This window comes from Duganella sp. 1411, assembly GCF_017833525.1.
GTDB lineage: Bacteria > Pseudomonadota > Gammaproteobacteria > Burkholderiales > Burkholderiaceae_D > Rugamonas.
In genome coordinates this window covers 173015-277055 of sequence record NZ_JAFICD010000008.1, presented here as the reverse complement: position 1 = coordinate 277055, position 104041 = coordinate 173015, and the positions used below count along the sequence as shown (strand labels likewise).

70 protein-coding genes and 1 tRNA gene (1 of these 71 only partly in view) are annotated in these 104041 nt (G+C 64.6%); 36 read left to right on the top strand and 35 right to left on the bottom strand.

Going from position 1 to position 104041, the window contains the following annotated elements; translation table 11 throughout:
- Window positions 1-4307, bottom strand: a 4307-nt coding sequence (locus JOD97_RS29245) for a cadherin-like domain-containing protein (protein WP_209726305.1), incomplete at its 3' end; no start/stop codon positions are given.
- Window positions 4308-4683: 376 nt separating this feature from the next.
- Here JOD97_RS29245 and JOD97_RS29240 point away from each other — a divergent pair.
- From JOD97_RS29240 to JOD97_RS29230, 3 genes are read left to right on the top strand one after another with little or no spacing between them, the layout of a single operon-like run.
- Window positions 4684-6138, top strand: coding sequence for an alkaline phosphatase (locus JOD97_RS29240; protein WP_209726303.1), 1455 nt, complete (start codon window positions 4684-4686; stop codon window positions 6136-6138).
- Between the two features lie 24 nt (window positions 6139-6162).
- Window positions 6163-7560: an alkaline phosphatase gene (locus tag JOD97_RS29235; protein WP_209726301.1), complete on the top strand. Its 1398-nt coding sequence runs from the start codon at window positions 6163-6165 to the stop codon at window positions 7558-7560.
- 49 nt (window positions 7561-7609) lie between these two features.
- The gene (locus tag JOD97_RS29230; protein WP_209726299.1) at window positions 7610-8284 is read left to right on the top strand and encodes a hypothetical protein; all 675 of its coding nucleotides are present in this window, start codon (window positions 7610-7612) and stop codon (window positions 8282-8284) included.
- A 49-nt stretch (window positions 8285-8333) separates the two neighbouring features.
- On the opposite strand, the gene JOD97_RS29225 is transcribed toward JOD97_RS29230, so the two are convergent.
- The 8 genes from JOD97_RS29225 to JOD97_RS29190 all read right to left on the bottom strand — a co-directional run bounded on the left by JOD97_RS29225 (window position 8334) and on the right by JOD97_RS29190 (window position 16337).
- Window positions 8334-8792, bottom strand: a complete 459-nt coding sequence (locus tag JOD97_RS29225) for a hypothetical protein (protein ID WP_209726297.1) — start codon at window positions 8790-8792, stop codon at window positions 8334-8336.
- 7 nt (window positions 8793-8799) lie between these two features.
- Window positions 8800-9744, bottom strand: a complete 945-nt coding sequence (locus JOD97_RS29220; RefSeq protein ID WP_209726295.1) for a hypothetical protein — start codon at window positions 9742-9744, stop codon at window positions 8800-8802.
- A 20-nt stretch (window positions 9745-9764) separates the two neighbouring features.
- On the bottom strand, window positions 9765-10118 hold the full coding sequence (locus JOD97_RS29215) for a DUF4150 domain-containing protein (protein WP_209726293.1): 354 nt from the start codon (window positions 10116-10118) through the stop codon (window positions 9765-9767).
- Between the two features lie 25 nt (window positions 10119-10143).
- Window positions 10144-11400 carry a DUF2169 domain-containing protein gene (locus tag JOD97_RS29210; protein ID WP_209726292.1) on the bottom strand — a complete coding sequence of 419 codons (1257 nt, stop codon included), beginning with the start codon at window positions 11398-11400 and terminating at the stop codon, window positions 10144-10146.
- A 427-nt stretch (window positions 11401-11827) separates the two neighbouring features.
- Window positions 11828-13744, bottom strand: coding sequence for a PQQ-binding-like beta-propeller repeat protein (locus tag JOD97_RS29205; RefSeq protein ID WP_209726290.1), 1917 nt, complete (start codon window positions 13742-13744; stop codon window positions 11828-11830).
- A 342-nt stretch (window positions 13745-14086) separates the two neighbouring features.
- Window positions 14087-14163 (bottom strand) — tRNA-Pro (locus tag JOD97_RS29200).
- Between the two features lie 97 nt (window positions 14164-14260).
- Window positions 14261-15625: an MFS transporter gene (locus JOD97_RS29195; protein WP_209726288.1), complete on the bottom strand. Its 1365-nt coding sequence runs from the start codon at window positions 15623-15625 to the stop codon at window positions 14261-14263.
- Window positions 15626-15755: 130 nt separating this feature from the next.
- Window positions 15756-16337, bottom strand: a complete 582-nt coding sequence (locus JOD97_RS29190; RefSeq protein ID WP_373999961.1) for a heme-degrading domain-containing protein — start codon at window positions 16335-16337, stop codon at window positions 15756-15758.
- A 210-nt stretch (window positions 16338-16547) separates the two neighbouring features.
- On the opposite strand from JOD97_RS29190, the gene JOD97_RS29185 reads away from it, so the two are divergent.
- Together JOD97_RS29185 and arsC are read left to right on the top strand one after the other, a co-directional pair.
- Window positions 16548-18899, top strand: coding sequence for a TonB-dependent receptor (locus tag JOD97_RS29185; protein WP_229264804.1), 2352 nt, complete (start codon window positions 16548-16550; stop codon window positions 18897-18899).
- A 40-nt stretch (window positions 18900-18939) separates the two neighbouring features.
- On the top strand, window positions 18940-19287 hold the full coding sequence (gene arsC, locus JOD97_RS29180; RefSeq protein WP_209726286.1) for an arsenate reductase (glutaredoxin): 348 nt from the start codon (window positions 18940-18942) through the stop codon (window positions 19285-19287).
- A gap of 157 nt (window positions 19288-19444) precedes the next feature.
- Here arsC and ispB read toward each other — a convergent pair whose 3' ends face one another.
- Window positions 19445-20434 (bottom strand): octaprenyl diphosphate synthase, encoded by a 990-nt coding sequence (ispB, locus tag JOD97_RS29175; protein ID WP_209726332.1) that lies wholly within the window; start codon window positions 20432-20434, stop codon window positions 19445-19447.
- Window positions 20435-20718: 284 nt separating this feature from the next.
- Here ispB and rplU point away from each other — a divergent pair, with 284 nt between their 5' ends.
- From rplU to JOD97_RS29145, 6 genes are all read left to right on the top strand, one after another.
- Entirely contained in the window at window positions 20719-21030 is a 312-nt protein-coding gene (gene rplU, locus JOD97_RS29170) for a 50S ribosomal protein L21 (protein WP_008445658.1), read from the top strand.
- A 38-nt stretch (window positions 21031-21068) separates the two neighbouring features.
- Window positions 21069-21326 (top strand): 50S ribosomal protein L27, encoded by a 258-nt coding sequence (rpmA, locus tag JOD97_RS29165; RefSeq protein WP_008445659.1) that lies wholly within the window; start codon window positions 21069-21071, stop codon window positions 21324-21326.
- Window positions 21327-21438: 112 nt separating this feature from the next.
- On the top strand, window positions 21439-22548 hold the full coding sequence (gene obgE / locus JOD97_RS29160; RefSeq protein WP_090316161.1) for a GTPase ObgE: 1110 nt from the start codon (window positions 21439-21441) through the stop codon (window positions 22546-22548).
- A 225-nt stretch (window positions 22549-22773) separates the two neighbouring features.
- Window positions 22774-23892 (top strand): glutamate 5-kinase, encoded by a 1119-nt coding sequence (proB, locus tag JOD97_RS29155; RefSeq protein WP_209726284.1) that lies wholly within the window; start codon window positions 22774-22776, stop codon window positions 23890-23892.
- A 90-nt stretch (window positions 23893-23982) separates the two neighbouring features.
- On the top strand, window positions 23983-25188 hold the full coding sequence (locus JOD97_RS29150) for a hypothetical protein (protein ID WP_209726281.1): 1206 nt from the start codon (window positions 23983-23985) through the stop codon (window positions 25186-25188).
- A 19-nt stretch (window positions 25189-25207) separates the two neighbouring features.
- A complete protein-coding gene (locus JOD97_RS29145) occupies window positions 25208-26629 on the top strand; it encodes an MBOAT family protein (RefSeq protein WP_209726279.1) in 1422 nt (473 codons plus the stop codon).
- Here the strand turns inward: JOD97_RS29145 and nth are convergent, their stop codons facing one another.
- From nth to fdxA, 7 genes are all read right to left on the bottom strand, one after another.
- Window positions 26630-27277, bottom strand: coding sequence for an endonuclease III (gene nth / locus JOD97_RS29140; protein ID WP_209726277.1), 648 nt, complete (start codon window positions 27275-27277; stop codon window positions 26630-26632).
- On the bottom strand, window positions 27274-28023 hold the full coding sequence (gene rsxB, locus JOD97_RS29135) for an electron transport complex subunit RsxB (protein ID WP_209726275.1): 750 nt from the start codon (window positions 28021-28023) through the stop codon (window positions 27274-27276). The genes nth and rsxB overlap by 4 nt, the downstream gene beginning before the upstream one ends.
- A 44-nt stretch (window positions 28024-28067) precedes the next feature.
- Window positions 28068-29831 (bottom strand): chloride channel protein, encoded by a 1764-nt coding sequence (locus JOD97_RS29130; RefSeq protein ID WP_209726273.1) that lies wholly within the window; start codon window positions 29829-29831, stop codon window positions 28068-28070.
- A complete protein-coding gene (locus JOD97_RS29125; protein ID WP_209726271.1) occupies window positions 29824-30252 on the bottom strand; it encodes a MarR family winged helix-turn-helix transcriptional regulator in 429 nt (142 codons plus the stop codon). The genes JOD97_RS29130 and JOD97_RS29125 overlap by 8 nt, the downstream gene beginning before the upstream one ends.
- Window positions 30253-30465: 213 nt before the next feature.
- The gene (locus JOD97_RS29120) at window positions 30466-31701 is read right to left on the bottom strand and encodes a polyhydroxyalkanoate depolymerase (protein WP_209726268.1); all 1236 of its coding nucleotides are present in this window, start codon (window positions 31699-31701) and stop codon (window positions 30466-30468) included.
- Between the two features lie 246 nt (window positions 31702-31947).
- The gene (locus JOD97_RS29115) at window positions 31948-33012 is read right to left on the bottom strand and encodes an NAD(P)/FAD-dependent oxidoreductase (protein WP_209726266.1); all 1065 of its coding nucleotides are present in this window, start codon (window positions 33010-33012) and stop codon (window positions 31948-31950) included.
- 113 nt (window positions 33013-33125) lie between these two features.
- Window positions 33126-33449, bottom strand: coding sequence for a ferredoxin FdxA (gene fdxA / locus JOD97_RS29110; protein WP_209726264.1), 324 nt, complete (start codon window positions 33447-33449; stop codon window positions 33126-33128).
- A 219-nt stretch (window positions 33450-33668) separates the two neighbouring features.
- On the opposite strand from fdxA, the gene JOD97_RS29105 reads away from it, so the two are divergent.
- A complete protein-coding gene (locus JOD97_RS29105; protein WP_209726262.1) occupies window positions 33669-33950 on the top strand; it encodes a polyhydroxyalkanoic acid system family protein in 282 nt (93 codons plus the stop codon).
- A gap of 122 nt (window positions 33951-34072) precedes the next feature.
- Here the strand turns inward: JOD97_RS29105 and JOD97_RS29100 are convergent, their stop codons facing one another.
- The gene (locus tag JOD97_RS29100) at window positions 34073-34324 is read right to left on the bottom strand and encodes an acyl-CoA-binding protein (RefSeq protein WP_209726260.1); all 252 of its coding nucleotides are present in this window, start codon (window positions 34322-34324) and stop codon (window positions 34073-34075) included.
- A 169-nt stretch (window positions 34325-34493) separates the two neighbouring features.
- The gene (locus JOD97_RS29095) at window positions 34494-34781 is read right to left on the bottom strand and encodes an HU family DNA-binding protein (protein WP_090316135.1); all 288 of its coding nucleotides are present in this window, start codon (window positions 34779-34781) and stop codon (window positions 34494-34496) included.
- A 203-nt stretch (window positions 34782-34984) separates the two neighbouring features.
- Between JOD97_RS29095 and JOD97_RS29090 the strand changes: the two genes are divergently transcribed.
- Window positions 34985-35758, top strand: coding sequence for a hypothetical protein (locus JOD97_RS29090; protein WP_209726258.1), 774 nt, complete (start codon window positions 34985-34987; stop codon window positions 35756-35758).
- Between the two features lie 177 nt (window positions 35759-35935).
- On the opposite strand, the gene JOD97_RS29085 is transcribed toward JOD97_RS29090, so the two are convergent.
- Window positions 35936-36292, bottom strand: coding sequence for an FKBP-type peptidyl-prolyl cis-trans isomerase (locus JOD97_RS29085; protein ID WP_209726256.1), 357 nt, complete (start codon window positions 36290-36292; stop codon window positions 35936-35938).
- 163 nt (window positions 36293-36455) lie between these two features.
- On the opposite strand from JOD97_RS29085, the gene JOD97_RS29080 reads away from it, so the two are divergent.
- The 7 genes from JOD97_RS29080 to JOD97_RS29050 all read left to right on the top strand — a co-directional run bounded on the left by JOD97_RS29080 (window position 36456) and on the right by JOD97_RS29050 (window position 45963).
- The gene (locus JOD97_RS29080) at window positions 36456-37424 is read left to right on the top strand and encodes a cytochrome D1 domain-containing protein (RefSeq protein WP_209726254.1); all 969 of its coding nucleotides are present in this window, start codon (window positions 36456-36458) and stop codon (window positions 37422-37424) included.
- Window positions 37424-38215 (top strand): polysaccharide deacetylase family protein, encoded by a 792-nt coding sequence (locus JOD97_RS29075; RefSeq protein ID WP_209726252.1) that lies wholly within the window; start codon window positions 37424-37426, stop codon window positions 38213-38215. The genes JOD97_RS29080 and JOD97_RS29075 overlap by 1 nt, the downstream gene beginning before the upstream one ends.
- Window positions 38216-38225: 10 nt before the next feature.
- A complete protein-coding gene (locus JOD97_RS29070) occupies window positions 38226-39221 on the top strand; it encodes a sterol desaturase family protein (RefSeq protein WP_209726251.1) in 996 nt (331 codons plus the stop codon).
- Window positions 39221-40063 carry an EI24 domain-containing protein gene (locus JOD97_RS29065; protein WP_209726248.1) on the top strand — a complete coding sequence of 281 codons (843 nt, stop codon included), beginning with the start codon at window positions 39221-39223 and terminating at the stop codon, window positions 40061-40063. The genes JOD97_RS29070 and JOD97_RS29065 overlap by 1 nt, the downstream gene beginning before the upstream one ends.
- A gap of 16 nt (window positions 40064-40079) precedes the next feature.
- Window positions 40080-40865, top strand: coding sequence for a molybdopterin-binding protein (locus tag JOD97_RS29060; protein ID WP_209726246.1), 786 nt, complete (start codon window positions 40080-40082; stop codon window positions 40863-40865).
- Between the two features lie 433 nt (window positions 40866-41298).
- Complete coding sequence (locus JOD97_RS29055; RefSeq protein ID WP_209726331.1) at window positions 41299-44421, top strand: transglycosylase domain-containing protein; 3123 nt, start codon at window positions 41299-41301, stop codon at window positions 44419-44421.
- A gap of 177 nt (window positions 44422-44598) precedes the next feature.
- Window positions 44599-45963: a TAXI family TRAP transporter solute-binding subunit gene (locus JOD97_RS29050; RefSeq protein WP_209726244.1), complete on the top strand. Its 1365-nt coding sequence runs from the start codon at window positions 44599-44601 to the stop codon at window positions 45961-45963.
- Between the two features lie 96 nt (window positions 45964-46059).
- Here JOD97_RS29050 and JOD97_RS29045 read toward each other — a convergent pair whose 3' ends face one another.
- Window positions 46060-46518: a rhodanese-like domain-containing protein gene (locus JOD97_RS29045; protein ID WP_209726242.1), complete on the bottom strand. Its 459-nt coding sequence runs from the start codon at window positions 46516-46518 to the stop codon at window positions 46060-46062.
- A gap of 314 nt (window positions 46519-46832) precedes the next feature.
- On the opposite strand from JOD97_RS29045, the gene glnA reads away from it, so the two are divergent.
- The 5 genes from glnA (at window position 46833) to corA (ending at window position 52763) form a co-directional block, all read left to right on the top strand.
- A complete protein-coding gene (gene glnA / locus JOD97_RS29040) occupies window positions 46833-48248 on the top strand; it encodes a type I glutamate--ammonia ligase (RefSeq protein WP_209726240.1) in 1416 nt (471 codons plus the stop codon).
- Between the two features lie 125 nt (window positions 48249-48373).
- A complete protein-coding gene (locus JOD97_RS29035) occupies window positions 48374-48907 on the top strand; it encodes a DUF4124 domain-containing protein (protein ID WP_209726238.1) in 534 nt (177 codons plus the stop codon).
- A 25-nt stretch (window positions 48908-48932) separates the two neighbouring features.
- The gene (glnL, locus tag JOD97_RS29030; protein ID WP_209726236.1) at window positions 48933-50045 is read left to right on the top strand and encodes a nitrogen regulation protein NR(II); all 1113 of its coding nucleotides are present in this window, start codon (window positions 48933-48935) and stop codon (window positions 50043-50045) included.
- A 69-nt stretch (window positions 50046-50114) separates the two neighbouring features.
- A complete protein-coding gene (ntrC, locus tag JOD97_RS29025; RefSeq protein WP_209726234.1) occupies window positions 50115-51641 on the top strand; it encodes a nitrogen regulation protein NR(I) in 1527 nt (508 codons plus the stop codon).
- A gap of 153 nt (window positions 51642-51794) precedes the next feature.
- On the top strand, window positions 51795-52763 hold the full coding sequence (gene corA, locus JOD97_RS29020) for a magnesium/cobalt transporter CorA (RefSeq protein ID WP_209726231.1): 969 nt from the start codon (window positions 51795-51797) through the stop codon (window positions 52761-52763).
- 72 nt (window positions 52764-52835) lie between these two features.
- Here the strand turns inward: corA and JOD97_RS33040 are convergent, their stop codons facing one another.
- Window positions 52836-55541: a TonB-dependent receptor gene (locus JOD97_RS33040; RefSeq protein ID WP_209726229.1), complete on the bottom strand. Its 2706-nt coding sequence runs from the start codon at window positions 55539-55541 to the stop codon at window positions 52836-52838.
- A gap of 311 nt (window positions 55542-55852) precedes the next feature.
- On the opposite strand from JOD97_RS33040, the gene JOD97_RS29010 reads away from it, so the two are divergent.
- Entirely contained in the window at window positions 55853-57211 is a 1359-nt protein-coding gene (locus tag JOD97_RS29010) for a sensor histidine kinase (RefSeq protein ID WP_209726227.1), read from the top strand.
- A gap of 102 nt (window positions 57212-57313) precedes the next feature.
- Here the strand turns inward: JOD97_RS29010 and JOD97_RS29005 are convergent, their stop codons facing one another.
- The gene (locus JOD97_RS29005; protein WP_209726225.1) at window positions 57314-58972 is read right to left on the bottom strand and encodes an NAD(P)/FAD-dependent oxidoreductase; all 1659 of its coding nucleotides are present in this window, start codon (window positions 58970-58972) and stop codon (window positions 57314-57316) included.
- 1000 nt (window positions 58973-59972) lie between these two features.
- Here JOD97_RS29005 and JOD97_RS29000 point away from each other — a divergent pair.
- Window positions 59973-60173 (top strand): hypothetical protein, encoded by a 201-nt coding sequence (locus JOD97_RS29000; protein WP_209726223.1) that lies wholly within the window; start codon window positions 59973-59975, stop codon window positions 60171-60173.
- 26 nt (window positions 60174-60199) lie between these two features.
- On the top strand, window positions 60200-63112 hold the full coding sequence (locus JOD97_RS28995; protein ID WP_229264803.1) for a TonB-dependent receptor domain-containing protein: 2913 nt from the start codon (window positions 60200-60202) through the stop codon (window positions 63110-63112).
- Window positions 63113-63172: 60 nt separating this feature from the next.
- Here the strand turns inward: JOD97_RS28995 and JOD97_RS28990 are convergent, their stop codons facing one another.
- The 3 genes from JOD97_RS28990 to JOD97_RS28980 form a co-directional block, all read right to left on the bottom strand.
- Window positions 63173-64453 (bottom strand): aspartyl/asparaginyl beta-hydroxylase domain-containing protein, encoded by a 1281-nt coding sequence (locus JOD97_RS28990; RefSeq protein ID WP_209726220.1) that lies wholly within the window; start codon window positions 64451-64453, stop codon window positions 63173-63175.
- A gap of 138 nt (window positions 64454-64591) precedes the next feature.
- Complete coding sequence (locus JOD97_RS28985; protein WP_209726219.1) at window positions 64592-65143, bottom strand: flavodoxin family protein; 552 nt, start codon at window positions 65141-65143, stop codon at window positions 64592-64594.
- 85 nt (window positions 65144-65228) lie between these two features.
- On the bottom strand, window positions 65229-65954 hold the full coding sequence (locus JOD97_RS28980; protein WP_209726217.1) for a 16S rRNA (uracil(1498)-N(3))-methyltransferase: 726 nt from the start codon (window positions 65952-65954) through the stop codon (window positions 65229-65231).
- Window positions 65955-66213: 259 nt separating this feature from the next.
- Here JOD97_RS28980 and tkt point away from each other — a divergent pair, with 259 nt between their 5' ends.
- A complete protein-coding gene (tkt, locus tag JOD97_RS28975) occupies window positions 66214-68181 on the top strand; it encodes a transketolase (protein ID WP_209726215.1) in 1968 nt (655 codons plus the stop codon).
- 49 nt (window positions 68182-68230) lie between these two features.
- Window positions 68231-69241, top strand: a complete 1011-nt coding sequence (gene gap / locus JOD97_RS28970) for a type I glyceraldehyde-3-phosphate dehydrogenase (protein WP_209726206.1) — start codon at window positions 68231-68233, stop codon at window positions 69239-69241.
- A 72-nt stretch (window positions 69242-69313) separates the two neighbouring features.
- On the opposite strand, the gene JOD97_RS28965 is transcribed toward gap, so the two are convergent.
- From JOD97_RS28965 to glnE, 5 genes are all read right to left on the bottom strand, one after another.
- Window positions 69314-72172 (bottom strand): TonB-dependent siderophore receptor, encoded by a 2859-nt coding sequence (locus JOD97_RS28965; protein ID WP_209726204.1) that lies wholly within the window; start codon window positions 72170-72172, stop codon window positions 69314-69316.
- A gap of 231 nt (window positions 72173-72403) precedes the next feature.
- Entirely contained in the window at window positions 72404-75328 is a 2925-nt protein-coding gene (locus JOD97_RS28960; RefSeq protein WP_209726202.1) for a TonB-dependent siderophore receptor, read from the bottom strand.
- A 203-nt stretch (window positions 75329-75531) separates the two neighbouring features.
- A complete protein-coding gene (locus tag JOD97_RS28955; protein WP_209726200.1) occupies window positions 75532-78453 on the bottom strand; it encodes a TonB-dependent receptor domain-containing protein in 2922 nt (973 codons plus the stop codon).
- 216 nt (window positions 78454-78669) lie between these two features.
- Window positions 78670-79125: a cache domain-containing protein gene (locus JOD97_RS28950; RefSeq protein ID WP_209726198.1), complete on the bottom strand. Its 456-nt coding sequence runs from the start codon at window positions 79123-79125 to the stop codon at window positions 78670-78672.
- A 79-nt stretch (window positions 79126-79204) separates the two neighbouring features.
- On the bottom strand, window positions 79205-81982 hold the full coding sequence (gene glnE / locus JOD97_RS28945) for a bifunctional [glutamate--ammonia ligase]-adenylyl-L-tyrosine phosphorylase/[glutamate--ammonia-ligase] adenylyltransferase (protein ID WP_209726196.1): 2778 nt from the start codon (window positions 81980-81982) through the stop codon (window positions 79205-79207).
- A gap of 181 nt (window positions 81983-82163) precedes the next feature.
- Between glnE and JOD97_RS28940 the strand changes: the two genes are divergently transcribed.
- From JOD97_RS28940 to tldD, 3 genes are read left to right on the top strand one after another with little or no spacing between them, the layout of a single operon-like run.
- On the top strand, window positions 82164-86366 hold the full coding sequence (locus JOD97_RS28940; RefSeq protein ID WP_229264802.1) for a YhdP family protein: 4203 nt from the start codon (window positions 82164-82166) through the stop codon (window positions 86364-86366).
- 24 nt (window positions 86367-86390) lie between these two features.
- Window positions 86391-87188, top strand: a complete 798-nt coding sequence (locus JOD97_RS28935; RefSeq protein WP_209726194.1) for a carbon-nitrogen hydrolase family protein — start codon at window positions 86391-86393, stop codon at window positions 87186-87188.
- A gap of 32 nt (window positions 87189-87220) precedes the next feature.
- Window positions 87221-88681, top strand: a complete 1461-nt coding sequence (gene tldD, locus JOD97_RS28930; RefSeq protein ID WP_209726192.1) for a metalloprotease TldD — start codon at window positions 87221-87223, stop codon at window positions 88679-88681.
- 93 nt (window positions 88682-88774) lie between these two features.
- On the opposite strand, the gene JOD97_RS28925 is transcribed toward tldD, so the two are convergent.
- Window positions 88775-91429, bottom strand: a complete 2655-nt coding sequence (locus tag JOD97_RS28925) for a TonB-dependent receptor (RefSeq protein WP_229264801.1) — start codon at window positions 91427-91429, stop codon at window positions 88775-88777.
- Window positions 91430-91983: 554 nt separating this feature from the next.
- Between JOD97_RS28925 and aroG the strand changes: the two genes are divergently transcribed.
- Together aroG and JOD97_RS28915 are read left to right on the top strand one after the other, a co-directional pair.
- Window positions 91984-93063 carry a 3-deoxy-7-phosphoheptulonate synthase AroG gene (gene aroG, locus JOD97_RS28920; RefSeq protein WP_209726183.1) on the top strand — a complete coding sequence of 360 codons (1080 nt, stop codon included), beginning with the start codon at window positions 91984-91986 and terminating at the stop codon, window positions 93061-93063.
- A 231-nt stretch (window positions 93064-93294) separates the two neighbouring features.
- Window positions 93295-96219: a TonB-dependent receptor domain-containing protein gene (locus JOD97_RS28915; RefSeq protein WP_229264800.1), complete on the top strand. Its 2925-nt coding sequence runs from the start codon at window positions 93295-93297 to the stop codon at window positions 96217-96219.
- Window positions 96220-96427: 208 nt separating this feature from the next.
- Here JOD97_RS28915 and JOD97_RS28910 read toward each other — a convergent pair whose 3' ends face one another.
- Entirely contained in the window at window positions 96428-99247 is a 2820-nt protein-coding gene (locus JOD97_RS28910) for a TonB-dependent receptor domain-containing protein (protein WP_229264799.1), read from the bottom strand.
- Window positions 99248-99346: 99 nt separating this feature from the next.
- Between JOD97_RS28910 and JOD97_RS28905 the strand changes: the two genes are divergently transcribed.
- Window positions 99347-99727 carry a hypothetical protein gene (locus JOD97_RS28905; RefSeq protein WP_209726171.1) on the top strand — a complete coding sequence of 127 codons (381 nt, stop codon included), beginning with the start codon at window positions 99347-99349 and terminating at the stop codon, window positions 99725-99727.
- Here the strand turns inward: JOD97_RS28905 and JOD97_RS28900 are convergent.
- Together JOD97_RS28900 and JOD97_RS28895 are read right to left on the bottom strand one after the other, a co-directional pair.
- Entirely contained in the window at window positions 99724-102597 is a 2874-nt protein-coding gene (locus JOD97_RS28900) for a TonB-dependent receptor domain-containing protein (protein ID WP_209726169.1), read from the bottom strand. The genes JOD97_RS28905 and JOD97_RS28900 overlap by 4 nt on opposite strands.
- A gap of 446 nt (window positions 102598-103043) precedes the next feature.
- On the bottom strand, window positions 103044-104041 hold the final stretch of the coding sequence (locus JOD97_RS28895) for a TonB-dependent receptor (RefSeq protein ID WP_308937259.1). It continues 1654 nt past the right edge of the window; the window shows 998 of its 2652 coding nt (coding positions 1655-2652); its start codon lies off the right edge, out of view — the gene reads right to left on this strand; its stop codon occupies window positions 103044-103046.

Here is a 104041-nt window from a genome sequence, read left to right as displayed (position 1 = left end):
AGCAGGGCGGCCGCGCTGACGACGTAGGCGGTGTCTTCTGCTCCCGTGGCCAGGGTGGCCGAGGCCGTGCCAACCGGCGCGTCGTTGACCGCCGCTAGCGTGAAGCTCTGGGTCGCCGCGACGCTGCCGCCGTGGCCGTCGGTGACGCTATAGCTAAGGTTGACCGTGCCGTTGTAATTGGCGGTCGGCGTGATCGTGTAGGTGCCGTTCCCATTGTTGACCACGCTACCGTGGTCGCTGGTCAGCGAGGATACGTTCAGGGCGTCACCGTCGACGTCGCCAAAGCCTGTGAGCAGGGCGGCCGCGCTGACGACGTAGGCGGTGTCTTCGGTGCCAGCGGCCAGGCTGGCCGAGGCCGCGCCAACCGGCGCGTCGTTGACCGCCGCCAGCGTGAAGCTCTGGGTCGCCGCGACGCTGCCGCCGTACCCGTCGGTGACGCTGTAGCTCAGGCTGACCGCGCCGTTGTAGTTGGCAGCCGGGGTGATGGTGTACGTGCCGTCGCCGTTGTTAGTGATGCTGCCGTGGTCGGCGCTTAGCGCGGAGACGCTCAAGGTGTCGCCATCGACGTCGCCAAAGCCTACTAGTAGGGCGGCCACGCTAACGACGTAGGCGGTGTCTTCGGTGCCTGCGGCCAGGCTGGCCGAGGCCGCGCCGGCAGGCGCGTCGTTGACCGCAGCCAGCGTGAAGCTCTGGGTTGCCGCGACGCTGCCGCCTTGGCCGTCGGTGACGCTATAGCTAAGGTTGACCGTGCCGTTGTAATTGGCGGTCGGCGTGATTGTGTAGGTGCCGTTCCCATTGTTGACTACGCTACCGTGGTCGCTGGTCAGCGGGGATACGTTCAGGGCGTCACCGTCGACGTCGCCAAAGCCTGTGAGCAAGGCTGCGGCGCTCATGACGTAGGCGGTGTCTTCGGTACCTGCGACCAGGGTAGCCGTCGCGGTGCCGACCGGCGCGTCGTTGACCGCCGCGAGTGTGAAGCTTTGGGTCGCCGCGACGCTGCCGCCGTGGCCGTCGATCACGTTGTAGCTGAGGCTGACCGCGCCGTTGTAGTTGGCATCCGGGGTGATCGTGTAGGTGCCGTCGCCGTTGTCATTGATGCTGCCGTGATCGGCGCTTAGCGCGGAGACGCTCAAGGTGTCACCGTCGACGTCGCCAAAGCCTGCTAGCAGGGCGGCCGCGCTGACGACATAGGCGGTGTCTTCGGTGCCCGCTGCCAGGGTGGCAGTGGCCGTGCCAACCGGCGCGTCGTTGACCGCCGCCAGCGTGAAGCTCTGGGTCGTCGCGACGCTGCCGCCGTGGCCGTCGATCACGTTGTAGCTGAGGCTGACCGCGCCGTTGTAGTTGGCATCCGGGGTGATCGTATAGGTGCCGTTTCCATTGTTGACCACGCTGCCGTGGTCGGCGCCCAGCGCGGAGACGTTCAAGGTGTCGCCATCGACGTCGCCAAAGCCTGCGAGCAGGGCGGCCGCGCTGACGACGTAGGCGGTGTCTTCGGTGCCTGCGGCCAGGGTGGCCCTGGCCGCGCCGGCGGGCACGTCGTTGACCGCCGCCAGCGTGAAGCTCTGGGTCGCTGGCGCCGTCCCGCCGTGCCCGTCAGTGACGCTGTAGCTAAGGTTGACCGCGCCGTTGTAGTTGGCGGTCGGCGTGATCGTGTAAGTGCCGTCTCCATTGTTGACGACACTGCCATGGTCGCTGATCAGCGAGGATATGGCCAGGGTGTCACCGTCGACGTCGCCAAAGCCTGCGAGCAGGGCGGCCGCGCTGACGACGTAGGCGGTGTCTTCGGTGCCCGTAGCCAGGCTGGCCGAGGCCGTGCCAACCGGCGCGTCGTTGACCGCAGCCAGTGTGAAGCTCTGGGTCGCCGCGACGCTGCCGCCATGGTCGTCGATCACGTTGTAGCTGAGGCCGACCGCGCCGCTGTAGTTGGCATCCGGGGTGATCGTATAGGTGCCGTTTCCATTGTTGACCACGCTGCCGTGGTCGGCGCCCAGCGCGGAGACGTTCAAGGTGTCGCCATCGACGTCGCCAAAGCCTGCGAGCAGGGCGGCCGCGCTGACGACGTAGGCGGTGTCCTCGGTGCCTGCGGCCAGGGTGGCCGAGGCCGCGCCGGCAGGCGCGTCGTTGACCGCCGCCAGCGTGAAGCTCTGGGTCGCTGGCGCCGTCCCACCGTGCCCGTCAGTGACGCTGTAGCTGAGGTTGACCGCGCCGTTGTAGTTGGCAGCCGGGGTTATGGTGTACGTGCCGTCGCCGTTGTTAGTGATGTTGCCGTGATCGGCGCCCAGCGTGGAGACGCTCAAGGTGTCGCCGTCGACGTCGCCAAAGCCTGCTAGCAGGGCGGCCGCGCTGACGACATAGGCGGTGTCTTCGGTGCCCGCTGCCAGGGTGGCCGTGGCCGTGCCAACCGGCGCGTCGTTGACCGCCGCCAGCGTGAAGCTCTGGGTCGCCGCGACGCTGCCGCCATGGCCGTCGATTACGTTGTAGCTGAGGCCGACCGCGCCGTTGTAGTTGGCAGCCGGGGTGATGGTGTACGTGCCATCACCGTTGTCAGTGATGCTGCCGTGGTCGGCGCCAAGCGCGGAGACGCTCAAGGTATCGCCGTCGGCATCGCCGAAGCCTGCGAGCAGGGCGGCCCCGCTGACGACGTAGGCGGTGTCTTCGGTGCCTGCGGCCAGGTTGGCCGAGGCCGCGCCAGCCGGCGCGTCGTTGACCGCTGCCAGCGTGAAGCTCTGGTTTGCCGCGACGCTGCCGCCGTGGCCGTCGATCACGTTGTAGCTCAGGCTGACCGCGCCGTTGTAGTTGGCAGCCGGGGTGATGGTGTACGTGCCGTCGCCATTGTCAGTGATGCTGCCGTGGTCGGCGCTTAGCGCGGAGACGCTCAAGGTGTCGCCGTCGATGTCGCTGAAGCCCGCCAGCAGATCCATCGCGCTGATAAGATATGCATTGTCTTCCATGCCCGCTTGCAGCGTTGCAGCGGGGGAGGTAAGAGCCGGCGCATGGTTCTGCACCGCATCGACCGTAATGCTTACCGTGGCGGTCGAACTGAGTTGGCCATCCGAAATTGTATAGCTAAAATTGTCGGCACCGCTGAACCCCGTACTCGGGGTGTAAATAAAGCTGCCGTCATAGTTGTAGCTCACCGTTCCATGCGCCGCCTGGGTATATCCGGAAACGCTGGCTGGCGTCAGCAATGTGTCGGGATCGCTGTCATTGGCTAATACGTTGCTGATTGTGACCGAAGTGCTTTCTCTGGTTGTGGCGGCATCGTCGCGCGCAATGGGCGCATCGTTGGCGCCGGTAATGGTCACGTTGATGACCTGGTTCGCGCTGCCATCGAGTGATGTAACCGTCAGGGTGTCATGAACGATCTGCCCTCCGGCTAGCGCTTCGGTCCCGACCTTGCTGTTGTCGAGCGCATAGCTCCAGGCGCCGCTCGACGCCTCGAAGCTGAATTTGCCATAGGTCCCGTCGAGGTTCGCCGCCAATACTTGCCGGAAAGCGGATTGCGCCGCATCCGGATCGGCGACCGCCAATGTCCCGGTGGCCGATGGCGCGCCGCTGACACTATTGTTGGCGCCGCCCGCCTCACCGACATTGCCGGTCGCAGTGCCGGTAATGATGGCACTGTCATTGGCGCCAATAACCGTCACATCGATGATCTGGCTCGCCGACCCATCCAATGAGGAGACTGTTAGCGTATCGTGCACCGTCTGAGATGACGTGAGCGCCTGAGTGGCGCTTTTGGCGTCGTCCAAGGTGTAAGCCCACTTGCCATTGGTGGAATTGAAGCTGAAGGTGCCATACATGCCGGTCAGTCCGGTCGCCGGAGCCTTGAATATGGCTTCGCCCGCGTCGGCATCGCTGACCAATAGGGTGCCCGTGGCATTTGCCTGCCCCTTTGTGAGGTTGTTCGTCCCGCCCGCCTCCGTTACGCCCCCGGTGGCCGTGCCACTAATGCGCGCAATATCATTCGTACCCGTAATCGCTACCGTAATCGGGGCACTTGCCGTGCCGTCCAGCGATGTGACGGTGAGGGTGTCGGTCGCCGTTGCGCCACCTTTGAGCGCTTGCGTCGCAGCCTTTGTGTTGTCCAGCGTATAGGTCCACGCGCCTGTGCTGGAATTGAAGCCGAAGATGCCATATAAGCCTGTCAGATTCTTGACTGACACGCTCTGGAACGCGGCCTGCCCTGGATCCGGGTCGATGATTGATAGCGCACCGGCCGCGAACGCGTCGCTGTCTTCGGTAACGGAGTAATCCCCGCCTGGTTTTGCAGTGATGGTGGCGGTCGTATTTGTTGGCTTGGCCATGGTCGTATTCCTTATTTCATCGTTCACCGCGGCAGGGCGTGCAGCGGTGCGCAACCGTTAAGTGGCTGGATAATCGGGCGTGCTATCGAAAGAATTTGCAATGGGCCTGGGTCAAACCGACAAGCTCGCCGAATCGGGGGGAAAGCGCGTGCACTGCTTTGCAGACGGCGCAGAAATAATTGCAATTTGCTAAGTAATAATAACTTATTGTCACCATTTAATTTTTGACAAATGTCACTTTCATCGGCGAAGGCGCTCTCCGGCGATTTTCAACGGCCCGCCACCAATGGATGAAGTGGATAGATATCCGTTAGTCATCACGTTGTCATAACGGCTTGCTATCTTACAAACCTTTAAACGACGCTGGATAGACAACATGAACCGCAAGTCCCTTCTCCTTGCCGGCTTGAGCGCGGCCCTGATCGCCGGCTGCAGCAGCGATTCCACCCCGGTCAACGCGCCGGTGACCCCGCCGCCGGTCGCCGCCGCGCCGAAGAACGTGATCTTCTTCCTCGGCGACGGCATGGGCATGACCACCATGACGGCCGCGCGCATCTATTCGGTCGGCGAGGACGGCGAGCTGACCGTCGACACGCTGCCGGAAACGGCCTTCGTCAAGACCTACTCCAACGACGCCCAGGTGACCGACAGCGCGCCGTCGATGTCGGCCTACATGACCGGCGTGAAGATGAACAATGAAGTGATCTCGATGTCGCCCAACACGGTGGCGGTCGATCCGGTGGCCGACGCCAACGGCAACAAGCTGGGCAACAACTGCGGCGCCAACAACGGCACCGCCGCCACCACCTTGCTGGAACTGGCCAAGGCGCAAGGCCTGGCGGCCGGCGTGGTCACCACCACCCGCGTCACCCACGCGACCCCGGCGGCGACCTACTCGCATATCTGCCACCGCGACCTGGAGAACGATATCGCCGCCGCCTCGGTGCCCGGCGGCACCGGCTACAACAGCGCCCTGGGCGCCGGCCTGGACGTGCTGCTGGGCGGCGGCAGCCAGTTCTTCACGCCGGTCAAGGACGGCGGCAAGCGCAGCGACGGCCGCAACCTGATCACCGAGATGAAGGCGAAAAACGCGGCCTTCGTCAGCAACGTGACCGAACTGAACGCCATCGACGCGGGCAAGACCGAGCGCCTGCTGGGCCTGTTCACGTCCAGCCACATGAGCTACGACCTGGACCGCGACCCGGCCAAGGAGCCGAGCCTGGCCGAGATGACCACCAAGGCGATGGACGTGCTGGCCAAGAACAGCAAGGGCTACTTCCTGATGGTCGAGGGCGGCCGCATCGACCACGCGCTGCACGAGACCACCGCCAAGAAGGCGCTGCAGGACATGGTCGCGTTCGACAACGCCATCAAGGCGGCGCTGGCCAAGGCGCGCGTCAGCGATCCGGAGCTGAAGAACACGCTGGTGGTGGTCACCGCCGACCACGACCACACGCTGGTGTTGAACGGCTACGCCAAGCGCACCGGCAAGACCACCGCCGCCAACGCGGGCGTGCTGGGCGTGGTGAAGAACTACGTCACCGGCGCGGCCGACAAGGATCTGGACGGCGCGCCGTATTCGATCATCGGCTTCGGCAACGGCGAGAACCGCACGCAGGGCAGCCGCAGCGCCATGGCCAGCCTGGACGACAGCGTCACCGGCTCCAACACCTACCACCAGGAGGCCGTGGTGCGCATGGGCGCCGGCAGCGAGACCCACGGCGGCACCGATGTGTTCCTGGCCGCCACCGGCAAGGGCGCCGAAACCTTCACCGGCACCATCGACAACACCAAGGTCTACAGCCTGGTCAAGGCCGCCGCCGGCCTGTAACCAACAACGAACGGATACCCACTCATGAAATTCACCAAACTTGCGGCCGCCGTGGCCCTGACCCTGGCCGGCGCCCAGGCTGCGCAGGCGGCCGGCGAAGCCAAGAACATCATCTTCTTCCTCGGCGACGGCATGGGCCCGACCACCGTCACCGCCGCGCGCATCTACAAGTACGGCGAGGACGGCAGCCTGACCATGGACACGCTGGAGCGCACCGCCCGCATCAAGACCTTCTCGGCCGACGCCCAGACCACCGACAGCGCGCCGTCGATGGCCGCCTACATGACCGGCGTCAAGATGAACAACGAGGTCATCTCGATGTCGCCCGAGACCGTGGCCACCAATCCGGGCCGCGACGCCAACGGCAACCTCGGCGTGAACAATTGCGCGGCCGGCAACGGCACGCCGGCCACCACCATCCTGGAACTGGCCAAGGCCAAGGGCAAGGCGGTCGGCGCCATCACCACCACCGAGCTGACCCACGCGACGCCGGCGGCGACCTATGCGCACATCTGCAACCGCAACGCGCAATACCACATCGCGGCCCAGCTGGTGCCCGGCGGCGCCGGCTTCAACAGCGCGTTGGGCGACGGCGTCGACGTGCTGATGGGCGGCGGCCGCAACCACTTCACGCCGTATAGTGCGAGCAACACCGCCGGCCGCGCCGACGGCCGCAACCTGCTGGCCGAGTTGTCCGCCAAGGGCTACGCCGTGGCCGCCAACAAGGCCGAGATGAACGCCGCCAGCGGCAAGAAGTTCATCGGCTTGTACAGCACCAAGAGCCATCTGGAATATGAACTCGACCGCACCGCGACGCCGCCGCTGGGCGAGGGCGCGTCGCAGCCGAGCCTGGCCGAGATGACCGTCAAGGCGATGGACCTGTTGGCGCAGAACACCAACGGCTATTTCCTCATGGTCGAGGGCGGGCGCATCGACCACGCGCTGCACGGCACCAACGCCAAGCGCGCGCTGACCGACACCATCGCCTTCGACGACGCCATCAAGGCGGCGCTGGCCAAGGCCAAGCTGACCGATCCGACCCTGGCCAACACCCTGATCGTCGTCACCGCCGACCACGACCACACCTTGGCGTTCAACGGCTACGGCAAGCGCGGCAATCCCATCCTGGACATCAACCGCGGCTACCGCGACGGCCAGCCGGCCAAGGATGCGGACGGCAATACCTACACCACCTTGGTGTTCGGCAACGGCCCGAATCGTCCCAACACGCGCGCCAGCCTGGACAGCACCGCCGTCCTGGCCGACAACTACCTGCAGGAGACCGGTGTGCGCCTGTCGAGCGAGACCCACGGCGGCGGCGACGTCAAGCTGTTCGCCACGGGCGCCGGCGCCAAGCCGTTCAAGGGTACCCTGGACAACACCAAGGTGTTCGGCCTGCTCAAGTCGGCCTTCGGCCTGTAATCCGCAACCGCGCCGGCGGCTGTCCGCCGGCGCTTTTTGATCGACAGTCATGAAGATTCATCGTTTCGCCATGCTGCTGGCCGCCGTCTGCGCGGCCGGCTTGACGCAAGCGGCCACCCCGGCCGCCGCGCCCGACCTGGACCTCACGGTCGCCTATTACAGCAAAACGGTCACGCCCGATGGCGTGACGCGCGAATCGCGCTACGAGGAAAAAATGCTGCGCCGTCCGGGCCACGTGTGGAGCGCGCGCGTGCTGCCGGCGCACGCGGCGGAGCCGGAAGAGGCGCATCACCACGGTTTCAATCACATCGTGCTGCCACGCCATGTGTCCTTGGCCGGCAAGACGCCGCGCGTCGAATACGTCGACGCCAAGGAACGCGCGGTGGTGGAGATTCCGCCGTCGGAATTCGACAACGTCAATTTCGACGGTTCGTGGGAGCGCGCTTTTTATCTGCTCGATCCGCGTCTGCTCGGCACCATGCCGGTGACCACGCGCGCCACCAGCGTGCCCGGCGCGCGCTGGCGCGAGCGCGAGGAGGGCGGCGTGTTCCAGCGCGTGCTGTGGGATGAGCGGCGACAGATTCCGCTGGTGATTGAAAGCGGCGACAAGGCCGGCACCTTCTACCGCCGCGTCGATGTGACGGCGCAGGCCGGCGCCACCGAGGCGCCGTGGAAAAAGCTGCAGGGCTACGCGCGGCGCGAGTATTCCGATTTCCTCGATTGAGGCGGCGCCGGGAGGATCGATGGCCCGGGCTTTTTCAACGTCCTGCTGTTCACTTCGCGATAAATTTCTTCATCTCGGGTTTGAGTGGGTCCCATCTGCCTTTTTTGAAGACCGTAACAGCCTTGTCGTCATTGTCCGACTTGAAAAATCCAGTCAGGGTCACTCCGATTTCGAGGAAAATGATAAAGCCGTGGAGCATATAGGGATTGCTATCGTCGGCTAAAAGTCGGTCGTACACCGCCTTGTCATTCGCCGTGAAAAGGGGAACGCCATCGTAATTAAGTTCGACGATGTTTGTTCCAAATCCCAGCTCCACCAGCTCTTTAGCGTTTTCGGAATACACGGCCTGTATTCCGTTCTCGCGCCGATATTCGCGGATTTCGTTGCTGTCTTCGTCCAGGTCTGATTCGTCAGGCGCGCCGATCAATGATGAAACCTGTGCGGCGGTCATGCCGAATTTGACCTCGCCCACCCCGATCAATGGGTCTATTGCGTAATTGAGCATCATGTCGCCTCTATAGTAACAAGCCGTGCTTTTCAAGACATTTGAAATATTCAAGCATTTCCAACATCGCCTCGTTGTATTTTCTGGGATTCCCGGCTTTCCTTGCTATTTTTCGGATGTCTTTGATTTCCATTGCCATCGCCTCGCGCCATTTTTTATCTTTGAGCAACGCGTCCAGTTTTGCCCTGTACCGTACACCTTTTAAACCTTGAGTGCCATTGCTTGACGTCTTTCTGTGATCCTGGGGATCAAGCTGGATAGCGGGGCCGTCCTTTTCTTTCAATGGGCTAACGTCGTCCGCCGGCATATGATGTGAATCCTTGCCATCGTTGGCGGGCTGGCTTGTCTTGCTGTGCGCGCCACCCCGGTATGGCCCCTTGCCGCTGCCCTGGCGCAGATGATCGCACGGTCCTTTCTTTTTCTGTTTTACCGTCGTGTCCTTCCCGCCTTTCTTGCCACCCGCACCCGCTTGCGCGGCTTCCTCCGCTTCTTTGGCCTGCCTGGCTTCCTTGGCAGCTTTGACCTCTTTCGCCAGTTTGGCTGCCTCTTCCGCCTGCCGCGCCGCTGTCAGCACTTCTTCCGCTTCATGCGCTCCCTTGGCGATCCGCGCGGCCGCTCCCGCGCCTTTGGCCATTTCCACCGTCCCCTTTGCCACTTTGCCGACCGTCGTGACAATTTTGCCGCCGGGGATCATGCTTGCCATGGCAAGGCCTGCCTCGACAGCTTCGCCCTCGGCCGCGTAGATGGCGGCATCGACGGCACCGGTCGCCACCGATAACCCTGGAACAAAACTAGCGACGCCCAGCAAACCGTGTACCCAAGGGCTGGACTTTTGCCACATGGTCCTTTCCGCGGCGGTTTCCAAAGCCAGAGCAGGATTAGACCCGCCGCCGTGTGGTTCGATCCGGGTTATTGATGCTTCGGCTTGTTCCAGGATCACTCCTTTTGTGCTCATGATGCGCCCCGCGTCCAGGCTCAACTCGCCAGATTCATATCGCATTCGTCGCCATGGCGCACGACGTATTTTTTCTCCACCCTGAACGATTTGGAACCGGCCGTGGCCCGCACTTTGCCCTTGTTGACGCCGGACTTCATGCCCCCGCCTGTTCCCGCCTCGTTGCCGGTGACATTCGTGACCAGACTGTCACCGAGCAGGAAAACGGCATCGTCGTTGAACCGGACCGTCTTCGCCACTTCAACGCTGTTACCCAGATCGGCGATGATCGGGTAGGGAACTGGAACCAGGTTCGGCCCCATCGGCGTTTTGCAAACGTTAGGGATCAGACTGACGGCCTTGAATAGGCTGTTCTTGCGGGCACCTGTCGGCATACATTCCTCTCAAACGGTGGTGGCGTTATGGTTGGCGCAGGGCTGCGACGTCGGCGCGGGTCAGCATCCGCGCTTCGAGCACGCGCACGCCGGGTTCGCTGGCGACGGTGGCGCGCCAGACGCACACCACGGATGTCTTTTTGGCCGGGTTGTTGGCGTCCGCAGCAGTGTCGATGATCAGCGTGTCGAGCTTGGCGGCTAGTTCGCCGATGCGCCCATCCTCAAATCGGACCAGCACAAACGGCAAGTGGCCTGGCAGGGAGAAAGACAGGCAGGTGTTGCCCGATGCGTCCTTCACCGCGCCAGCGCCGGCGGGACACAAGTTGGCCAGCGTGACGCTCTCGTCTCCGATCAAATGGGGCGTCACTTGCTGGTCGGCGGGCGCGCCGTTCCAGTACGCGAAGTCGAAGTCGGCCGGCAGGTTGGGGTGGCGTTGTTCCACCCATTGCTGGTCGTATGTGCCCGCCAGCCCGATACGTGGCCGCCAGGCGCGCCCCACCACGCCCAAGCCCTGCGGTGTGGATGAGGCGGCAAAGCGCGCGATGGGCTGGCTGGATGTTTCAATTTGCGCTGCCGGCATGCGCCGGGTGTTGGTCGCGTGCAGATACCAGTTCTCGGCGAAGCCGCGACCGACTGGATTTTGATCGCAGGCGCTGTGCGCGATGGCCTCCTGCGGATCGTTCGGATTGACGTCGCCGGTTTGCGGCACGCGACCGGGCAAGCGGTGTTTTCCGTCGACCCGTTTGGCCGCTTGATCCGTGACGAGAACCTTGTTTTCGCCGCCGTACGCGTATTCGTAGCGCAGCGGCAGCGTCGCAATGGGTTGCGGCGCCGTCAGCCTCCATGGTGCAAGCGTGAACATGCTGAGCGCCCGCGTCAACGGATGGCGCTTGCGCCACTCGCGCGCGCCCCTGATCATCAGTACTTTGCGCAGGATGGGGGAGCCTTCCACGGCGTCGGACGGCGCGTCATTTATCTTGAGCATGACGGCAAATTGCGCGCTGGCTTGGCCGTTCGGCGCATGGGCGTCGGCAATTACGATCACATCCGTGTGGGGCTTGTAGGGCGCCAGGTCGGACTCCTGCTTGACGCTGGAGCGGTTTAATTCGCCGTGGTATTCATCGGTCGTCACCAGTGGCGTTTGCACGGGCGCCAGGGTCAGCGTACCGTCGTCCCGCACGTCGAACGTCAGCCGCATGACTGCGGTATGGAACCGCTGGTCGTGCTGGTCGAGGGCGTCGAAGGCCATCGCGGGGAAGGGTGTCAGGTTGCGGAATTCCATGGTTATGCCGTGCTCATGGCTGCATTTCTTCAAATGCGATGATGGCATGGTTCGGAAACCGTTTGCTGAGCTGGCCAGCCCAACTTGCCGCTCGGTTGCGCGGGGTCAAAGGCGCAGCCTTGGCTGGTTCTTAAGAGGAACCAGGATCGCCTCTGGATTCGGGAAGTAAAACAGCGAGTCAAAAAACTCGCTGTTTTGTAAGGAAAATCTTGGTCGGCCTGAGGATTCGAACTTCAGGCCTATGTATCCCGAAGGCAGCGCGCTGCCGGGCCGAGCGACATCCCGACTCCAGCGTACGGATCGCCGTTGGCGCGCGGGTCGCCGCCACGCTGGCCGCGTTGCGGCAGCGCCGCTTCACGGCGTCGGTGTCGGTCCATTACTACTTCGTCACCGAGCGCGGCGAACAGGGCGACAAAAATAGCAGGACTCAGCGCAGGTTGACGGCTGCAAGGGCGCCGGACGCGTCCAGGACATATAACACGCCGCTTGCCGAAATGGCCAAACTGCCACCCATCGGATAAGTCCAGACGACCTTCTGCGTTACGAGATCGATGGCCTGGGTGCTGGAATCCGAGCTGACGAAGGCAAGGTTGCGTGTCACGATGACGTTGGTGTAAGAACCTCCTTCCAGAAGGGAGACGGTCCACAGCAGGTTTCCGGTTGCCGGAGCGCGTGCCTCAAGCGACCGGCCGCTCGCGCCGAGCGCATAGATGGTGCCGTTGCCATAGGCCGGAGTGCCAGTGGAGCTGCCGCTCAGGATCCACGAGCGCTTGTGGCCATTGAGGTCGAACGCCGTCAGGCTACCGCCGCCGACGATCGCTTGCTGTGTGTCGGTCAAGACGACTGCGCTGGAAACAAAGTATGTGCTGTACGGGTAAGGGTCGCCGATTGAGTAAGCCAGGTTGCCGTTGGCTGCGTCGAATACCTGGAGCGTATTGTCTGGCGTACTGTATGCGTAGACGAAACGCCCATCCGTGCTCGGGCTCCAGCCTTCATAGGCGGTCGCCGGACCACGCCAAATGAACTTGCCTTCAGCGTCACCATACTTGGAGATGCCACCGTAGTAGCCATCGATGGTATACACGTCCGTGCCCAGTACCGTAGGTGCGGAATAGCTTGGCCATTGAGAACTCATGCTTTCTTGCCTGATCAGCCGGCCGCTGACCTGGTCATATACCCATAAGAACGTATCCGAGTGGCCAGTCGATGTGAGATACACGCGGCCATTCGCTGCAGCTGGCGGATTAAGCTGGCTCAAGGTTCCAAGGTCGACCTTCCATGCCTGTTCGCCCCGGTCTTCTGAAATAGCGTACAACTCCGCCCGGCCGCTTGCGGTGCGGCGCACGAAAAATGCGCGCCCATTGTCGATGGCGGCGGAGGTGTAATTACCGGTGTAACTGCTTTGGCTTGCCACTTTCCAACGGCGCGAAAACACAGCCGGATCGAAGCTAGCCGCCACATAACCCGTGTGAGCTGCATTGCCCTGATAAGTCGACCAGGCGCCCAAGCCGTCGACTGCCTTGAGCGAAGTCAGGTTGGTCGGCGACAGGACTTTTATCGACAACGGCACGATCCACGGGGAGCCGGCGACCGGCTGCTTGCAAATCCGCACGTCATCCTGACACAGGCGCAGCTCCAGGTTGCTACTATGGGTGCCGATCGCAAGCGCGTTGCTGGTTGCCGTCGACAATTCGAATACATAACGCCCGTCTGACGCAAACGTCTGCTGGCTGGGGGCGGCGATTGTTATGCTGGATGGATCAAACACCCCGATATTGACGACCTGAGACATCAACTCCTTGTTAAGTTGAGCCTCAATGGAAAAACGGGCCGACTCGTCCGGATAAGTCGTTACGCTCGCGCTGGGCGACGCAAGGGTGAGGCGCGTTTTCGCGTCCGCTGCAGACTTTACCTGGACCTTCAGAGGAAGGTGCCACGGCGAGCCTGGGAGTGGCTTGGCGCAGATGGTCGGCGTGTCTTCACACAAGCGGACTTCAAGCATGGTGGAATGTTCGCCGGTAGTCAGGGCGCTGGAGGTGCGCAGGGTCGCGCGATATTCCGTTGACGATATCGCCGATATCTCCACATCGGTCGATATCACACCGGTAGTATCAATGACTGCAACATTGAATGGTGCGGTAAAAGTGCGGCTAGCCTTTGCGGTCAATACCACGTTTGCGCTTTCGCCCTGATACTGCGTCGTGCTGGGTGTGCCCGGATCGAAGGTGAGCCAATTTCCGGCCGGGTTGTTTTGCGGGGCAGCCGAGCCACCGGAACCACCACCACAAGCCGCCAGGCTTAATGCGAATACGCCGGCAATCAGGCCGGTAAATCGTGTTTTCATGAAAATACATACAGAAAGTTGTCAATGTTGCACATTGTACAGGTTGCTTGATTTCACTGGAAGTTTTCTTTGGTCATTGCGCCAGCGGGAAGGACAGGAGAGGTTGCAGCCCACGCCGCTGGAGGACTACTTGGACGGTTCGCGCGGTCGATGTGTTTGTCGGGGAACTCGAAGCCCGCCATCTGTTTGACACCCTCGACGTGATCCAGCGATGGGTAGCGCGCTCTAATGGGAGGCTAAATCAGGGAAACGCAGATGCTGACCCATGTCTACTACGCAGGATACTGCAGTGCTGTACACAGGCCGCGATATTTGAATAAACCCGATGTCTAAAGGGTTTAGTGGTCGGGGTGAGAGGATTCGAACCTCCGGCCTCTGCGTCCCGAACGCAGCGCTCTACCGGGCTGAGCCACACCCCGACTCGATGACGTTATTACACCAGATTTTTATGCCGGTATCAACTGGCCGGACGTGCCGCCACAGACTTCCCCGGCGCAGCGTCATCGGCCATGCGGTTTAGATGGATTTAACGCCGGTGGCATTGTGTATGTGGCTGGCCGTGGCCAGCCGCGCCGCCGACGCCGATCGGCCATGGCTGATCAGCGACACCGCCACCACCGCGATCACCGCCGGGATCGCGATCGCCATGAAGTTCTGCTCCAGCGGCAGCGCCATGCCGACCAGCGTGCCGATCGCGATCGGCGCCAGGATCGCCCCACTGCGGCCGACGCCGGAGGCCCAGCCGATGCCGGTCGAGCGGATCGCCATCGGGTAGAACTGTCCGGCGTACGCATACGTGACGATCTGCGTGCCGATGGTCGAGGCGCCGGCCAGCCCCACCAATATAAACAGCGCCGCCGTCGGTACCTTGTAGCCGAGCAGCGTGATCGACACCGCCGCCAGCGCGTACATGCCGATCAGTACATATTTGATGTGGAAGCGGTCCGCCAGCCAGCCGCCGCCGACCGCGCCGATCACCGCGCCGAAGTTGAGCACCAGCACGAACGTCAGCGCCGAGCCGAGGCTGTAGCCGGCGCCGGCCATCAGCTTGGTCAGCCACGAGCTGAGCGCGTACACCATGAACAGGCACATGAAGAAAGCCACCCAGAACATCACCGTGCTGAAGCCGCGTCCCTCCTGGAACAGCTTGCCGATCGGCGCGCCGCCGGCCTGGTCTTTGACGGGCAGCGCGAAGCGGTCGCCAGCGTCGGCGCGGTAGCCCGGCTCCATGCGCGCGACGATGGCCTTGAGCTCGTCCAGGCGCTGTTCGCGGATCAGGAAGGGCATCGATTCGGGCAGGCTGTTGAGGATGAAGGGGATCAGCAGCACCGGCACTCCGGCCGCCAGGAACACCGACGACCAGCCGTAGCTTTCGATCAGCCCCTTGCCCACCAGGGCGGCCAGCATGCCGCCGATCGCGTAGCCGCTGAACATCAGCGTGACCATCGTCGCGCGGATTTTCCTGGGCGAGTATTCGGTCATCTGCGCCACCACGTTGGGCATCACGCCGCCGATGCCCAGGCCGGCCAGGAAGCGCATCGCGCTGAACGTGTACGGGTCGCTGGTGAGGCCGGCCGCCGCCGTGAACACGCTGAACAGGGCGATGCAGATGGCGATGGCCTTGCGGCGGCCGATGCGGTCGGCGACGGTGCCGAGGAAGATGGCGCCGAACATCATGCCGAACAGCGCGGCGCTGACCATGAAGCCGGCGTTTTGCGCCGTCACGCCCATGTCCTTCATGATCGAGGGCAGGGCGATGCCGGCCACCGCCAGGTCGTAGCCGTCGCAGATGATGATCAACGCGCACCACAACAACACGCTCCGGTGGAAGCGGTTGAAGGTGGCGTCGTCGGATAGTTTGTGGACGTCGATGTGTCGCATGCTGGTTGTCTCTTTCTCTGTTATCACGTTGTTATGGTGACTTCAGATTAGACAGCCTGTCGTTACGCGTCCAACACCGATTGAGTATCCGCGTGATACCTCAAAGGTATTCCATAGCTGAACGATCGGGTTAGCGCCCCGCGTCGACCTTCAGATAGGCCTGCAGCGCGGCCACCACCATCGCGTGGTCCTCCTCGCCGGGCAGGCCGCTGACGGTGATGGTGCCGATGCGGCCGACGCCCTTGAGCACCAGCGGGAACGAGCCGCCCTGCGCGGCGAACTCGCGCGGGTCCAGCCCGGGCATGGCGTCGACGTTGCCGCCGCTGTTCTTGACTTCGTTATGCGTGTAGAACGAGCTGTGGCCGGTGCGGTTCACCAGATTGCTCTTGCGCCGTATCCAGTCGGCGTTGTCGGCCGTGGTGCCGCGCATGCCGTGGAAGAACAGCATGGTGCCGTCGCGGGTGACGTTGACGCCCACCGACTTGCCTTTGGCGCGCGCCAGTTCGACCACCTGCAGGCCCAGCGCCAGCGCGGTGTCGTTGTCGAAGCTGTCGAACTGCAGCAGTTGCTCCTGGCGTGCCAGCGTGGCGAGGTCGACTTTGCGATCGCCGCCCTCGGCGTGGACGGCGTTGATGCCGCCCATCAGGACGAGAAGGGCGAAGCGGGCCGAGGTGCGGGCGCGTCGAAAGCGCGGCCGGGTGAAAATTTCCACTGTGTCTCCGTTCTATGGTTTTTGATGGATAGTTGGTTGTGAAACCGATTTCATCCTACATTTTGCCGCGTGGAAGTCAATTAAATTTGTGGATGGATTCCAACGTTGTTGAATTTGGCAGGTTTCTTGCTTGTTAAAAATAACAAGATGGTTAATATATAAAAATGCATCATTCTGGGGCGCGTCCCCGCCGACTGGAGAAGCTCAGGCATGAAAATCACCCGCAAAATAATGTGCAGTTCCGTCGCCGCCGCGCTGGCCGTGCTGGCCGCTCCGGCGGGCGCGCAGCAGCAACAGCAACAGCAGTTCAAGCCGAGCGACGAAATCGAAGTCGTCACCGTCACTGCGCAAAAGCGCAAGGAAGATCCGGCCAAGGTGGCGATGAGTATCTCGGCCGTCACCGGCAAGCAGCTGCAGGAGGAGCACATCCGCGACATCACCGACCTGACGCGCGTGGTGCCGAACATCTCCTTCACCGCCGCCAGCGGCAACGGCGGCGCCGGGCCGGGCACGTCCAACATCGAGATTCGCGGCATCAGCTCGACGGCCGGCGCGGCGACGGTGGGCGTCTACCTGGGCGACACGCCGGTCACCGTCGGCAACGTCTACACGATGGGTAACGTCGAGCCGAGGTTCTTCGACATCGACCGCGTGGAGGTGCTGCGCGGCCCGCAGGTGACCTTGTATGGCGCCAGTTCGATGGGCGGCACCATCAAGTTCGTGCCGAACGAGCCGGATCTGAAGGAGCGCGAGTTCACCACCTACACCGAGTATTCCCACACCAAGGACGGCAGCCCGAGCTACTCCGCCAACGTGGTCGCCAACATCCCGCTGATCGCCGACGAACTGGCGCTGCGCATCGGCGTGCAGGCGCAGCACACGGGCGGCTTTATCAACCAGGTGGACGGCGAGGGCGCCGTGCTGGCCAAGGACATCAACAAGATCAGCGACCAGGAACTGCGCATGGCGCTGAAGTGGAAGCCGACCCGCACGTTGACCGTCACGCCGTCTATTTATTACCAGCGGCTGGACGCGAAGGACATCTCCGCCTTCAATCTCGAGCTGCCGAACTACCAGGCGCAAAAGCAGGTGCGCGAGCCGTCCATCGACAAGCTGTTCACGCCCAGCCTGACCGTCAACTGGGACCTGGGCGCGGTCGATCTGACGTCGGCCACCAGCTACTTCTCGCGCAAGTTCGACCGCACGCAAAACGGCTCGGCCTACAACAGCTATTCGCTATCGACCTTCCTGACGTCGACCGCCGACGGCGGCAAGGCGCCGCCGGAATTGATCGACGCGATCGCGGCGTTGCCGTCCGCCGTGTACCTGAATAACCAGGTGCGCCAGGTGTCGCAGGAGTTCCGCCTCGCCTCGCGCCCGTACGACGCGGCGGTGTCGCCGTGGACCTGGCTGGCCGGCACGTACTTCTCGCGCCAGCACACCAACATCGCCGAGAACGATCCGATCTTCGGCGTGACAGACACCTTCAAGCAGTTCGGTTTCGATATCTACGATCCGGACCTGCTGCCCGATGTGCGTCCCGGCTCCTTCCCGAACGATAACTCGTTCGCCGGCGCCTTCCACTACCTGGAGAAGCAGTCGTCGGTGTTCGGCGAGGTCAATTACTACTTCTCGCCGGCGCTGCACGCCACGGTGGGCGCGCGCTACCTGCGCGCCAGCTCCAATCTGGAACAGCGCAACGGCAACTACCTGGCCGGCGCCGGCAACAACAGCGGCGCCAGTTTGAAGTCGCACGCGTTCACGCCGAAGTACGCGGTGACGTGGGAAGTCGATCCGCGCAACACGCTGTACGCCAGCGTCTCGAAGGGCTTCCGCCTTGGCGGCTCGAATATCTTCGTGCCGCCGACCACCTGCGGCCCGGACCTGGAGTTGAACGGCCTGACCGAGGGACCGCCCAACTACTCGGCGGACAGCCTGTGGAATTATGAGGTGGGCAGCAAGTCGCGCTTCCTCAACAACCGGCTGACGGTCAACGCCGACGTCTTCTACATCAAGTGGAAGAACATCCAGCAGGGCGTGTATTTGCCGACCTGCGCGTACACCTACAACGCCAACGCCGGCGACGCCACCAGCAAGGGCTTCGAGTTCGACATCAAGGCCAAGCCGATCGCCGGCCTGACCTTGAGCGCCTCGGGCGGCTATGTCAAGGCGGAGCTGTCGAACGACCAGGGCATCCAGAACGGCGTGGTGGGCGCGGTGTCGGGGGCGCAAATCCAGGGCGTGCCGAAATATAACGCGGCGCTCAACGCGCGCTACAACTTCGCGCTGGGCGAGCGCAGCGCGTTTGTCATGGGCGGCGTGCAGTGGGTCGGATCGAGCAAGGGATCGCTCAATCCGGAATCGACCGATTACGATCGTCCGGCGTATCACACGGCCGATTTCAGCGCCGGCATGGGCTTCGACCGCTACAACGTGACCGTGTTCGTCAAGAACGCGTTCGACAACGACACGGTGATCCAGCATCCGCAGGTGGCCTCGATCGTGCAGGGCTACCGGCTGATGCCGCGCGCCATCGGCGTCAGTCTGGCGGCGAAGTTTTAAGCGATAATGCCGCCTTTGAGTTTAGTTCAAGGGCAGCATCATGAGCGTCACGATTTATCACAACACCGCTTGCGGCACTTCGCGCAAAACGCTGGAGGCGATCCGCGCCGCCGGCATCGAGCCGGAGATCATCGACTACGTCAAGAATCCGCCGTCGCGCGCGGCGCTGAAGGCGATGATCGCCAAAGCCGGCCTGACGGCGCGCCAGGCCATGCGCGACAAGGGCGATTTGTATGTGGAGCTGGGGCTGGCCGACGCCTCGCTGTCGGACGACGCGCTGCTCGACGCGATGGTCGCGCATCCGATCCTGATCAACCGCCCGTTCGTGGTGACGGAGAAGGGCGTGCGGTTGTGCCGGCCGTCGGAGCTGGTGCAGGACCTGCTCTAAATTTCGACGTGGGGACACGTAGGGCGGATTAGCGTAGCGTAATCCGCCAATGCGTGCTCCGTCGGCGGCTCATAGATGGCGGATTACGGCGTTCCGCCTAATCCGCCCTACGTGTTTTAGATGATTTCAGCGCCGCCGGTCTTGGCGGCGCTTGGTTTTAATGCGTGCGGTTGACCGAGAAGTCGGCCAGCTGCAGCAGCGATTCCTTGTAGACGCTGTCGGGCAGATCGGCGATCGCTTCGGCGGCGCGTTGCGCGGCCGTCTCCGCTTGCTGGCGCGTGTAGTCCAGCGCGCCGCTGCTGGTGATGGCCGCCAGGATCGTGTCGAAGTGCTGCTCGTCGCCCTGCTCGATGCAGCTGCGCACCAGCTCGCGCTGCTCCGGCGTGCCATTCTCCATCAGGTAGATCAGCGGCAAGGTCGGCTTGCCTTCGCGCAGGTCGTCGCCGACGTTTTTGCCGATCTCGGCGGCGTCGCCAGCGTAGTCGAGCACGTCGTCGATCAGCTGGAAGGCGGTGCCCAGCGAGCGGCCGTATTCGCCGGCGGCGGCGATTTGCGCGTCGGTGGCGCCGGCGATCAACGCGCCCAGCTCGGCCGCCGCTTCGAACAGCTTGGCCGTCTTCGAGCGGATCACCTGCAGATAGCGCTCCTGGCTGACGTCCGGATCGTGCATGTTGAGCAACTGCAACACCTCGCCCTCGGCGATGACGTTGGTGGCGTCCGACAGGATCTGCATGACGCGCATGTTGTTGAGGCCGACCATCATCTGGAACGAGCGCGAGTACAGGAAGTCGCCCACCAGCACCGAGGCGGCGTTGCCGAACAGCGCGTTGGCGGTGGCGCGGCCGCGGCGCAGCGACGATTCGTCGACGACGTCGTCGTGCAGCAAGGTGGCGGTGTGGATGAATTCGACCACCGCCGCCAGCTCGTGGTGTCCGCTGCCCTTGTAGGAATAGGCGTTCGCCACCAGCAGCACCAGGACCGGGCGGATGCGTTTACCGCCGGCGCTGATGATGTACTCAGCGATCTGATTGACGAGGCTGACCTCGGAATGCAGCTTGCGGCGGATCACCGAGTTGACCGCGTCCATGTCGGCGGCGATCGAGTGGGCGATATTGTTTTGTGTTGCGGTGTTGGTGGCGGCAGACAAGACGAACCTGTGCGGTGGACTATTGGTGCCGAGATTATACGACATGCCCCCGCCCATAGGGGCGCCACCCCCTGTTTATGACAACTCCTTTTGTTAATCGGATAACGAAGCGGGTAAGCTCGGCCGCCATGCGGCCGGTCGACATACCACGCCGCCGGCCGTTTGTGAATAGTTTTTGACGCCCATTGGCATCCCATGTATAATCAGCGGTTCCCCGATCTCCATGCATGTGGTTGCGCTGGCGGCGGCGGGAATTTTCTTAACATTTGATGAGGTTTCAAATCATGTACGCGGTCATAAAAACCGGTGGCAAACAATACAAAGTTGTCGCTGGCGAAAAACTTAAAGTAGAACAGATACCGGCAGACATTGGTTCCGAACTCACCATCGATCAGGTCCTCGCCGTTGGCGAAGGCGAAAGCATCAAATTTGGTGCTCCCCTGGTTGAGGGTGCAAAGGTACTGGTTACTGTTGTGGCACACGGTCGTCACGATAAAGTGAAGATTTTCAAGATGCGTCGTCGTAAGCACTACCAGAAGCATCAAGGCCATCGCCAAAATTACACCGAAATCCAAATCGTATCGATCAACGGTTAATTCCGTTTGCCCGAGAATTAGTATCCAAGGAGTCTTAAATGGCACACAAAAAAGGCGGCGGCACAACGCGAAATGGTCGTGACTCAGAGTCAAAACGTCTGGGCGTAAAAGTCTACGGCGGTCAATCGATCAATGCTGGCGGCATCATCATTCGTCAACGCGGCACCCCGGTGCGCGCTGGTGAAGGTGTTGGCATGGGCAAAGACCACACCCTGTTCGCTCTGGTGGACGGCAAGGTCAAGTTCGTTGTCAAGGGCGAAGGCTCGAAGCAGTTCGTTACCGTAGTTCCAGCGTAAATCACGCTCACGGCCAGGCGCCCCGCGCCCGGCCGTCCCCTTGTAAGGCGCGAGCCTTCAATCGAAAGGCTCTGCCCACGGTAGAGCCTTTTTAGTTTTATGGCGGTACATCATGAAGTTTATCGACGAAGCAAAAATTGAAGTGATCGGTGGTGACGGCGGCAATGGTTGTGCCTCGTTTTGCCGTGAAAAATTCCGCCCGTTCGGCGGCCCTGACGGCGGCGACGGCGGCAAGGGTGGCTCGATCTGGGCCGTAGCGGACCGTAACATCAACACCTTGGTCGATTTCCGCTTCTCCAAGATGCACCGCGGCAAAGACGGCGAGGCCGGCCGTGGCGCCGATTGCTACGGCAAGGGCGCGGACGACATCCACCTGCGCATGCCGGTCGGCACGTTGATCATCGACGACGCCTCCGGCGAAATCCTGGCCGATCTGACCGAACACGGCCAGATGGAACTGCTGGCCAAGGGCGGCGAGGGCGGTTGGGGCAACATCCACTTCAAGACCTCGACCAACCGCGCGCCGCGTCAAAAGACCGAGGGCAAGGAAGGCGAACGCCGCGAAATCCGCCTGGAACTGAAGGTGCTGGCCGACGTCGGCCTGCTGGGCATGCCGAACGCCGGCAAGTCGACCTTTATTTCGGCCGTGTCGAACGCGCGCCCGAAGATCGCCGACTACCCGTTCACCACCCTGCACCCGAACCTGGGCGTGGTCCGCGTCTCGCACGAGAAGAGCTTTGTGATCGCCGACATTCCCGGCTTGATCGAAGGCGCTTCCGAGGGCGCCGGCCTGGGTCACCAGTTCCTGCGCCACCTGCAGCGCACCGGCCTGCTGCTGCACATCGTCGACCTGGCGCCGTTCGAGACCAACGTCGATCCGGTCAAGGAAGCCAAGGCCCTGGTCAACGAGCTGAAAAAGTACGACGAGTCGCTGGTCGACAAGCCGCGCTGGCTGGTGCTCAACAAGCTCGATATGGTGCCGGAAGAAGACCGCAAGAAAACCGTCAAGGATTTCGTCAAGAAGTTCGGCTGGAAGGGGCCCGTGTTCGAGATCTCCGCGCTGAGCCACGACGGCACCCAGGAGCTGGTCAACGCGATCCAGATGCACCTCGAAGAGAAGCGCCATTCCGAACAACGTTCGGAAGAAACGCAGATGACGGAGGAGGCGCGCGGCATTTCGTCGATCGATCCGGACGATCCCCGTTTCAAAATTCTCGATTAAGCTCGACTAGTCCTCGATAAAAATCCGCATCACCGGCATAATCAGCTATTCGCTGGTTATGCTTTCCACAACAGCGCCGTCCCGCACCCCGGGGCGGGCGTCTGCAGCGGCAAGAACGGGTCATCCGCCCGGCCATTCACAGCACACAGCAATGTACCTCCTGGCTCGCGCCGGGGATCCGGACCCGCGTCCGCACGATAGGACTGTTAAGAGACTGCCGCACCCATGAATTCCGTCATACAAAAAGCCACACGCATCATCATCAAGGTTGGATCTTCCCTGGTCACCAACGACGGCCGCGGCCTCGATCACGCCGCCATCGCGCGCTGGGCCGCGCAGATCGCCGGCCTGCGGGCCATGGGCAAGGAAGTGGTGCTGGTCAGCTCCGGCGCCATCGCCGAGGGCATGCTGCGCCTGGGCTTCGAACAGCGCCCCACCGATATCCACGAACTGCAGGCCTGCGCCGCCGTCGGCCAGATGGGGCTCGCGCAGATCTACGAGACCAGCTTCCGTGCGCACCAGCTGCGCACCGCGCAAGTGCTGCTCACGCACGCCGACCTGGCCGACCGCGAACGCTATCTGAACGCCCGCTCGACGCTGACCACCTTGCTGCGCCTGGGCGTGGTCCCGATCATCAACGAGAACGACACGGTGGTCACCGACGAGATCAAATTCGGCGACAACGACACGCTGGGCGCGCTGGTGGCCAACCTGATCGAGGCCGACGCGCTGATCATCCTGACCGACCAGCATGGGCTGTACAGCGCCGATCCGCGCAAGGACCCGGCGGCGGTGCTGATCCAGCAAGGCCGCGCGGGCGACCTGGCGCTGGAGGCGATGGCCGGCGGCGCGGGCAGCAGCCTCGGTCGCGGCGGCATGCTGACCAAGATCCTGGCCGCCAAGCGGGCCGCCAAGTCGGGCGCGCACACGGTGATCGCCTATGGCCGCGAGGACAAGGTGCTGGAGCGTCTGGCCGGCGGCGAGGCGATCGGCACCGAGCTGGCGGCGCAGACCGGGCATCTGACGGCGCGCAAGCAATGGATGGCCGACCATCTGCACACGGCGGGGCGGGTGGTGCTCGACGCCGGCGCGGTGCAAAAGCTGACCGGCGAGGGCAAGTCGCTGCTGCCGATCGGCGTGGTGGAGGTGAAAGGGGAGTTCGGGCGCGGCGCGGTGATCACTTGCGTGAACGAGAGCGGTTTGCCGGTGGCGCGCGGGCTCTCCAATTACACCAGCGCCGAGACGCGCCGCATCATGCGCAAGCCGTCGAGCGAGATCGAGGCGATCCTGGGCTTCGTCGAGGGACGCGAGCTGATTCACCGCGATAACCTGGTATTGGTGTGACGGCCGGTGGGCCCGGCTGATTGATTGCCTGTTGCATTTCGGCTATCATGGCGGCTCTGTCCGGCAACCGCCCATCAAAAAGTATTCCCCATGAGTTCAATTCCATTACCGCAGGCCACTGCCAGTGTGGCGCTGCGGTCCGGCGGGACGCGCTTGCCGCGTGCCCTGTTTGTTCTGCTTGTTTTCGTCATCAGCATCGTGCCGGCCATCCTCAGCTATGCGCCGCTGTCTGCCCGTCTGGAGCAGGCCTTTCCGGAGCTGGCGTCGCGTTATTCGCCGCTGATGGAAATGCGCCCGCTGGCGCCCTGGCCGACCGGCTGGGAGGGACGCTGGTTCGACTTCGACAAGAACTACCGCCGCTTCGAAAACGGGTTTTCCGATCATCTGGGGCTGCGCAGCCTGATGGTGCGCACCAAAAACGAGATCGACTTCCGCCTGTTCGGCTCCTCGCGCCGCGTGTATTTCGGTAAGCAGGGCGAGCTGTATGGCCGTTCCATTTCGGACATCGAACTGCCGGCGACGGAAAATTTCCTGGCCAACCCGGCCTCCGCCGACGCCGTCTATAACGGCATGGCGCGGCTGTCGGCGCAATTGCGGGCGCAGGGCACCACCATGGTGCTGGTCACGCCCGTGTCGAAGCAATATTTCACGCAGGACCGGATTCCATTCTTCCTGCCGCGCCTGAAGATGGAATCGAACTTCATGAAGCTGTACCGGCGCTTCGAGCGCACGCCCGAGTTCAATTTCGTCGATGTCTACGGCATCCTCAAGCAATCGCAGGACAAGTTCCAGATTTTTTACCACAACGATTTCCACTGGACCGACCTGTCGGCCATGCAGGTGGCGGCCGACGTCACCAACCGCATCGCGCGCATGGAGAAGTCGAGCGCCGTGTGGGGGCACCGGATGGAGGTCCACGAGGCGCCGTTCTTCGGCTCGGAGGCGCGCTTCGCCGCCCGGCTCGACGCGGTGGAGTCGGAACCATCGCCGCAACTGACCAAGACCTGGCAGGATGTGCACCGCGTCACCGAGATGAACGCCAAGCAAACCGGCTATGAGTTCATCACCGACACGGTGGCGGAGCGCGGCCTGCTGCCGGCCACCTGCATGTTCGGCAACAGTTTCGGCGACGGCATGGTGCGCGCCGGCCTGGCCGATCACTTCGAGCAGTTCGTCAAACTCGATCGTGCCGTGCAGTTGCAACGGCTGCCTGAGCTGACCAAGGGGCGTTGCAAATACCTGATCGTGCAGGTGCTCGACAATGAAGCGGGCGCTTGGCTGAGTCTGTCTAAATAATCCCTATCACTGGAGTGTCATGGTCTTTTCGTCACCGGGATTTCTGTTCCTGTTCTTCCCCTGTTTTTACGCGCTGTATTTTTTGCTGCCCAAGACCTGGCGCAACGGCTTTATCCTGCTGGCCAGCCTGGGCTTCTACCTGCTGGGGGCCGGCGCACTGACCATCGTCGCGCTGGTGCTGTTGGCGGCCAACTTTGTGCTGGCCGGCGTCATCGGCAAGCTGCGCCGGCGCGAGGCCGACCGGCCGCGCGCGCGGCTGGTCATGGCGCTGGCGCTGGTGCTCAACCTGACGCCGTTGATCGCCTACAAGTACCTCGGCTTCCTGGCGCAACTGCTGGCCGACCTCACCGGCGTGGCCATGCTCGGCCATGTGGCCAAGCTGGGCCTGGTGCTGCCGCTCGGCATCTCGTTCTACGTGTTCCACTTCCTGTCCTACCAAGCCGACGTCTACGCGCGCCGCATCGCGCCCGAGCGCAGCCTGCACAAGTTCGCCATCTACATTTTCCTGTTCCCGCACCTGATCGCCGGTCCGGTGGTGCGCTTCGCCGAGGTCAAGGAGCAGCTCGACATCAAGCGGCGCGAACTGGTCGGCAGCGACGTGTTCTGGGGGCTCAACCTGTTCATCATCGGCCTGGCGAAAAAGCTGCTGATCGCCGATCCGCTGGGCGCCGTGGTCGACATCACGCACCGCCCGGATTTCGCGCTGACGACCTACTCGGCGTGGCTGGCGGCGTTCTGTTATTCGTTCCAGATCTATTTCGATTTTTCCGGCTACACCGACATGGCCATCGGCATGGCGCGGATGATGGGCTTCCGCTTCCCGCGCAATTTCAACCGGCCTTACGCGGCCGATAGCGTCACCGAGTTCTGGCAGCGCTGGCACATGACGCTGTCGCGGTTTTTCCGCGACTACGTGTACATCCCGCTGGGCGGCAACCGCGGCTCGACCTTCAGCACCTACCGCAACCTGTTCATCGTCTTCGGCCTGTGCGCGCTGTGGCACGGCGCCGCCTACACCTTCCTGGTGTGGGGCATCGGCCACGGCGTGCTGATCGCGCTTGAGCGCGCCGGTGTGCTCGACAGCGCGAAGTGGCGCCTCGGCAGCCTGCCGGTGTTTCTGTTCGCCACCGTGTTGTGGGTGCCGTTCCGCGCCGACAGCATGGAGCAGAGCGGCAAGCTGCTGCGCGTGATGTTCGGCCGCGAGCCGTCCGCGCCGCTGTGGACTCACGCCAACGTGATGCTGGCCGATCCGAAGGTGATTTTCCTGCTGGCGCTGTCAACGCTGATCTGCTTGGCCGGCGACCGTGTGTTCCTGCGTTTGCGCAACATGAGCTTCCGCCGGCCGAAGCTGGTCGGCGCCTACAGCCTGGTGCTGTATGTGGTGTCCTGCCTGGCGGTGGTGGAGGGCGGCTTCAACCCCTTCATCTACTTCCAGTTCTGATCAGAGGCCGTCCGGCATCGGGGTCTTTTGACGGTAGTCGCACAAGTCCTGCTGGATGCAGTTCCAGCACTCCGGCTTGCGCGCCTTGCAGGTGTAGCGCCCGTGCAGGATCAGCCAGTGGTGGGCGTCCTGCAAAAACTCCTTCGGCACGAAGCGCAGCAGCTTGTGCTCGACGATATCGACGTTCTTGCCCGGCGCCAGGCCGGTGCGGTTGGAGACGCGGAAGATATGCGTGTCCACCGCCATCGTCGGCTCGCCGAACGCGGTGTTCATCACCACGTTGGCGGTCTTGCGGCCCACGCCGGGCAGCGCCTCCAGCGATTCGCGGTCATGCGGCACCTCGCCGCCGTGCTGTTCCAGCAGGATTTTGCAGGTGGCGATGACGTTCTTGGCCTTGGTCTTGTACAGCCCTATCGTCTGGATATACGACTTCAACTCCTCCTCGCCCAATTCCAGGATCTGCGCCGGCGTGTTCGCCACCGGGTACAGCTTGCGCGTGGCCTTGTTGACGCCGACGTCGGTGGCCTGCGCCGACAGCAGCACGGCGATCAACAGTTCAAATGGCGTGGTGTATTCAAGTTCGGTCTTGGGACTGGGATTGGCGGCGCGGAAGCGCTCGAACATTTCTTGGCGTTTGGCTGGATTCATTCAGGCGGATTTCCATCTGCTGGCTTGGCGTCGGCGGCCGCGCGCGCGGCTTCCTCTTTCTTGATGCGGGCGCGCTCCATCGCGGCGGCGATGATGGCGCGCTTGCGTTCCTTCTCGGCGGCGTCGGCGTCGGTGGCCGGGTCGAGCGCCTCCACCGCCGCCATCTTGGCGTTGGCCTTGGCGGCCAGGCGTGCGTCGTTTTCCTCTTTCTCGCGCTTGAGGCGCAGGGTGCGGAAGTCGTGCCGCGCGCGCGCGGCGTCGGCGTCGGCCTGGCTCCACGCGGTCCAGCCGGTGGCCTCGGTGACCGGATACATGACGATGCAGTCGACCGGGCACGGATGGACGCACAGGTCACAGCCGGTGCACAGGTCCGGCACGACGGTGTGCATCAACTTGGCCGCGCCGACGATGGCGTCCACCGGGCAGGCCTGGATGCACAAGGTGCAGCCGATGCACAGCGCTTCGTCGATGTAGGCGACCGCGCGCGGGCGTTCCAGGCCGTTGACGGGATTGAGCGGGATGACCTTGCGGCCGGTGACGGCCGACAGCCGGACGATGCCCTCGGCGCCGCCGGGCGGGCATTGGTTGATGTCGGCCGCGCCGGCGGCGATCGCCTCGGCGTACGGCCGGCAGCCGTCGTAGCCGCATTTGGTGCATTGCGTCTGCGGCAGGACGTCTTCGATGCGGTCGGCGAGTGTTTTGTTGGTGGGCACGGCGGTGACTGGCGTGGAGCGATAAAGCGTCATTATCCGATATCCGCGCCGGCCGGGCCGAAAAAACCTGAAAAACCCTAGCGCGGACGCTGTTTCGGCGACCAGATCGGGCGCACCGTCTGCCGCGTGAGCTCCTCCGCGTGCAGGCTCAGCGCCGGTTTGATCAGATCGCTGCGGCTGACGATGCCGATCAGGCGGCGGCTGGCGGCGTCGTCGACCACCGGCAGCCGCTCGAGCTGGTGCACGGCCAGCCGCGTGGCCAGCGCGCGGCAGGTCTCGTCGGCCAGCGCGAAGATCGGCAGGTTGACGCCGAACAGGTCGCCGGCCAAGACGGCGCCCTCGCGCGCGTTGGCGATGGCCGCGCGGTCGAGCATGCCGAGCAGGGCGCCGTCGCGCGTGACGGGGAAGGCGCGGTGGCGCTGGTCCGCGCCGAAGTGGCTGTCGAGCACCTCGGCGATGGTCTGGCGCGCGTCGATGCTGGCCGGCGCCGGCGTCATCACCTCGGCCACGCTGTGGCGCTCCATCGGATCGACGCCGTACTCGCGGTAGATGTGGTGGCCGCGGCGGGCGATCTTCTCGGTCAGGATCGAGCGGTGCATGGTGATCACCGTGAAGCCGTAGGCGACGGTGGCCGTGGCCAGCACCGGCAGCAGGGCGTTGACGTCGTGCGTCAGCTCGAAGGCGAACACCACCGCCATGACCGGCGCGCGCATCATGCCGCCCAGGGTGGCGGCCATGAACACCAGCGGCCAGACGGCCGGCTCGCCGCCGGGCAGGTAGGGGCCGACCAGCGCGCCCAGGCCGGCGCCGAGCATCAACAAGGGCGCGAGCACGCCGCCGGAGGTGCCCGAGCCGAGCGCCAGCAGCCAGATCACGGCCTTGACGATCAACAGGCTGGCGATGACGCCGGCGGCCAGGTGGTTGTTGAGCAGATCGGCGATGACGTCGTAGCCGACGCCGAGCGCGCGCGGCTGCAGGTAGCCGCCGATGCCGACCGCCAGGCCGCCCAGCGCCGGCCACCACATCCAGTGCAGCGGCAGCTTGTGGAAGCCGTCCTCGACGCGGTACAGCGCGGTCGACAGCAGCCACGCCAGCGCGCCGCACAGCACGCCGCCGATCAGGCACGACACCAGCGCCGACGGCGGCAGCACCGCCGTATGCAGCGGGAACAGCGGGCCGCTCTCGATCAGCAGCGGACGCAGGAAGCCGGCCACGGCGCAGGCGACGGCGACCGGCGCCAGGCTGCGCGGGCGCAGCTCGAACAGCAGCAGCTCGACGGCCAGCAGCAGCGCGGCGATCGGCGTGCCGAACACCGCCGTCATGCCGGCCACGGCGCCGGCCACCAGCAAGGTCTTGCGCTCGGCGCCGCTCAGGTGGAAGTGCTGGGCCAGCAGCGAGCCGACCGCGCCGCCGGTCATGATGATCGGGCCCTCGGCGCCGAACGGGCCGCCGCTGCCGATGGCGATGCCGGAGGCGAGCGGCTTGAGCAGGGCGACCTTGGGCGACATCGTGCTGTTCTTGAACAGGATGGCCTCGATCGCCTCCGGGATGCCGTGGCCGCGGATTTGCTCGGCGCCGTAGCGCGCGATCAGGCCGATGACCAGGCCGCCGGCGACCGGCACCGCGATCACCCACGCGCCCAACGTGTTGGCGGCCGGCGAGATGAAAGTGGTCGACAGCGTCTGGAAGAAGAACAGGTTGGTGAAGAAGCGGATCGCGTGCAGCAGCAGGTCGGCGGTGAGCGTGCTGAGCGCGCCGACGACGGCGGCCAGCGCGCCGATCATCAGCAGCCTGGCGCTGCCGTCGAAGTCGCGGCGGCTGTCGTAAAGGTGGTTATTCATGGTGGTCGCGGAGGAGTTTGGGGATGGTGAAGATGCCGTCGAGCGAGAGCAATTCGGCGCGGTGCAGTTCGGCCAGTTGGGCCAGCATGGCCTCGCCGGGCGGCAGCAGATGGACTTCGACGCGGCGGCGGTCGACGTCGCTGACCTGGCGCGCGACCAGGCCGGCCGCCTCGCAGCGGGTGACCAGCGCCACCACGCCGTGCGGCTTGGCCTGCAGGCGCTCGGCCAGTTCGCCGACGGTGGCCCAATCGCGGCCGGGGAAGCCCTTAATGTGCAACAACAGCAAGTATTGCAGCGGCGTGATGCCCCGGGCCTGGACGGCATCCTCGGAAAAGCGCTCGAAGCGCCGCATCTGATAGCGGAACTCGGACAGCGCGGCGAAGTCGTCCTTGGCGAGCGGAGGCAGGGAACGGGATGGCATGAGGTCGGCAAAAAACGGAAAACGAGAATATATCACAAGATGATATATTTCCTGCGTACTCCAGGGTCAGGTCCACCATTTCTACACGAGCTGGACAGTACGGGCGTGTTTTCGCCCTTTACGGTCGGGGTTGTGTAGAAATGGTGGACCTGACCCCGGAGTTGGGGCAAAAAAAATCCCTGCCGGGGCAGGGATCTTGTCGGGGAGTGCTGATCAACCGTGTTTTTGGATGAACTCGGTGATCTTCGGGCAGATCATTTCGCGCCAGCGGCGCCCGGAGAAGATGCCGTAGTGGCCGGCGCCAGGGGCGACGTAGTCCTGCTGCATCTCGGCCGGGATGCCGGTGCACAGGTCGTGCGCCGCCTGCGTCTGGCCGGCGCCGGAAATGTCGTCCAGCTCGCCCTCGACAGTGAACAGCGCCACCGTCGTGATGTCCTGTGGGCGCACCAGCTTGCCGCCGACCTTCCACGTGCCCATCGGCAGCGCGAAGTCCTGGAACACCGTCTTGATCGTGTCCAGATAGTATTCGGCCGGCATGTCCAGCACGGCGTTGTACTCGTCGTAGAACTTGCGGTGGCTCTCGGCCGGCTCGTCGTCGCCTTCGACCAGGTGCATGTAGAACTCGCGGTGGCTTTGCGCGTGCCGGCCCGGATTCATCGCGACGAAGCCGGCGTGCTGCAGGAAGCCCGGATACACCTTGCGCCCGAAGCCCGGATAGTTGGGCGGCACCGCGTAGATGACGGTGTTTTCAAACCACGAGAACTTCTTTTCGGTGGCCAGGTTGTTGACCGCCGTCGGCGAGCGCCGCGGGTCGATCGGGCCGCCCATCATCGTCATCGTCTTCGGCAGCTTGGGGTCTTGCTCGGTGGCCATCAGCGCGATGGCCGCCAGCACCGGCACCGTCGGCTGGCACACGGAGATCACGTGCAGGTCCGGTCCCAGCAGGCGGATGAAGTCCTGCACATAATAAATGTAGTCGTCCAGGTGGAACGGCCCCTCCGACAGCGGCACCATGCGCGCGTCGGTCCAGTCGGTGATGTAGACGTCGTGGTCGACCAGCAGCCCGCGCACGGTGTCGCGCAGCAAGGTCGAGTGGTGGCCCGACAGCGGCGCCACCAGCAGCACGGTCGGCTGGCCCAGCGCCTTGACGCGCTGCTCGTCCAGGTCCTTCCTGAAGTGGATCAGCCGGCAAAAGGCCTTGTTGACCACCACTTGTTCGATGATGCCGATCGTCTCGCCATCGATGACCGTGGCGTCGATCTCGAACGCCGGCTTTTCGTAGTCCTTGCCCAGCCGGTACATCAACTCGTAACCGGCGGCGATCCGTTGCGAAAACGGCGTGTGCGCCAGCGGCGAGACCGGATTGGTCAGGATCTTGGACGTCGCGTCCGCCCATTGCATCAGGGGCGAAAGGAGTGTGCGTTGCATTTCGTGCAGTTGGTAGAGCATAGGTCTTCCCGGTCAAAGCATGGTGCGGTGCACCAATACATCACATCATAAGCCAATTATAGAGTATTTGTTTGTGGCGCCAAGCATTTCTAGATACCGCTGAGAAAGCGCCGCTACCCCACACAATACGCCATTGGTCAGATAATAGTACCGCCGAGTCCATAAAAAAAGCAGCGTTTCCGCTGCTTTTATGTAGGACACGCTCCTACGCCCCACCTCGCCGTTGTTTCCACGGCAGTCAATCGCTTAATCGAAGACCGGGGTCTCCACGCCGAGCACCTTGTGCAGCTTCGGCGACGTGGTGGTGTACTGCATGTGAATCTTCTTGTCCGGGAAGATATACGGCGCGGCGCCGAACGCGGCCAGCGCGGCCTCGTGGAAGCCCGACAGGATCAGCTTTTTCTTGCCCGGATAGGTGTTGATGTCGCCCACCGCGAAGATGCCCGGGACGTTGGTCTCGAACTTCTCGGTGTTTTGCACCTTTAATTGGCGGCGCTCGATGTCCAGGCCCCATTCGGCGATCGGGCCCAGCTTCGGCGACAGGCCGAAGAACACCAGCAGCATGTCCAGCGGCACGCGGCGGGTGACGCCGTCGGCGCCGGTGACCTTGAGCTCGCTCAATTTGTTGTCTTTCGACTCGAAACCGGTGGCTTGGCCAATGATGAGCTGCATCTCGTAGTCGTCGCACAAGGCTTTCATCTTGGCGACCGAGGCCGGGGCGGCGCGGAAATCTTCGCGGCGGTGCAGCAAAACGACCGATTCGGCCTTGCCGACGAAATTCAGCGCCCAGTCCAGCGCGGAGTCGCCGCCGCCGCAGATGATCAGGTTCTTGCCTTCGAAGATGGCCGGGTCCTTGACCTTGTAGTGCAGCTGCGAGCCTTCGAACACTTCGATGCCGTCGACCTTGAGCGTGCGCGCCTGGAATGAGCCGACGCCGGCGGCGATGAAGATGGTCTTGGTGGTGAAGCGGGTGCCGACGCTGGTTTCAACGTCGAAACGGCCGTCGTCGCGGCGCTCGACCTTGGTCACTTCCTGGCCCAGGTGGAAGGTCGGCTCGAACGGCTCGATCTGCTTGAGCAGGTTGTCGGTCAATTCCTGGCCGGTGCACGACGGCACAGCCGGGATGTCGTAGATCGGCTTGTCCGGATACAGTTCCACGCACTGTCCGCCCACCGCGCCCAGCGAATCGATGACGTGGGCTTTGATTTCCAGCAGGCCCAGTTCGAAGACCTGGAACAGGCCGACCGGACCGGCGCCGATGATGACGGCATCGGCTTCGATGACGCCTGGGGAAGTGACAGTGCTATTCATACGTATATTCCTGTGATTTCAATGGTGGTTGGGCGGACACGAGCCTGTGCGGCGCTCAACGTGGCGCTCGCGAATGACGCTGCCCGGGGCTGCCCGGCCAAGACAAACCCGTTTTAGCGTACCAGCAGGTGCAGTTTTTCCTTGACGTCCTTGAACTGGTCGGCTTCCGGCAGCGGCGGGATGGTCTTGGTGATCGACGGCCAGTGGCGCGCGAGATCGACGTTGATTTTGATGAACTGCTGCTGGTCGCCGGGCACGTCTTCCTCGGCGAAGATGGCGTTGACCGGGCACTCGGCCACGCACACGGCGCAGTCGATGCACTCGTCCGGATCGATGGCGAGGAAGTTTGGGCCTTGGCGGAAACAATCTACCGGGCAAACATCGACGCAGTCCGTGTAGCGGCAGCTGATGCAAGATTCGGTGACAACGTGGGTCATAACAGTCCTATCAATGTTGGTGTGCAGCGGCGTCGGCGGCGGTTGGATGGCGCGGCTAACCTCAGCAAAGCACTGTATTTTAAGGTAATTCGCTGCTTCTCACAAATTGCGCTTATATACAATACAAATAAGCAAATGCGTTTGTGGACGTCGCGGGCTGGCGCGGCGGCAAGCCAACTGGCATGATGTCGGCTTTGCAGATTTGATTGAGGAAGCCGCATGGCGGACATTAACATCGTTCAGGAACACAACCTTGCGCCGGAGCAGGCCCGCGCGGCGGCGCAGCAGGTGGCCGACAAATTGGCCGAACAATTCGAGCTGGCCTGCCGCTGGGACGGCGACGTGCTGCGTTTCGAGCGCAGCGGCGTCGACGGCACGCTGACCCTGGAGCCGAGCCGGGCGCATCTGCAAATCGCGCTGGGATTCCTGTTCAGCGCGTTCTCGTCGCAGATCGAGGGCAAGGTGGCCGACAAGATGCGCGCCGTGTTCGCGCCGGCCTGAATGTGAAAAAGCCCCGTCAGGGGCTTTTTTTTAACCCGCGGCCCCGACCGGGGTCGTACCCAGTGGGGTACGACCCCTCAGTGGCGGCGCTGGCGTCTCGCCAACGGCAGGCGGGGTTGGGCTTACTTCAGGTCTTCGATCAGGTCGATGTACTGCTGCTTGGCCTCGTCCTGGCTGGTGCCCTTGAGCGCGTCCCAGGCGTCGAACTTGGCGCGCCCGACCATGTCGGTGAAGCCCGGACGCTCGCCGCTGGCGTCACCCACGGAGGCCTGCTTGAACAGCGCGTAGATCTTCAGCAAGGTCATGTTGTCGGGACGTTCCGGCAGGTTCTTCGAGTCCGCCTGGGCTTGTTCAAATTGCTCTTGTAAGCTCATTACATCTCCTTGGTATGGTGGCTGGGTGGGGATGCGCCATCATAACCGGGGCGGGCGCGAAAGCCGCTAGAGGGCTTCCTCAAAAACAGAACGGCGGCCATGGCAGGTCGGGGACCTGGCCATGAGCCGCCGTTTCCGGTGCCCTCGCGGGCACGAACACAGCCCGCGCTTACTTCTTCTTGGTCGGGTTGACAGCCGACTTCAGGGTCGCGCCAGCCGAGAATTTCGGGGTTTTCGACGCAGCGATCTTGATCGCTTCGCCGGTGGCAGGGTTGCGGCCTTTGCGTGCAGCGCGTTTAGCGACGGAGAAGGTGCCGAAGCCGGTGATGCCGACGGTGTCGCCTTTTTTCAGACGCTCGGTCACGATCGCGATCAGAGTGTTCACCGCACCGTTGGCGGCAGCAGCAGACATCTCCGTGCGTTTCGCAAATTCTGCAATCAATTCGCCTTTTTTCATTACTACCTCCTTGGTTATTAGAGCGCGCAGATTAGCATAAATATTGTCAAATGTAATGGTTTCTGTAGGAAGTAGGCCTTACAGTAGTTGCCGCGCCACGCTGCGGCGCAATAAAACCCTTGTATTTAAAGGGCTTACGCGATCCTGACGGCGCCGCACCGGGCGGAAAAAAGGTTTATGATGGAGCGACTAAGGACGTGAACATGAGCTTTTCAGACGAGACACTGATTGCCTACGCCGTCGGCGAACTGGACGACGCGACCCGCCGCGCCGTCGAGGACGCGATGCGGCGCGACAGCAGCATCGCCCGCCGCGTGGCGCGGCTGCGCGCCGCGCGCGACGACGTGTTCGCCGACCAGGCGCCGTCGAACGCGGCGATGCGTTCGCAGCAGGCCAAGGTGGTGCAGCTGGCGGCGGTGCGCGCGCAGCGCGTGGCCACGCAGCAGGCCGCGCGCAAGGCGGTCCGGCGCCATCTGGGCTGGCGCGAGTGGGGCGCGCTGACGGCGATGCTGGTGCTGGGGCTGGCGCTCGGCAAGTTCGGCCTGGCCGCCTGGCAGCCGGCCTGGCTGACCGATCCGGACAAACTGCCGACCACGGTCATCAGCCGCAACGGCATGCTGGTCGCGCAGGGCAAGCTCGACACCGTGTTGACCCAGCAAATGGGCGGCGCCGCGCCGTCCGAGGGCGACGTGCGGGTCGGGCTCAGTTTCCTGTCGAACGAGGGCGGGTATTGCCGCACCTTTACCGTGGTGGGCTTGAGCCAGGATCTGGTGGGCGTGGCCTGCCGCGCCAGCGCGGAGTGGCGGATACCGGTGATGGTGCAGAATGTGCGGCCGTCGGCGCAGACGGCCGCGTACCGGATGGCGGGGACGGAAATGCCGACGGCGGTGCTGGAGGCGATCGACCAGCGCATCGTCGGCGGCATGCTCGATACGCGCGCGGAGCTGGAGGCGTTGCGGCGCAATTGGCAGCGGTAGCGGCCGTTCGCATGGGCCGCTGGCGGCGCTTGGCGGATTACGGCGTGCCGCCTAATCCGCCCTACGTGCCTCCATGGGCACGCGGCCGTGCGTCGACCTCGGAAACACGTAGGGCGGATTAGCGCAGCGTAATCCGCCATGCATGCGCCGCCGACAACGCATGACGCTTGAAAAAAATTAAACGCCCAGCAATTCGACGTCGAAGATCAGCGTCGCGTTCGGCGGAATCACGCCGCCGGCGCCGCGCGCGCCGTAGCCCAGCTCCGACGGAATGATCAGCTGGCGCACGCCGCCGATCTTCATGCCTTGCACGCCTTCGTCCCAGCCGCGGATGACCATGCCGGCGCCCAGCGCGAATTCGAACGGGTCGTTGCGGTCCTTGCTCGAGTCGAATTTGGCGCCCTTGGTGCCGTCGTCGTTGCGCAGCCAGCCGGTGTAGTGGACGGTGACGTTTTGGCCAGCCTTGGCCTCGGCGCCTTCGCCGGCGGTCAGTTCGATGTACTGCAGGCCCGATTCGGTGGTGATGGTGGTCATGGTGTTTCCTTCCCTATACGTTAAAGACAGCCGACAATTGTAGCAGCCCGCTGTGGTTCGGCCGCCGCGCTCGGGCAAGGATAGGAATAATTGTCCGCATTTATCTTGTGACGGCCCCGTTTGCACGTAAAATAAACGTTTAGTCTTTTCAAGCGATTTCTTCATGCTCCGCAGTGTCCGCCGTCTGGTTTTCTCCTGTGTCTGCGCCGCGACCGCCATCGGCAGCGCGCAGGCTAATGTTGTCGTTGTGCTCAACTCGCGTGATGCCACCGTCCAGTTGCTGGACCAGGCCACCTACCAGGACTTGTCCACCTTCCCGGTCGGCAAGGAGCCGCACCACCTGATGGCGACGCCGGATAACAAGTCGCTCATCGTCGCCAGCTCGGTCGGCAACGAACTGATCTTCCTCGATCCGAAGAGCGGCCAGATCCAGCGCACCGTCAAGGACATCCTCGACCCCTACCAGATCGGCTTTTCGCCGGACCAGAAGTGGTTCGTGTCGAACTCGCTGCGCCTGGACCGTGTCGACCTGTACCGCTACGACGGCACCAACATGACCCTGGCCAAGCGCCTGCCGCTGGCCAAGCTGCCCAGCCACATGGCCTTCAACGCGGCCAGCAACATGGTCTTCATCACCCAGCAGGGCAGCGACCAGGTCAGCGCCATCGACCTGACCACGCAGACCATCAAGTGGACCATGCCGGTCGGTAAGCTGCCGGCCGGTATCGCCATGACGCCGGACGACAAATATCTGCTGGTCGGCATCATGGGCAGCGATTACGTCGAGGTGATCGACTGGAAGGCGCAGAAAACCGTCAAGCGCATCAAGACCGGGCAGGGCGCGCACAACTTCCGCTCGGCCGGCGACGGCCGCTACACCTATGTGTCGAACCGGGTTTCCAATTCGATCAACATCATTGATCAGAAGACATTGGAAAACGTCGGCCAGATCAACGTGCCGGGCGGTCCGGACTGCATGGAGGTGACGGCCGACGGCAAGACCATGTGGGTCACCTTGCGCTGGATCAAAAAAGTGGCGGTGATCGACCTGGCCACGCGCAAGCTGATCAAGACGATCCCGGTCGGGCGCTCGCCGCACGGCGTGTTCTTCGTCAACTCCGCCCAGCGCTAATGAGCCGCGCCGCCGTCCTGGCCGCGCTGGCCACCGTGGCGGCGCTGCAGGCCTTGCCGGCCGCCGGCGCCGCGCCCGCGGCCTGCAAGGGCACCATCTACCTGACGTTCGACACCGGCAGCCAGTCGCAGGCCGAGCTGATCGCCGACACCCTCAAGCGCCACAACATCCGCGCCACCTTCTTCCTCGCCAACGAAAAAACCGTGCGCGGCGACTATTCGCTCGATCCGGCGTGGTCGGCGTACTGGAAGGCGCGCGTGGCCGAGGGCCATGCGTTCGGTTCGCACACCTTCGACCATGACGTGCTGCTCAAGGACGGCGCCGACGGCTTCAAGGTCAAGCCCGGCTTCGGCGCCTCCGCCGGCAAGCCGCGCACCTTGACGCCGGCCCAGTATTGCGAAGAAATCAAGCGGGTCGACCGCCGTTTCGCCGAGCTGACCGGCAAGCACCTCGATCCGGTCTGGCGCGCGCCGGCCGGGCGCACCTCGCCCGGCACCCTGGCGGCGGCCCAGGCCTGCGGCTACGCCCACGTCGGCTGGGCGCCGGCCGGCTTCTCCGGCGATGAGCTGTCGAGCGCGGCCTACCCGAATGCGGTATTGTTGCGGAAGTCGCTGCGCGATTTGCGCGACGGCGACATTTTCGTCGCGCACATGGGCATCTGGTCGCGCCAGGACGCGTGGGCGCCGGCCAACCTGGAGCCCCTGATCAGCGGCCTGGAGCAAAAAGGCTTTTGCTTCGCCACGCTGCGCGAGCACCCGGATTACCAAACCATTTTCAAGCATCATCCATGACGCATCCCCTATGATTCATTTTTTTTCTGACTGGCTGGGCCTGGCCCAGGGCTGGTTGTTCGAGACGGTGATCCAGCCGTTGGTGTTCCAGCTCGGCTTTGGCGAATTCATCGAGGAAGCCTTCGAGGGCACCGAATGGCTGCTGATCGGCATACTGGAGCTGACCTTGCTGTTCCTCGTGCTGCGCCCGCTCGAGGCGATGATCCCGGTGCACAAGTTCACCGATCCGCGCGCGCGCTGGAACGATTTCATCTACACGGTGCTGCACCGCATCGGCCTGTTCTCGGTGCTGATCTTCTTCACGCTCGACCCGCTGCTCGACAGCGTGGCGGCGATGCTGCGCTTCGATAACTTCCAGCCGATCAACCTGGAGTCGCTGTGGCCTGGCATCAGCCCGCTGGGCGCCTTCCTGGTGTATTTCGTCGTGCTCGACTTCTTCGACTACTGGTATCACCGCGCCTCCCACCATTTCAACTGGTGGTGGGCGCTGCACGGCCTGCACCACAGCCAGCAGAACATGAACCTGTGGAGCGACAACCGCAACCATCTGCTCGACGACCTGCTGCGCGACGTCTACATGGGCGTGATCGCGCTGGGCATCGGCGTCGAGCCTTCTCAATATGTGATGCTGGTGTCGGTGTCGCGCATCCTGCAAAGCCTGCAGCACGCCAACGTGCGCATCCACTTCGGCCGGGTCGGCGAGTGGCTGCTGGTGTCGCCGCGCTACCACCGCATGCACCACGCGATCGGCGTCGGCCATGAATCGCACGGCCAGGGCACGTTGGGCGGCTGCAATTTCGCCGTGCTGCTGCCGATCTGGGACATCATCTTCCGCACCGCCAATTTCACGCCGCGCTTCGTCGCCACCGGCATCCGCGACCAGTTGCCGCAAACCGGCGCCGACGGCGTCGTCCGGCCGGGCCGGGAATACGGCAAGGGTTTCTTTTCGCAGCACTGGCTGGCGCTCAAGCGCATGGTCGAGTACGCGCGCAAGGATAGCGTCTGATGGCCGGCGGCTTCTCTTCCGTGCTGCGCGCCTGGGGCCGCGCGTTCGGCGCCCAGTGGCACGGCAAGCTGCTGTTGATGAGCGTGGCGCCGTTCCTGCTGGCGGTCGGCGTGTGGGCGGTGCTGCTGTACCTGGGCCTGCAGCCGCTGATCGATTTCGTCCACGCGACGTTCTCGCAATATGGCGTGTTCAGCTACAGCGGTAGCTTGTTGAGCTCGCTCGGACTTGGCGCTTTGAAAACAGTCGTTGTGCCGTTGATAGCGATGCTGCTGTTGCTGCCGCTGATGATCTTGACGGCGCTGATCTTCATCGGCGTCATCGCCATGCCGGTGATCCTGCGCCATATCGGCGGGCGCCACTATCCGCAACTGGAGCAGCGCAACGGCGGCAGCGTGCTCGGCAGCGTCGGCGTGGCGCTGGGCGGCATGGCCGCGTTCATCGGCCTGTGGCTGCTGACCTTGCCGCTGTACGTGTTTCCGCCGCTGGCCGTGTTCGTGCAGGCGCTGCTGTGGGGCTGGCTGACCAGCCGCATGATGGTCTACGACGTGCTGGCCGACTACGCCAGCGCCGACGAGCGCCGCCAATTGCTGGCCGGGCACCGCTGGCCGCTGATCGCCATCGGCGTGGTGTCCGGCGCGGCCGGCGCGCTGCCGGGCGCGATCTGGCTGGGCGGGGTGATGGCGGTGGTATTCTTCCCCTTCCTGGCAGCCGCGTCGATCTGGCTGTATGTGCTGGTGTTTATCTTCACCGCGCTGTGGTTCGCCTATTATTGCCTCGAAGCGCTGGCGCGCATGCGCGCCGCCGAGGCCATGAAGGCCGACCCGGCGCCGGTGGAACTCTGAAGAAAGCGGAACTATCATGGCGATCGGACTCATCATCATCGGCGACGAAATCCTGTCCGGCAGGCGCGTCGACCAGCACTTCCCGAAAGTGGTGCAATTGCTGGCCGCGCGCGGCCTGCAGCTGGCCTGGGCCGAAATCCTGGCCGACGATCCGACGCGCATCACGGCCACGCTCAAGCGCACCTTCGCCAGCGACGACATCGTGTTCTGCTGCGGCGGCATCGGCGCCACGCCGGACGACCACACGCGGCTGGCCGCCGCCAACGCGCTGGGCCTGCCGCTGGTGCTGCACGAAGAGGGCAAGCGCAACATCCAGCAGCGCATCGTGCAGATGGGCCAGGAGGCCGGGCACGAGGTCGACCTGAACTCTGCCGAGAACCTGCACCGCCTCAAGATGGCCGAGTTCGCGCAGGGCGCGGCGCTGATCCCTAATCCGTACAACAACATCGCCGGCTTCGCGCTGCACAAGCATTACTTCGTGCCGGGCTTCCCGGTGATGGCCTGGCCGATGATCGAGTGGGTGCTCGACCACCATTACGCCGACCTGTTCAACCGCGAGCCGCACCTGGAGCAGTCGGTGCTGGTGTACGAGACGGCCGAGTCGGCGCTGACGCCGCTGATGGTCGAGCTCGAGGCGCAATACCCGCGCGTGAAGGTGTTCAGCCTGCCGAGCGTGGGCGACGCCAACACGCGCCGCCACATCGAGCTCGGCGTCAAAGGCGAACCGGCGCAAACACTGGAGGCGTTCCAGCGCATGTGCGAGGAACTGACCAGGCTCGGTGTAGAGTTCAACAACATTTAATGCGCGCCGGTATCGCCTGATAGCACGGCGTCATCGCTTGATAGCGCTTCGATATCGCTTCGGTGGCGCTTCGGTAGCGCTTCGATAATGCGCCCGCGTCACGTAACGGTCACAACCATTGACGGCGTTTTTCCCCTGGGGAGAAACGCCGTTGTTTTTTTGCGAAAAATAAACATCGGTTGCAATATATTGTGCGTCATCACCGGTCACCACAGCGCCGATGTGGTGCAATGGTGACTAGTAGGTTTTACTGAAACAGCTGACCGGTTTGAATCATATGTTAAGCAATCGTCGTTTCCGCCGGCCCCTGGTTCGCGCAGTGCGCAAGTTGCGCGCAGGCGCGGCCGCCTTAGGCTATCGTCGCACCCGGCATCTGCATGTCGTGCCGCCACTCACCCCCGAAGAAACCGAAGCGCATCTGGCGCAGGCGCAGATGGACGCGCCGCCGCCGGACCGCCCGGTCAAGGGCAAGCGCTCGCGCAACGCCTTCATCCTGGTGCTGCTGGTGGGCGCCTCGTTCGCGGTGTACTGGGGCGTGCACGAGAGCCGCACCTCCACCATGCAGGCGCGCGTCTTCACCGACCTGGCCGGCAAGATGACCTACAAGATGCAGGCGGGACCGAGCAATTCGATCCGCTTCCCGCACGACAGCCCGTACGACGAACGGCTCGGCTACGCCAGCCTGCCGGACTATCTCGGCAAGCTGCGCACGCGCGACTACCAGGTCAGCGCGCAGGCCCGTATCTCGCCCAAGATGGCCGAGCTGGCCGACATGGGCATCTTCGCCACGTACCACGAGAAGACCAAGACCGGCCTGACGATCTACGACTGCCGCGCGCAGGAACTGTTCGCGGCCAGCTATCCGGAACGCATCTACAACAAGTTCGAGCAGGCGCCGCTGGCGCTGGTCAACAGCCTGCTGTACATCGAGAACCGCGAGCTGCTCGACAACACCTATCCGAAACGCAATCCGGCCGTCGAGTGGGACCGGCTGGGCAAGGCCGTCATCGAGAAAAGCGTCAGCTCGGTGGCCGGCGGCCATCGCGCGGCCGGCGGCAGCACCTTGGCCACGCAGATCGAGAAATACCGCCACTCGCCGGAAGGGCGCACCGGCTCGATGAAGGACAAGCTGCAACAGATGGTGTCGGCCAGCCTGCGCTCGTACCAGGACGGGCCGGACACGACCAAGGCGCGCCGCCGCATCGTCATCGATTACCTGAACACGGTGCCGCTGTCGGCCAAGCCCGGCTACGGCGAGGTCAACGGCATCGGCGACGGCATGTGGGTGTGGTACGGCCGCGAGTTCGCCGACGTCAACCGCCTGCTGGGCGGCGACCTGGCCAATCCGGACGCCGAGACGGCGCTGGTGTTCAAGGAAGCGCTGAGCCTGATGATCGCGCAGCGCCGCCCCAGCTACTATCTGGGCGACGGCGCCGACGACCTCGAGATCTTGGCCGACAGCCATCTGCGCATCCTGGCGCAGGACGGCGTCATCACGGCGGCGATGCGCGACGTCGCGCTCAAGCAGCCGCTGCATCCGGCCAAGGGCAACGGCCTGCAGGCGGCGCCGGCGATGACCTTCGTCTCGCGCAAGGCCTCGAACGCGATCCGCAACCACCTGGCCAACCTGCTGGGCGACAACCGCATGTACAACCTCGACCGTTTGGACTTGAACGTGGTCAGCACGCTCGACGCCAAGGCGCAGATGGCGGTGACGCAGGTGCTGCGCGACCTGCGCGACCCCGAGCGCGCCGCCGCCGCCGGCCTGACCGGCAAGGGCATGCTGGGCAACGGCGATCCGGCCAACGTCGTGTACAGCTTCACGTTGCTGGAAAAGGGCGAGCAGAACAACATGCTGCGCTTGCAGACCGACAATTACGACCAGCCGCTCGACATCAACGAGGGCGCCAAGCTCGACCTCGGTTCGACGGCCAAGCTGCGCACGCTGGTCACGTACCTGGACATCATCGACCAGCTCAACAAGAAGTATCGCGGCATGAACGCGGAAACCCTGAGCGTGATCCCGGTCGATCCGCAAGACAAGCTGTCGGCGTGGGCGGTCGACTACCTCAAGGCGCACCCGGTCGGCAGCGCCGAGCGCGAACTGACGCCGATGCTCAACGCGGCCATGGAGCGCAAGTATTCCGGCAATCCGGGCGAAGGCTTCTTCACCGGCGGCGGCCTGCATTACTTCGGCAACTTCTCCAAGGAAGACAACGGCAAGATCCTCACCGTGACCGAGGCGCTGCGCCACTCGACCAACCTGGTGTTCGTGCGGCTGATGCGCGACGTCGCCAAGTTCTACATGTTCCAGACGCCGGGCTCGTCGGCCTCGCTGCTGGCCGACGCCGACGATCCGCGCCGCGCCGGCTACCTGGCGCGCTTCGCCGACAAGGAGGGCAAGGAGTTCCTGACGCGCTTCTACGCCAAGTACAAGGGCAAGCCGGCGGCCGATGTCGACAAGATACTGCTGGCCAACATCCGCAGCACGCCGACGCGGCTGGCGGTGATCCACCGCACCGTCTATCCGGCGGCGACGATGAAGCAGTTTGGCGACTTCCTGCATGACAACCTGCCATCGCAGAACGAGGTGACCGAGGAGCGCGTCGAAAAGCTGTACGACCAGTACGCGATCGACAAGTGGTCGCTGGCCGACCGCGGCTACCTGGCCAGCGTGCACCCGCTGGAGCTGTGGATGGCCGCGTACATGCGCGTGCATCCGGGTGCCACCTTGTCGCAGATGACCGCCGCCAGCGAGAAGGAACGCCAGGAAGTGTATCAATGGCTGTTCAAGACCCACCGCAAGCACGCGCAGGACCGCCGTATCGCCGGCCTGATCGAGGTCGAAGGGTTCATGGAAATCCACAAGCAGTGGAAGAAGATGGGCTATCCGTTCGAGTCGCTGGTGCCGTCGTACGCGACGACCCTGGGCGCCTCGGCCGACCGGCCGGCGGCGCTGGCCGAGATGATGGGCATTATCGTCAACGGCGGTGTGCGCAAGAGCACGCAGCGGATCTCGTCGCTGCACTTCGCCAAGGGCACGCCGTACGAGACGGTGGTGACCAAGGCCAAGCCGACCTCCAACGAGCAGGTGCTGTCGCCGGAGGTGGCGCGCGTGGTGGCCGACGCGATACGCGGCGTGGTGTCGGACGGCACGGCCAAGCGGGCGCGCATGGCGTTCGTCAAGTCGGACGGCACGGTGCTGCCGGTCGGCGGCAAGACCGGCACCGGCGACCAGCGCTTCGACGTGTATGGCGGCGGCGGACGCTTGATCGAATCGCGCTATGTGAACCGGTCGGCGACGTTCGTGTTCAATATCGGCGAGCGCTTCTTCGGCAGCATGACGGCGTATGTGCACGGGCCGGAATCGAAGCATTACGACTTCACCAGCGCGTTGCCGGTGCAGTTGCTGGTGGTGCTGGCGCCCAGCCTGATGCCGCTGATCGAGCCCAATCCGGTGGCCAAGCCGGGGGCGGTGCCGCCGCCGGTGGTGGTCAAGGCGGGCGGGGTGCCGGATACCGTGGTGACGGCTCCGCTCCAGGCTTGCGGCGGTTGATTTTCAACCCGCACGGCGATCCGCAGGGGACTCGGCGTCCCCGTCGTACCCGGTCGGGTACGACCCCGGTTGGCCTTGCGGGTTAAGGCGCCGCCAATCCACCCGCGCCCGTATTCCCCTTGCATAATTGCTCATTTGTTGGCATGGTATGAGCCCATGAAACCAATGCGCCACCACATGTCCAAAATCCTCAAGTTCACGCAATTCTCGCTGCGGGACTTGTTCGTCGCCTCCGCCCCCACCATCGCGCTGATCGTCGGCGTCTGCCTGCTGGCCTACTGGCTGGTCGATCCGGCCCCGCCGCGCAGCGTGCGCCTGGCCACCGGCCAGGAAAACAGCGCCTACGAGGAATTCGGCAAGAAATACGCTGCCGCCTTGGCCAAGCACGGCGTCAAGGTCACCTTGGTGCCATCGGCCGGCTCCGGCGAGAACCTGCGCCGCCTGCGCGCCGGCGAAGTCGACATCGCCTTCGTCCAAAGCGGCTCGACCAATGAGGAGGCGGCCGAGCGCGAAGGCCTGTCCTCGCTGGGCAGCCTGTTCGTCGAGCCGCTGTGGCTGTTTCTGCGAGAAACCAAGGGCCAGCCGCCGATCACCCAGCTCAGCCAGTTGAAGGGCAAGAAGATCAACTTCGGCCCCAAAGGCGCCGGCGCGCCGCGCCTGTTCCGCCAGGTGCTGTCATTGAACGGCCTGGAGAAGGAAGACGTCGAACGCTTTTCGCTGGCCAACACGCCGGCCACGGTGGAGCTGCTGGAAGGCCGCATCGACGGCCTGGTGTTCACCTCGGCACCGGAAGCGCCGCTGATCCAGATGCTGCTGCAAACCCCCGGCATCAAGCTGTTCAACTTCAGCCAGGCCGAGGCCTACGCGCGCAAGCTGCCGTTCCTCACGCACGTGGTGCTGCCGCAGGGGATCGTCGACCTGGGGCGCGATATTCCTTCCGAGAATTACAACCTGATCGCGCCGACCGCCACGCTGGTGGCGCGCGACGATCTGCATCCGGCGCTGGTGGATTTGTTCGTGCAGGCGGCCAGCGGCATTCATAACGGCGCCGGCTGGTTCCAGCAGCAGGGGCAATTCCCGTCGGCCAAGTACACCGAGATCCCGGTCGACGCCGAGGCGGCCAAGTTCTACAAGAACGGCCCGCCGCTGCTGCAGCGCTATATGACGTTCTGGCTGGCCAATTTCTTCGACCGCATGTGGGTGGTGGTGCTGGCGCTGAGCGCGCTGGTGATACCGCTGTCGCGCATCATTCCGCCGTTGTACGTGTGGCGCATCCGTTCGCGCGTGTACCGCTGGTATGGACAGCTGCGCACGGTCGAGCAGCAGGTCGAGAGCGCGCCGGAGGCGACGCGCATGCAGGTGTACGAGGCGCAGCTCAAGCGGCTCGACGAGATCGAGGAGCTGGTCAACCAGATTTCGATTCCGCTGTCGTTCGCCGACGGCCTGTATGGTTTGCGCAGCCACATCCAGTTCGTGCGCAAGCGGATCCAGTTCTTGATGGAGGAGGGGGCGCCGGCCGCCGCGCAGGCGGTGCCGGTTTAACCCGAGGCCACGGCCGGGTCGTACCCCGTGCGGGGTACGACCCCACGACCGGTGACGGCGGCGGTTCGAAGCGCGTCGCGGGTGTGAGGGTATGAATTACGCGCCGGTCCACGGCAGGCCGGCCTTGCACCAGCCGCCGAGGTTCCTGCGGTGGTGCTGCTCGTCCTTGTCGCCCTCGAAGCCTTCGAGGATGTCGTAGCAGTGCTGATAGCCGTGCTCGGTGGCCAGCTTGGCCGCACCACGCGAGCGCACGCCCGAGCGGCACAGGAACAATATCACCTGGTCCTTGCGTGCCACCGAGTTCAATTGCTCGATAAATTCATGGTTGGCGATGCCGCCCGGATACAGGCTCCACTGGACCGCACCATGTTGGGCTTCCGGAATGGCCACCCGGCCCACCCAGTCGCGCTCGGCGTTGGTGCGCACATCCACCAGTTTGACCGCGTTGTCCGTGCTTAACAGCTCGTAGGCCTCCTGCGGCGTCACCGCGCCGGCATACGGCCAGTCCTTGCTACGCCCGCGGGCGAGGGCCAGAATCTCGTCTATTTTGCTCATGGCATATCCCTCCAAATAAGATTGAGTTTATTATAGGCGTCCTGTGCACGTCGGAGACAATGGCGCACCAAAGCCGTGCAATTTTCCGGCGAAAGCGGAAATTGCACGAAATTGGTGCGGTTTGAGAATATTGCACCACCATGGTGCCGCATTGATCTGCCGTAAATAGTGGCAGCTTGGCTGGCCCGCCGGTTTTAGTCTCTTTTGGCGGCGAGTTCCAAGACGCTATGAACATATGGTGATGAGTTTCGGGCTGGCATGGATACTGCTTATAACGAGCGCACCAGTTATACACATTCCTTTAGGAGATACGCATGGCAATGACAGCCGCAGAAGTCTTGAAAATGGTCCAGGAAAACGAAGTCAAATTCGTTGATTTCCGTTTCGCCGATACCCGTGGCAAAGAACAGCACGTCACCGTGCCCGTGTCGCACTTCGACATGGACAAGTTTGAATCGGGTCACGCATTCGACGGTTCCTCGATCGCCGGCTGGAAGGGCATTGAAGCATCGGACATGATTCTGCTGCCAGATCCAAACACCGCGAACATCGATCCGTTCATGGAAGAGACCACGCTGTTCATGCAGTGCGACGTCATCGAACCGTCGGACGGCAAGGGCTACGACCGCGACCCGCGTTCGATCGCCAAGCGCGCCGAAGCGTACCTGAAATCGTCGGGCATGGGCGACACCGCCTACTTCGGCCCTGAGCCGGAATTCTTCATCTTCGACAGCGTGCGCTGGAAGATCGACATGTCCGGCTGCTTCGTCAAGATCGACTCCGACGAAGCGTCGTGGAGCACCGACAAGGAAATCGAAGGCGGCAACAGCGGCCACCGTCCGACCGTCAAGGGCGGCTACTTCCCGGTTCCTCCGGTCGACAGCTTCCAGGACATGCGTTCGGAAATGTGCCTGATCCTCGAATCGCTGGGCATCCCGGTCGAAGTGCACCACCACGAAGTGGCCGGCGCCGGCCAGAACGAAATCGGCACCAAGTTCTCGACCCTGGTCGAGCGCGCCGACTGGACCCAGAACCTGAAATACGTGGTCTGGAACGTCGCCCACAGCTACGGCAAGACCGCCACCTTCATGCCAAAACCTATCGTTGGCGACAACGGTTCGGGCATGCACGTGCACCAGTCGATCTGGAAGGACGGCGTCAACCTGTTCGCCGGCGACGGCTATGCCGGCCTGTCGGAAACGGCGCTGTACTACATCGGCGGCATCATCAAGCACGCCAAGGCGCTGAACGCGATCACCAACCCGGGCACCAACTCGTACAAGCGTCTGGTTCCAGGCTTCGAAGCGCCGGTCAAGCTGGCCTACTCGGCCCGTAACCGTTCGGCTTCGATCCGTATTCCACACGTGGCCAATCCAAAAGGCCGCCGTATCGAAACCCGTTTCCCGGACCCACTGGCGAACGTGTACCTGTGCTTCGCCGCGCTGCTGATGGCCGGCCTGGACGGTATCGCCAACAAGATCCACCCGGGCGAAGCGGCATCGAAAGACCTGTACCACCTGCCGCCTGAGGAAGACGCGCTGATCCCGACCGTCTGCTCGTCGCTGGAAGAAGCGCTCGACGCGCTGAACAAAGACCGTGAGTTCCTGACCCGTGGCGGCGTGTTCAGCGATTCGATGATCGACGCTTACATCGAACTGAAAATGCAGGACGTCCAGCGCATGCGCATGACGACCCACCCTGCCGAGTTCGACATGTACTACTCGCTGTAATCGCAACGCATCGGCTGGCCGATGCTTGTGGTGAAGCAAAAAACGCGGGGGGAGCCATGGCTTTCCCCGCGTTTTTGTTTGGATGTTGTATATTCAGGATGGAGCGTTCCACCCATGGATTAAGAATGACAACGAGTTTGAAACGATGCGGTTTAGCCAACGTTGGCGCGGCGCTGGCTTTGGCGCTGGCCGCCGCCGGCGCCGCGCGGGCGCAGGGCGTCATCTATAAATGCACCCCGCCCAACGGCAGCACCGAATACACCGACGTGTATCGCGGCAATTACTGCAAGGCGATGGACTTGCCGGGCCTGGCGATACCGGCGCCGCCGAAGCGGCAGGGCGCGCCGGCGCGCGCAGGCGGCACGGCTGCGACGCCGGCCGCGCCGGCCGCCACGCCGGGCGACTTCCCCCGCGTCGACGGCGCCGAGCAGCGCGCCCGCGACGCCGACCGCCGCGCGATACTGGAAGACGAACTGAAAAACGAAACGCAGAAGCTGGCCGAGTTGCGCAAGGAGTTCAACGGCGGCGAGCCGGAACGGCGCGGCGACGAACGCAACTACGCCAAGTACCAGGAGCGAGTGGCCGCCATGCGTGACAGCATCAGCCGCTCGGAAAAGAATGTCGACGCCCTGAAACGAGAGATCGCGAATATCAAATGAAACACGACTTGAAATCGAGCCCGCTATGAGCCTGGTCAGCAATATCGCCGCCCGCGCGGTGGCCGCCATGAACCGCCCGCCGGCGCTGGCCGGCCTTGAACTGCTGGCCTCGGCCGTGGTGCTGCTCGACGCCCAGGGCCACATCGCCTACGCCAACGCGGCGGCCGAGAACCTGTTGGAAAGTTCCCTGAAGGCGCTGTCGCGCCAAAAGCTGACGGCGCAATTCCTCAACCCCGACGAGCTCGATCACATCTGCGCCCAGGCGCGCGAGCACAAGTTCTCCGACCTGCGCCAGGACTTGACCCTGGAGCGGGCCGGGCGCGACCCGCTGCACGTGCACAGCATCGTCTCGGCGCTCGACGAGCCGCCCGACCACATCCTGATCGAATTGCGCGAGCACCTGCAGCACCTCAAGCTCGACCGCGAGGAGCGCATCCTCGACCAGAGCCAGGTCAACAAGGAACTGATCCGCAACCTGGCGCACGAGATCAAGAACCCGCTGGGCGGCATCCGCGGCGCCGCCCAGCTGCTGGAGATGGAGCTGCCGGCGCTGCACGCGGTGCAGCTGCGCGAATACACGCAGGTCATCATCAAGGAGGCCGACCGCCTGCAAACCCTGGTCGACCGGCTGCTGGCGCCGCACCGGCGGCCGCACATCGTCGGCGACGTCAACATCCACGAGGTGCTCGAGCGCGTGCGCAGCCTGATGCTGGCCGAGTTCCCGTCCGGCCTGACGATCCTGCGCGACTACGACGCCTCGATCCCCGAGTTCCGCGGCGACAAGGAGCAGCTGATCCAGACGGTGCTCAACATCGCCCACAACGCCGCGCAAGCGCTCGCTTCGCAAATCGAGGCGGGCGCCGCGCAGATCATTTTGAAGACCCGCGTGGCGCGCCAGGTGACCCTGGCCAAGGTCCGCTACGGGCTGGCATTAGACTTGCATATCATTGACAATGGACCGGGTATCGCACCCCAGATCCGCGACCGTATTTTCTACCCGCTGGTGTCGGGCCGGGAGGGCGGCAGCGGTTTGGGCCTGACGCTGGCGCAGACTTTTGTGCAGCAGCACATGGGCGTGATCGAGTGCGAGAGCCGGCCTGGATATACGGATTTCCGTATCCTGCTGCCGTTGCCATAAGCCGAGGCAAGCAGGGGCGGGTACCGAGTCCCTTGATTGACGATCCATATTGCGGGATAACACAAACACATGAAGCCAATCTGGATAGTAGACGACGACGAATCGATCCGCTGGGTACTGGAAAAAGCGCTGGCACGGGAAAACCTGGCCACCAAGAGTTTTGCCAACGCGCGCGACGCCATCGCCGCGCTGGAGTTCGAGACGCCGCAGGTGCTGGTGTCCGACATCCGCATGCCGGGCGACTCCGGCCTCGACCTGCTGCAACTGGTGAAGTCGCGCTTCCCCGGGCTGCCGGTCATTATCATCACCGCCTTCTCGGACCTGGACTCGGCCGTGGCCGCGTTCCAGGGCGGCGCCTTCGAATACCTGGCCAAGCCGTTCGACATCGACAAGGCCGTCGAGCTGATCCGCCGTGCGCTCGACGAGAGCCTGCGCGAGACCAGCGTCGAATCGGGGCCGTCGGAGACGCCCGAGATCCTCGGCCAGGCGCCGGCGATGCAGGAAGTGTTCCGCGCCATCGGCCGCCTGTCGCAATCGAACGTGACGGTGCTGATCACCGGCGAATCGGGCTCGGGCAAGGAGCTGGTGGCGCGCGCGCTGCACAAGCACAGCCCGCGCGCGCAGCAGCCGTTCATCGCGCTCAACACGGCGGCGATCCCCAAGGACCTGCTCGAATCGGAACTGTTCGGCCATGAGCGCGGCGCCTTCACCGGCGCGCAAACGACGCGGCGCGGCCGCTTCGAGCAGGCCGAGAACGGCACCTTGTTCCTCGACGAGATCGGCGACATGCCGTTCGACCTGCAGACGCGGCTGTTGCGGGTGCTGTCGGACGGCCACTTCTACCGAGTCGGCGGGCACCAGCCGCTCAAGGCCAACGTGCGGGTGATCACCGCGACGCACCAAAATCTGGAGCAGCGCGTGCGCGAAGGCCTGTTCCGCGAAGACTTGTACCACCGCCTCAACGTCATCCGGCTGCGTTTGCCCAGTTTGAGGGAGCGGCGCGAGGACATCCCTATTTTGGTGCGCCACTTCCTGGTGCAAAGCGCCAAGCAGCTGGGCGTGGAAGCCAAGCGCATGAGCGACGCCACCTTGCAATTCCTCAGCGGCCTGGACCTGCCGGGCAATGTGCGCCAGCTGGAAAACCTGTGCAACTGGATCACGGTCATGGCGCCGGGGCAGACGGTGGAAGTGAAGGACTTGCCGCTGGAGCTGACGCAGGAGCAGGGCGGCGGCGCGGGCGCGGGCGCGGGCGCCGGCGCCGGCCTGTCGGCCCCGGCCGAGAGCTACGGCGCGATCCAGCACCACGGCACGGTGGTGCCGGTGGCGACGCCGGAGGCGGGCGGCGCGCACGCGCTGCCGGGATCGCCGGACGCCTGGCTGGGACTGTTGGAAGCGCAGGCCGCGGCCATGCTCAGCGGCGGCCAGCAGGAGGTGATGGCGGTGCTGGGGCGGCAATTCGAATCGGCGCTGATCCGCACGGCGCTCAAGCACACGCACGGGCGCAAGAACGACGCCGCCGTACGGCTGGGCATCGGCCGCAACACCATCACGCGCAAGATCGCCGAGCTCGGCATCGACGGCGCGAAGGACGACTAAGCCATAACTCCGGGGTCAGGTCCACCATTTCTACACGAGCGGGTCCGTGGCAGCCACTAGCGCCGGGTTCGTGTAGAAATGGTGGACCTGACCCCGTCTTAATGTAAGCTCTTGGCTGACGAGGCCAGGGGCTTTTTTTTATGGAATACACGTATGTTGATTAATTGTGTGGCCTATCAGGACGGCCAGAAGCTGGACGACATTCCAGTCGAGGAAATCAGCGACTACATCGAGCGGCCCGAGACGTTCGTCTGGGTCGCCTTGCGCGACGCCAAGCCCGACGAGCTGGCCGTGATGAAGGAGGAATTCGGCCTGCACGAGCTGGCCGTCGAGGACGCCAGCCGGGGCCACCAGCGGCCCAAGATCGAGGAGTACGGCGATTCGCTGTTCGTGGTGGTCAAGACCATCGAATGCCGCGACGGCGAGGTCGCCGTCGGCGAGGTCGACATCTTCGTCGGCCAGGACTACATCCTGTCGTCGCGCGACGGCGAGACCCAGCAGGGCTTCCTCGGCGTGCGCGCGCGCGCCGAGAAGGAGCCGCACATGCTGCGCCTGGGCCCGGCGTTCGTGCTGTACGCGCTGATGGACGCGGTGGTCGACCGCTACTTCCCCGTGCTCGACATGCTGGAGACGGAACTGGAAAAAATCGAGGAGCTCATCTTCAGCCGCGGCAAGCAGCGCGACAACATCGAGCGCCTGTATGAGCTCAAAAGCAAGGTCACCACCGTGCGCCACGTGGTGGTGCCGCTGATGGAGGCGGTCGGCCGCCTGCACGGCGGCCGGGTGCCGTCGATGTGCCAGGACACCCAGGAATACTTCCGCGACGTGCACGACCATCTGCACCGCATCAGCGCCTCGCTCGACACCATCCGCGACACCATCGCCACCGCGATCCAGGTCAACCTGTCGATGACGGCGATCGAGGAGAGCGAAGTGAACAAGCGGCTGGCGGCGTGGGCGGCGATCTTCGCGATCTGCACCGCGTTCGCCGGCGTGTGGGGCATGAACTTCAAGTTCATGCCCGAGCTCGAGTGGAAGTACGGCTATCCGTTCGCGCTGACGGTGATGGTCTCGGTGTGCCTGTATCTGTACCGGCGCTTCAAAAAGGCCGGCTGGCTGTAACGAAAACCAGGACGAAAAAAAACCACCCCAGTGGCGCAGGCCGCGGGGTGGTTTTTTTGTTACGACTTCAGCTTAGAAGTTGTAGGTGGCGCGCAGGTACAGGGTGCGGCCGGTTGGGTCCGTGTAGCGTGGATCGTAGCCAGCCTGGAAGGCGGTGGTCTGGTACGACAGCGGCGGATCGCGGTCGAACAGGTTGCGCACGCCGGCGGTCAGGGTCAGGCCCTTGATCGCTTCCCACGAACCGTAGCCGTCGAACGTGGTGTACGAGGCGACGTGGTTGGTCGGATCCTGGTCGATGTAGCCGGACTTGTAGTGCGCCGACAGGCCGGCGCCGAACTTGCCTTCGCTCCAGTTCACGTTGACCGTGTTCTGCCAGCGGAAGACCACGGCGTCACCCGAGTATTCGCCCAGGCGGTTGCGCATCGTGTCGCCGACGAAGTTCTGGTACTCGTACTTGTGCACCCAGGTGCCGCTGTACGAGAAGTTGAACAGGCCGTAGTCCTTGGTGCGCAGCTTGTAGGCCGCCGACAGGTCGACACCGTTGGTGTTCATGTCGCCCAGGTTCTGCGTGCGCAGGTCCAGGTAGCCGCAGGTGATCGGGTTCGGGCACTGCGAACCGTCCACCGCCAGGTCGCCCGACGGATTGCGGTGGTAGTACGGCGCGAAGGTGACCGGGTCGCTCAGCACGTCGTTGTCCTGCAGGTTGTTGATCTGCTGGGTCAGGCGGATCGACCAGTAGTCGGCCGACAGCGACAGGTTGTTGACGGGCTCCCACACCAGACCGACGGTGCCGGTTTTCGAGCGCTCCGGGTTCAGGTGCTGGTTACCACCGTTGAGCACCTGGAACTGCTGGCCGCAGTTGGCCGCCGCCGATTTGCCGGGGATCGGATTGCCGCCCGGGCAGTTGATCGGATCGTCCATGGTGTTGGCGGCGTTGGTGTACGAGTTCGCCGCGTTGATCTCATACAGCGACGGCGCGCGGAAGCCCTTCGAGTACGAACCGCGCATCAGCAGCGAGGTCAGCGGACGGTAGACGAACGAGAACTTCGGATTGGTGGTGTGGCCGAAGTCGCTGTATTTGTCGTAACGGAAGGCGGCGGTCAGGTCCAGGTTCTTCAGCAACGGCACGTTCAGCTCGGAGTAGAAGGCCGACACGCTGCGCGAGCCTTCGTTCAGGGTCAGCGGATCGATACCGGTCGAGGCGATCACCTTTTCCGCGAACGGGGTGTTGGCCGCGCTGCGGAATTCCTGGTGCTCGTACTGCGCGCCGACCGCCAGGCCGGCCTGGTGGGTGGTGTTGAACCAGTCGCCCACTTCGCGGCTGAACTTGACGTCGGCGCCTTTGCTGAGGCCGCGCGCGTTCATGATGTTGCCGCTCAGGGCTGCGCTGTTGAGCAGCGCCGTGCCGGCCGCGCTCTGGTCGCCGAAGACGTTGATCACGCCGTCGCGTACGCCTTGCGAGATGATGCCGCCGTCGCTGTAGCCGTACAGGTTTTCCTTGACCTTGTTCATGTTGTACGACAGCGCGGTCTCGTAGTCCCAGCCGGCCACGACGCCTTTGAGGCTCACCACCAGGCGTTCCTGGCGGTTGATGTTTTCGTCGGCGCGCGAGCCGTTCGGCAGATCGCGCCAGCGGGCGTGCACGAAGCCGGGCTGTACGCCCGGCGTGATCGAACCGCCGATGTCCATGAAGTTCGGGTCCAGCGCGATGCTGTTGGGCACGCCGCCGTTGCCGGGGTAGTAAGGGTTGGGGGTGCCGTCCGGACGGTTGCGGTTGATGTACAGGCCGCCGTATGGGACCGGGGCGATCGCGCTTTGCACCTTGCTCTGGGTGGTCAGGTATTCCACGCCCAGCTCATGGTTGTCGGTCAGCTTGAAGGTGCCGCGGATCAGGCCCGTGGTGCGCTCGCTCTTCGGAACGTAGTTGACGAAGGACGAGGTGGTCATCTGGCAGGCGCCGTTGCTGCCTGGGATGAGGTTCGGGCTGCTGGAGCAGCCGGGACCGGCCGGATTGCCGCTGGCGTCGGCCTGGTAGTAGTTGGCCGGGCTGGTCGATGCCGACAGGCCGCCCGCGTAGCGCTTGTTGTAGTCGCGCTGGGTGCCGCCGATGGCGTTTTGCCCCTGGTGGTCGACCATCGCGAAGATGTTGTAGCGGTCCTGCTCGAGGTCGCCGAAGCCGTAGCCGAGGTTGGCGTTGCGGCCGGTGCCGCCGTCCTTGCGCGGGCTGTCCACGCCGACGGTGGCGGTGCCGCCTTGCCAGTCTTTTTTGGTGATGAAGTTGATCACGCCGCCGACCGCGTCGGAGCCGTACAGCGACGAGGCGCCGTCGCGCAGCACCTCGACGCGCTCGAGCGCGGCGAAGGGGATCATGTTCAGGTCGGGCGCCGAGCTGTCGAAGGCGTTGTTGGCCAGGCGGCGGCCGTTGAGCAGGATCAGGGTCTTGTTGGCGCCGATGCCGCGCATGTCGGCGAACGAGGCGCCGCCGGTGCCGGAGCCGACCACCTGGCTGGTGCCCTGGGTCGACTGCGAGACGCTCAGATTGGCCAGCACCTGTTCAACGGTGGTGATGCCTTCTTTTTTCAGGTCGGCCATCTTCACGACGGTCACTGGTACGGCGGTCTCGGCGTCGATACGCTTGATTGCCGAACCGGTAATTTCCACGCGCTGGATCGGCGCGTCTGCTGCTTGTTGAGCGATTGCCGGTTGTGCCAGCACGAACGCGGCGCCGCCGGCAAACATCAGCCGCAGCGAACGCGAAATAACGGTTTCCATCATCATTGCTTCAACTCCTAAGAGATCTTGTTGTTTCTTTATCATTAAACGACCCGGGCTGAATAATCCATGGGTAAATTATTCAGGGTTGCCATAAGACCACCCGGAGGGCGCACGGGTCAATTGTGCCTCTGTAACAAGTCTGACATAAACAACACTTCCTACGGTTTTTACATAAAAAAGCCCGTTTTTTACACAAAAATACAAAGTTTTTGGAACGTTATGGCAATTTCGTGCTAGAGCTCGATAAAAGTTAAACCGTGTTCATCCGTACGAACGACGGTACAATCGAAAACCTGTCCATTTGGGGGGATGCGATGAGTGACGAGTTGCCGCCGGGGCCCTTGTGCGGTAGCGCCCACGGCCGCGCGCCGGCCGAGGCGGCGCTGCGCGCGATCACGGCCTCGACCTCGCGGGCGCGCGGCGACGATTTCCTGCGCCTCATGGTGCGCGAGCTGGCCGCGGCGCTCGATGTGCGCTACGTCATCGCCGGCCGCCTGATCGCCATGGCCGACGGCCACCAGGGCATCCGCACGCTGGCGCTGTGGGGCGGCGGCGACTATCTGCCGAATCTCGAATACAGCCTGCTGCACACGCCATGCCAGGACGTGACCGACCAGAGCATGTGCTTCCACGCCAGCGGCATCCAGGCCGATTACCCGCGCGACACGCTGCTGGTCGACATGGGCGCCGAAAGCTATATCGGCATGCCGATGATCGATACCGAGGGCAACACGCTGGGCATCCTGTCGGCCATCGACACGCGCGCCATCTCCGACGACAAGCGCCTGCTGGCGCTGTCGCTGCTGTCGATCTTCGCCACGCGCTGCGCGGCCGAGCTGCAGCACCAGGAGCGCGAGCGGCTGCTCGAGCACACGGTGCAACAGCGCAGCGAGGCGCTGCTGGCGGCGCAGGCGATCCTGGTCGAGCAGGAGAAGATGGCCGCGCTCGGCGCGCTGGTGGCCGGCGTGGCGCACGAGGTCAACACACCGATCGGCGTGGCGGTGACGGCGTCGTCAAGCCTGAGTTCGTATGCGGAGGAACTGGTCAAATGCGTCAGCGGCGAGCGCGTCAGCCGCTCGGCGCTGGTGGCCACGGCGCAGCGGCTGCGCGAAGCGGCGCTGCTGGTCGAGCGCAACCTGGCGCGCGCCGCCGATCTGATCGGCGACTTCAAGCAGCTGGCGGTCGACCAGGGCAGCACCCGTGTGGTCGAGCTGGGGTTGCGCGACCACGTGCTCAGCGTGGTCTCGGCGCACGGTCCGGAGCTGCGCAAGGTCGGCCTGCGGGTCGGCGTCGACATCGGCGCCGACCTGCGCGTGCGGCTGGACGCCGGGCGCTGGTCGCAGGTGCTGTCGAACCTGCTGATGAACGCCGCCAGGCACGGCTATCCGAACGGCGGCCCCGGCGCCATCGTCCTGACCGGGCGCGACGTGGTCGAGGCGGGCGCGCGCTGGTTGCTGCTGGAGTTCGCCGACGACGGCGTCGGCCTGACGGCGGAGGCGCGCGAGCGGCTGTTCGAACCGTTTTTCACCACCAAGCGCGGGCAGGGCGGATCCGGCTTGGGCATGCATATCGTCTACACGATCGTGCACCAGATGGGCGGGCAGGTGGCGGTGTCGCCGGATGCGCCGGGGTGCCGCATCCATATCCGGCTGCCGGTGGGGGTGGGGGCGTAAGCACCCGCCAACCCGCGCGGCCACCCGGGGTCGTACCCAACCGGGTACGACCCCATCGCGGTGCCGCCCGCGCTTGCTTAAAGCGAGCCGGGTTTGGCCGCGTCAGGGTTGGGCCGCATTATCGGCCGCCATCGACAGCGCCACCGCCTCGGCCACCTTGATGCCGTCCACGCCCGCCGACAGGATGCCGCCGGCGTAACCGGCGCCCTCGCCGGCCGGGAACAGGCCGCGCGTGTTGAGGCTTTGCAGCGTGTCGTCGCGGCGCTTGATGCGGATCGGCGACGAGGTGCGCGTCTCCAGCCCGGTCAGCACGGCGTCGTGCTTGAAGTAGCCGCGCACCTGCTTGTCGAACGCCGGGAAGGCTTCGCGCAGCGCCGTCACGGCGAACTCCGGCAGGATTTGCGCCAGGTCGGTCAGGTGCACGCCCGGCTTGTACGACGGTACCACGGCGCCGAATTCGGTCGAGGCGCGGCCGGCGACGAAGTCGCCCATCAACTGGCCCGGGGCGTTGTAGGTGCCGCCGCCCAATTCAAACGCTTTTTCCTCCAGCCGGCGCTGGAATTCGATGCCGGCCAGCGGGTGGCCCGGATAGTCGACCTCCGGCGAAATGCTCACCACGATGGCGCTGTTGGCGTTGCGCTCGTTGCGCGAGTACTGGCTCATGCCGTTGGTGACCACGCGCCCCGGTTCGGACGCGGCCGCCACCACCGTGCCGCCCGGGCACATGCAGAAGCTGTAGACGGCGCGGCCGTTGGAGGCGTGGTGCACCAGCTTGTAGTCGGCCGCGCCGAGGATCGGATGGCCGGCGTTGGGGCCGAAGCGGCAGGTGTCGATCAGCGATTGCGGATGCTCGACCCGGAAGCCGATCGAGAACGGCTTGGCCTCGATGTACACGCCGCGCTCGTACAGCATCTCGAAGGTGTCGCGCGCGCTGTGGCCGATCGCCAGCACCACGTGGTTGGTGGCGATCTTCTCGCCGCTCTCGAGGGTCAGGCCGCGCACCTGGCCGCCGTCGCCGGGGTTGTCGCCCAGCGGTTCGATCTCGATGTCGACCACCTTGTTGCCGAAACGGTATTCGCCGCCCATGGCCTCGATGTTGGCGCGCATCTGCTCGACCATCTTGACCAGCCGGAAGGTGCCAATGTGCGGCTTGCTGACGTAGATGATCTCCTCCGGCGCGCCGGCCTTGACGAACTCGGTGAGGACCTTGCGGCCGTAGTGTTTCGGGTCCTTGATCTGGCTGTAGAGCTTGCCGTCCGAGAAGGTGCCGGCGCCGCCTTCGCCGAACTGCACGTTCGACTCCGGGTTCAGCTCGCGCTTGCGCCAGAAGCCGAAGGTGTCGACGGTGCGCTCGCGCACCTGCTTGCCGCGCTCGAGGATGATGGGCCGCAGCCCCATCTGCGCCAGGATCAGCGCCGCGAACAGGCCGCACGGCCCGGTGCCGATGACCACCGGGCGCGGGTTGCGGTCGTGGCCGGCCAGTTGCTCGCCGGCGGCGACATATTTATACGACGTGTCCGGCGACGGCATCAGATGGGCGTCGTGCTTGAGGCGCTTGAGCAGTGCGGCCTCGTCCTTGACGTCGACGTCGAGCGAGTAGATCAGCACGATCGCGGTTTTCTTGCGCGCGTCGTAACTGCGTTTGAACACGGTAAAGCCGAGCAGGGCGTCGGCCGGGATGTCGAGGCGCGCCAGGATGGCGGCCGGCAGTTCTTGTTCGGTGTGGTTGAGCGGGAGCTTGACTTCGTTTAAACGCAGCATGATCGATTCCTCGGCGGGCGCTGTCTAGGCGCCATGGTCGGCGGTCCGGCGCGGGCGTGGCCCGGGGCCCGGCCCGTGTAAGCCCGTATTTTACCAATATTGCCGGCCGGATGCAGCTTGCGGGGGCCGCTGCGCCTGTTGAAATGCGGCCGATCGCGCTTGTGGGAAATATAAAACGCCGCGAGCCCGCTTATAGAATATTAAGTTCAGGGAGCGGCCGCCGCGGCGCGCGCCGTTAAGGCCGCCGGCGGCCGCCGCGATTATATGGCGCGGCCCGCCGATAGCGCGCTGGATAATATCGCGCATGGTCCCGCCGGCGCTTTCGATATATTCATTCGATGCGCGCGTATATTTCAACGCTATTTATTCCGCGCATCCCGCGCATGGCCGGGCCGCGGTTTTCCGCACCCGATTCTCATTCCATCGGGCAAGCAAGATAGCGCTTTGTCAAAATCTAAACGTTGCGATTAAGAAATGGTTTGTGTGGCGACAACGACGGCGTTTGTTGCTAAAAGGCGACTTGCACCACTTTGGCCGCCGTCCGCGTTTTATACGGCCGGCGCGCTCGTGCGCCGAAGCCGGCGGCGCGGCAACTACCAACATTACGCGCGCGCGGCGTCGGCGATGCGCGGTTTTCGATGTTCTTTGTTTTGCGAATGAAGTGGCAACCCTTGATTTTCTGCGGCGCGGGCTTGACGCCGGCGCCTTTTGGTGCAAACCCCGGCAGCCACATTACTTCCGAGTGGAAAGCTTGGCAGAATAGCTTTTTTGTTGTTTTTTAGTGAAATGAAAATTATCAAAAAAAACATTAAAGATGCCTAAATAAAAATATTTCTCCCGATTCCGGTGCGCGTTGTTGTGAAGACGATACAAGTCCAAAAGATGTCTCATTGACAATAAAATTCCTCCCTGAGCGATGGCTCGAACCGGTGCCCCAAATTGGTGCGCGCGAAAATGTCCGCGCGGCGGCCGCCCCGGCCCGCCTTCAGGTTCATTGACAATGGCCGAGCTGCTATGTTTTTATGAATGGCGGCAAAGTTCAGGATTATTCGCCCATGATCCTTTCCCGGACTTTGCCACCGGCAGTGAAAAGGTTTTGAAAGAGCAGGGCAGTATTGAATGGTTTTATCCAGACTATCAATGCTTAAAAAATAAAAGGGTCGTTTTACTCGTCGTTCAAAAGATGCAGGAAAACGTCTAATAAACACACCAAGGGAATTCAATATAATGATCAAGGAAACAGTACTGTCTCGCTCGATCCGCGTGATGTTCGTCAGCGGCCTCGCGCTGGGTATGCAAGCCGCCACCGCGCAGGAAGCCGCCCCCGAGGCGATGCAAAAGGTTGAAGTGACCGGTTCGCGCATCCCGACCCTGAACACCGACGGCATCAGCCCGATGGTCGTGCTCGGATCGAAGGACATCAAGATCGACGGCGTGCGCAACGTTGAGAGCCTGCTCAACAACCTGCCGCAGGTGTTCGCTTCGCAATCGGGCAACGTCGTCAACGGCGCCACCGGCACCGCGACCGTGAACTTGCGCGGCCTGGGCGACAACCGCACCCTGGTGCTGGTCGACGGCCGCCGCATGCCGGCCGGCTCGCCCGGCACCTCGGCCGCCGACTTGAACCAAATTCCCTCGGCGCTGATCAAGCGGGTGGAAGTGATGACCGGCGGCGCCGGCGCCGTCTACGGTGCCGACGCGGTGGCCGGCGTGGTCAACTTCATCATGAACGACAGTTTCGAAGGCGTGCAGGTCGAACTGAACGGCAGTGGCTACAACCATCAGCAGAACAACCCGCGCGGCGTGGCCGACATCGTCGCCAAGCGCGCGGCCACCAACCCGAGCCAGTTCGCCGTTCCGGACAACAAGCGCTTCGACGGCCGTTCCAAGGACGCCTCGCTGCTCATCGGTGGTAACTTCGCCGACGGCAAGGGTAACGCCACCCTGTTCTTCAGCTACAAAAAAGACGACGCCCTGCTGCAATCGGAGCGTGACTTCAGCGCCTGCTCGCTGTCCGCGTCGGCCGCCGGCTTCGCCTGCGGCGGCTCGGGCACCAACGCCACCGGCCGCTTCACCAACACCAAGACCAACACCGTCTACACCACCACCGCCTCGGGCGACCCGCGCCTCTACAACGGCAACCTGGACGCCTACAACTTCGGCCCGATCAACCACCTGCAGCGTCCGGACGAACGCTATGGCGTGGCCGCGTCGGCCCGTTACGACGTGACCGACAAGCTGCGTGTGTACAGCAACTTCGCCTTCCACGACGACAAGAGCGACGCGCAGATCGCCCCGGGCGGCCTGTTCGGCAACGTCTACAACATCAAGTACGACAATCCGATGCTGACCCCGGCCATGCGCAACGCCATGAGCCTGTTCGCGCCGGGCGACTCGACCGACGTCGTCATCCAGCGCCGCAACGTCGAAGGCGGCGGCCGCGATGCGCTGTTCACCAACACCTCGTACCGCATGCTGTTCGGCGCCAAGGGCGAAGTGGGCAAGTGGTCCTACGACGTGTACGCGCAGACGTCGAAAGTGCGCTTCTCGGGCAGCTCGGACAACTACTTCTCGAAAGAGCGCGGCGCCAAGGCGCTGGACGTGGTCAACGTCAACGGCGTGGCCACCTGCGCCGCCACCGTGGCCGGCACCGACCCGAAATGCGTGCCGTACAATCCATGGGCGCTGGGCGCGGTCACCCCCGAGCAATTGGCTTACATCCAGATCCCCGGCCAGCAGTTCGGCTATACGCAGCAACAAGTCCAGAGCGGCACCATCGGCGCCGACCTGGGCGAGTACGGCATCAAGGTGCCCGGCACCAAGAGCGGCGTGGGCGTGTCGTTCGGCGCCGAGCGCCGTGTCGAACAGATCGAGCTCAATCCCGACGGTCCGTCGCAGAACTTCGACCTCGACGGTGCTGGCGGTCCGGTGAGCCCGGTCAAGGGCCGCTACGTCGTCAAGGACATCTTCGGCGAACTGCGCGTGCCGCTGCTGGAAGACAAGCCGTTCGCCGAACTGCTGTCGACCAACCTGTCGTTCCGCCACACCAAGATCGACACCGGCGTGTCGGCCAACACCTACGGCCTGGGCCTGGAATGGCAGCCGATGGCGATGGTCAAGGTCCGTGCTTCGCATCAAAAAGCCGTGCGCGCGCCGAACATCATCGAGCTGTTCTCGCCAGCGGGTAACAACCTGTACGACAACGACGAAGATCCATGCGCCGGCACCAAGCCGACCGCCACCTTGGCGCAATGCGCCCGCACCGGCGTGACCGCCGCCCAGTACGGCAATATCCAGGACAGCCCGGCCGGCCAATACAACTACCTGGCCGGCGGCAACCCGAACCTGAAGCCGGAAACCTCGAAGTCGAACACGCTGGGCCTGGTCATCGCGCCGATGCGCAACCTGACCTTGACCGCGGACTACTTCGACATCAAGGTCGACGACACCATCAGCAACGTCAGCCCGACGACGACGCTGAGCAAGTGCCTGGAGACCGGCGACGCCGCCTTCTGCTCGCAGATCACGCGCGACCGCCTGGGCACGCTGTGGCTGCTGCCGGAAGCGTCGATCATCGGCACCAACACCAACATCGGCAGCCTGCGCACCAAGGGCCTGGACCTGGGCTTCAGCTACGACCAGAAGATCGGCGCCTACGGCCGCATGGGTGTGGTCATGAACGGCACCTACCTGAAGAGCTTCGAGGTCGAAGAAATGCCGGGCGAAGGTTCCTACGATTGCGCCGGCCTGTACAACGGCGCCGGCAAGTGCGGCCAGGCCCGTCCGAAATGGCGTCACAAGCTGCGCCTGAACTGGAACACCCCATGGCAGGCCGACCTGGCGCTGACCTGGCGCTACTTCAAGGAAGTGGACCTGGAAAAGACCAGCGACAACCCGCTGATCAAGGGCACCGTGTTCCCGGTTGAAAGCACGCTGGGCGCGCGCAGCTACATCGACTTCGCCGCCAGCTACGCGCTGACCAAGAAGATTTCGCTGACGGCGGGTATCAACAACCTGTTCGACAAGGATCCTCCGCTGACCGCCTCGGCCGGCACCGGCGTGGGTAACGCCAACACGTTCCCATCGATGTACGACGCCCTCGGCCGCAAGATCTTCATGAGCTTGACCGCGCGCTTCTAATCGCAACCGGTATCAATCAAAACGGCGAACCTCGGTTCGCCGTTTTTTTTTGGCGCGCCGTCAGAGGTCGAAGCCGCCTTGCTGCTGGCGGAAATCGTTGATGCCGCGCGTGAGCGCGGTGATCATCTCGCGCTCGGCCGTCGACAGCTGCGGATGCCAGATGTCGAAGATCAGCACCACGCGCAGCTGGTCGCTGTCGTTCCACGCCTCGTGCTGGATGGTGTCGTCGAACACCCAGGCCCGGCCCGGCACCCACTGGCGCGTTTCGTTGCCGACGCGGAAGCCGCAACCGGGCGGCACGATCAGCGGCAGGTGGGTCACCAGGCGGGCGTTGCTGACGCCGACGTGCGGCGGGATGCGCGTCTTGGGCTTGAGCAGCGAGAACATCGCGGTCGGCGTGCGGCCGGGCTGGTCGGGCTGCGGCGCCTGGCCCAGCAAGGCCATCGTGCGCGGGCAGCGGGCGGCGTTGCCGTCCACCGGCGCGCCGTCCTTGAGCAGGTGGAAGGCGCTCCAGCGCGGCGAGTTGTTCAGTTCGGCGAACTGGTTGTGCGGCACGTCGTCCGGATAGGTCAGGTAGGGCACGAAGTCTTGTTCGGCTTCCAGCACCCGCAGGAACTCGTCGCGGATGGCGTCGGTGCCGGCCTCGATCGCGTCCAGCCACGGGAAGTCGGCGCGCGGCAGGAACGCTTGCGGTAGCAGGCCGGGGTAGTGGTACAGCATCGACTCGGACTCGTAGCGGCGCTTGCGTCCGACCATGATGTCGATCGATTCGCGGAAGCGGCCCAGGTCCGCGCCGGCGTGCTGCCGGTATTGCTGCTCGAGGAAGCCGTCGAGGAAGCGGCCGAACCCGGCCTGGTAGTTGTCGACATAGTGGCGGGCGTGTTCGACGGCGGTGCGCAGGCCCGGTTCGAGCCGCTCCAGCGGCGGCGCCACCTGGGCCACGGCGCCGTACACCTTGGCCGACTGGTGCGTCTTGCCGTGGCGCTCGAGCAGGTTGGCGCGCAGGATCAGCGCCACCATGTTGGACGGATCGGCCACCAGCGCGTTGTGGATCGCCGTTTCCTCGGCCTGCTCGTCCTTTTGCGCCTGGCACGCCAGCGCCAGGCTGATCCAATTTTGCGGATCGTCCTGGTCGGCGCGCACCAGGCGCTCGAAGGCCAGGCGGGCGGTGGCGTGGTCGCCGTGGCGGAAGGCGCGCCTGCCCAGCGCCGACAGGGCCGGCGCGTGCGCCGGCGCCAGCTCGAGCAGGCGCGCCCACAGGCGCGCGGCGTCCTCCTCCTTGCCGGCTTTGGCGGCCTGGACGGCGGCCGCTTCCAGGATCGCGATTTCGGGGTCAGCCATGGGCGGCCTCTTTTCTTTTATGGTGGAAACTGGCGGTTGCCAGAAGAAAAATTATAGCCCGCCCGCCGCGCCTTGCCGACAAAAAAAAACCCGCGCGGCCTGGCGGCGCGCGCGGGTGGGGCGGCGGTGCCAGCCGGCTTACTTCAGGCGCGCGGCGATGCCGGCGACGCGGGCGCCGTAGGCCTTGGCGGTGTCGAGGTCGCCTTGCGGGATTTCATCGACGCCGGCGTCCGACGGCGATTGCGCCATGGCGCCGACCGAGCCGCCGATGTTGTTCAGGTCGGTGCGCTGGGCGGCCTTGGTGTTGGACGGCAGCATGCCGAGGCTGACCCAGATGCCGCCGTGCTGCGAGGCCAGCGTGTTCAGGTAGACCAGGGTGTTTTGCTTGTCGCCGCTGAAGCTGGCGCTGTTGGTGAAGCCGCCGAAGACCTTGTCCTTCCAGCCGCTGCCGAACCAGACCTTGGAGCTGGCGTCGGCGAATTTCTTGAACTGCCAGCTGGGGCCGCCCATATAGGTCGGCGTGCCGAAGATGATGGCGTCGGCCGCGGCCAGTTTTTCCCAGCCGCCGTCGGGCAGGTTGCCCTCGGCGTCGATCGCCAGCAATTCGCCACCGGCACCTTCACTGACGTATTCCGCAACACGTTTGGTATGTCCATAACCGGAGTGATAGACGATGACGATTTTGCTCATGTGGCCTCTTCAATAAAAAGTTAAACGGAAGCCATAGATTAGTCGATGCGCGGGCGTTTGGTAAATACTCACCAAAAGGTAGGGGTTACATGCCGCCCCAGATCGCGCTGAGCGCGCCGACGGCCGCCAGCGCCGCCGTCTCGGTGCGCAGGATGCGCGGCCCCATCGCCAGCGCCAGCGCGCCGTGGCGCAGCGCGGCCTCTTCCTCCTGCTCGCTCAGGCCGCCCTCCGGGCCGATCACCAGCGTGACCGCCTGCGGCCCCTGGTGGCGCGCCCAGTCCGGCAGCGACTGCTGCGCGCGCGGCGTCAGGATGATGCGCCGGTGCATGTCCTGCTGGGTGATCCACTGTTTATAGTCCTGCAGCGGCGCCAGCCGGGCCAGGCGGTTGCGCCCGCTCTGCTCGGACGCCGATTCGATGATGCCGCGCCAGTGGCCCAGCTTTTTTTCCGCGCGCTCGGCCGACAGCCGCACCACGCAGCGCTGCGCGGCCAGCGGCTGGAAGCCCGACACGCCCAGCTCGATCGCCTTTTCGATGATCCAGTCCATCTTGCTGCCCTCCGGCAGCGCCTGCGCCAGGGTGATGGCGAACGGCAGCTCGATGTCGCGCGGGTGGTGCGCCTTGATCTCGACGCTGGCGCCGCGGCGCTCGATGCGGGTCAAGGTGGCGCTGTATTCGCCGCCCTCGCCGTTGAACAGCGTGACCAGGTCGCCCTCGGCCAGGCGCAGCACCTGGATGTGGTGGGCGACGGGGTCGGGCAGGGTGACCAGCTGGCCGACGGCCAGCGGCTGGGGGATGTAAAAGCGGGGCATGCGAAAGTCCGGTCTGGGATGACCGACAATTTTAGTCGCTACGCCAGCGTCCGGGTGACTTACTTGGGCCGGCGGCCGCACGCCGCGCCCTCGCCGCCGCCGGGTTTTGCCGGCCGGGTGTTGCAAATCCGCCAATTTTGGGCCGCCGGGGTAGGCTCTGGTAGAATACTGCGTTCAGCAGCACGGCAGTTGGCAGCTCCAGGATTCCAAACCTCCCGCACATACTTACACGATGAACACTACGCTCCCGCACACCCAAATGGCTAACGCGATCCGCGCGCTGGCAATGGACGCCGTCCAGAAGGCCAATTCCGGCCACCCAGGCATGCCGATGGGCATGGCAGAGATCGCCGTTGCGCTGTGGAGTGGCCATTACAGCCACAACCCGGCCAACCCCAAATGGGCCAACCGCGACCGTTTCCTGTTGTCCAACGGCCACGGCTCGATGCTGCACTACGCGCTGCTGCACCTGAGCGGCTACGCGGTGACGATGGACGACCTCCGTTCGTTCCGCCAGATGCATTCGAAAACCCCGGGCCACCCGGAAGTGGACGTCACCCCGGGCGTGGAAACGACCACCGGCCCGCTGGGCCAGGGCATCGCCAACGCGGTCGGCATGGCGCTGTCCGAGTATCTGCTGGCCAATGAATTCAACAAGCCCGGCTACGACGTCGTCAACCACTACACCTACGCCTTCCTCGGCGACGGCTGCCTGATGGAAGGCATCTCGCACGAGGTGTGCGCGCTGGCCGGCACCCTGGGCCTGAACAAGCTGATCGCGCTGTACGACGACAACGGCATCTCCATCGACGGCAAGGTCGAGGGCTGGTTCACCGACGACACCCCGGCCCGCTTCGAAGCGTACGGCTGGAACGTGATCCGCGCCGTCGACGGCCACGACGTGGCCGCCGTGTCGGCCGCGATCGCCGCCGCCAAGACCGCCACCAAGCCGACCCTGATCTGCTGCAAGACCGTCATCGGCAAGGGTTCGCCCAACCTGCAGGGCGGCGACAAGGTCCACGGCGCCGCGCTGGGCGACAAGGAAATCGCCGCCGTGCGCGAATACATCGGCTGGAGCCCGGCGCCGTTCGAGATTCCCGCCGAGCTCTACACCGCGTGGGACGCGAAAGCGGCCGGCGCCCAGCAGGAAGCCGCATGGACCGCGCTGTTCGCCGACTACAGCGCCAAGTTCCCGGCCGAGGCGGCCGAACTGACGCGCCGCATGAAGGGCGAGCTGCCGGCCGCGTTCGACGGCGCGCTGGCCGCCGCCATCGCCGCCTGCGTGGAAAAGAAGGAAAACATCGCCACCCGCAAGGCCAGCCAGAACGCCATCCAGGCGCTGGCGCCGGTGCTGCCGGAATTCCTGGGCGGCTCGGCCGACCTGACCAGCTCGAACCTGACCAACTGGAAGGAATCGATCCCTGTGCGTTCGGGCAAGCCGGGCAACCACGTCAACTACGGCGTGCGCGAATTCGGCATGAGCGCGATCATGAACGGCATCAGCCTGCACGGCGGTTACATCCCGTTCGGCGCGACGTTCCTGACGTTCTCCGACTACAGCCGCAACGCGCTGCGCATGGCCGCGCTGATGAAGCTGCGCTCGATCTTCGTGTTCACCCACGACTCGATCGGCCTGGGCGAGGACGGCCCGACCCACCAGTCGGTCGAGCACATCTCGTCGATGCGCCTGATCCCCAACCTGGACAACTGGCGTCCGTGCGACACCGTCGAATCGGCGGTGGCGTGGGGCGAGGCGGTCAAGCGCAAGAACGGTCCGTCGACCCTGATCTTCTCGCGCCAGAACCTGCCGTACCAGGAGCGCACGCCGCAGCAGATCGCCGACGTCGCCCGCGGCGGCTACGTGCTGAGCGAAGTGGCCGACGCCAAGGTCACGCTGATCGCCACCGGCTCGGAAGTCGAGCTGGCGGTGGCCGCCGCCTCGGCGCTGGCCGCCGAGGGCATCGCCGCGCGCGTGGTGTCGATGCCGTCGACCGACGTGTTCGACCGCCAGGACGCCGCCTACAAGGCCGCCGTGTTGACCAAAGGCGTGCCGCGCGTGGCCATCGAGGCCGGCGTGACCGATTTCTGGTACAAATACGTCGGCCTGGAAGGCGCCGTGGTCGGCATCGACAGCTTCGGCGAGTCGGCCCCGGCCGGCGTGCTGTTCAAGCATTTCGGCTTCACGGTGGAGAACGTCGTGGCGAAAGTCAAACTGGTCATTGCATAATCTATAATTGCAGACCGGACTACCTTATTTTTTTAATCAGGAGCAGAGTATGACGATCAAAGTTGCAATCAACGGCTACGGCCGCATCGGCCGCAATGTGCTGCGCGCTTTCTACGAAGGCGGCAAAAAGCAGGACATCCAGATCGTGGCCATCAACGACCTGGGCGACGCCAAGTCGAACGCCCACCTGACCCGCTACGACACCGCCCACGGCAAGTTCCCCGGCACGGTGGAAGTCGACGGCGACAACATGATCGTCAACGGCGACGTGATCCGCGTGTTCGCGCAGCGCAACCCGGCTGAAATCCCATGGGGCGACCTGGGCGTGGACGTGGTGCTCGAGTGCACCGGCTTCTTCACCACCAAAGAGAAGGCCTCGGCCCACCTCAAGGGCGGCGCCAAGAAGGTTATCATCTCGGCGCCGGGCGGCAAGGACGTCGACGCCACCATCGTCTACGGCGTCAACCAGAACGTGCTGAAGTCGACCGACACCGTGATCTCGAACGCTTCGTGCACCACCAACTGCCTGGCGCCGCTGGTCAAGCCGCTCAACGACGCGATCGGCCTGGAAACCGGCCTGATGACGACCGTGCACGCCTACACCAACGACCAGGTGCTGAGCGACGTGATGCACGAAGACCTGCGCCGCGCCCGTTCGGCCACAATGAGCATGATCCCGACCAAGACCGGCGCCGCCGCCGCGGTCGGCCTGGTGCTGCCGGAACTGAACGGCAAGCTCGACGGTTTCGCGATCCGCGTGCCGACCATCAACGTCTCGCTGGTCGACCTGTCGTTCATCGCCAAGCGCGACACGACCGTCGACGAAGTCAACGCGATCATGAAGGCCGCCGCCGAGGGCGCGCTCAAGGAAGTGCTGACCTACCAGACCGAGCCGCTGGTGTCGATCGACTTCAACCACAACCCGGCGTCGTCGAACTTCGACTCGACCCTGACCAAGGTGTCGGGCCGCCTGGTCAAGGTGTCGTCGTGGTACGACAACGAGTGGGGCTTCTCGAACCGCATGCTCGACACCACCGTGGCGCTGATGACCGCGAAGTAATTCGTTTCATCCGATAAAAAAGCCCTCCCGGTTCGCGCCGGGAGGGCTTTTTTTATGGCGGTGCCGAGCGGATCAGTAGAACTTGTACTCCGCCGTCAGGCGGACCGAACGGCGGCTGACGTCCTGGTTGTCCTGCGGGATCACGCCACCGGCCGAGTTGAAGGCGCGCAAATCAACCGGCGGGCGGTTGTTGGTGAGGTTGCGCACGAACAGCGACACGGTCAAGTCCTTGACCCCGGTGTAACTGAGGTTCCAGTCGAGCCGCTTGTACGCTTTGATCTGGCACTCGTCGACGCTCCATTTGCGCGACGCGCACCCGGCCAGCGTGTAGGTTTCGTCGAAGTAGTCGTCGTTGAGCGCGGTCTTGCTCTGGTAGATCAGGCGCAGGCTGTTGCTGAAGTCGCCGGTTTTCAGCGCGGCGTTGAAGTTGGCCGAGGTTTTCGAATAGCCATAGCGGCCCGCCAGGTTGTCGCCGTAGTTGTTCAGCGCCGAGCTGTAGTTCTTCAGGTCCAGCAGGTAGGTCGCGTTGGCGCCCAGGTCCAGGCGGCCGATGCCGGTGTTCAAGCGGGTGTTGGCCGACAGGTCGAAGCCGCTGGTCTTGGTGCGGGCCACGTTCAGGAACGAACCCGTGGTCGAAACCAGGCGGCCCGCGGTCACGCCGTACTGGGCTTGCTCGGCGGCGGTGAAGGTCTTGTCGGCCGACAAAGGCGCGCGGTTGACGACGCCGGCGGGCTGGTCGGCTTCGGAGGCCAGCAGCTCGTCGGTGCTCTTGTTGCCGATCTCGTCCTTGCGCTCGATTTTCCAGTAGTCCAGCGAGATGTTGGTGCCGTTGAACGGTTCGAGCACGAAGCCGACCGTGCCCATGTGGGTCGTTTCCGGTTTCAGGTTGGGGTTGTTGCGCACGATGCTGGGCAAGCCGACGGCGCATTCGTTGCCTTCGACGGTGTCGGCGCGCGCCAGCAGCAGCGCCTTGTTCGGATCGCTGGCCGGCAGCGCGGCCGACTGGTTGCGCAGGTCGCTGCCCAGCGCCTGGGCCTTGCCGCAGCGCTTGGGATCGGCCACGCTGGGGCTGAAGGCGAACTTGCTCGATTGCGCGCTTTCGGTCAGGTTCGGCGCGCGGAAGCCCGATTCGGCGGTGCCGCGGAACATCAACGCCGGCGTCGCTTTCCACGTCGCCGCCAGTTTCGGCGACGCGTGCGCTTTGAAGCCGGGGAACTTGTCGACGCGGGCGGCGCCGGTGATGTCGATGCTCGACGTGACCGGCAGGTTGATCTCGGTGAACGCCGCCTCGGTGGTGCGCGAGGCGTCGGCGGTGGCCACGCCGTAGCTGACGATGTCGCCGGCGAGCAGGTTGGCGGTGGGGGTGATCCGGAAGCTCTCGCGCCGCACTTCAACGCCGGCGGCCACGCCGATGGCGCGCTCGCCGATCTTGCCCAGCTCGCCGCTGATCTTGGCGTCGGCGAAGTACTGGGTGATCTTGCCGTCGTAGCCCTGGGCCGGGAACAAGGTGTTGAGCACTTCCGGCGAGTTGACCTGGCCGATCTTGTAGCCATGGTTGAAGAAGTTCGGATCGAGCATGCTGCCGGTGTCCGGGTCGAAGTTGTTGTAGTCGCCAACCTCCTTCTTGAAGCCGCTGTCGCTGAGCGAGCCGTAGGTGCGGTCCTTGGTCTTGCTGCCCATGACGCCGGCCGCCGTTTCCCAGTCGTAGTTGTTCCACGTGCCTTTCAGGCCGCCCAGCACGCGGTACTGGTCGCTGTCGGTCTCGCGGTAGGCGGGGGCGTCGGCCCAGCGGTAGCGGAACTCGACGTCCCCGCCGGTGGTGTTGAGCGGATGGCTCGCCGGCAGGTACTGGTAGATGAAGCTTTTGCCGTTGCCGGTGGACGGATCGCCCCAGATGGCGTTGGCGGTGGTCGAGCCGTAGGTGCCGAAGGCGTTGGTGTAATTGGTCTTGGTGTGCGAGTAGAGCGCTTCGGCGAAGGCCTCGGTGCCGCCGCCGAGGTTCAGTTTGCCCGACAGCAGGCCGTTGACGCGGTCTGACTTCGGTACCGCTTCGAAGCGGCTGAAGCGGTCGTAGACGCACAGCCCGGCGCTGTTGACGGTGGCGCAACCGGGCACGCCGCCCTGGCCGATCAGGTTGCCGGGGTAGGAGTAGGTCGACGGCGCGCCGCGGTTACCGAACATCAGGCCGCTATTTGGCGCGACGGCCGAGAATTTGTCGCCGTAGGCGGGATTGATGTCGTTGACCACATCGCGCCAGATCACCTCGCCGCGCTTGAACACCTCGATGTTGGCCAGCACATTGAACTTGTCCTTGTCGAAATCGCCGATGCCGGCGGTGATGCTGGCGGTCTTGGTCTTGAACTGCTGGTTCTTGAGCGACTGGTCGTAGCTGGCGCGCGCCTGCACGCCCTGGTAGTCGGAGCGGGTGATGATGTTGATGACGCCGGCGACGGCGTCGGAGCCGTAGATCGACGAGCCGCCGTTGCGCAGCACTTCGATGCGCTCGATGGCGTCGAGCGGCAGCGCATCGAGGTTGGTGAACACTTCGTTGTAGTCGGCCAGCGCGTACGGGGCGACGCGGCGCGAATTGAGCAGCACCAGCGTGGACTGCTTGCCGAGATTGCGCAGTGAAACGGCCGAGGCGCCGCCGGCGAAGGAATTGGAGCCGCCGATGTCGGACAGCGCGCCGTTCGAGGCGGTCAGTGTTTCGAGCGCCTCCTTGACCGAGTTGACGCCGAGACGGGCGATTTCCTCGCGGCGCATGATTTGCACCGGGGTCGACGTTTCGGTATCGATACGCTTCAAGTTCGAACCGGTGATGACGACTTTTTCCAGCGATTTCGCGTCGCCATCCTGCGCCAGCACGACGTTGGACGAGCCCAGGGTCAGCGCGACCGCGGCGACACCTACTTTCAATGCTATTTTTGACATGCTCACTCCCGATAACTATACAGTTAGGCCTGATTGCCGTATTTTTTCGTTGAAACAATAACGTTCAACTAGTTTCAGTATAGTTGCCGGAATCCAAAAACTTCATTGCCAAACAAAAAATACAACGTTTTGCATTACTTGACTGTATCCTAATGTTGTTTTTATTCACAAAAAAAGCCTTCCCGACAGGATCGGGAAGGCTTTTGGTCGACGCGCGGCGGTGACGGCCGGTTACAGCGTGACGCGCACGCCCAGGTAGTAGCGGCGGCCGATCGCGTCATAGGTCGAGGCGTCGGTCTCGGTGCCGGTGGTGCTGCCGGGCAGGCCGGTGATGATGGCCGGCGCCTTGGCGTCAAACGCGTTGTTGATGCCGAGGTAGAACTGGACCGTCTTCTTCAGGTCGTAGGTGAACTGGAAGTCGTTGTAGGTGCGCGAACCGACGCCCACCGAACCGGGCGCGATTTCCAGACTCTTGAGGAACTGGTCGTCCAACGCCACCGGGCCGTTGTAGGTCGCCGTCCACGTCGCGCCCAGATTGCCCCACTTGTAGGCGGCGTTGAACACGGCCTTGTTGCGCGGCGCGTTAATCTGCGTCGACGTGACCTCGCCGACGTCGTCGTTGCGATCCGCATCCGGCGTGGCCTTGTTCCACAGTTCGCGCAGGCGGGTGTAGGCCAGCTGCGTGCTCAGACGGCCCGGACCGACCTTGTCCGACCAGGAGACCGTCATGTCGATGCCCTCGGTGCCCACGCCGCCGCTGTTGGTGACGGCGGTGTCGCTCAGGTCGATCGAGCCGGCGCTGAGGTTGCCCACACGTGCCGGACGGCGCGTGATGAATTTGCAGAACACGGGATTGCCCTGGTTATAGCACTGCGACAGCGCGTACTGGCGTTCGGTCGACACGATGGCGTCGGCGATCTTGATCTTGAAGTAGTCGGCGGTGAACGTGAACTTGCTCAGCACCGGGATCGAGCGCGGCGTGACGACCAGGCCGATGGTGCTCGAACGGCCTTTTTCCGCCTTCAGGTTGGGATTGCCGCTGTTGTAGCCGCTGATGCCTTGCTCGTCGGCCTGGGTCAGCGTGAAGACGCCGCCGTTGGCCGCGATATTGGCGGCCACGCCCGGCGCCGCGCGGCAGTTGATCGCCAGCGCCGAGGTCTGCGTCGCCGTCACGCCCGTGCAGGGATCGACCAGCCCGCTAGGGAAGTCTTGCGACGGCGCCTGGTACAGTTCGTTGATGTTGGGCGCGCGCGTCGACTGGGCGCGGGTGCCGCGCAGCTTGACGTCCGACGTGATGGCCCATTCGGCGCCGGCGTTCCAGCTGTTGGTGCTGCCGACGGTCGAGTAGTCGCCGTGGCGGAACGTGCCCAGCAGGCTCAGTTCCTTGGCGAACGGCTGGTCCTTGAGCAGCGGCACGCGCGTTTCGGCGAACACTTCGCGCACGTTGAACTTGCCGTAGGTCGGCGGGATCGCGTTGCCGGCGTTCTGGCCGGTCTGGGTCAGCGGATCGGGCACCGAGCTCGATTCCTCGCTGCGCCACTCGAAGCCGGCGGCGATGCCGATCTTACCGGCCGGCAGCTGCCACAAATCGCCGCTGATCGACGCGCCGGCCAGTTTCTGCGTCACCGCCGTCTGCAGCGATCCGGGCGCCGTGACGTACTTGAGCGCCTCCGGCGTGATGGTGTTGAAGCCGAAAATGTTGATCGGCACGCAGCCTTCCTTGACCGCGTTGGGGTCGGCGCACACCGGCGCGCCGCCGGCGCCGGTGCCGGGGATGGCCTGCAGCGCGTTGCGCAGGTTGGGGACGTTGACCTGGCCGGTCGAGTTCTGCGATTCCTTGGTTTTGCCGTAGCTGACGTAGGTCTCGTAGTTCCAATCCTTGACGGTGCCCTTGACGCCGGTGGCCAGGCGGAACGTGTCGCGGTCGACGGTCGCGTGGCGGGGGCCGAACTCGGACAGGCGGCGCGTGAAGAAGTAGTCGGGGATGCCGTCATCGTCGTTGTCGCTGATGCGGTCCCACAGGTACTGCGGCACCAGCGGATTTTTCACCACCACGCCGTTGACCAGCGAGCCCGCCGGCACCTGGCCGCTGGCCTTGTAGACGTCGTCCGAACCGATCGGGAAGGCCTCGATGTTGGTCGATACCTTGGTGGCCGCGTAGGTGCCTTCGAAGAAAGCGCTGTGGTTTTCGCTGAGGGCGCGGGTGCCGTTGAGCGCGAACAGGTAGCGCTCGGTCGGCACGGCGATGGTGCGCAGCGCCGAGCGGTTGTAGCCGGTCGCGCCGACGCCGTTGACGCCGTTGGTGCTCCATGGGATCACATTGCCGTTGGCGTCGTAGCTGTAGTCGCCGGTGTCATCGTAGAAGTGGCCCTGCGGCGCATAGCCCGAATAGTTCGGACGCTTGGGGACGAACGCCAGGTCCGGACGGCCTTTGAGGATCGCCGAGGTTTGGTCGACGGCCGAGGCGGCGCGGTCGCGCGAGTAGACGGCGCCTTGTTTCGAATAGCCGAAGTGGCCCATCAGGTTGCTGGCGCCGTCGGCGCTGGTGGTGCCGAAGGTCAGCGCCAGTTTGCGCTTGCTGTCGTCGCTCTCGCTGCTGCGGCCGCCCTGGGCGTCGATCAGCACGCCGTCGAAGTTTTTCTTCAGGATGATGTTGACCACGCCGGCCACCGCGTCCGAGCCGTAGGTGGCCGAGGCGCCGCCGGTCAGCAGTTCGACCCGCTCGATGAAGTCGGTCGGAATGGTGTTGAGGTCGACCGCCGTGTTGCCGGGAACGCCGGAGACGAAGCGGCGGCCGTTGACCAGCACCAGGGTGCGCGAGTCGCCCAGGTTGCGCAGGTTGACGGTCGAGACGCCGCCGCCGGAGGTCAGGAAGTTGGAGTTGGTGCGGCTCAGCGTCGGCGTGCCCATCGTCGGGTTCTTCTGCATCAGTTCCTGCAGGTTGACGGCGCCGGAGGCGGCGATGTCGGCCGAGGTCAGGATTTGCAGCGGCGACGGCGAATCGGCGTTCGGCGACGAGATGCGCGAACCGGTGATCTGCACTTTCTGGATCGGCTCGGACGCCGCCTCCTGGGCGTGGGCCGCCTGCAGGCCCAACGCCAGACCCGTCACGCATATCATGCGCACCGAACGGGACAATGTTCTTTCTTTCATCATTTCCAACTCCCTGAGTATTTGAGTGGTCTGCGCGAATTGTCGAAATAATATTTTTTCGACCTGCCACTGTACTCAGTCGGGATTGGGCCTGTAAACACAAAAAGTCAATAGAATCAAAAAACCAACAATATCAAATTGATAGTCACCCTGCACCGTTGTGGTGCAGCCACAAATGTGCCCGCACGGTTGACTTTGGCCATAACTCATAGCGACACGCGCAGCCCCGCGTAGAAACGGCGGCCGATGGCGTCGTAGGTCGAGGTGTCGGTCTCGGTGCCGGTCTGGTTGCCGGGCAGGCCGCTGATGATGGGCGGCGGCTTGGCGTTGAACAGGTTGTCGACGCCCAGGTACAGCTGGACCGCCTTGCGCACGTCGTAGGTGAACTGGACATCGTTGTAGGTGCGCGAGCCGACGCCGACCGTGCCCGGCGCGATGCTCAGGCTTTTGAGGAACTGGTCGTCCAGCGACACCGGGCCGGTGTAGGTGCTGGTCCAGCTGGCGCCGTACGGTCCCCATTTGTAGGCCAGGTTCAAGGTGGCCCGGTTGCGCGGCGCGTTGACGTTGTTGGCCGTGACCTCGCCGACGTCGTGGTTCTTGTCGGCGTCCGGCGTGGCCTGCTGCCACAGCTTGCGCAGCCAGGTGTGGGCCAGGCGCGCGCTCAGCGTGCCCGGTCCCGCGCGGCCGCTCCAGGAGGCGGTCAGGTCGACGCCTTCGGTGCCGAAGCCGCCGCTGTTGGTGGCGGCGATGTCGCTGTAGCGGATCGAACCGGCGCTGAGGTTGCCGACGGCGGCGGGGCGGCGCGTGATGAAGGCGCAGAATTGCGGGTTGTTCTGGTTGTAGCACTGGTCGAGCGCGTACTGGCGGTCGGTGGAGACGATGGCGTCGGCGATCTTGATCTTGAAGTAGTCCAGCGTGAAGACGGCCCGGCTCAGCAGCGGAATCGCGCGCGGCGTGAGGATCAGGCCGACCGTCGTCGAGCGGCCGGTTTCGGCCGCCAGGTCGGGATTGCCCCGGTTGTAGCCGCTGATGCCCTGCTGGTCCGCCTGGTTCAACGTGAAGACGCCGCCATGGGCGGCCATGTTGGCGGCCACGCCCGGCGCGTTGCGGCAATTGACGGCCAGCGCGCCGGTGCCGCTGGAGGACACGCCCTCGCACGGATCGACCAGGCCGGTGGGGAAGTCCTGGCTGGGGGCCTGGTACAGCTCGTTGATGTTGGGCGCCCGGGTCGACTGCGCCCGCGTCGCGCGCAGCTTGATGTCGGGGGTGATCGACCATTCCAGGCCGGCGTTCCAGCTGTTGGTGGCGCCGACGGTCGAATAGTCGCCGTGGCGGAACGTGGCCAGCGCGCTCAACTCGCGCACCCACGGGCGCGCCTTGAGCAGCGGCACGCGCGTTTCGACGAACACCTCGCGCACCGTGAACTCGCCCATGGTGGGCGGCGTGGCGTTGCCGGCGTTCAGTCCGGACTGCGTCAGCGGATCGGGAATGGCGCTCGATTCCTCCGAGCGCCACTCGAAGCCGGCGGCCACGCCGATGGCGCCGGCCGCCAGGCCGGGCACCTCGCCGCTGACGGAGCCGCCCACCAGCCGCTGGGTGATGGTGGTCAACAGCGAGCCGGGCGCCGTCACATACTTGAGCGCGTCCGGCGTGATGCTGTTGTAGCCGAACAGGTTGATCGGCACGCAACCCTCCTGCCGCGAGCGCACGTCGCGGCACACCGGGGTGCCGTCGACGTCGGGGATGGCCTCGAGCGCGTTGCGCAGGCTCATGACGTTGACTTGCCCGGTCGAGCTTTGGGCCTCCTTGGTTTTGCCGTAGGTCAGGTAGGTTTCATAGTTCCAGCCGCGCAGCGTTCCCTTGAGCCCGGTGGCCAGGCGGAAGGTGTCGCGGTCGACGGCGGAGTGGCGCGGGCCGAACTCGGACAGGCGGCGGGTGAAGAAGTAATCCGGCACGCCGTCGCCGTCGGTGTCGCTGATGCGGTCGTACAGATATTGCGGCACCAGCGGATTGCGCACCAGCGCGCCGTTGACCAGCGAGGCGGCCGGCACCCGGCCGTCGGGCTTGTAGACATTGTCCGATCCCAGCGGGAACGGCTCGATGTTGCTGGCGGCGCGGGACGAGGCGTAGGTGCCCTCGAAGAAGGCGCCGTGGTCGGGATTGAAGGCCCAGTTGCCGGTGGTGGCGAACAGGTAGCGTTCGACCGGGACGGCGATCAGGCGGTAGTCCGAGCGGTTGAAGCCGGTGGCGCCGGCGCCGCTGCCGGGCGCGCCGTTTTGATTCCACGGAATAATGTTGTTATTCGCATCATAGGTGAAATCCTCGCTGTCGCCGAGGAAATGGCCTTGCGGCGCGTAGCCGGAAAAGTTGGGCCGGCGCGCCACGAAGGCCAGCTCGGGATGCCCCTGGCGGATCGACGAGGTCTGGTCGAGCGCCGAGCGTTCGCGGTCGCGCGAGGCCACCGCGCCCTGTTTCGAGTAGCCGAAATGCCCCATCAGGTTGCTCGCGCCATCGGCGCTGGTGATACCGAAAGTTAAAGCGATTTTCTTCTTATAGTCGTCGCCTTCCTGGCTTTTTCCCGCCAGCGCGTCGAGCAGCACGCCGTTGAAATTTTTCTTCAGAATAATATTAACCACGCCGGCCACCGCGTCCGAGCCATAGGTCGCCGAGGCGCCGCCGGTTAATAATTCCACCCGGTCGATAAAGTCCGTGGGAATGCTGTTGAGGTCGACCGCGCTGTCGCCGGGCACGCCGGAGACAAAGCGGCGCCCGTTGACCAATACCAGCGTGCGCGAATCGCCGAGATTGCGCAAATTAATCGTGGTGACGCCGGCGCTTGATGTGAGGAAATTAGAATTGGTCCGGCTGACGGTGGGCGTGCCCATGGTCGGATTCTTTTGAAGTAATTCCTGCAGATTTGTCGCGCCCGAGGCCGCTATATCGGCCGAGCTTAATATCTGCAATGGCGACGGCGATTCAGCGGCGGGGGAGGCGATACGGGAGCCGGTAATCAGCACTTTCTGCATGGGTTCAGCAGATTCCTGGGCATTGGCGTTATAAGTGCCGAATACCAGGCCGCCGGCGCAGAGTATCCGCACCGAACGGGCGAGCAATCTTTCTTTTATCATTGTCCGTCTCCTTGTGATGATGAACGGGATGTCACCGTTCGATAGACAGGGGAGGCCAGCGAAGAGTTCCCGCCCGGCGCAAGCTGGTTTTTGGCTTTTACGTGCCAATTTCAAGCATGATTTCCAGGTGAAACGCCCTTGCCAACAAAAAGACGGACGAAAAAAAGCCGGGACGCGTCCCGGCGGTGGTGCCTTGAATGGTGGCGGCTTGTTCGGCTATTTATAAATGCCGGAACCGACCAGCATATCGTCGACCTTCTCGACATAACCGGATTTCGATTCGACGGCCTTGGTGACGGGATTCGGCCATTTGAAATCGACCCAGCCGCTGCCTTTGGTTTTGGCGAGATCGACCATTTCCTTGATCATCGGCTTGCCTTCATTATCCTTGAGGCCAATTAATGGCTTGCCGACCATTTTAGGGTTATTCCCGTGGGCTAATGCGACGCCGTTTAAATCATAAACGTAGACATATAAATCGCGGTCGTGGAACGAGGTATTGGCCGGATCGGAAATGGCGGCGAAGGCTTTGTCCTTGCCCTCGGATTTAATCAATGCGACGGCCCGCTTGACCATCGCGACGGCTTCGTCCTTGCTGCCTTTGTCGGCGGCGAACGCGCTGGTGGACACGGCCAGCAGGCTCAATGCCACGGCGCCCAATAATGTTTTCATGTCGATTCTCCTGGTTGAATGAGACCACGGTGGCGGCTTGCGCTCTAATTATTCTCGCCTAACATAGTACTGCACTTAATCAAGAGGATTGTTGTTGGTCGGCAACGTGAGACCCAAAGATGAGTTGCCAGAGCGCTAACACGTGGGGCACATGGGCCGCCATCAGCGCCGGGTCGACCCTGGCCAGGTCCTGGCCCTGCAGGCGCAGCTGGTGCTGCAGTTTACGTAACTGTCGGTAAGCATCGCCGACGCTCGCGGCCAGCTCGGCCGGGATCAAACCGAGCTCGCCGAACATTTTAAGCAGGGTGATATTGCCGATGTTGGTGGTCAGTTGCGGGTAGGTCGAGGCGTGCTGCAACACCAGATACTGGACGATGAATTCGATATCGATCATGCCGCCCGGGTCCTGTTTCAGGTCGAACAGCTGGCTGTGGTTGGGCTTGGCGTCGACCATCCGCTTGCGCATGGCCACCACTTCGCGCCGCAGCGGACCGTCGGCCGGGCGCTGCTGGCGCAGCACCGCCTCGCGGATCTGCTCGAAACGCTCGCCGATGGCGGCGTCGCCGGCGCAAAAGCGCGCGCGCGTCAGCGCCTGGTGCTCCCACACCCAGGCGGCGCTGTTCTGGTACTTCTCGAACGAGGCCACGCTCGACACCATCATGCCGCTGGCGCCGTCCGGGCGCAGCGCGGTGTCGATGTCGAACAGGATGCCGGCCGGCGTTTGCGATGTCATCCAGGTAATAAAACGCTGCGCCAGCTTGGCGTACTGGGCCGGGGCGTCCTGGTCCGGGTCGTCATACAGGAAGATCACGTCCAGGTCGGACACGTAGCCCAGCTCCTTGCCGCCCAGCTTGCCGTAGGCGATGACGGCGAAGCGCGGCACCTCGCGGTGGCGGGTGGCGATGGTTTGCCAGATCGCCCGGATGGCGGCGTCGACGATGGTGTCGGCCAGCGCCGACAGGTGGTCGGCCAGCTTTTCCACCGTCAGGTCGCCGGCCAGGTCCTGCGCCAGCAGGTGGAACAGCTGGGCGTGGTGGATTTCGCGCAGGATGTCCATCTGGCGCTCGGTGTCGCCGGGGGCGGCGGCCAGTTGCACGTCGAGGTCGCGCACCACGGCGGCCTGGTCGAACACGGCGTTGCGCACGCGGTCGTCGAGCAGCTCGTCGAGCAGGATGGGGTGCAGGCTGAGGAATTGCGCCGCCCAGCCGCTGGCGTGCACCATGCGGATCACGCGCGCCAGGGTGTGCGGGTACTCGGTCAGCAGCGACAGGTAGGCCGAGCGGCGCGCCACCGCCTCGAGGAAGTCGAGCAGGCGGCCCAGCGTGGCCAGCTGGTTGCCGCCGCTCGATTCGGCCGAGCACTGGACGATCAGCGGCAGCGCCGCGTTGACCAGGCCCAGCAGCCGATTGCGGCTGGCCTCGGGCAGCGATTGCAGCCGCGGCGCCTGCCAGGTGGCGACCAGGCGCTTGGTGGCCACCTCGGGCGCGTCGAAGCCGAGCTCGCCGAAGCGGGCGATCATGGCGTCGCGGTTGTCGGGATCGGCGCATTCGTTGCTCGATTGCGGGTTGATGTCGTTCTCGCTGCCGCTGGTCTTGTCGGAGAACATCTCGTCGAACTGGCCGGCGACGAACTGGCGGTGCGCCTCCAGCTGGGTCAGCAGGGTGGCCGCGTCGGCCAGGCCCATCATTTGCGCCACCAGCAGCTGGTCGGCCTCGTTGGCCGGCAGCGTGTGCGTCTGGGCGTCGTCCAGGTATTGCAAACGGTGCTCCAGATTGCGCAGGAAGGTGTAGGAAGCGAGCAGTTGATAGACGATGGCGTGGCTTAGCAAGCCTTTTTCGGCGATGATGCGCAAGGTGGTGCGGGTCGAGCGGTCGCGCAGGGCGGCGTCGCGGCCGCCCCGGATCAGCTGGAACACCTGCGCCAGGAACTCGATTTCGCGGATGCCGCCGCGGCCCAGCTTGACGTTGTTGCTGCGGTCCGGGTGCAGCCGCTCCTGGCGGTTGACCTCGGCGCGGATCTGGGCGTGCATGTTGCGGATGGCGTCGATGACGCCGAAGTCGAGGTAGCGGCGGAACACGAACGGCCGCGCGATCGCCTCCAGCGCGGCGATGTCGTCGGCCAGGCCGGTGACGGCGCGCGCCTTGACCCAGGCGTAGCGCTCCCACTCGCGGCCCTGGACGATCAGGTATTGCTCCACCATGTTGAAGCTGGCCGCCAGCGGACCGGAGCCGCCGTTGGGCCGCAACGCCATATCTACCCGGAACGTGTAGCCATCTTCCGTGATCTCCGCGATGGCGGCGATCAGTTTCTTGCCCAGGCGGATGAAGTACTCGTGGTTGGACAGGCTGCGCTGGCCCGGCGCGGCCACCACCGTGTCGCCGTCCTCCGGATAGACGAAGATCAGGTCGATGTCGGACGAGACGTTGAGCTCGCGCCCGCCCTGTTTGCCCATGGCCAGCACGATCAGCTGCTGCGGCAGGCCCGATTCGCGCCCGGTCGGCACGCCGTGGGCGGCGCGCATCTCGGCGTCGAGCTCGCGCAGGTGGCGCTGGATGGCGAAGTCGGCCAGGCGGGTCATGGTTTCGACCACCTCGGCCAGATTGGCCTGGCCGGCCAGGTCGCGGCGGATCAGCACGCACACCAGCAGGTTGCGCAGGCGGCGCATGGCGCGCTGCAGCGGCAGCGGCGGCGCGCCCTCGGGCACGGCGGCGGCCTCGCGCGCCAGATACGCGTCCAGGTCGATCGCGGCCAGCGACAGCTGCGCCAACTCATCGGCCTTGGCGGCGCGGTCGGGCGCGGCGGCCAGCCAGCGTTGATAGAAGCGGGAGGCGGAGGGTGTCACTGACGGTGCGTTCATAGACTGCTATTTTCCCCATACTAATAAGTTGGCGCCGGCCGGCACGCGTAAAACCGCCGCAAAGAGGGGCTAACAGGCGCTGTGTTAGCGGTGCGATGCGGTAGAATGCGCAGGCTGGGGCGCTTGAAAAAGCCGAGTGTAGCGATTTTATTTGACGCATGGCCTGTTTATTAGCTTATTGATGCAAAAACAAGAAGAGGAGACCATGACAGGCGAGGGCCCATTGCTCGCGCGCTGGCATCGGCTTCGTGCCGCCTACCGCTTCTGCAACCTGGCCACCCACCACGCGCTGGGCTTCACGGTCAAGCTGGCGCTGCTGCTGTATTTCGCCTTCACCATCCTGTTCCTGGCGCTGCGCTACGCCGTGCTGCCGAACATCGACCACTACAAGGGCGATATCGAGCGCGCCGCCAGCCGCGCCGCCGGCAACCAGGTCACCATCTCCCGCATCTACGCCTCGTGGAACGGTTTGCGCCCCAGCCTGTACCTGGGCGACGTCGTGCTGCACGACGGCCAGGGCCGGCAGGCGCTGGCGCTGCCGGGCGTGTCGGCCACGTTGTCGTGGTGGAGCGTGCTGGCCGGCGGGCCGCGCTTCGAATCGCTGGTGCTGACCCGTCCCGACCTCGACCTCCGGCGCGAGGCCGACGGCCGCCTGTTCGCGGCCGGCATGTATCTCGATCCGAACAAACCGAGCGACGGCAAGGCCGCCGACTGGCTGCTGTCGCAGCGCGAGATCGTCATCCGCGAGGGCCGGGTGCGCTGGACCGACCTGGCGCGCGCCGGTCCGCCGCCGCCGCTGGCGCTGGACGGCGTCACCTTTGTGCTGCGCAACAAATGGCTGCACCACCAGTTCGCGCTGAAGGCCACGCCGCCGGCCGCGCTGGCCGCGCCGCTCGACCTGCGCGCCGACTTCACCCATCCGGCCTTCGCCAGCCGGGTGTCGAACGTGTCGATGTGGAAGGGCGAGCTGTACGCCGATATCCGCGACACCGACGTCGCCGCGTGGAAAGCCTGGATCGACTTCCCGTTCGTGCTCAACAGCGGCGGCGGCTCGCTGCGCGCCTGGCTCGGCTTCGACCAGACGCGCCTGACGTCCGTCACCGCCGATGTCGGCCTGCGCGACGTCTCGGCGGTGCTGGGCCAGGACTTGCCGCTGCTCGACCTGCGCGAGCTGACCGGCCGCGTCGCCGCCCGCGAGGACTTGCCGCCGCTGGCCACGCCGGTGGCCAAGGGCGCCGGCCGGCTCAAGTTCGGCGCGCGCGGCCACAGCGTCGAGCTGACCAATCTGACCCTGACCACCGCCGACGGCCTGGTGATGGCGCCGACGTCGTTGTCGGAAACCTATGTCGCGGCGGCCGGACCGCAGCCGGAGCGGGTCGCGCTGCGCGCGCCGCAGCTCGACCTGCGCACGGTGGCCGGCCTGGCCGAACGCCTGCCGCTGACCGCCGCGCAGCGCAAGCTGCTGGCCGACACCGCCCCGCGCGGGCTGCTGCGCAACTTCTCGGCCGAATGGACCGGCACCTTGCCGGCCGTGCAGTCGTACCGCATCAAGGGCGACCTGGTGGGCGTCGGCCTGCAGCCGCAGCCGCCGCGCCCGGCGCAGCCGAAAACCGCCAGGTCGCCGGCCACCGCCGCCGTGCCCGGCCTGCCCGGTTTCGACAACCTGACCGGCGCGGTCGACGCCACCGACAAGGGCGGCCGCTTCAGCCTCGATTCGCAGCAGCTGGTGCTGCAAATGCCGGCCCAGTTCAGCGAGGCGGCCATGCCGTTCGACAGCCTCAAGCTCAAGGCCAGCTGGTCGTTCGAGCCGGACAACCAGCTGTTGTTGCGCATCGACGACCTGGCCTTCCTGCAGCAGGGCTTGAGCGGCACGCTGCGCGGCACCCACACGATGCCGCTGGCCGGCAAGGGCATGGGCAAGGCCGACCTGACCGGCACCCTCGACGGTTTCGAGCTCAACCGCATCGACCGCTACCTGCCGATGCAGACGCCGCACGAGCTGCGCGCCTGGCTGACCGGCGCGCTCGAGGGCGGCGTCGCCAGCGACGTCAGCGTGCGCCTGCGCGGCGAGCTGGCGCATTTCCCCTTCCACGGCGAGCACGCCGCGCGCGGCGAGTTCCGCGTGGCCGGCAAGCTGACCGAGGGCAAGCTCAATTATTCGCCGAACCATTATCTGCAGGACGGCAAGGTGCTGGGCAAGGACGGCAAGCCGCTGCCGCTGTGGCCGCAGGCCGAGCACATCAAGGGCAGCTTCGTGTTCGAGCGCGCCCGCATGGAGATCCGCGGCGACAGCGCCACCACCGGCGGCGCCGCGCTGAGCGGCGTCAAGGCGGTGATCCCGGACTTGACGATCCACGATTCGATGCTGGAGATCGATGGCAACGCCGCCGCGCCCATGCAGGAATTCCTGAAATATGTCGCCAACAGCCCCGTATTGAACTGGATCTCGCACTTCACCGAGGATACCCAGGCCAGCGGCAACGCCACCCTGGCGCTCAAGCTGCAATTGCCGCTGTCGCACCTGATCGACGCCAAGGTGCAGGGCTCGCTGCAATTGAACAACAACGACATCACCTTGATGAACGACTTGCCGCCGGTGCAGGCGTCGCAGGGCAAGATCGAATTCAACGAGCGCGGCGTCAACCTGAACCAGCTGTCGGGCATCTTCCTCGACGGGCCGGTGTCGATCACCGGCGGCACCCAGCGCGACAACGCCATCGTCATCAAGCTGGGCGGCATGCTGACGGCCGACGGTTTCCGCAAGACTTATACGATGCCGGCGATGCAGCGGCTGGGCAGCCATTTTTCCGGCGCCACGCGCTACAACGGCACCGTCACCGTGCGCGACCACCAGCTGACGGTGGCGGTCGATTCGACCCTGGCCGGGCTGGCGCTGGACTTGCCGGCGCCGGTGGCCAAGGCGGCGCCGGAGACGATGCCGCTGCGTTTCCTGTTGACCAGCGGGCTGACGCCGGACGCCAACAACGCGCTGCACGACGAGATCCGCATCGCCCTCGGCGGCGGCGTCGCGGCGCGCTACCAGCGCCAGAAAATCGGCAAGACCCCGTGGAAAGTGGTGCGCGGCGGCATCGGCGTCAACACGCCGGCGCCGGAACCGGACAGCGGCATGGCGGTCAACATCAGCCTGCCGGCGCTGAACGTCGACGCCTGGCTGGACTTCGGCAACGCCGTCGCCGGGCCGCAGGGCGCGCCGCTGGAGGGCGCCGCGCCGGCCGACGGCGCCGACTTCGCCCAGTACGTGGTGCCCGACACCATCGCCGCCCGCAGCAGCGAGCTGGTCATCGGCGGCCGCAAGCTGGAGAACGTCGTCGTCGGGGTCAGCCGCCACAAGACGGTGTGGCAGGCCAGCGTCGACTCGACCCAGGCCAACGGTTACCTGACGTGGAGCGAACCGTCCACCGGCCACGGCCTGGGCAAGGTGACGGCGCGCCTGTCGTCGCTGGTGATCCCGGCGTCGGCGTCCACCGAGGTGCAGGATTTGCTGTCGGACGGCAAGAGCGCGGCGGCCACCATCCCGGCGCTGGACGTGGTGATCGAGCGGTTCGAACTGTTCAACAAGCCGCTGGGCCAGCTGGAGCTGCAAGCGAGCAACGCCCAGCTGCCGAACGAAAAAACGCGCGAGTGGCGCATCAACAAGCTGGCGCTGGCCAACGCCGACGGCGAGCTGACCGGCAGCGGCAAATGGGTCACGCGCGAGGGCGCGCACAACACCAGCCTGAATTTCAAGCTGGACATCGCCGACGCCGGCAAGCTGCTGGACCGCTTCGGTTTCGCCGGCACCGTCAAAGGCGGCAAGGGCACGCTCAACGGCGACATCGCCTGGAAAGGCTTGCCGTACTCGCTGGACCTGCCGAGCCTGGAGGGCCAGATCACGATGAACGTCGAAAAAGGCCAGTTCCTCAAGCAGGACCCGGGCGCGGCCAAGCTGCTGGGCGTGCTGAGCCTGCAGGCCTTGCCGCGCCTGCTCAAGCTCGATTTCCACGACGTCTTTTCGGAGGGCCTGGCGTTCGACGGCATCAGCGCCAACGCCACCGTCCACCAGGGCATCGCCAAGACCGACAACTTGAAAATGCACGGCGTGGCCGCTACAGTGTTGATGGACGGCAGCGCCGACATCGCCAACGAGACGACCAACCTGCACGTGGTCGTGATCCCGGAAGTGAACCTGGGCACGGCGCCGCTGGTGTACGCGCTGGCCGTCAACCCGGTCATCGGCCTGGGCAGCTTCCTGGCGCAACTGTTCCTCAGCGCGCCGGTGATGCGGGCGCTGACCTATCATATGCAGGTCACCGGACCATGGAAGGCGCCGGTCGTCACCAAGCTCGACGGGGCCAAGGCGGAACCGCCGCCGGCCGCGCACTAAGTCCTTATTTTGAACGGAACCGCCATGACCAAAGTCGCCGCAGTACAAATGATTTCCTCGCCGTCCGTGACGGAGAACATCGCCACCGCGCGCCGGCTGGTGACGCAGGCCGCCGACCAGGGCGCCACCCTGGTGCTGCTGCCCGAGTACTGGGCCATCATGGGCCTGGACGACAGCGACAAGGTGGCCGTGGCCGAGCCGCTCGGCAGCGGGCCGATCCAGGACTTCATGTCGTCGCTGGCGCGCGAGCTGGAGATCTGGCTGATCGGCGGCACCCTGCCGCTGGCCTCCGACGACCCGCAAAAGGTCGTCAACACCACCTTGGTCTACAACGCCCGGGGCGAGCACGTCGGGCGCTACGACAAGATCCACCTGTTCGGCTTCAGCAAGGGCACCGAGTCGTACAACGAATCGAAAACCATCGTGCCGGGCAAGCACGTCGGCGTGGTCGACGCGCCGTTCGGCAAGGTCGGCATGTCGGTCTGCTACGACCTGCGCTTCCCCGAGCTGTACCGCGCGATGGGGCCGGTGGCCCTGATCGTCGTGCCGGCCGCGTTCACCTACACCACCGGCCAGGCGCACTGGGAAATCCTGCTGCGCGCGCGCGCCATCGAAAACCAGTGCTACGTGCTGGCGGCGGCGCAGGGCGGCACCCACCCCAACGGCCGCCGCACCTGGGGCCACAGCATGCTGGTCGACCCGTGGGGCGCCATCAAGGACGTGCTGGCCGAGGGCGAGGGCGTGGTGCAGGGCGAGATCGACCCGCTGTTCATCGACGGCGTGCGCCAGAGCCTGCCGGCGCTGAAGCACCGCACCATGTGATAGCCAATACAAATTCGAACCGGAGCCCCATCATGAAGCCTTTTGAACCGAACCTGGCCACCCTGGCGGTCGCGCGCGATATCCTGCTGACGCCGTTCGGACTGGACGAGGCCAAGCTGCTCAAGACGCTGGGCGCGATGTTCACGCACAAGGTCGACTATGCCGACCTGTATTTCCAGTTCACCAAGAACGAGGGCTGGAGCCTGGAGGAGGGCATCGTCAAGACCGGCAGCTTCTCGATCGACCAGGGCGTCGGCGTGCGCGCCGTCTCCGGCGACAAGACCGCCTTCGCGTATTCGGACGAGATCTCGGCAGCGGCGCTGATGGACGCGGCCGCCGCGACCCGCACCATCGCCCGCGCCGGGGCCGGCAAGATCAAGGTGGCCGGCGCGATGACGCCGACCGGCGGCCGCTCGCTGTACCTGCCGCACGACCCGCTGGCCTCGCTGGACGCGGGCGCCAAGGTCAAGCTGCTCGAGCGGGTGGAAAAGATGGCGCGCGCCAAGGACCCGCGCGTGGTGCAGGTCATGGCCGGCCTGGCCGGCGAATACGACGTGGTGCTGGTGGTGCGCAGCGACGGCGTGCTGGCGGCCGACATCCGCCCGCTGGTGCGGGTGTCGCTGACGGTCATCGTCGAACAGAACGGCCGCCGCGAGGTGGGCTCGTCCGGCGGCGGCGGGCGCTACGACTACGGCTATTTCAGCGACGCCCTGCTCGACTTCTACGCCACCGAGGCGGTCAAGTCGGCGGTGGTCAACCTGGACGCGCGCCCGGCGCCGGCCGGCCCGATGACGGTCGTGCTCGGACCTGGCTGGCCCGGCATCCTGCTGCACGAGGCGATCGGCCACGGCCTCGAGGGCGACTTCAACCGCAAGGGCTCGTCGACCTTCTCGGGCCGCATCGGCGAGCGCGTCGCCGCCAAGGGCGTGACGGTGGTTGACGACGGCACGCTGGCCGATCGCCGCGGTTCGCTCAACATCGACGACGAAGGCAATCCGACCCAGTGCACCACCTTGATCGAGGACGGCATTTTGAAGGGTTACATCCAGGACACGATGAACGCGCGCCTGATGAAGATGCCGGTGACGGGCAACGCGCGGCGCGAATCGTTCGCGCACCTGCCGATGCCGCGCATGACCAACACCTACATGCTGGGCGGCGACAAGGACCCGGGCGAAATCCTGGCCTCGGTCAAGAACGGGCTGTACGCGGTCAACTTCGGCGGCGGCCAGGTGGACATCACCAACGGCAAGTTCGTGTTCTCGGCCAGCGAGGCGTACATGGTCGAAAACGGCAAGATCACCTATCCGGTCAAGGGCGCGACGTTGATCGGCAACGGGCCGGAGGTGTTGAACCGCGTGTCGATGATCGGCAACGACATGCGGCTGGACCCGGGCGTGGGCGTGTGCGGCAAGGAAGGCCAGAGCGTGCCGGTCGGCGTCGGCCAGCCGACGTTGCGCATCGACGGCGTGACGGTGGGCGGCACCGCGTAAGCCCCAACCCGCACCGCGGCCACAAGGGGTCGTACCCCGTCCGGGGTACGACCCCACGCGTCCGGGGTGCGGGTCCACGTCTCAATCAACCGTTTAGAACTTATACGTCGCCTTCACATAAAACGTCCGGCCCAGCGGGTCCGTGTAACGCGGATCGTAACCACTCTGGAACGTCGTGCCCTGGTTGGTATAAGGCGGATTGGTGTCGAACAGATTCTTGATCCCCACCGTCAAATCCGTATTCCTGATCCCCGCATAGCTGACCGACAGCGAATACGTCGAATACGCCCGCACCTTGTGGTAATACGCCTCGGCGACGTCGTTCTGATCGACATATCCGCTCATATACTTGTTGGCGAAACTCGCGCCCCACGGCCCGTTCTTCCAATTGATCGCGGCGTTGTGCTTCCAGCGGAACACCGGGGTATTCTCCGCGTACACGCCGACGTTTTGAACGTAGGCGCCGCCGGGTTCGTTCTGATATTCATAGCTGTGCACCCAGGTGCCATCGACCACGAAGCTGACATCCCCGGCCGCGCCGCGCGGCAGCTTCCAGCGCAGGCTGGCGTCGATGCCCGAGGTGTGCACCTCGCCCAGGTTGTCCAGCACCGCGTTCACATACTGCAAGGTCTTGCCGTCGGCCGAGTACACGAAGTAGCTGGCGTACTTGTCGTAGTTGTCGAAGATGGTGGTTTCCGACACCGTGCCGATCTTGTCCTTGATCTTGATGTTGAAGTAGTCGAGCGACATGCTGACGGCATTGGTCGGCTCGAACACCGCGCCGAGGCTGAAGGTCTTGGATTTCTCCGGCTTCAGGCCGATGTTGCCGCCGCTGCGGATGGTTTGCTGCTGGTTGCACGCCAGGTTGGGATTGGCGCCCGCCACCGCGGTGCCGCCCGGGCACAGCACCGGATCGTCGTACGAATTGCTGGTGAAGGTGGAGGTGGCCGGGCCGTGCAGGTCGTACAGGGTCGGCGCGCGGAAGCCGGTGTTGTACGAGGTGCGCAGCATCAACTGCTTGGCCGGTTGCCAGCGCAGGCCGATCTTGGGGTTGAAGCTGCCGCCGACATCGTTGTAGTGGTCGTAGCGGGCGGCCATCGACAACTCCACGTCCCTGGCCAGCGGCACGCTCAGCTCCGAGTACAGCGCCGCGATGTTGCGCTGGCCGGCCTGGTCCTGGGCGTCGGCGTAGCCCGAGCTCGACGCCTGCGAGGCCAGCTCGGTGTTGACATCGTAGCTGGCCTTGTCGTGACGGAACTCGGTGCCCAGCGCGAAGCCGACCGCGCCCGCCGGCAAGCGGTAGATCTCGCGGCTGACCTTGGCGTCGACGCCGACGCTGGTCATCTTGGCCGACAGGTATTCGCCGCGCAGCTGGGCCGCGTCGAGGTAGGCCTGGCCGGCGGCCGATTGCGCGCCGAACGGATTCAGCACGCCGCTGAGCACGCCCGCCCGCATCAGCGAGTCGTTGGTGTAGCCGCCGGTGAAGGCGCTGCTGGCCTTGCTGATGGCCCAGGTCAGGCCGACGTTGTAGTCCCAGCCGGCCACCAGGCCTTCCGCGCCGAGCACCAGGCGGTCGGAGATGCTGGTGTCGTAGCCCATGCGGTTGCCGGCGGCCACGGTGCGCCAGTTGACGCTGAGGTCCTCGCCGCTCAGGCCGGCGACGGCCGGCACGCCGGCGCTGCCGCCCGGGTAGTAGGGGCTGGCCGAGGTCAAGGTCAGGCCCGTCAGCGGCGACGGCGCGATGGCGCTGGCGTTGGTGCTGCGGCTGTGCAGGTATTCGACGCTGGCGAGGTTGTCGCCGCCGAGCTTGAAGGTGGCCTTGCCGAGGAAGGATTCCTGCTGCGTCTTCGGAATCGCCTGGATGTATTGCGTGGTGTCGGTGCGGCAGGTGCCGTTGGCGGTGTTGGCGATCAATCCCTTGCCGACGCAGCCGCCGGCGTAGTACGGGTTGCCGGTGATGCCGTTGTCGGAGAAGAAGTTGCCCGGCTGCGAGGTGCCGCTGCTGTTGTTGACGCCGCGGTCGGGCCGCACGCTGGTGCTGGCGAAGTCGCGCTCGGCGGCGGCCAGCGCGGTCTGCTTGTGCAAGTCGACCACGCCGAAGAAGTTGTAGCCGTCCTTGTCGAGGTCGCCGAAGCCGCCCGACAGGTTCAGGCGCGATTCGGCGCCGGCGCCGCTGGCCTGCGGCTGGAAGCGCTCGACGCTGACGGTCAGGCCCCGCACCTCGCGCTTGGTGATGAAGTTGATCACGCCGCCGATGGCGTCGGTGCCGTAGATGGCCGAGGCGCCGTCGCGCAGCACCTCGACCCGTTCCAGCGCCGACAGCGGAATGATGTTGAGGTCGACGCTGGAACCGTTGAACGGGTGGCTGGCGATGCGCCGGCCGTTGAGCAGCACCAGGGTCTTGTTGGCGCCCAGGCCGCGCAGGTCGGCGCTGGCCACGCCGCCGGTGCCGGAGCCGACCGACTGGCTGCTGCCGGTCGCGCTCTGGTTCATCGAAATGGTGTTGAGCACCTCGGCGGCGGTGGTCAGGCCCTGCTTGACGAAGTCGCTGGCCTTGATGGTGGTGATCGGCAGCGCCGTCTCCGAGGCCAGGCGCTTGATGCTGGAACCGGTCACTTCGACGCGCTGCATGCCGGCGTCGTCGCCGTCGGCGGACGCCTGCATCTGTGCCTGCGCCTGCGCGCCGGCCGCCAGGGTGCCTGCGAACACCAGTCGCAGCGCGCGGGACATCGCTCTTTCAATGATCATTGTTATTACTCCTGCTCGATATGGGGATGGGTGGGTTTTCATCTGCGTCCTGGCCTGGGCTCTTGGCACAAGCGGGGCGAGCCATCAAAACATTCGGCATGCCGGGCGGACAATGACCATTCAATAACAGTGCCGATAACCAACAGTGGCAAACGCTCACACCTGTAAAGAGGGTTTTGTGCGCCCAGCGCGCCGGCGCGGAACGGGCCCGGCGCGGCGCCGATTACAATTGGTCACAGCCGATAAGATGTAAAGAGGAACGGGCAGGTGTAAAGTTTTGTAGGGACGTCGTTGAGGCGGCTTAAGAAATGACTTGCCAAGCGCGGCACGTTGGCGTTATAGTAATTCCACGATATCTGCTTAATACCCGTCGAACACGTTCATGATCCACTTCTTCTTTACCGGCTACTTTTACTTTAGCGATTCCAACCTCAAGGCGGTGGAGTAGCGGCCGGTGCACGTGGAAGTAAAAACGAGTTCCCGCAAATCCTGAAAAAACCGCCTGTCGAGGCGGTTTTTTTTCACCCCGACATTTTGATAACTTGGAGAACAGCATGCCCCGTACCGACGATCTGCGCATCCGCGAGATGAAGGAATTGACCCCGCCGTCCCACCTGATCCGCGAGTTCGCCTGCAGCGACGCCGCCGAGCACACGGCCGCCAACGCCCGCGTCGCGCTGCACCGCATCCTGCACGGCCAGGACGACCGCCTGATGGTGGTCATCGGCCCGTGCTCGATCCACGATCCGAAGGCGGCCATGGAGTACGCCCGCCGCCTGGTCCAGCTGCGGCGCGAACTGGCCGGCGACCTCGAGATCGTCATGCGCGTGTACTTCGAGAAGCCGCGCACCACCGTCGGCTGGAAGGGCATGATCAACGATCCGTACATGGACAGCAGCTTCCGCATCAACGACGGCCTGCGCATGGCGCGCGAACTGCTGCGCGACATCAACGAGCTGGGCCTGCCGGCCGGCACCGAATACCTCGACGTCATCAGCCCGCAGTACGTCGCCGACCTGATCAGCTGGGGCGCGATCGGCGCCCGCACCACCGAATCGCAGGTGCACCGCGAGCTGGCGTCGGGCCTGTCGTGCCCGGTCGGCTTCAAGAACGGCACCGACGGCAACGTCAAGATCGCCGTCGAGGCGATCAAGGCGGCCTCGCAGCCGCACCATTTCCTGTCGGTGACCAAGGGCGGCCACTCGGCCATCGTCTCGACCAGCGGCAACGAGGATTGCCACATCATCCTGCGCGGTGGCAAGACGCCCAACTACGACGCCGCCAGCGTCGAGGAGGCCTGCAAGGCGATCGCCGCGCAAGGCCTGGCCGCGCGCCTGATGATCGACGCCTCGCACGCCAACAGCTCGAAAAAACCGGAGAACCAGGTGCCGGTGTGCGCCGACATCGCCGGCCAGGTGGCCGGCGGCGACAGCCGCATCGTCGGCGTGATGGTCGAGTCGCACCTGGTGGCCGGCCGCCAGGACCTGGTGCCGGGCAAGGAGCTGACCTACGGCCAGTCGGTGACCGACGGCTGCATCGATTGGGACAGCAGCGTGCAGGTGCTGCAGGGCCTGGCCGCCGCCGTGCGCCAGCGCCGGCTTGCCACCCAGGCAGGGGAAGCTGCATCGAAGTAATACCGCGCACGCCACGGCGCGCCGGACGCTACACTCCGGCAACACAAACGGCCCCAATCGCCATATGGGGCCGTTTGTTTTTGCGTTGCACTCCACCGCCTGTTGTAAGAACCCCGAATCGGCGCCCGAGCCCGGTTGACAGTTAATTCCATGGCATGTTTTTATGTCAACCACGTTCGGTTCTTGAGCGCCGTTGCCGGTCTTTTTCCCAAACAATAGCGGAGGTTGATGATGATGCAGGAAACAGTGTTATGCCGTTCGTTGCGCCAAGTGTTCGCCGGGGGCGCCTATGCCTGCTGCGCGCTCGGCGTGCTGGCCTGGCCGGCCCCGGCGCGCGCGCAGGAGGCGGCCACCGGCAACCCGATCATGCCGCGGGTGGAGATCACCGGCTCGTCGATCAAGCGCATCGCGCGCGAGGGGGCGTTGCCGGTGCAGGTGCTCACGGCCGCCGAGATCAAGCAGAGCGGCGCCACCTCGGCCACCGAGCTGATCCAGATGCAGCCGTCGATGCAGGGCTTCGTGCCGGCGTCCAGCTCGGTCAATGGCGGCGGCGCCGGCGTCACCACGGCGGCGCTGCACTCGCTGCCGTCGAAGTACACCCTGGTGCTGCTCGACGGCCAGCGCATGGCGCCGAGCGCGCTCGGCTCGAGCCAGGGCGGCGGCTACGCGGTCAACATCGAGAGCATCCCGCTCGAGGCGGTCGAGCGGGTCGAGATCCTGGCCGACGGCGCCTCGGCGCTGTACGGCTCGGACGCGATCGCCGGCGTCGTCAACTTCATCCTCAAGAAGGATCTGACCAAGGGCGAGATGTACGCCACCTACGGCCAGCCCAAGAAGAACGGCGGCGCGTGGTCGAGCGCCGGCATCACCAAGGGCTGGGGCGACCTCGAGAAGGACCGCTGGAACATCCTGGCCTCGTACAGCCACGAGGAGGAGGAGCGGCTGACGGCGCTGCAGCGCGACTTTTCGGCGCGCGGCGCCTTCTTCCGCTTCGGCAGCGGCGGGCGCCAGTATTATTTCGACCAGCGCACCGGCAACACCGAGCCGGCCAACATCACCTTCAACGTGCGCCCGCGCGGCTCGGCCGACACGGTCGAGACCAGCGGCGTGGCGATCAATCCCTACCTGGCCGCCAACGGCAATTGCGGCGGCCCGCTGGCCGGCCCGCAGGGCACGCAATGCCGCTTCAACTACGGCGCGACGGTGGAGGACATCCCCGGCTCGCACCGCGACAGCGGCCTGCTCAAGGGCACCCTCAAGCTCAACGACACGACCTCGCTGTGGGGCGAGCTGGTGCTGTCGAGCTATTCGATGACGGCGCAGTTCGCGCCGTCGGCGCAGCCGATGGGCGTCAACACCACCGACCGCTTCCCGCAGCTGTACGCGCGCTACGTGCAGCCCTACCTGAACGCCAACAACCTGGAAAACCCCAGCGGCGAGGCGACCCTGGGCTACCGTTCGGTGCTGATCGGCGGGCGCGCCGACGAGTACACCACCGACGCCCGCCACTTCGCCGCCGGCATCGACGGCAACCACTTCGGCTGGACCTGGAACGCCAGCCTGATCCTGTCCAAGACCAAGCTCAAGGATATCGCCGCCGGCGGCTATTCCGACTACGACAAGCTGGCCGCGCTGGTCGCCTCCGGCGCCTACGATCCGGTCACCGGCGTCGGCGCCGAGCAGTTGCGCGGCGCGCTGGTCAACGGCACCGAGTTCTCCACCACCGACTCCAAGCTCAACACGCTGCACGCGGCCGCGCAGCACGACATGCTCGCCCTGCCGGGCGGGATGTCCATCGTCTCGCTGGGCGGCGACTACGCGAAGACGCGCTACCAGACCGCCTACCATCCAACCATCCTGTCGGGCTCGGGCTATTCGACGCAGCCGGCGTCGTCCAACTATCCGGTCGGCGGCAACTATGGCCAGGTGCCGTTCGATGCCAAGCGCGACAACTGGGGCGTGTTCACCGAGATGCTGCTGCCGGTCAGCAAGACCCTGGAGGCGACCCTGGCCGGCCGCTACGACAGCTACGGCAAGACCGACAGCGGCTACATCTTCGAGCGGCTGGCCGACGCCAGCGGCGTGCGCCAGCGCCTGCCCGGCGGCGAGGTCGGCAACGACTTCAGCTCGGCCACGTACAAGGTCAGCGCGCGCTGGACGCCGCTCGACACGGTGCTGCTGCGCGCCTCGTACGGCACCGGCTTCAAGGCGCCCAACATCAACGACATCGCCGGCTCGCCGACCTTCTTCGGCAGCACGGCCGGCAGCTACGCCTGCCCGTTCCCCGGCTCGCGCGGCTGCCAGGTGGGGCAGGCGCAATACGACCTGCTGACCGGCCCCAACGGCGCCAGCGGCGACGAGGGCCTGCAGCCGGAAAAATCGAAGCAATGGACCATCGGCGGGCGGGTCGAGCCGCTGGCCGGCCTGTCGCTGGGGCTCGATTTGTGGAACGTGCGCATCCGCAACCAGGTGCTGTCGGCGGGCGTGCCGGAGCAGGTCGGCTTCGCCAATCCGCAGGCGTACCAGCGGCTGTTCGTCAATCCGTATCCCGATCCGGCCGGCTACACGACGATCGGCTACATCCTGGCGCCGATCAACGGCGGCGTGGCCAATTACCGCGGCGTCGACTGGGACTTCAGCTTCCGCCACAAGACCCGCATCGGCGACCTGCGCGCCGGGTGGACCGGCACCTACATGCTCAAGCAGAACTACACGACCACCGCCGGCGGCGAGGTGCAGTCGGACCTGGGCCGGTTCGGGCCGGACAACGCGGTGGTGTTCCGCTTGCAGAGCCATTTGAACCTGAGCCTGGTCACGGGCAAGCTGACCAACACGCTGACGGCCAATTATCGTTCCGGGTATCACGACCAGGCCTATCCGCTCGACACGGCGATCTTCGCGGTCAATCCGGACGGCGGCATCGGCGACTCGGTGGCGTTCGAGGGCTTGCGCACGGCGTCGTACACCACCTTCGATTGGCAGGGCAAGTATGATTTCGGCGCGTTCGCGCTGACGGCCGGGATCAAGAACCTGTTCGACCGCGATCCGCCGTTGACGCTGCAGAACGCCGGGGGCGGCAACCAGCTGGGCTACGACGCGCGGTACAGCGATCCGCGCGGGCGCTCGTTCTACATCACCGGTAATTACCGGTTCTGACGCGGTGTTGGCGGCGCCGTGGCGGATTACGGCGTCCCGCCTAATCCGCCCTACGTGGTTCAGACATTCCGGCGAGTGCTTGGCCCGGTACCATAGGATAAGACGGAAACACGTAGGGCGGATTAGCGCAGCGTAATCCGCCAGGCGCCGCCCGCGACGCAAAAAAAAAGGACTCCGAAGAGTCCTTTTTTTATCATTCCACGCCGGCTTAGAACTTGTAGTTGCCGGTCAGGTAGAAGGTGCGGCCCAGCGCGTCGGTGTAGCGCGGGTCGAAGCCGGACTGGTTGCCGCCGCCGGCGTTGCGCATGGTGAACGGCGGGTCGATGTTGGCCAGGTTCTTGATGCCGGCGGTCAGCGTGAACTGCTTGCTGAACTGGGCCTTGGTCTGCCAGTCGAACGTGGTGTACGAGCTCACCCGGCGCGTCAGCGGCACATAGTCGCCCAGGCTGCCGTCGGCCAGCACTTCACGCACGACCGAGTTGTCCTCGGTGTACTCCTGGTCGGCGTAACCCGAATGGTAGTTGGCCGTCAGCGAGTGGGTGAACATCTCGGTGCGCAGCGACGCGGTCAGCTTCGAGATCACGCGGAACGTGACGTCGGCGTACGAGTTGAAGCGGCCGATGTTTTTCTCCAGGCCGGTGCCGGGGTTGTCCTGTTCGGCCTTGGTCATGAAGGTACCGGTCCACTGCACGTTGACCTTGCCCAGCGAGGTGTTGGTCTTGTAGCTGTGGTCCCAGTCGATACCCTGGTAGTGCGCGGTGGACAGGTTGAACGGGGTCAGCGCGGCCACCAGCACGTTCTGCTTCTGGATCGGGTCGAAGTAGGTGCGCAGCAGGCTGTCGTAGACGGCCGGATTGCCGAACACCAGGTCTTCCGACAAGGTCTGGATCTGGTTCTTCAGCTTGACGTCCCACAAATCGAAGCCGAACGACAGGCTCGGGATCGGTTCCAGACGGAAGCCCAGCGTCGCCTGTTTCGATTCCTCCGGCTTGAGCGCGCCGGCGCCCACGGCGGCGTTACCACCGGTCAGCAGGCCGTATTCGGCCTTGCCGTTACACAGCTTGAAGCGCGGGTCGGACGGCGCCGTGATCGGGCAGTTGTGGAATTGCGACGAACCACCGTTGACCAGCGGCTTGACGATGTTGGTCAGGGTCGGCGCCTTGAAGCCGGTGCCGTAGGAGCCGCGGATCAGCAGCGAGTCCAGCGGATTCCAGCGCAGCGCCAGCTTGTAGGTGGCTTTGCTGGCGGTCTCGCCCTGCTTGCCCGAGCCGATCAGGTTGCCGTCGGCGTCGAAGTTCTTGTTGTTGGTGACGGCGCCGAAACTATCGTAACGGGTCGACGCGGTCAGATCCATGCTTTTCAGCACCGGCAGCAGCAACTCGCCATACGTGCCCCAGTTCTTGCGGCTGGCGTCGATCGGCAGGGCGCCGGCGCCACCGCCGACGATGGCGTCGGTGAAGTCGGGCTGCTGCTTGTTGGTGCCTTGCGAGTACGCGTCCGGGGCTTCCGAATACTTCTGGCGGGTGAAGTCGGCGCCGACCGCCAGTTGGGCCGCGCCCGCCGGCATCTTGAACACTTCGGTCGTGGCGCTGGCCTGCAGCTGGTCGATGCTCGATTTGGTGACGCTGAACTCGTTGGTCAGCACGGCCGGGGCCAGCACGGCCTGCGAGGTGCCCGGCGGCGCGAACGGATCGAATTTGCCGGAGGTGACCAGGGCGTCGAACGCGTTCAGGCTCATGTAGCCGCCGGCGGCGGTGTCGGTCTGCTTGTTTTCCGAATGGGTGAAGGCGGCGCGGTAGTCGAAGCCTTTGAACGTGCCGTCGACGCCGAAGGCCAGGTGCTTGGCGACGGTTTTGTAGCGGTCGGCGCGGCCGCCGGCGTCGGCCAGACGCAGGTTCATCGTCGTGCTGTCGACGGTGGCGCCGGCCGGCACGCCCAGGCGGCTCAGGTAGGGCGCGATCGATTTGGCGTACAGCGCGCTGTTGAGCGGCACGCCCAGCGGCTGGGCCGGCGGGGCGTACTGGGCGGTGTTGCTGAACGACGAGCCCAGCGCTTCGGCGAAGAAGTTGGCGTTCTCGTTGATCTTGGCGTTGAACGAGGCGAAGACGCTATCGCGCTTCAGGCTCGGGGTGTTTTGCACGGTGGCCGAATAGTCGTACAGGCAACGGTTGCCGACGCGGAACAGGTTGGGGCCGTTGCAGGCGCCGGTGGCGAACAGGTTGGGGCTGAAGGCCTTGCTGCCGGGGGTGCCATCGGCTTCGGTGTACTTGACGGTGGCGGTGCCGGGAATCGAGTTCGAGCTCAACTGGTACAGGCTGTAGGCCTTGCCGTCCTTGTAGAACGGCACCACGCCGCTCTTGGAGAAGTCGCTGTCCTTGGCCCAGGACGCCTGGGTCTCGTCGTGGGCGGCCGACACCAGGATGTTGTAGCCGTCTTTTTCCAGCTCGCCCCAGCCCTTGGAGATCGACGCGGTCGTGGTCTGGCCGTGGCGGCTGCCCGGCTGGCTGTAGGAGACGTCGACGATGGCGTCGGTCTGGTTTTTCTTGAGGATGAAGTTGACCACGCCGGCGATCGCGTCCGAGCCGTACAGGGTGTTGGCGCCGTCGGTCAGGATCTCGACCTTCTCGACCGCCGCCAGCGGGATGCTGGCCAGGTTGACGGTGGAGCCGGAGGTGGCCGGGGCCAGGCGGCGGCCGTTCAACAGCACCAGCGTGTAGCCTTCGCCGATCGAGTGGATCGACGCCGACTGCAGGCCGCCGCCGCCGCCGTTGACCGACATCGACGAGGTGGTGAAGCCTTGCATCGACGGCAGCGTGGCGATCAGGTCGGCGACGCTGGTGGCGCCGCTTTGTTCGATCTGGGCCTTCGACAGCGTTTGCACCGGCAGCGCGCCCTCGGCGGTGATGCGTTTGATGCTGGAGCCGGTGATCTCCACGCGCTGGATCGGCGCGTCGGCGGTTTGCGCCACGGCGGCGTGCATGCCCAGCGCCAGGCCGCTGGCACAGATCAGGCGTACGGATCGCGACAATACTGTTTCAACCATCATTGTTAAGCTCCCAATTCAAAACGTGTACACGGGTGTGTTTTAGTTAATTTTTTTCGGCGGTCGCACCGCCGCGAAAAAAACATGAACGTTCTTTTCATCTCGCTATCAAATCACCCGGCGCAAATGACTGTCAATCTGCAATGCATGGCACAAACGCGCAAATGCCATAGCCCGTTTGGCCGCCGCGCGGGCCAAAAGGAGGCGCGAAAACGCTTTAATTTGGTGCATTACCCAGCGCCATGTCGTGAAAAATTGGTTTGCTATCAAAAAAGAAGTGAATCTCCGGCGGTCGTCTCCCTGGTTGCCACATGGTTGTGCAAAATTAATCATCGTGAATCTGGATTAATGTTTTTACGTAACGTTACATTTATGCGACAGATGCCGGCCGGCGCCGCGCGCGCCGGCGCCCCCCCAAAAAAAAGGACTCCGAAGAGTCCTTTTGATGCGTCCGGCCCGTTTTAGAACTTGTAGGTGCCGGTCAGGTAGAAGGTGCGGCCGAGCGGGTCGGCGTAGCGGCCGTCGTAGCCCACCTGGTTGCCGCCGCCGGAGTTACGCACCGAGAACGGTGGGTCCTTGTCCAGCAGGTTGCGGATACCGGCCGTGATGGTCAGGTTCTTCACGTAGTCGAGCTTGAGCTGGTAATCGGCCGTCGTGTACGAACTGACGTCGCGGTCCATCGCCACCACGCCGCCGATGCTGCCGTCGGCGTTGACCGAGCGAACCGCCGCGTCGTCTTCGGTGATCGGCTTGTCATGGTAGCCGGAACGGTAGTTGAGGGTCAGCGAGTTGCTCAGCTTGTTGGAGGTCTTGAGCGCGAACACCAGCTTCGAGACCACGCGGAACACCACGTCGTCGTAGGAGTTGAAGCGGCCGATCGATTTCTCGAGGCCGACGCCGGGCACGTCCTGCTCGGCCTTGAGCATATAGGTACCGGTCCAGTTGACGCTGGCGCGGCCGATCGGGGTGTTGCCGCGCAGGGTGGTGTCCCAGTCGATGCCGCGGAAGTGCGACGACGCCAGGTTCAGCGGCGAACGCACGGCCACCAGCACATTGCTCTTCTGGATAGGGTCGGCGTAGACGGCGATCCACTGGTTGGCCAGCACCGGGTTGGTGAACAGCTGGTCCTGCGAGAACGTGCGGATCTGGTTCTTCAGCTTGACGTCCCACATGTCGAGGCCGAACGAGATGGCGGTGCTCGGCTCGAGGCGGAAGCCCAGCGTGGCCTGCTTGGACGTTTCCGCCTGCAGCGCGCCGGCGCCGGTGGCCGGGTTGCCGCGGTCGAGCAGGCCGTATTCCGACGAGCCGGGACGGCAGTAGACGGCGCGCGGGTCCGGCGCCTTGACCGGGCAGGGGAACGAGTTCGACGAGCCGGCGTTCTTCAGCGGGTCGGCCACGTTGTTCATCGTCGGCGCCTTGAAGCCGGTGCCGTACGAGCCGCGCAGCAGCAGCGACTGGGTCGGGGTGTAGCGCGCGGCCAGCTTGTAGGTGGCCTTGGCGACGTCCTCGCCGACCTTGCCGGCCGGCGATGGGTTGCCGCTCGAATCGTAGCTGACGTTTTTCTTGTCGACGGCGTCGTAGCTGTCGTAGCGCACGGCGGTGGTCACTTCCAGGTCCTTCATGACCGGCATCAGCAGTTCGGCGAAGGCGCCCCAGTTGTTGCGGGTGGCGTCGAGCGCCTGCGAACCGGTGCCGCCGCCGATTTCCACGTCGGTCCAGCCCGGGTTGCCGGGGCCGGGGCCCATGGCGATGCGCGACGGATTGTCCTTGTAGCTTTGGCGGGTGAAGTCGGCGCCGGTGCCCAGCGCGGCGCTGCCGCCCGGCAGCGTGAACACTTCACGCGAGGCGTGCGCGCTGACCACGTCGATCTTCGACCGGATCACGTCCAGTTCCTGCTGCAGCACGGCCGGGGCCAGCGTGGCCGCCGCGCCGGGGTTCGAGACGAACGGGTTATAGGCGCCGGTGCGCACCAGTTCCTCGAACTTGTTGCCGCTCATATAGCCGGCCACGGCGGTGTCGATCTGCTTGTTCTGCGAGTGGGTGTAGGCCGCGCCCACGTCCCAGCCGCCCAGCGAGCTGTCCACGCCGAGCACGATGTGGGCGGCGTCGGTGCGGTATTCGTCGGTGCGGCCGCCGGCGTCGGCGCCGCGGTAGTACAGCAGCGCGTCGGTGACGTCGTTCGGGTTGACGCCCTGGCCGGCCAGCAGCGGCACCACCGAGTTGTTATACGCGCCCACATAGTTGTTGTTGACGGTCTTGACGCCGGTGACCGGGTCGGTGCTGAACACGGTCAGCGGCTGGGCCGCCGCCGCGTAGCGCGCGGTGTTGGTGAACTTCGACAGCACCACTTCGCTGAACATGGTGGTGTCCTTGCCCAGGCGCAGGGTGCCGTTGGCGAACACGCTGTCGCGCTTCAGTTGCGGCAGCAGCTGCACGGTGGCGGCGTAGTCGTAGCGGCAGGCGCCGCTGCGCGAGAAGGTGTTGGCCTGGGTGCAGCCGCCCTTGTTGAGCAGATCGGTGTTGAGCACGACGTCGTCGTTGGGGGTGACCACCTCGACGTTGGCCGGGGTCGAGTTGATGCTGGTCTGCCAGGTCGCGTACTGCTTGCCGTTCTGGGTGAACTTGTGCACGCCGGAGTTGGCGAAGCTGCGCTGGGACGCGTTCAGCGCCTTTTGCTCGTCGTGGCTGTACGACAGCTGGACGTTGTAGCCGTCGGTGTCGAAGTCGCCGAAGCCCTTGGAGATCGAGAAGTTGGTGGTGTGGCCGCCCGATTTTTCCGGCGCCGTCAGCGTGCCGTCGATGACCAGGTCGCGCTGGTTCTTTTTCAGGATGAAGTTGATGACGCCGGCGATGGCGTCCGAGCCGTACAAGGTCGAGGCGCCGTCGGTCAGGATCTCGACGCGTTCGACGGCGGCCAGCGGGATGCTGGCCAGGTTGACGGCGCTGCCGGTGCCGTACGGCGCCATGCGGCGGCCGTTGAGCAGCACCAGCGTGTATTGGGTACCGAGCGCGTGCACCGAGGCGGTCTGCACGCCGGCGCCGCCGCCGTTGACGGAGGCCGAGGAGGTGATGAAGCCCTGCATCGACGGCAGTTGCGCGACCAGGTCGGCGACGTTGTTGACGCCGCTCTGATCGATATCGGCGCGGGTCAGCGTTTGCACCGGCAGCGAACCTTCCTTGGCGATCCGTTTGATCGACGAACCGGTGATTTCGACGCGCGTCATGGTGTCCGGCGCCGCGTCGGTTTGTGCCACGGCGGCCTGCATGCCCAGGGCCATGAGGCCGCCGGCGCACACCAGGCGTACCGATCGTGCCAATACTGTTTCAACCATCATATGTTGCTCTCCCAATTTCAAAACGATGCACACTCTTTGTTATCGGCGGTTCGCCGTCGAAGAAAACGTTCTTCATCTGTGCATCAGATCACCGGGCATGATTTGCTGTCAATATGCAAATCATGCAAAAAGCACTACTGCGTTTTTGTCCACCCGGGCCGGCGTGCCTCAAATTGGTACGAGATAACGCTCTAATTTGGTGCAATGGGGGCGGTGGCATGAGGAAAAATCGGATTGCTATCAAAAAATAAGCGAATATGCGGTGGTGCGGGGGGGCGTGCAACATGATTGTGCATGAACAATCATCGTGAATTTGTGTTAATGCTTATACAGAACGTTACATTTATCCCACAGGATCGCCGCGGCCATGAAAAAACCCGGACACGCCTGGCGGCGGGTCCGGGTACCGCCGGTGCTGGCACCGGCGCTGGAGGGCGGGGAAAGGCTTAGAAGGTGTAGCTGCCGCGCAGGTAGATCGCGCGGCCGACGGCGTCGGTGTAGCGCGGATCGTAGCCTTTCTGGAACAGCGTGCCCTGGTTGGAGAACGGCGGGTCCTTGTCGAGCAGGTTCTTGACGCCGGCCGTCAGGCTCACGCCCTTGAAGCCGGTGTAGGTGGCCGACAGGTTCCACAGGCTGTACGACGGCACCTTGTTCAGGTACTGGTCGGCGATGTCGAGGTTCTGGTCGGTGTAGCCGGACTTGTACGACTGCGCCAACGTCGCCGCCCACACACCCAGGCGCCAGTTCAGCGCGGCGTTGTGCTTCCAGCGGAACACCGGATTGTTGGCGGCGTAGCGGCCGACGTTCTGGATGAACGGGCCGTTGCGTTCGTCCTGGTACTCATACTTGTGGACGTAGGTGCCGTCGACGGTCAAGGTGAAGTTGCCGTACGCGCTGTTACCCGAACGCAAGGTCAGGCTGACGTCGAGGCCGTCGGTGTTGACCTTGCCCAGGTTTTCCTTCAAGTCCAGGATGGCGTACGGCGTGCCGTCCGGGTTGCGCAGGAAGCGCGCCTGGTACTTGGCGTAGTCGCCGTAAATGGCTTCCTCGGGCAGCGCGTTGATCTTGTCCTTGAGCTTGATGTTCCAGTAGTCGACCGACAACGTCGCCTGCGGGATCGGCTCGACCACCACGCCGAAGGCGAAGGTTTTCGATTTTTCCGGGCTCAGGTTTTGGTTGCCGCCCTGCAGCTTGTACTGTTGCAGGTCGCAATCGCGCAGCGGGTTGGCGATCGGGTTGTTGGCCAGCACGCCGCCGGGGCACAGGATCGGGTCGTTGTACGAGTTGTTGGTGTCGTTCTTCGACTGCGGCGCGTTCTTCTCGAACAGGGTCGGCGCGCGGAAGCCGGTCGAGGCCGAGCCGCGCAGCACCACTTGCTTGGTCGGCTGGTAGCGCACGCCCAGTTTCGGGTTGGTGGTGTTGCCGGCGTCGCTGTAATCGTCGA

Coding starts and splice junctions, on each gene's coding strand:
- JOD97_RS28950 (WP_209726198.1), bottom strand. CDS start 79,125: ATGAAAACATTATTGGGCGCCGTGGCATTGAGCCTGCTGGCCGTGTCC.
- JOD97_RS29080 (WP_209726254.1), top strand. CDS start 36,456: ATGCTCCGCAGTGTCCGCCGTCTGGTTTTCTCCTGTGTCTGCGCCGCG.
- JOD97_RS29230 (WP_209726299.1), top strand. CDS start 7,610: ATGAAGATTCATCGTTTCGCCATGCTGCTGGCCGCCGTCTGCGCGGCC.
- JOD97_RS29185 (WP_229264804.1), top strand. CDS start 16,548: ATGAAAATCACCCGCAAAATAATGTGCAGTTCCGTCGCCGCCGCGCTG.
- JOD97_RS29105 (WP_209726262.1), top strand. CDS start 33,669: ATGGCGGACATTAACATCGTTCAGGAACACAACCTTGCGCCGGAGCAG.
- JOD97_RS28940 (WP_229264802.1), top strand. CDS start 82,164: ATGCAAAAACAAGAAGAGGAGACCATGACAGGCGAGGGCCCATTGCTC.
- JOD97_RS29235 (WP_209726301.1), top strand. CDS start 6,163: ATGAAATTCACCAAACTTGCGGCCGCCGTGGCCCTGACCCTGGCCGGC.
- nth (WP_209726277.1), bottom strand. CDS start 27,277: ATGAATCCAGCCAAACGCCAAGAAATGTTCGAGCGCTTCCGCGCCGCC.
- JOD97_RS29090 (WP_209726258.1), top strand. CDS start 34,985: ATGAGCTTTTCAGACGAGACACTGATTGCCTACGCCGTCGGCGAACTG.
- glnL (WP_209726236.1), top strand. CDS start 48,933: ATGAGCCTGGTCAGCAATATCGCCGCCCGCGCGGTGGCCGCCATGAAC.
- JOD97_RS29205 (WP_209726290.1), bottom strand. CDS start 13,744: ATGAAAACACGATTTACCGGCCTGATTGCCGGCGTATTCGCATTAAGC.
- JOD97_RS29075 (WP_209726252.1), top strand. CDS start 37,424: ATGAGCCGCGCCGCCGTCCTGGCCGCGCTGGCCACCGTGGCGGCGCTG.
- gap (WP_209726206.1), top strand. CDS start 68,231: ATGACGATCAAAGTTGCAATCAACGGCTACGGCCGCATCGGCCGCAAT.
- obgE (WP_090316161.1), top strand. CDS start 21,439: ATGAAGTTTATCGACGAAGCAAAAATTGAAGTGATCGGTGGTGACGGC.
- rpmA (WP_008445659.1), top strand. CDS start 21,069: ATGGCACACAAAAAAGGCGGCGGCACAACGCGAAATGGTCGTGACTCA.
- ntrC (WP_209726234.1), top strand. CDS start 50,115: ATGAAGCCAATCTGGATAGTAGACGACGACGAATCGATCCGCTGGGTA.
- JOD97_RS29035 (WP_209726238.1), top strand. CDS start 48,374: ATGACAACGAGTTTGAAACGATGCGGTTTAGCCAACGTTGGCGCGGCG.
- JOD97_RS29145 (WP_209726279.1), top strand. CDS start 25,208: ATGGTCTTTTCGTCACCGGGATTTCTGTTCCTGTTCTTCCCCTGTTTT.
- JOD97_RS29225 (WP_209726297.1), bottom strand. CDS start 8,792: ATGATGCTCAATTACGCAATAGACCCATTGATCGGGGTGGGCGAGGTC.
- corA (WP_209726231.1), top strand. CDS start 51,795: ATGTTGATTAATTGTGTGGCCTATCAGGACGGCCAGAAGCTGGACGAC.
- arsC (WP_209726286.1), top strand. CDS start 18,940: ATGAGCGTCACGATTTATCACAACACCGCTTGCGGCACTTCGCGCAAA.
- JOD97_RS29215 (WP_209726293.1), bottom strand. CDS start 10,118: ATGCCGACAGGTGCCCGCAAGAACAGCCTATTCAAGGCCGTCAGTCTG.
- JOD97_RS29240 (WP_209726303.1), top strand. CDS start 4,684: ATGAACCGCAAGTCCCTTCTCCTTGCCGGCTTGAGCGCGGCCCTGATC.
- JOD97_RS29055 (WP_209726331.1), top strand. CDS start 41,299: ATGGACGCGCCGCCGCCGGACCGCCCGGTCAAGGGCAAGCGCTCGCGC.
- glnA (WP_209726240.1), top strand. CDS start 46,833: ATGGCAATGACAGCCGCAGAAGTCTTGAAAATGGTCCAGGAAAACGAA.
- JOD97_RS29045 (WP_209726242.1), bottom strand. CDS start 46,518: ATGAGCAAAATAGACGAGATTCTGGCCCTCGCCCGCGGGCGTAGCAAG.
- JOD97_RS28960 (WP_209726202.1), bottom strand. CDS start 75,328: ATGATGAAAGAAAGAACATTGTCCCGTTCGGTGCGCATGATATGCGTG.
- aroG (WP_209726183.1), top strand. CDS start 91,984: ATGCCCCGTACCGACGATCTGCGCATCCGCGAGATGAAGGAATTGACC.
- JOD97_RS29150 (WP_209726281.1), top strand. CDS start 23,983: ATGAGTTCAATTCCATTACCGCAGGCCACTGCCAGTGTGGCGCTGCGG.
- JOD97_RS29070 (WP_209726251.1), top strand. CDS start 38,226: ATGATTCATTTTTTTTCTGACTGGCTGGGCCTGGCCCAGGGCTGGTTG.
- JOD97_RS29125 (WP_209726271.1), bottom strand. CDS start 30,252: ATGCCATCCCGTTCCCTGCCTCCGCTCGCCAAGGACGACTTCGCCGCG.
- JOD97_RS28925 (WP_229264801.1), bottom strand. CDS start 91,429: ATGATCATTGAAAGAGCGATGTCCCGCGCGCTGCGACTGGTGTTCGCA.
- JOD97_RS29095 (WP_090316135.1), bottom strand. CDS start 34,781: ATGAAAAAAGGCGAATTGATTGCAGAATTTGCGAAACGCACGGAGATG.
- JOD97_RS28990 (WP_209726220.1), bottom strand. CDS start 64,453: ATGGCTGACCCCGAAATCGCGATCCTGGAAGCGGCCGCCGTCCAGGCC.
- JOD97_RS28935 (WP_209726194.1), top strand. CDS start 86,391: ATGACCAAAGTCGCCGCAGTACAAATGATTTCCTCGCCGTCCGTGACG.
- JOD97_RS29100 (WP_209726260.1), bottom strand. CDS start 34,324: ATGAGCTTACAAGAGCAATTTGAACAAGCCCAGGCGGACTCGAAGAAC.
- JOD97_RS29050 (WP_209726244.1), top strand. CDS start 44,599: ATGTCCAAAATCCTCAAGTTCACGCAATTCTCGCTGCGGGACTTGTTC.
- rsxB (WP_209726275.1), bottom strand. CDS start 28,023: ATGACGCTTTATCGCTCCACGCCAGTCACCGCCGTGCCCACCAACAAA.
- JOD97_RS29005 (WP_209726225.1), bottom strand. CDS start 58,972: ATGCTGCGTTTAAACGAAGTCAAGCTCCCGCTCAACCACACCGAACAA.
- JOD97_RS28965 (WP_209726204.1), bottom strand. CDS start 72,172: ATGTCAAAAATAGCATTGAAAGTAGGTGTCGCCGCGGTCGCGCTGACC.
- JOD97_RS28985 (WP_209726219.1), bottom strand. CDS start 65,143: ATGAGCAAAATCGTCATCGTCTATCACTCCGGTTATGGACATACCAAA.
- JOD97_RS29115 (WP_209726266.1), bottom strand. CDS start 33,012: ATGAATAGCACTGTCACTTCCCCAGGCGTCATCGAAGCCGATGCCGTC.
- JOD97_RS29130 (WP_209726273.1), bottom strand. CDS start 29,831: ATGAATAACCACCTTTACGACAGCCGCCGCGACTTCGACGGCAGCGCC.
- glnE (WP_209726196.1), bottom strand. CDS start 81,982: ATGAACGCACCGTCAGTGACACCCTCCGCCTCCCGCTTCTATCAACGC.
- JOD97_RS28900 (WP_209726169.1), bottom strand. CDS start 102,597: ATGATGGTTGAAACAGTATTGGCACGATCGGTACGCCTGGTGTGCGCC.
- proB (WP_209726284.1), top strand. CDS start 22,774: ATGAATTCCGTCATACAAAAAGCCACACGCATCATCATCAAGGTTGGA.
- JOD97_RS28915 (WP_229264800.1), top strand. CDS start 93,295: ATGATGCAGGAAACAGTGTTATGCCGTTCGTTGCGCCAAGTGTTCGCC.
- JOD97_RS29000 (WP_209726223.1), top strand. CDS start 59,973: ATGGCCGAGCTGCTATGTTTTTATGAATGGCGGCAAAGTTCAGGATTA.
- JOD97_RS29060 (WP_209726246.1), top strand. CDS start 40,080: ATGGCGATCGGACTCATCATCATCGGCGACGAAATCCTGTCCGGCAGG.
- JOD97_RS29210 (WP_209726292.1), bottom strand. CDS start 11,400: ATGGAATTCCGCAACCTGACACCCTTCCCCGCGATGGCCTTCGACGCC.
- JOD97_RS33040 (WP_209726229.1), bottom strand. CDS start 55,541: ATGATGATGGAAACCGTTATTTCGCGTTCGCTGCGGCTGATGTTTGCC.
- tkt (WP_209726215.1), top strand. CDS start 66,214: ATGGCTAACGCGATCCGCGCGCTGGCAATGGACGCCGTCCAGAAGGCC.
- JOD97_RS28995 (WP_229264803.1), top strand. CDS start 60,200: ATGATCAAGGAAACAGTACTGTCTCGCTCGATCCGCGTGATGTTCGTC.
- JOD97_RS28955 (WP_209726200.1), bottom strand. CDS start 78,453: ATGATAAAAGAAAGATTGCTCGCCCGTTCGGTGCGGATACTCTGCGCC.
- JOD97_RS29195 (WP_209726288.1), bottom strand. CDS start 15,625: ATGCGACACATCGACGTCCACAAACTATCCGACGACGCCACCTTCAAC.
- JOD97_RS28905 (WP_209726171.1), top strand. CDS start 99,347: ATGAACGTTCTTTTCATCTCGCTATCAAATCACCCGGCGCAAATGACT.
- rplU (WP_008445658.1), top strand. CDS start 20,719: ATGTACGCGGTCATAAAAACCGGTGGCAAACAATACAAAGTTGTCGCT.
- JOD97_RS29220 (WP_209726295.1), bottom strand. CDS start 9,744: ATGAGCACAAAAGGAGTGATCCTGGAACAAGCCGAAGCATCAATAACC.
- fdxA (WP_209726264.1), bottom strand. CDS start 33,449: ATGACCCACGTTGTCACCGAATCTTGCATCAGCTGCCGCTACACGGAC.
- JOD97_RS29120 (WP_209726268.1), bottom strand. CDS start 31,701: ATGCTCTACCAACTGCACGAAATGCAACGCACACTCCTTTCGCCCCTG.
- JOD97_RS29010 (WP_209726227.1), top strand. CDS start 55,853: ATGAGTGACGAGTTGCCGCCGGGGCCCTTGTGCGGTAGCGCCCACGGC.
- JOD97_RS29085 (WP_209726256.1), bottom strand. CDS start 36,292: ATGACCACCATCACCACCGAATCGGGCCTGCAGTACATCGAACTGACC.
- JOD97_RS28980 (WP_209726217.1), bottom strand. CDS start 65,954: ATGCCCCGCTTTTACATCCCCCAGCCGCTGGCCGTCGGCCAGCTGGTC.
- tldD (WP_209726192.1), top strand. CDS start 87,221: ATGAAGCCTTTTGAACCGAACCTGGCCACCCTGGCGGTCGCGCGCGAT.
- JOD97_RS29065 (WP_209726248.1), top strand. CDS start 39,221: ATGGCCGGCGGCTTCTCTTCCGTGCTGCGCGCCTGGGGCCGCGCGTTC.